The sequence below is a fragment of the Xanthomonas sp. F4 genome, assembly GCF_011761895.1.
On the sequence record NZ_JAASQX010000002.1, the window covers coordinates 513101 to 626317 of the forward strand.

General features: G+C 69.2%; 97 protein-coding genes and 1 other RNA gene. 46 read left to right on the forward strand and 52 right to left on the reverse strand.

From position 1 onward, the window contains the following. Positions 1-33 precede the first annotated feature (33 nt). The 4 genes from FHR66_RS10150 to FHR66_RS10165 all read left to right on the forward strand — a co-directional run bounded on the left by FHR66_RS10150 (position 34) and on the right by FHR66_RS10165 (position 6497). On the forward strand, positions 34-2859 hold the full coding sequence (locus FHR66_RS10150) for a 2-oxoglutarate dehydrogenase E1 component (protein ID WP_160970481.1): 2826 nt from the start codon (positions 34-36) through the stop codon (positions 2857-2859). Between the two features lie 46 nt (positions 2860-2905). Then, positions 2906-4117 (forward strand): dihydrolipoyllysine-residue succinyltransferase, encoded by a 1212-nt coding sequence (gene sucB / locus FHR66_RS10155; RefSeq protein WP_160970479.1) that lies wholly within the window; start codon positions 2906-2908, stop codon positions 4115-4117. Positions 4118-4228: 111 nt separating this feature from the next. After that, entirely contained in the window at positions 4229-5686 is a 1458-nt protein-coding gene (gene lpdA, locus FHR66_RS10160; protein WP_160970477.1) for a dihydrolipoyl dehydrogenase, read from the forward strand. Between the two features lie 217 nt (positions 5687-5903). Then, the gene (locus tag FHR66_RS10165; RefSeq protein ID WP_160970475.1) at positions 5904-6497 is read left to right on the forward strand and encodes an LOG family protein; all 594 of its coding nucleotides are present in this window, start codon (positions 5904-5906) and stop codon (positions 6495-6497) included. Between the two features lie 544 nt (positions 6498-7041). On the opposite strand, the gene FHR66_RS10170 is transcribed toward FHR66_RS10165, so the two are convergent. Then, the gene (locus tag FHR66_RS10170) at positions 7042-9927 is read right to left on the reverse strand and encodes a bifunctional diguanylate cyclase/phosphodiesterase (RefSeq protein WP_160970473.1); all 2886 of its coding nucleotides are present in this window, start codon (positions 9925-9927) and stop codon (positions 7042-7044) included. Between the two features lie 216 nt (positions 9928-10143). Between FHR66_RS10170 and FHR66_RS10175 the strand changes: the two genes are divergently transcribed. From FHR66_RS10175 to FHR66_RS10195, 5 genes are all read left to right on the forward strand, one after another. Continuing rightward, the gene (locus tag FHR66_RS10175; protein ID WP_160970471.1) at positions 10144-10698 is read left to right on the forward strand and encodes an RNA polymerase sigma factor; all 555 of its coding nucleotides are present in this window, start codon (positions 10144-10146) and stop codon (positions 10696-10698) included. Further along, positions 10695-11852, forward strand: coding sequence for a hypothetical protein (locus tag FHR66_RS10180; protein WP_160970469.1), 1158 nt, complete (start codon positions 10695-10697; stop codon positions 11850-11852). Before FHR66_RS10175 ends, FHR66_RS10180 begins: the two co-directional genes overlap by 4 nt. Positions 11853-11913: 61 nt before the next feature. Further along, on the forward strand, positions 11914-12507 hold the full coding sequence (locus FHR66_RS10185) for an IMPACT family protein (protein ID WP_053069767.1): 594 nt from the start codon (positions 11914-11916) through the stop codon (positions 12505-12507). Next, entirely contained in the window at positions 12504-14270 is a 1767-nt protein-coding gene (locus FHR66_RS10190; protein WP_160970467.1) for an ABC transporter transmembrane domain-containing protein, read from the forward strand. The genes FHR66_RS10185 and FHR66_RS10190 overlap by 4 nt, the downstream gene beginning before the upstream one ends. A 118-nt stretch (positions 14271-14388) precedes the next feature. After that, complete coding sequence (locus tag FHR66_RS10195) at positions 14389-14601, forward strand: hypothetical protein (RefSeq protein WP_010344257.1); 213 nt, start codon at positions 14389-14391, stop codon at positions 14599-14601. Positions 14602-14914: 313 nt separating this feature from the next. Here the strand turns inward: FHR66_RS10195 and FHR66_RS10200 are convergent, their stop codons facing one another. The 6 genes from FHR66_RS10200 to hrcA all read right to left on the reverse strand — a co-directional run bounded on the left by FHR66_RS10200 (position 14915) and on the right by hrcA (position 22438). Continuing rightward, positions 14915-16027: a prephenate dehydrogenase gene (locus tag FHR66_RS10200; RefSeq protein ID WP_160970465.1), complete on the reverse strand. Its 1113-nt coding sequence runs from the start codon at positions 16025-16027 to the stop codon at positions 14915-14917. Next, on the reverse strand, positions 16024-16944 hold the full coding sequence (gene pdxY, locus FHR66_RS10205) for a pyridoxal kinase (RefSeq protein WP_160970463.1): 921 nt from the start codon (positions 16942-16944) through the stop codon (positions 16024-16026). The genes FHR66_RS10200 and pdxY overlap by 4 nt, the downstream gene beginning before the upstream one ends. 388 nt (positions 16945-17332) lie before the next feature. Continuing rightward, positions 17333-18466: a molecular chaperone DnaJ gene (dnaJ, locus tag FHR66_RS10210; RefSeq protein WP_160970461.1), complete on the reverse strand. Its 1134-nt coding sequence runs from the start codon at positions 18464-18466 to the stop codon at positions 17333-17335. A 159-nt stretch (positions 18467-18625) separates the two neighbouring features. Further along, positions 18626-20551 carry a molecular chaperone DnaK gene (gene dnaK / locus FHR66_RS10215; protein ID WP_160956964.1) on the reverse strand — a complete coding sequence of 642 codons (1926 nt, stop codon included), beginning with the start codon at positions 20549-20551 and terminating at the stop codon, positions 18626-18628. A 144-nt stretch (positions 20552-20695) separates the two neighbouring features. Beyond that, complete coding sequence (gene grpE, locus FHR66_RS10220; protein WP_160970459.1) at positions 20696-21217, reverse strand: nucleotide exchange factor GrpE; 522 nt, start codon at positions 21215-21217, stop codon at positions 20696-20698. 162 nt (positions 21218-21379) lie between these two features. Then, complete coding sequence (hrcA, locus tag FHR66_RS10225) at positions 21380-22438, reverse strand: heat-inducible transcriptional repressor HrcA (protein WP_160970457.1); 1059 nt, start codon at positions 22436-22438, stop codon at positions 21380-21382. A gap of 111 nt (positions 22439-22549) precedes the next feature. Between hrcA and recN the strand changes: the two genes are divergently transcribed. Then, complete coding sequence (recN, locus tag FHR66_RS10230) at positions 22550-24211, forward strand: DNA repair protein RecN (RefSeq protein ID WP_160970455.1); 1662 nt, start codon at positions 22550-22552, stop codon at positions 24209-24211. A gap of 706 nt (positions 24212-24917) precedes the next feature. Here the strand turns inward: recN and fur are convergent. Beyond that, the gene (gene fur / locus FHR66_RS10235; protein ID WP_160970453.1) at positions 24918-25340 is read right to left on the reverse strand and encodes a ferric iron uptake transcriptional regulator; all 423 of its coding nucleotides are present in this window, start codon (positions 25338-25340) and stop codon (positions 24918-24920) included. 103 nt (positions 25341-25443) lie between these two features. Between fur and FHR66_RS10240 the strand changes: the two genes are divergently transcribed. Continuing rightward, positions 25444-25842 carry an outer membrane protein assembly factor BamE gene (locus FHR66_RS10240; protein WP_160970451.1) on the forward strand — a complete coding sequence of 133 codons (399 nt, stop codon included), beginning with the start codon at positions 25444-25446 and terminating at the stop codon, positions 25840-25842. A gap of 27 nt (positions 25843-25869) precedes the next feature. On the opposite strand, the gene FHR66_RS10245 is transcribed toward FHR66_RS10240, so the two are convergent. Together FHR66_RS10245 and FHR66_RS10250 are read right to left on the reverse strand one after the other, a co-directional pair. Next, positions 25870-26124, reverse strand: coding sequence for an RnfH family protein (locus FHR66_RS10245; protein ID WP_160970449.1), 255 nt, complete (start codon positions 26122-26124; stop codon positions 25870-25872). A 5-nt stretch (positions 26125-26129) separates the two neighbouring features. Further along, positions 26130-26561 (reverse strand): type II toxin-antitoxin system RatA family toxin, encoded by a 432-nt coding sequence (locus FHR66_RS10250; protein ID WP_160970447.1) that lies wholly within the window; start codon positions 26559-26561, stop codon positions 26130-26132. Positions 26562-26620: 59 nt separating this feature from the next. Here FHR66_RS10250 and smpB point away from each other — a divergent pair, with 59 nt between their 5' ends. Beyond that, complete coding sequence (gene smpB / locus FHR66_RS10255) at positions 26621-27124, forward strand: SsrA-binding protein SmpB (RefSeq protein WP_160970445.1); 504 nt, start codon at positions 26621-26623, stop codon at positions 27122-27124. 274 nt (positions 27125-27398) lie between these two features. Here smpB and FHR66_RS10260 read toward each other — a convergent pair whose 3' ends face one another. Continuing rightward, a complete protein-coding gene (locus FHR66_RS10260) occupies positions 27399-29648 on the reverse strand; it encodes a S8 family peptidase (RefSeq protein ID WP_160969471.1) in 2250 nt (749 codons plus the stop codon). A gap of 561 nt (positions 29649-30209) precedes the next feature. Between FHR66_RS10260 and ssrA the strand changes: the two genes are divergently transcribed. Then, positions 30210-30561: a transfer-messenger RNA gene (gene ssrA, locus FHR66_RS10265) on the forward strand. A 229-nt stretch (positions 30562-30790) separates the two neighbouring features. After that, the gene (locus FHR66_RS20920; RefSeq protein WP_202394908.1) at positions 30791-31300 is read left to right on the forward strand and encodes an SHOCT domain-containing protein; all 510 of its coding nucleotides are present in this window, start codon (positions 30791-30793) and stop codon (positions 31298-31300) included. Positions 31301-31513: 213 nt separating this feature from the next. Here FHR66_RS20920 and FHR66_RS10275 read toward each other — a convergent pair whose 3' ends face one another. From FHR66_RS10275 to FHR66_RS10285, 3 genes are read right to left on the reverse strand one after another with little or no spacing between them, the layout of a single operon-like run. Further along, positions 31514-32317, reverse strand: a complete 804-nt coding sequence (locus tag FHR66_RS10275) for an SDR family NAD(P)-dependent oxidoreductase (RefSeq protein WP_160969393.1) — start codon at positions 32315-32317, stop codon at positions 31514-31516. 36 nt (positions 32318-32353) lie between these two features. Continuing rightward, on the reverse strand, positions 32354-33877 hold the full coding sequence (locus tag FHR66_RS10280; protein WP_160969395.1) for a GMC family oxidoreductase: 1524 nt from the start codon (positions 33875-33877) through the stop codon (positions 32354-32356). Continuing rightward, the gene (locus tag FHR66_RS10285; RefSeq protein WP_160969397.1) at positions 33874-35232 is read right to left on the reverse strand and encodes an alpha/beta hydrolase; all 1359 of its coding nucleotides are present in this window, start codon (positions 35230-35232) and stop codon (positions 33874-33876) included. Before FHR66_RS10285 ends, FHR66_RS10280 begins: the two co-directional genes overlap by 4 nt. A gap of 219 nt (positions 35233-35451) precedes the next feature. Here FHR66_RS10285 and FHR66_RS10290 point away from each other — a divergent pair, with 219 nt between their 5' ends. From FHR66_RS10290 to FHR66_RS10305, 4 genes are all read left to right on the forward strand, one after another. Further along, positions 35452-37305: a glycoside hydrolase family 15 protein gene (locus tag FHR66_RS10290; RefSeq protein ID WP_160969399.1), complete on the forward strand. Its 1854-nt coding sequence runs from the start codon at positions 35452-35454 to the stop codon at positions 37303-37305. Next, positions 37302-38195 carry an SDR family oxidoreductase gene (locus FHR66_RS10295; protein WP_160969401.1) on the forward strand — a complete coding sequence of 298 codons (894 nt, stop codon included), beginning with the start codon at positions 37302-37304 and terminating at the stop codon, positions 38193-38195. Before FHR66_RS10290 ends, FHR66_RS10295 begins: the two co-directional genes overlap by 4 nt. Before the next feature lie 452 nt (positions 38196-38647). Continuing rightward, positions 38648-39031, forward strand: coding sequence for a VOC family protein (locus FHR66_RS10300; protein WP_160969475.1), 384 nt, complete (start codon positions 38648-38650; stop codon positions 39029-39031). Positions 39032-39573: 542 nt separating this feature from the next. Beyond that, the gene (locus FHR66_RS10305; RefSeq protein ID WP_167087764.1) at positions 39574-39747 is read left to right on the forward strand and encodes a hypothetical protein; all 174 of its coding nucleotides are present in this window, start codon (positions 39574-39576) and stop codon (positions 39745-39747) included. Positions 39748-40065: 318 nt separating this feature from the next. On the opposite strand, the gene FHR66_RS10310 is transcribed toward FHR66_RS10305, so the two are convergent. Next, entirely contained in the window at positions 40066-40218 is a 153-nt protein-coding gene (locus FHR66_RS10310; protein WP_160969403.1) for a hypothetical protein, read from the reverse strand. Positions 40219-40247: 29 nt separating this feature from the next. Here FHR66_RS10310 and FHR66_RS10315 point away from each other — a divergent pair, with 29 nt between their 5' ends. Continuing rightward, positions 40248-41240, forward strand: a complete 993-nt coding sequence (locus FHR66_RS10315) for a GGDEF domain-containing protein (RefSeq protein WP_160969405.1) — start codon at positions 40248-40250, stop codon at positions 41238-41240. Positions 41241-41519: 279 nt separating this feature from the next. Here the strand turns inward: FHR66_RS10315 and FHR66_RS10320 are convergent, their stop codons facing one another. The 6 genes from FHR66_RS10320 to FHR66_RS10345 all read right to left on the reverse strand — a co-directional run bounded on the left by FHR66_RS10320 (position 41520) and on the right by FHR66_RS10345 (position 49252). Beyond that, positions 41520-42980 (reverse strand): efflux transporter outer membrane subunit, encoded by a 1461-nt coding sequence (locus tag FHR66_RS10320; RefSeq protein WP_167087765.1) that lies wholly within the window; start codon positions 42978-42980, stop codon positions 41520-41522. Beyond that, on the reverse strand, positions 42974-43708 hold the full coding sequence (locus FHR66_RS10325; protein ID WP_160969409.1) for an SDR family oxidoreductase: 735 nt from the start codon (positions 43706-43708) through the stop codon (positions 42974-42976). The genes FHR66_RS10320 and FHR66_RS10325 overlap by 7 nt, the downstream gene beginning before the upstream one ends. Positions 43709-43744: 36 nt before the next feature. Further along, on the reverse strand, positions 43745-46915 hold the full coding sequence (locus FHR66_RS10330) for an efflux RND transporter permease subunit (protein ID WP_160969411.1): 3171 nt from the start codon (positions 46913-46915) through the stop codon (positions 43745-43747). Between the two features lie 140 nt (positions 46916-47055). Continuing rightward, on the reverse strand, positions 47056-48261 hold the full coding sequence (locus tag FHR66_RS10335; RefSeq protein ID WP_160969413.1) for an efflux RND transporter periplasmic adaptor subunit: 1206 nt from the start codon (positions 48259-48261) through the stop codon (positions 47056-47058). Then, positions 48258-49031, reverse strand: a complete 774-nt coding sequence (locus tag FHR66_RS10340; RefSeq protein WP_167087767.1) for an SDR family NAD(P)-dependent oxidoreductase — start codon at positions 49029-49031, stop codon at positions 48258-48260. Before FHR66_RS10340 ends, FHR66_RS10335 begins: the two co-directional genes overlap by 4 nt. Next, positions 49028-49252 (reverse strand): hypothetical protein, encoded by a 225-nt coding sequence (locus FHR66_RS10345; protein WP_160969415.1) that lies wholly within the window; start codon positions 49250-49252, stop codon positions 49028-49030. Before FHR66_RS10345 ends, FHR66_RS10340 begins: the two co-directional genes overlap by 4 nt. A 126-nt stretch (positions 49253-49378) precedes the next feature. Here FHR66_RS10345 and FHR66_RS10350 point away from each other — a divergent pair, with 126 nt between their 5' ends. Then, a complete protein-coding gene (locus tag FHR66_RS10350; RefSeq protein WP_160969417.1) occupies positions 49379-50476 on the forward strand; it encodes a LysR family transcriptional regulator in 1098 nt (365 codons plus the stop codon). A 90-nt stretch (positions 50477-50566) separates the two neighbouring features. Here FHR66_RS10350 and FHR66_RS10355 read toward each other — a convergent pair whose 3' ends face one another. The 3 genes from FHR66_RS10355 to FHR66_RS10365 form a co-directional block, all read right to left on the reverse strand. Further along, positions 50567-51271, reverse strand: a complete 705-nt coding sequence (locus FHR66_RS10355) for an OmpA family protein (RefSeq protein WP_160969419.1) — start codon at positions 51269-51271, stop codon at positions 50567-50569. Between the two features lie 95 nt (positions 51272-51366). Next, the gene (locus FHR66_RS10360) at positions 51367-52821 is read right to left on the reverse strand and encodes a WS/DGAT/MGAT family O-acyltransferase (RefSeq protein ID WP_160969421.1); all 1455 of its coding nucleotides are present in this window, start codon (positions 52819-52821) and stop codon (positions 51367-51369) included. A gap of 99 nt (positions 52822-52920) precedes the next feature. After that, positions 52921-54342 (reverse strand): cryptochrome/photolyase family protein, encoded by a 1422-nt coding sequence (locus FHR66_RS10365; RefSeq protein ID WP_160969423.1) that lies wholly within the window; start codon positions 54340-54342, stop codon positions 52921-52923. 513 nt (positions 54343-54855) lie between these two features. Here FHR66_RS10365 and FHR66_RS10370 point away from each other — a divergent pair. Beyond that, positions 54856-55350: a hypothetical protein gene (locus tag FHR66_RS10370; protein WP_167087769.1), complete on the forward strand. Its 495-nt coding sequence runs from the start codon at positions 54856-54858 to the stop codon at positions 55348-55350. 81 nt (positions 55351-55431) lie between these two features. Here FHR66_RS10370 and FHR66_RS10375 read toward each other — a convergent pair whose 3' ends face one another. From FHR66_RS10375 to FHR66_RS10400, 6 genes are all read right to left on the reverse strand, one after another. Continuing rightward, the gene (locus FHR66_RS10375; RefSeq protein ID WP_048491354.1) at positions 55432-56850 is read right to left on the reverse strand and encodes a replicative DNA helicase; all 1419 of its coding nucleotides are present in this window, start codon (positions 56848-56850) and stop codon (positions 55432-55434) included. A 249-nt stretch (positions 56851-57099) separates the two neighbouring features. Further along, positions 57100-57654 carry an NADPH-dependent FMN reductase gene (locus tag FHR66_RS10380; RefSeq protein WP_160969427.1) on the reverse strand — a complete coding sequence of 185 codons (555 nt, stop codon included), beginning with the start codon at positions 57652-57654 and terminating at the stop codon, positions 57100-57102. Positions 57655-57706: 52 nt separating this feature from the next. Further along, positions 57707-58384: a glutathione S-transferase family protein gene (locus FHR66_RS10385; RefSeq protein ID WP_160969429.1), complete on the reverse strand. Its 678-nt coding sequence runs from the start codon at positions 58382-58384 to the stop codon at positions 57707-57709. A gap of 101 nt (positions 58385-58485) precedes the next feature. Beyond that, positions 58486-59025: a GNAT family N-acetyltransferase gene (locus tag FHR66_RS10390; protein WP_160969431.1), complete on the reverse strand. Its 540-nt coding sequence runs from the start codon at positions 59023-59025 to the stop codon at positions 58486-58488. Positions 59026-59073: 48 nt separating this feature from the next. Next, positions 59074-60237: an acyl-CoA dehydrogenase family protein gene (locus FHR66_RS10395; protein WP_160969433.1), complete on the reverse strand. Its 1164-nt coding sequence runs from the start codon at positions 60235-60237 to the stop codon at positions 59074-59076. Between the two features lie 112 nt (positions 60238-60349). Further along, a complete protein-coding gene (locus FHR66_RS10400) occupies positions 60350-61165 on the reverse strand; it encodes a glycine zipper 2TM domain-containing protein (protein WP_160969435.1) in 816 nt (271 codons plus the stop codon). Positions 61166-61338: 173 nt separating this feature from the next. Between FHR66_RS10400 and FHR66_RS10405 the strand changes: the two genes are divergently transcribed. The 3 genes from FHR66_RS10405 to FHR66_RS10415 all read left to right on the forward strand — a co-directional run bounded on the left by FHR66_RS10405 (position 61339) and on the right by FHR66_RS10415 (position 64253). Then, complete coding sequence (locus tag FHR66_RS10405; protein ID WP_048491350.1) at positions 61339-61575, forward strand: DUF6116 family protein; 237 nt, start codon at positions 61339-61341, stop codon at positions 61573-61575. Positions 61576-61580: 5 nt separating this feature from the next. Beyond that, on the forward strand, positions 61581-62375 hold the full coding sequence (locus tag FHR66_RS10410) for a TatD family hydrolase (RefSeq protein WP_160969437.1): 795 nt from the start codon (positions 61581-61583) through the stop codon (positions 62373-62375). Between the two features lie 471 nt (positions 62376-62846). After that, positions 62847-64253 (forward strand): putative bifunctional diguanylate cyclase/phosphodiesterase, encoded by a 1407-nt coding sequence (locus tag FHR66_RS10415; RefSeq protein WP_160969439.1) that lies wholly within the window; start codon positions 62847-62849, stop codon positions 64251-64253. Positions 64254-64259: 6 nt separating this feature from the next. Here the strand turns inward: FHR66_RS10415 and FHR66_RS10420 are convergent, their stop codons facing one another. Beyond that, positions 64260-65072 carry a tRNA threonylcarbamoyladenosine dehydratase gene (locus tag FHR66_RS10420; RefSeq protein WP_160969441.1) on the reverse strand — a complete coding sequence of 271 codons (813 nt, stop codon included), beginning with the start codon at positions 65070-65072 and terminating at the stop codon, positions 64260-64262. A 119-nt stretch (positions 65073-65191) separates the two neighbouring features. Here FHR66_RS10420 and FHR66_RS10425 point away from each other — a divergent pair, with 119 nt between their 5' ends. Together FHR66_RS10425 and FHR66_RS10430 are read left to right on the forward strand one after the other, a co-directional pair. Continuing rightward, positions 65192-65620 (forward strand): hypothetical protein, encoded by a 429-nt coding sequence (locus FHR66_RS10425; RefSeq protein ID WP_160969443.1) that lies wholly within the window; start codon positions 65192-65194, stop codon positions 65618-65620. Between the two features lie 343 nt (positions 65621-65963). Beyond that, positions 65964-66446, forward strand: a complete 483-nt coding sequence (locus FHR66_RS10430; RefSeq protein WP_160969445.1) for a glycine zipper 2TM domain-containing protein — start codon at positions 65964-65966, stop codon at positions 66444-66446. 75 nt (positions 66447-66521) lie between these two features. Here the strand turns inward: FHR66_RS10430 and FHR66_RS10435 are convergent, their stop codons facing one another. Next, entirely contained in the window at positions 66522-66737 is a 216-nt protein-coding gene (locus FHR66_RS10435; protein WP_048491346.1) for a cold-shock protein, read from the reverse strand. Between the two features lie 235 nt (positions 66738-66972). Here FHR66_RS10435 and FHR66_RS10440 point away from each other — a divergent pair, with 235 nt between their 5' ends. Together FHR66_RS10440 and FHR66_RS10445 are read left to right on the forward strand one after the other, a co-directional pair. Beyond that, positions 66973-67458, forward strand: coding sequence for a DUF456 domain-containing protein (locus FHR66_RS10440; RefSeq protein WP_160969447.1), 486 nt, complete (start codon positions 66973-66975; stop codon positions 67456-67458). Between the two features lie 142 nt (positions 67459-67600). Continuing rightward, on the forward strand, positions 67601-68752 hold the full coding sequence (locus FHR66_RS10445; RefSeq protein WP_160969448.1) for a phospholipase A: 1152 nt from the start codon (positions 67601-67603) through the stop codon (positions 68750-68752). A 251-nt stretch (positions 68753-69003) separates the two neighbouring features. Here FHR66_RS10445 and FHR66_RS10450 read toward each other — a convergent pair whose 3' ends face one another. From FHR66_RS10450 to FHR66_RS10465, 4 genes are all read right to left on the reverse strand, one after another. Further along, the gene (locus FHR66_RS10450) at positions 69004-71058 is read right to left on the reverse strand and encodes a TonB-dependent copper receptor (protein ID WP_167087771.1); all 2055 of its coding nucleotides are present in this window, start codon (positions 71056-71058) and stop codon (positions 69004-69006) included. A gap of 35 nt (positions 71059-71093) precedes the next feature. Next, complete coding sequence (locus tag FHR66_RS10455; RefSeq protein WP_160969450.1) at positions 71094-71498, reverse strand: DUF2946 family protein; 405 nt, start codon at positions 71496-71498, stop codon at positions 71094-71096. A 318-nt stretch (positions 71499-71816) separates the two neighbouring features. After that, the gene (locus FHR66_RS10460) at positions 71817-72452 is read right to left on the reverse strand and encodes a glutathione S-transferase N-terminal domain-containing protein (RefSeq protein ID WP_160969451.1); all 636 of its coding nucleotides are present in this window, start codon (positions 72450-72452) and stop codon (positions 71817-71819) included. A 109-nt stretch (positions 72453-72561) separates the two neighbouring features. Next, entirely contained in the window at positions 72562-74082 is a 1521-nt protein-coding gene (locus tag FHR66_RS10465) for a FumA C-terminus/TtdB family hydratase beta subunit (RefSeq protein WP_160969452.1), read from the reverse strand. A 101-nt stretch (positions 74083-74183) separates the two neighbouring features. Between FHR66_RS10465 and FHR66_RS10470 the strand changes: the two genes are divergently transcribed. From FHR66_RS10470 to FHR66_RS10480, 3 genes are all read left to right on the forward strand, one after another. Continuing rightward, complete coding sequence (locus tag FHR66_RS10470; protein ID WP_160969453.1) at positions 74184-75065, forward strand: RNA polymerase sigma-70 factor; 882 nt, start codon at positions 74184-74186, stop codon at positions 75063-75065. Positions 75066-75149: 84 nt separating this feature from the next. After that, positions 75150-75590 carry a carboxymuconolactone decarboxylase family protein gene (locus tag FHR66_RS10475; protein ID WP_160969454.1) on the forward strand — a complete coding sequence of 147 codons (441 nt, stop codon included), beginning with the start codon at positions 75150-75152 and terminating at the stop codon, positions 75588-75590. A 303-nt stretch (positions 75591-75893) separates the two neighbouring features. Beyond that, positions 75894-76796 carry an arginine deiminase-related protein gene (locus FHR66_RS10480; protein WP_167087773.1) on the forward strand — a complete coding sequence of 301 codons (903 nt, stop codon included), beginning with the start codon at positions 75894-75896 and terminating at the stop codon, positions 76794-76796. A 270-nt stretch (positions 76797-77066) separates the two neighbouring features. On the opposite strand, the gene FHR66_RS10485 is transcribed toward FHR66_RS10480, so the two are convergent. Then, positions 77067-77327 carry a hypothetical protein gene (locus FHR66_RS10485; protein ID WP_160969458.1) on the reverse strand — a complete coding sequence of 87 codons (261 nt, stop codon included), beginning with the start codon at positions 77325-77327 and terminating at the stop codon, positions 77067-77069. A gap of 149 nt (positions 77328-77476) precedes the next feature. Here FHR66_RS10485 and FHR66_RS10490 point away from each other — a divergent pair, with 149 nt between their 5' ends. The 3 genes from FHR66_RS10490 (at position 77477) to FHR66_RS10500 (ending at position 80667) form a co-directional block, all read left to right on the forward strand. Beyond that, positions 77477-79360: an ABC transporter ATP-binding protein gene (locus FHR66_RS10490; RefSeq protein WP_160969460.1), complete on the forward strand. Its 1884-nt coding sequence runs from the start codon at positions 77477-77479 to the stop codon at positions 79358-79360. A 25-nt stretch (positions 79361-79385) separates the two neighbouring features. Further along, entirely contained in the window at positions 79386-79784 is a 399-nt protein-coding gene (locus FHR66_RS10495; RefSeq protein ID WP_160969462.1) for a hypothetical protein, read from the forward strand. A gap of 103 nt (positions 79785-79887) precedes the next feature. Then, complete coding sequence (locus FHR66_RS10500; protein WP_026143480.1) at positions 79888-80667, forward strand: ferredoxin--NADP reductase; 780 nt, start codon at positions 79888-79890, stop codon at positions 80665-80667. Positions 80668-80927: 260 nt separating this feature from the next. Here the strand turns inward: FHR66_RS10500 and FHR66_RS10505 are convergent, their stop codons facing one another. Next, positions 80928-81419, reverse strand: a complete 492-nt coding sequence (locus FHR66_RS10505) for a glutathione peroxidase (protein WP_160969464.1) — start codon at positions 81417-81419, stop codon at positions 80928-80930. A gap of 333 nt (positions 81420-81752) precedes the next feature. On the opposite strand from FHR66_RS10505, the gene FHR66_RS10510 reads away from it, so the two are divergent. After that, positions 81753-83939, forward strand: a complete 2187-nt coding sequence (locus FHR66_RS10510; protein ID WP_160969467.1) for a M3 family metallopeptidase — start codon at positions 81753-81755, stop codon at positions 83937-83939. Between the two features lie 180 nt (positions 83940-84119). Here the strand turns inward: FHR66_RS10510 and FHR66_RS10515 are convergent, their stop codons facing one another. Together FHR66_RS10515 and FHR66_RS10520 are read right to left on the reverse strand one after the other, a co-directional pair. Continuing rightward, positions 84120-84905, reverse strand: coding sequence for a hypothetical protein (locus FHR66_RS10515; RefSeq protein ID WP_167087775.1), 786 nt, complete (start codon positions 84903-84905; stop codon positions 84120-84122). Between the two features lie 104 nt (positions 84906-85009). Next, on the reverse strand, positions 85010-86311 hold the full coding sequence (locus FHR66_RS10520) for a S8 family serine peptidase (RefSeq protein WP_456361747.1): 1302 nt from the start codon (positions 86309-86311) through the stop codon (positions 85010-85012). Between the two features lie 83 nt (positions 86312-86394). Between FHR66_RS10520 and FHR66_RS10525 the strand changes: the two genes are divergently transcribed. Continuing rightward, the gene (locus FHR66_RS10525; RefSeq protein WP_160970710.1) at positions 86395-86928 is read left to right on the forward strand and encodes an RNA polymerase sigma factor; all 534 of its coding nucleotides are present in this window, start codon (positions 86395-86397) and stop codon (positions 86926-86928) included. After that, positions 86925-87707, forward strand: coding sequence for a hypothetical protein (locus FHR66_RS10530; protein ID WP_160970712.1), 783 nt, complete (start codon positions 86925-86927; stop codon positions 87705-87707). The genes FHR66_RS10525 and FHR66_RS10530 overlap by 4 nt, the downstream gene beginning before the upstream one ends. A 27-nt stretch (positions 87708-87734) precedes the next feature. Here the strand turns inward: FHR66_RS10530 and FHR66_RS10535 are convergent, their stop codons facing one another. The 3 genes from FHR66_RS10535 to FHR66_RS10545 all read right to left on the reverse strand — a co-directional run bounded on the left by FHR66_RS10535 (position 87735) and on the right by FHR66_RS10545 (position 89612). Next, the gene (locus FHR66_RS10535; RefSeq protein ID WP_160970714.1) at positions 87735-88253 is read right to left on the reverse strand and encodes a MarR family winged helix-turn-helix transcriptional regulator; all 519 of its coding nucleotides are present in this window, start codon (positions 88251-88253) and stop codon (positions 87735-87737) included. 137 nt (positions 88254-88390) lie between these two features. After that, positions 88391-89224 carry a DUF3298 and DUF4163 domain-containing protein gene (locus FHR66_RS10540; RefSeq protein WP_160970741.1) on the reverse strand — a complete coding sequence of 278 codons (834 nt, stop codon included), beginning with the start codon at positions 89222-89224 and terminating at the stop codon, positions 88391-88393. Positions 89225-89327: 103 nt separating this feature from the next. Beyond that, positions 89328-89612 carry a GNAT family N-acetyltransferase gene (locus tag FHR66_RS10545; protein ID WP_160970716.1) on the reverse strand — a complete coding sequence of 95 codons (285 nt, stop codon included), beginning with the start codon at positions 89610-89612 and terminating at the stop codon, positions 89328-89330. A gap of 215 nt (positions 89613-89827) precedes the next feature. Here FHR66_RS10545 and FHR66_RS10550 point away from each other — a divergent pair, with 215 nt between their 5' ends. Continuing rightward, positions 89828-90034 (forward strand): hypothetical protein, encoded by a 207-nt coding sequence (locus FHR66_RS10550; RefSeq protein ID WP_160970717.1) that lies wholly within the window; start codon positions 89828-89830, stop codon positions 90032-90034. Positions 90035-90188: 154 nt separating this feature from the next. Here the strand turns inward: FHR66_RS10550 and FHR66_RS10555 are convergent, their stop codons facing one another. Together FHR66_RS10555 and FHR66_RS10560 are read right to left on the reverse strand one after the other, a co-directional pair. Further along, on the reverse strand, positions 90189-90824 hold the full coding sequence (locus tag FHR66_RS10555; protein WP_160970718.1) for a rhomboid family intramembrane serine protease: 636 nt from the start codon (positions 90822-90824) through the stop codon (positions 90189-90191). 8 nt (positions 90825-90832) lie between these two features. Continuing rightward, complete coding sequence (locus FHR66_RS10560; protein ID WP_167087777.1) at positions 90833-92389, reverse strand: POT-type proton-dependent oligopeptide transporter; 1557 nt, start codon at positions 92387-92389, stop codon at positions 90833-90835. Between the two features lie 423 nt (positions 92390-92812). Between FHR66_RS10560 and FHR66_RS10565 the strand changes: the two genes are divergently transcribed. From FHR66_RS10565 to FHR66_RS10575, 3 genes are all read left to right on the forward strand, one after another. Further along, positions 92813-94585 (forward strand): M14 family metallopeptidase, encoded by a 1773-nt coding sequence (locus FHR66_RS10565; RefSeq protein ID WP_167087779.1) that lies wholly within the window; start codon positions 92813-92815, stop codon positions 94583-94585. A gap of 76 nt (positions 94586-94661) precedes the next feature. Next, entirely contained in the window at positions 94662-96911 is a 2250-nt protein-coding gene (locus FHR66_RS10570; RefSeq protein ID WP_160970721.1) for a beta-glucosidase family protein, read from the forward strand. 179 nt (positions 96912-97090) lie between these two features. Next, entirely contained in the window at positions 97091-97978 is an 888-nt protein-coding gene (locus FHR66_RS10575) for an endonuclease/exonuclease/phosphatase family protein (protein ID WP_167087781.1), read from the forward strand. A 435-nt stretch (positions 97979-98413) separates the two neighbouring features. Here FHR66_RS10575 and FHR66_RS10580 read toward each other — a convergent pair whose 3' ends face one another. Then, a complete protein-coding gene (locus FHR66_RS10580; protein WP_048492197.1) occupies positions 98414-99025 on the reverse strand; it encodes a superoxide dismutase in 612 nt (203 codons plus the stop codon). 295 nt (positions 99026-99320) lie between these two features. On the opposite strand from FHR66_RS10580, the gene FHR66_RS10585 reads away from it, so the two are divergent. Together FHR66_RS10585 and FHR66_RS10590 are read left to right on the forward strand one after the other, a co-directional pair. Then, complete coding sequence (locus tag FHR66_RS10585; RefSeq protein WP_160970723.1) at positions 99321-99788, forward strand: ribonuclease domain-containing protein; 468 nt, start codon at positions 99321-99323, stop codon at positions 99786-99788. After that, positions 99785-100246 (forward strand): barstar family protein, encoded by a 462-nt coding sequence (locus FHR66_RS10590; RefSeq protein ID WP_160970724.1) that lies wholly within the window; start codon positions 99785-99787, stop codon positions 100244-100246. The genes FHR66_RS10585 and FHR66_RS10590 overlap by 4 nt, the downstream gene beginning before the upstream one ends. A gap of 93 nt (positions 100247-100339) precedes the next feature. On the opposite strand, the gene FHR66_RS10595 is transcribed toward FHR66_RS10590, so the two are convergent. Then, positions 100340-102229, reverse strand: coding sequence for an ATP-binding cassette domain-containing protein (locus FHR66_RS10595; RefSeq protein WP_160970725.1), 1890 nt, complete (start codon positions 102227-102229; stop codon positions 100340-100342). A gap of 207 nt (positions 102230-102436) precedes the next feature. Between FHR66_RS10595 and dbpA the strand changes: the two genes are divergently transcribed. Together dbpA and FHR66_RS10605 are read left to right on the forward strand one after the other, a co-directional pair. Beyond that, the gene (gene dbpA / locus FHR66_RS10600; protein ID WP_160970727.1) at positions 102437-103813 is read left to right on the forward strand and encodes an ATP-dependent RNA helicase DbpA; all 1377 of its coding nucleotides are present in this window, start codon (positions 102437-102439) and stop codon (positions 103811-103813) included. A 14-nt stretch (positions 103814-103827) separates the two neighbouring features. Continuing rightward, positions 103828-104337 (forward strand): DUF6985 domain-containing protein, encoded by a 510-nt coding sequence (locus FHR66_RS10605; protein ID WP_160970729.1) that lies wholly within the window; start codon positions 103828-103830, stop codon positions 104335-104337. 57 nt (positions 104338-104394) lie between these two features. Here the strand turns inward: FHR66_RS10605 and FHR66_RS10610 are convergent, their stop codons facing one another. The 4 genes from FHR66_RS10610 to FHR66_RS10625 all read right to left on the reverse strand — a co-directional run bounded on the left by FHR66_RS10610 (position 104395) and on the right by FHR66_RS10625 (position 111101). Then, positions 104395-104934 carry an adenine phosphoribosyltransferase gene (locus tag FHR66_RS10610; protein WP_160970731.1) on the reverse strand — a complete coding sequence of 180 codons (540 nt, stop codon included), beginning with the start codon at positions 104932-104934 and terminating at the stop codon, positions 104395-104397. Positions 104935-104982: 48 nt separating this feature from the next. Beyond that, positions 104983-108108, reverse strand: coding sequence for an efflux RND transporter permease subunit (locus FHR66_RS10615; protein ID WP_160970733.1), 3126 nt, complete (start codon positions 108106-108108; stop codon positions 104983-104985). Between the two features lie 5 nt (positions 108109-108113). After that, positions 108114-109274 carry an efflux RND transporter periplasmic adaptor subunit gene (locus FHR66_RS10620; protein ID WP_160970735.1) on the reverse strand — a complete coding sequence of 387 codons (1161 nt, stop codon included), beginning with the start codon at positions 109272-109274 and terminating at the stop codon, positions 108114-108116. 255 nt (positions 109275-109529) lie between these two features. Then, positions 109530-111101 (reverse strand): protein adenylyltransferase SelO, encoded by a 1572-nt coding sequence (locus FHR66_RS10625; protein ID WP_160970737.1) that lies wholly within the window; start codon positions 111099-111101, stop codon positions 109530-109532. Between the two features lie 412 nt (positions 111102-111513). Between FHR66_RS10625 and FHR66_RS10630 the strand changes: the two genes are divergently transcribed. Next, entirely contained in the window at positions 111514-112407 is an 894-nt protein-coding gene (locus FHR66_RS10630) for an alpha/beta hydrolase (protein WP_160971079.1), read from the forward strand. Between the two features lie 33 nt (positions 112408-112440). Here FHR66_RS10630 and FHR66_RS10635 read toward each other — a convergent pair whose 3' ends face one another. Beyond that, positions 112441-113133, reverse strand: a complete 693-nt coding sequence (locus tag FHR66_RS10635) for a glutathione S-transferase family protein (RefSeq protein WP_160971081.1) — start codon at positions 113131-113133, stop codon at positions 112441-112443. Positions 113134-113217 lie beyond the last annotated feature (84 nt).

Consider the following 113217-nt stretch of genomic DNA (forward strand, 5'->3'; position numbering starts at 1 on the left):
GCCACTCCAACAAAGCGACCCGACCCCACCATCGTGGACAATCTACTCAAGCAGTTTGCGCAGTCATCGCAACTCGCCGGCGGCAATGCCGCCTATATCGAAGACCTGTACGAACAGTATCTGGTCTCTCCCGACAGCATCGATCCCAAGTGGAAAACCTACTTCGACGGCTTCCAGGGCCGCGATGCTGGTGACGTCCCCCACTCTGCGGTCATCGCCCACATCGCCAGCGCCGCGCGCCAGGCCGCCAACAGCGGCACCGGCCCGAGCGGCGACGAGCGCGAGCGCCATGTCGGCCGCCTGATCACCGCCTACCGTTCGCGCGGCCACCTCGGCGCGCGCCTGGATCCGCTGGGCCTGACCCCGCCGGTGAACCCGCCGGACCTGGGCCTGCCGTTCCACAGCCTGTCGGAAAGCGATCTGGGCAGCGAGTTCAGCACCGGCGGCCTCGGCGGCCAGCCGCGGATGAAACTGCGCGATCTGCTGTCGCGGCTGAAGGCGACCTACACCGGGTCGATCGGCAGCGAGTTCATGCACATCTCCGAGTTCGAACAGCGCCAGTGGATCTACCAGCGCCTGGAGAACGCGGGCGGCAACATCGCCGGCGACGCCGCCAGCCGCCGCCGCACCCTGGAGCGGATCACCGCCGCCGAGGGCCTGGAGCGCTACCTGCACACCAAGTACGTCGGCCAGAAGCGCTTCTCGCTGGAAGGCGGCGACTCGCTGATCCCGATGATGGACGTGCTGGTGCAGCGCGCCGGCAACGACGCGGTCAAGGACATCGTGGTCGGCATGGCCCACCGCGGCCGCCTCAACGTGCTGGTCAACACCCTGGGCAAGAACCCGCGCAAGCTGTTCGACGAGTTCGAAGGCAAGTTCGAGCACGCCCACGACGACCGCGCCCACACCGGCGACGTGAAGTACCACATGGGCTTCTCCGCCGACGTGGCGGTAGCCGACGGCAAGTCGGTGCACCTGGCGCTGGCGTTCAACCCCTCGCACCTTGAAATCGTCGATCCGGTCGTGGTCGGCAGCGTGCGTTCGCGCCAGGAGCGCTACGGCGACGCCGCGCGCAAGTCGGTGCTGCCGGTGATCATCCATGGCGATGCCGCGTTCGCCGGCCAGGGCGTGGTCATGGAGCTGTTCCAGATGTCGCAGGCGCGCGGCTTCGCGGTCGGCGGCACCGTGCACATCGTGGTCAACAACCAGATCGGCTTCACCACCAGCGCCCGCGACGACGCCCGCTCCACGCTGTACTGCACGGACGTGGCGAAGATGATCGGCGCGCCGGTGTTCCATGTGAACGGCGACGATCCGGACGCGGTGGCGTTCGTGGCCAACCTGGCCTACGACTTCCGCCAGCAGTTCAACAAGGACGTGGTCATCGACCTGGTCTGCTACCGCCGCTGGGGCCACAACGAGGCCGACGAGCCGGCGGCCACCCAGCCGGTGATGTACCAGACCATCCGCAAGCACAAGACCACCCGCGAGCTGTACGCCGCCCAGCTGGAAAGCGAGGGCGTGCTGCAAGCCGGCGAGGCCCAGGCGCTGGTCGACAGCTACCGCAACAAGCTCGACTCGGGCGAATACACCACCGAGCTTGCGACCCGCAAGCCGGACGAATTCGCCATCGATTGGTCCAAGTACCTGTCGGGCAAGCTGACGGACAAGGTCGACACCACGGTCAAGCGCAAGACCCTGGACCAGCTGGCCAAGCTCATCACCACCATCCCGGGCGGCGTCGAGCTGCACCCGCGCGTGGCCAAGATCTACGAAGACCGGGTGAAGATGGCCGCCGGCGAACTGCCGGGCGACTGGGGCTTCGCCGAGAACCTGGCCTACGCCACCCTGCTCGGCGAAGGCCACAAGCTGCGCCTGGTCGGCCAGGACGCGGGCCGCGGCACGTTCTTCCACCGCCACGCGATCCTGCACGACCAGAAGACCGACAGCTACTACCTGCCGCTGCGCCAGCTGGTGGAGAACCCGGAAGACGCCACCGTGATCGACTCGCTGCTCAGCGAGGAAGCGGTGATGGGCTTCGAGTACGGCTACTCCACCACCGATCCCAATGCGCTGTGCATCTGGGAAGCGCAGTTCGGCGACTTCGCCAACGGCGCGCAGGTGGTGATCGACCAGTTCATCGCCGCCGGCGAAGCCAAGTGGGGCCGCATCACCGGTCTGGCCCTGTTCCTGCCCCACGGCTACGAAGGCCAGGGCCCGGAGCACAGCTCCGCGCGTCTGGAGCGCTTCCTGCAGCTGTGCGCGCTGGAGAACATGCTGGTCTGCGTGCCGACCACCCCGGCGCAGGCGTTCCACATGATCCGCCGGCAGATGCGCATGTCCACGCGCAAGCCGCTGGTGGTGATGACGCCCAAGTCGCTGCTGCGCCACAAGCTGGCGGTGTCGACCCTGGAAGAACTGGCCGACGGCGAGTTCCAGCACCTGATCCCGGATGCCAAGGCCGACCCGAAGAAGGTCAAGCGCGTGGTCGCCTGCTCGGGCAAGGTCTACTACGACCTGCTCGAGGACCAGACCAAGCGCGGCCAGGACGACGTCGCCATCCTGCGCGTGGAGCAGCTGTACCCGTTCCCGCGCGAGCTGCTGTCGGCCGAACTGAAGCGCTACGGCAATGCCACCGACCTGGTCTGGTGCCAGGAAGAGCCGCAGAACCAGGGCGCCTGGTACCAGATCAAGCACCACCTGCAGGCCTGCCTGGCCGACGGACAGAGCCTGCACTACGCCGGCCGCGCCCGTTCGCCGTCTCCCGCCGCCGGCCATTTCGCCGAGCACGTGGAAGAGCAGCTGAAGCTGGTCGCCGATGCGCTATTGAATCCGTTCAACGACCAAGTCGCTGAATAACCTCCTTTCACATTCCAAAAAAGACACCACTAGGACGCCCCCTGCAATGGCCACCGAAGTCAAAGTTCCGGTACTGCCCGAATCCGTATCCGACGCCACCATCGCCAGCTGGCACAAGAAGGCCGGCGACGCGGTCAAGCGCGACGAGAACCTGGTGGATCTGGAGACCGACAAGGTCGTGCTGGAAGTGCCCTCGCCCGTCGATGGCGTGCTGAAGGAGATCAAGTTCGAAGCCGGCGCCACCGTGACCAGTTCGCAGTTGCTGGCGATCATCGAGGAAGGCGCCACCGCCACTGCGGCTCCGGCCGAAACCAAGGTCGCCGATGCGCCGGCCGAGGCGCCCAAGGCGGCGGCCGCGGAAGCGCCGAAGGCCGCCAAGGCCGACGCGCCGAAGGCCGCTGGCGACGTCTCCAGCCTGCCGCCGGGCGCGCGTTTCAGCGCCATCACCGAGGGCGTGGATCCGTCGCAGGTCGAAGGCACCGGCCGCCGCGGCGCGGTGACCAAGGAAGACATCCTCAACTACGCCAAGAACGGCGGTGCCGGCAAGGCCAGCGGCGCACGTCCGGAAGAGCGCGTGCCGATGACCCGCGTGCGCAAGCGCATCGCCGAACGCCTGATGCAGTCGAAGAACTCGACCGCGATGCTGACCACCTTCAACGAGGTCAACCTGGCCAAGGTCTCGGCCGCGCGCAAGGAACTGCAGGACGAGTTCCAGAAGGCCCACGGCATCAAGCTCGGCTTCATGAGCTTCTTCGTCAAGGCCGCGGCCAACGCGCTGCAGCGCTTCCCGCTGGTCAACGCCTCGATCGACGGCGACGACATCATCTATCACGGCTACAGCGACATCTCCATCGCCGTGTCCACCGACAAGGGCCTGGTCACGCCGGTGCTGCGCAACGTCGAGCGGCAGTCCTTCGCCGACATCGAACAGGGCATCGCCGACTACGCCAAGAAGGCGCGCGACGGCAAGCTGAGCCTGGAAGAACTGCAGGGCGGCACCTTCACCGTGACCAACGGCGGCACCTTCGGCTCGCTGCTGTCGACCCCGATCATCAACCCGCCGCAGAGTGCGATCCTGGGCATGCACGCGATCAAGGAGCGTCCGATCGCCGAGAACGGTCAGGTGGTGATCGCGCCGATGATGTACCTGGCGCTGTCCTACGACCACCGCATCATCGACGGCAAGGACTCGGTGCAGTTCCTGGTCGACATCAAGAACCAACTGGAAAACCCGGGCCGGATGCTGTTCGGTCTGTGATGAAAGCCGGGATTGGGGATTGGGGATTCGGGATTGGCGCAAGCGCTCCCGTTCCCCGGTGCCCGCTCTTGCGAATCCCCAATCCCCAATTCCTAATCTCGTGAGCGAAGAATGAGCGAACAAGAACAATTCGACGTCGTCGTCATCGGTGCCGGTCCTGCCGGCTATCACGCGGCCATCCGCGCCGCGCAGTTGGGCCTGAAGACCGCGTGCATCGACGCGGCGCTGGGCAAGGATGGCAAGCCGGCGCTGGGCGGTACCTGCCTGCGCGTGGGCTGCATCCCGTCCAAGGCGCTGCTGGACTCCTCGCGCCAGTTCTGGAACATGGGCCACCTGTTCGGCGAGCACGGCATCAGCTTCAAGGATGCCAAGATCGACGTCGCGGCGATGGTCGGCCGCAAGGACAAGATCGTCAAGCAGTTCACCGGCGGCATCGCGATGCTGTTCAAGGCGAACAAGATCACCCCGTACTACGGCTTCGGCGAGCTCCAAGCAAACGCGGGGCAGCCGGGCAACGTGGTCAAGGTCAAGCAGCACGACGGCAGCGAAGTCGAGCTGAAGGGCACCAACGTGATCCTGGCCGCCGGTTCGGATTCGATCGAACTGCCGTTCGCCAAGTTCGACGGCGAGACCATCGTCGACAACGTCGGCGCGCTGGACTTCACCGAGGTGCCCAAGCGCCTGGCGGTGATCGGCGCCGGCGTGATCGGCCTGGAACTGGGCAGCGTGTGGAAGCGCCTGGGCGCCGAGGTCACCATCCTCGAAGCGCTGCCGGACTTCCTGGCCCTGGCCGATGCCGAAGTGGCCAAGACCGCGCTGAAGGAATTCAAGAAGCAGGGCCTGGACATCAAGCTCGGCGCCAAGGTCTCCAAGACCGAGATCACCGGAAAGGGCAAGAAGCAGGAAGTGGTCGTCACCTACGCCGATGGCGAAGGCGAGAAGAGCCTGACCGTGGACAAGCTGCTGGTGGCCGTCGGCCGCCGTGCCGCCACCAAGGGGCTGCTGGCCGACGGCACCGGCGTCAAGGTCAACGAGCGCGGCCAGATCGAGGTCGATGCGCACTGCCACACCGGCGTCGACGGCGTGTGGGCGATCGGCGACTGCGTGCGCGGGCCGATGCTGGCGCATAAGGGCTTCGAGGAAGGCATCGCGGTCGCCGAACTGATCGCCGGCCTGCCCGGCCACGTCAACTTCGACACCATTCCGTGGGTCATCTACACCGAGCCGGAAATCGCCTGGGTCGGCAAGACCGAGCAGCAGCTCAAGGCCGAGGGCGTGCCGTACAAGGCCGGCAGCTTCCCGTTCGCGGCGATCGGCCGTGCGGTGGCGATGGGCGAGCCGGCGGGCTTCGTCAAGGTCATCGCCCACGCCGAGACCGACCGCGTCCTGGGCATGCACCTGGTCGGCGTCGGCGTCTCCGAACTGGTCCACGAAGGCGTGCTGACCATGGAGTTCAACGGCTCGGCCGACGACCTGGCGCGCATCTGCCACGCCCACCCCACCCTGTCCGAAGCGATCCACGACGCGGCCATGGCGGTGAGCAAGCGGGCGATCCATAAGGCCAATTGAGGCTGGGATTGGGGATTTGGGAGTGGGGATTCGCAACAGCGCCCCTCTCCTGCCCCGCCCGGCAGCCGCGCAACGCCGGGCACATGCCCGGCGTTGTGCTTTGCGGATCGCCGCACGCGTGAAGCGATCAAGCGATGACCGGCGCCCGTTCCGGCAGCATCAGCGCCCCGACAAACCCACCGCTTTTACGAATCCCCAATCCCGACTCCCCAATCCCATGAAAAGCATCTGCGTCTACTGCGGCTCCAATGCCGGCAACAAGCCCGCCTACGTCGAACGCGCCACCGCGCTGGGCACGCGCATCGCCGAGCAGGGGCTGCGCCTGGTCTATGGCGGCGGCAATGTCGGCCTGATGGGCACCGTGGCCAATGCGGTGCTCGCCGCCGGCGGCGAGGTCACCGGCGTGATTCCCAAGCAACTGGCCGACTGGGAAGTGGCGCACCGCGGCCTCACCGAGCTGGAGATCGTCGGCTCGATGCACGAACGCAAGTCGCGCATGTTCGACCTGTCCGATGCCTTCGTCGCGCTGCCCGGCGGCTTCGGCACCATGGAAGAAATCTTCGAGATGCTGACCTGGCGCCAGCTCGGCATCGGCAACAAGCCCTGTGCCTTCCTCGACGTGGAAGGCTTCTACGCCCCGCTGATCGGCATGATCGATCGCATGGTCGAGGAGCGCTTCCTGCACCCGGACCAGCGCACCGACCTGTGGTACGGCAGCGACATCGAGACGATGCTGGGCTGGATGCGGGAGTACACGCCGGCGCAGGCGTCGAAATGGATTGACGAAAAGCGCCGCAACGCGCTGCGCTAAGAGCGGCCGATCGGCGGTAAGCACTTGGCGCGTGGCGACGCGTTACGAATTTCGGCGTCTCACTACTCCCGTTGCGCGGCGCGGATCGACGAAAAGCGCCGGAACGCGCTGCGTTGAGAGCATCGGATCAGCGGTTAGCGACTGGCGCGTGGCGACGCGTTATAGATTCCGGCGCCTCACTACTCCCGTGGCGCGGCGCGGCTCGACGAAAAGGACCGCAACGCATTGCATTGAAAACCCAAGGCAGCGTGTCGGCGGCGAGCGCAGGGCCCTCGGTGTCGCGCTTAGGGCACCTCACATGACGACAGGAAGCGCCCTGTAGGAGCGGCTTCAGCCGCGACCGGGCTTTACCGGGAACGCCCGTCGCGGCTGAAGCCGCTCCTACGCGACAAGCGGCGATGGCGAAACCGTCGTTCACTCCAGCGTCCGGGATGACGGAGGCGCGAATCGAACAAACGCGCCGTAATACAGCGAGCTGCGGCCAATGCGCGCGTGCCGACAGCGAGCACAACGCGCATGACGACGCGCTCCGCATGCGATCGCCTCAAAGCTGTTGCGGCGCGGCGGCCGGGCGCCCGAGCAGATAGCCCTGCCCATAATCGCAGCCCAGTTCGCGCAGGGTCGCCAGTTGTTGTTCGGTCTCGATGCCCTCGCCCACCGTCTCGATGCCCAGCGTGCTGGCCAGGGCGAGAATGCCGCGCACCAGTGCGTGGCTGCCGGTGCTCCCCTCGTCCTGCAGGCCGGCGACGAAGCTCTGGTCGATCTTCAGCACCGAGATCGGGAAGCGGTGCAGGTACGACAGCGCCGAGAAGCCGGTGCCGAAGTCGTCCAGCTGCGCCAACACGCCGCGCTCGCGCAAGGCCTGCAGGATGGTCAGGGTGCGCGGCGCGTCGTCGAGCAGCGCCACCTCGGTGATCTCCACGCGCAGGCGGCGCGGATCGGCGCCGGCGGTGTCGATCAGCCCGAACAGCCGCTCGGTGAAATCCGGCGAGCGGAAGTGCCGCGGCGAGACGTTGACCGAAACGTAGCCGCCCTCGCTCTGCGCCAGGCGCCGGATCACCTGCGCGTACAGCAGCCAGTCCACCTGCTCGATCAGGCCGCTCTCCTCGCCCAGGTCGATGAACTGGCTCGGCACCAGCAGCCCGCGGCTCTCGTGACGCCAGCGCAACAGGGCTTCGTGGCCGATCACCTCGCCATCGTGCAGGCGCACGATCGGCTGGTAGAACGGCTCGAAGTCGCGGTTGTTGATCGCACGGCGCAGGTCCGCCTCCAGGTCGAGGCTGCGCAGCGCCGCCTCGCGCATGGCCTCGTCGAACACCACGCAGCGATCCTGGCTCTGCGCCTTGGCCCGGTACATGGCCGCGTCCGCATCACGCAGCATCTCCTCGCCGTTGTGGTAGCGCGGATGCCAGGCGGCGATGCCCAGGCTGCCGGACGGAAACAGTTCGCGGCCGGCCACCCACATCGGTTGGCCGAGCACGTGCAGCAGGCGTCGCGCCAGTTCGCGCGCCCCATCCAGGCCGTGCTCACAGGGCGTCAGCACCGCGAACTCGTCGCCGCCCAGGCGCGCCACCACGTCCTGGCCGCGGATCGTGGACACGATGCGCTTGGCCACCTGCACCAGCATCTCGTCGCCGGCAGCGTGGCCGATGCTGTCGTTGACCAGCTTGAACCGGTCCAGGTCCAGGAACAGCACGGCGAAGGTCCTGCCGCCGCCGCGGGCACGCGAGATCGCCTCGCTGAGCCGGTCCAGCAGATGCGAGCGGTTCGGCAAGCCGGTCAGCGCATCGTGCAGCGCCTGATGGGTCAGGCGCTGCTCGGCGCGCCAGCGTTCGGCGATCTGCGCCAGCAACTGCTCGTTGACCTCGGCCAGTTCGCGGGTGCGCTCGTCCACGCGCTGCTCCAGCTCCGCATGCGCCAGCCGCAACCGCTCCTGCGCGCGCTGCCGCGCCAGGCCGCTGCCGACGTTGTGCGCGACAAAGGTCAGCAGGCGCTGGTCGTGCTCGGTGAAGCGCACCTTGGCGACGTAGCTCTGCACCACGATCGCGCCGATCACCTCGCCCTCGTCGAACAGCGGCGCGCCCAGCCAGCTGTAGGGACGCTGGCCGTATTCCTGCACCTCGCCCTGCGCCAGCAAGGCATCGATGTCGGACAGTTCAAGCAGTTGCGGGCGCCGCACCCGCATGACGTATTCGGTCAGGCCGCGGCCGCGGCGCCGTTGCGGCCGGTACGGGGTGAACTCGTCCACCGAATACACGAACTCCAGCATGGTGTCGTCGTCGGAAAGCAGGGCGATGTACAGATTGCGTGCGTCGATCAGCCCACCGATGATGGCATGCACCTCGGTGTAGAACTGCTGCAGGCTCTCCGACCGGATCGCCAGCTCGGCGATGCGGAACAGCGCCAACTGCAACATCTCGGCGCGCTTGCGCTCCTGGATCTCGTCCTGCAGGTCGCAGTTGGCCCGCTGCAGTTCCTGTGTGCGCAGGTCCACCCGCCGCTCCAACTGCACCTGCGCGTGGCGCCGGTCCATTGCGGTCTGCACGTGCTGCGCCACGTAGGCAAGCAGCGCGCGGTCGGCATCGGTGTAGCGCAACGCGTAGTCGTAGTTCTGCACCACAATGGCGCCGCACACCCGGCCTTCGCGCAGCATCGGCACGCCGAGCCAGTCGCGGCTCTCCGGACCGTGGCCGATGTTGTCGCCCAACTGCAGGCGTTCGCGCACCTGTTCCGACGGCCCGCGCACCGCGCGGCCGTGGCGCAGCAGGGCGAAAGTGAGGCTGTACGGCATGTCGCGCAGGAAGTAGGTCTGCTCCGGATCGGCGACGAAGTCGTCGTGGCGGTCGGAGAAGTACAGGAAGCGCATGCTCTGCTGGTCTTCGTCGTACTCGACGATGTAGCAGTTCTCCGCATACATCAGCGATTCCAGCACGGCGTGCACGCGCTGCAGCATCTGGCTCATCTCCAGATCGGCGCCGGCCAGGTCGGCGATCTCGTACAGCGCCTGCTGCAGCTGCTTGGATTTTTCCAGGCCCTCGATGCGCGCGCGCATGCGCTCGGTGTCGAGCAGATTCAGGCCGAAGGCGACCGCGGCATCGCACCAGGCCGCGCGTTGCGCCTCATCCAGGGGGTGCGCCAGTTCCGCGCCGATGGCCACGCAGGCGCCCTCGGCGGTGCGATGCACGTGCAGCACGGCCGGCACCGTCGACGGCAGCGGCGCGGTATCGGCCAGCGCCTCCGCGACCAGCGCCTGCAACCACCCCGGCGCATCCGCGCTGGCCCCGTGCAGGCGGCCGACCACGCCGTCGCCGCAGCCGATCGCCACGGCGCTGCCCGGCGGCAGCAGGCCGCACAAGGCCTGCGCCGTGCGGGCGGGAGCATGGCCGCCAGAGGGGTCTTCACGGACGGTGGTGGACGAATTGAACAGCATCGACGACAACTCCTGCAGGGCCCCCCGGAACTGCTCCACGCTCGCCCTTCACATCAGCATACCCGTTGCATGCGCCGATCGACGCCCGCTCAACCCCGAAGTGGCGAGATGGGCGTTTGTCTACAGATGTTGCCCGAACTTCCGCCATCACCGCCCGCGTCACGACTCCCGCCTCCCGACTATGCGCCGGCCGGGGGAACGCTTAGGCTTGCCGCCGTGGACGCCCCGGTCGAAGCGAGCGACGAAGCCCTGATGCTGGCCTACGCGGCCGGCGACGCGCGTGCGTTCGAGACCTTGTACCTGCGTCACCGCGGCCGCCTGTACCAGTACCTGCTGCGGCAGCTGCGCGACCGTGCGCTGGCCGAAGAACTGTTCCAGGACGTGTGGCAGCGGGTGATCGCCGCACGCCTAGACTGGGAGCCGCAGGCCGCGTTCACCACCTGGCTGCTGCGCATCGCCCACAATCGGCTCGGCGACCATTGGCGCGCGGCCAGGCATCGTCCGCCGGCACCGGCCGACGCCGACCTGCGCACGGCCCGCGTGCAGGACCCCGACACCCCGGAGCGGCAATTGTCGGCCTTCGAACAACGGCGCCAACTGCAACTGGCCCTGGATGCGCTTCCCGAGGAGCAACGCGACGTGCTGCTGCTGCGCCTGGAGCAGGAATTGAGCCTGGACGAAATCGGGCAGATCACCGGTGTCGGCCGCGAGACGGTCAAGTCGCGGCTGCGTTATGCGATGGACAAACTGCGCGCGAGGTTGGGCGGATGAGCGCCGACGAACCGCTGACCCCGGAAGAGCGCGCGCTCGCCGAACACTTGCGCCTGGGCCGGCAGGCGCTGCCGCCGCCGGCGCTGGATGCGGCGATCCTGGCCGCCGCGCGCGCGGCGGTCGCGCCGGGTGCCAACGAGATCGCGGAATATCCCAGCAGCGCTGCGGAAAGGGCTCGGGCGCAGACCGCCGCGGCGACGCCCACGCCGATACCGGCACCAGCGCCGGCAACGACCTCTCCCCCCATAGCGCCGCCCCCCGCGCCGCGCGCCGCAGCGCGCTCGCGCTGGCCGACCTGGCTCGGCCTGGCCGCCTCGCTGCTACTGGTGGCGGGCATCGCCTGGCGCGGGCGCCCGCCGGCGCCCTCCGTGCCGGCCCCCGCACCGGCAGCGGTGCCTGCGCCTACCCCGGCAGCTGCTCCCACCACCGACGCCAGGCCTGCGCCCGTCGCATCGCCGGCACCTTCCTCAGAGCAGCAGGCGCCGGCCACCGACGCGGCGGCGGCCTCCGAGACAGCAGCGCCCGCCCCTGCGGCCTCGGTGCGTATGGCCACGGAGGCACCTGCCGCACCACTACCGGAGCGTGCACCGCAGGCGCAGGCGCGCAAGCCGACGCCCGCGCAGAGCATGACGCCTCCCGCACCAGCGGCCGTGGTGACGCCCGCGGCACCGCCGGCCCCGGCCCCACCGCCGCCGGCCATCGCAGCCGACAGCGGCGAGTCGTCTCCGGAACCGGCTACCGAACAGCAAGCCGTGCCTGCCGCGAAGACCGTGCGCGCACCGGCGCGCGCGACAACGGCGCAGGACAGCTTGGCCCGCAGCGCACCCAGCGACAACGCCCGCCAGGCCAAGCTGGCGAACTCCGCGCGCACGCAGGCCAGTGCGGCCGAATCGTCAGATGCCCTCTCGCTGCGCCCATCGACGTCGCCTGCTGCCCCCGCTGCCGCGTTGCCGCAGCCCCTGCCAGACGCAGCCGCAGTGGAGGTGGCAGTGGAGGCAGACGCGCAGCTGTCGCCACGCCGCTGGCTGCAGCGGATCCGCGAGCGCCGCGACAGCGGCGAACTGGACGCCGCCCGTGCCAGCCTGCTGCGCTTCCAGCGCACACACCCGCACCGCGCGGTGCCCGCCGACCTGCGCAGGCTGTTGCAGGACTGAGCGGCGTGGTGCCGGCGCCTGCGCAGCAGGCCGGCGTCGCGTCTCGTCTACAATGCCGCCGATGCCCGATACGCTCCCGCACCCCGTCAGCCACAGCGTGGAGATCAAGCACAGTCGCTTCCTGGCCCACGCCGCACCGATCGCCGACGCCGGTGCGGCCCTGGCGTTCCTGCAACAGGTGACGGTGGCCGACGCCACCCACAATTGCTGGGCCTACCGCCATGGCGACGAGTACCGCTCCAGCGACGACGGCGAGCCCGCCGGTACCGCCGGCCGCCCGATCCTGGCGGCGATCGACGGCCAGGGCTTCGACCGCGTGGTGGTGGTGGTCACACGCTGGTACGGCGGCATCAAGCTCGGTGCCGGCGGCCTGGTCCGCGCCTACGGCGGCAGCGCCGCAGAATGCCTGCGGCTGGCGCCGCGGCAACCGCTGCTGGCCTTGAGCCTGCTCACCCTGCACTGCGGCTTCGACGACCTGGGCGCGGTGCATGCCGCGCTGAGCGCCTGCGCCGCGGAGAAACTCGATGAACGCTTCGATGCCGGCGGCGCCGAACTGCGCCTGCGCCTGCCCAGCGATCGCGTGGACGCCTTGAAAACCCGCCTGCGCGACGCCACTCGCAATCGTGTCCGCTGTTCGGAACCCGCCCCCGCATGAACACCCCGTCGGCCGACCAGGCCAAGTCGCTGCGCAGACTCGGCAGCCTGCGCACCCTGTGGCCGTTCGTGCGTCGTCGGCGCGGCCTGCTCGTCGCCTGGCTGGTGGCGCTGGCGATCTCCTCCAGCGCCACGCTGAGCCTGCCTGTGGCGGTGCGACAGATGATCGACCACGGCTTCAGCGACAGCAGCCGCATCAATCAATCCTTCGCCCTGCTGTTCGCGGTCGCGCTGGTGCTGGCGGTGGCCACCGCCACGCGCTTCTACTTCGTGTCGCTGCTCGGCGAGAAGGTGGTCGCCGATCTGCGCGAACGCCTGTACACGCATCTGATCGGCCTGCATGCCGGCTTCCACGACCGCAACCGCAGCGGCGAACTGGTCTCGCGCCTGTCCGCCGACAGCGAACTGCTGCGCGGGGTGATCGGCAGCACCATGTCGGTGGCGTTGCGCAGCACGGTCACGGCGATCGGCAGCGTGGTGATGCTGTGCGTCACCAGCCCGCATCTGGCCGCCTATACCCTGCTCGGCATCCCGCTGGCGGTCCTGCCGATCGTGCTCGGCGCGCGGCGGCTGCAGAAGATCTCGCGCGCCAGCCAGGACCGCGTCGCCGACGCCAACACCCTGGCCGCCGAGACCCTGGGCGCGGTGCGCACGGTGCAGGCGTATGCGCGCGAAAGGTACGAACGCGGCCGCTTCGGCGAGGCGCTGGCGCAGACCGTGGCGGTCGCGCGGCGCCGGGTCGGCGCGCAGGCAGTGATCACCGCCGCCGCGATCGTGCTGATCTTCGGCGCCATCGTGCTGGTGCTGTGGTCGGGCGCGCACGAAGTGGCCGCCGGCGAACTCAGCGCCGGCGCGCTCGGCCAGTTCGTGCTGTACGCCATGTTCGGCGGCGGCTCGGTCGCCTCGCTGGCCGAAGTCTGGAACGACCTGCAGCGCGCGGCCGGCGGCATGGGCCGCATCGCCGAACTGTTTCAGGAACGCCCCGAAATCGTCGCGCCGGCGCAGCCGCTTGCGCTGCCGCAGCCGCTGCGCGGCGAGGTGCGCTTCGACAACGTCAGCTTCCGCTATCCGCAGCGCCCAGACCACCCGGCGCTGGACGGCTTCGATCTACACGTGCGGCCCGGCGAGAGCGTGGCGCTGGTCGGCCCCTCCGGCGCCGGCAAGAGCACGGTGCTGGCGCTGTTGATGCGCTTCCACGATCCGCAATCGGGCAGCGTGCAGGTGGACGGCCGCGACCTGCGCACATTGGATCCATCGCAGCTGCGCGAGGCGATCGGGCTGGTGCCGCAGCACCCGACCCTGTTCGCCGCCAGCGCCGCCGACAACATCCGCTACGGCCGGCTCGAGGCCAGCGAGGCCGAGGTCGAGGCTGCGGCGCGTGCGGCCGAAGCCGATGCGTTCCTGCGACAGTTGCCCGACGGCTACGCCAGCGAACTGGGCGAGCGCGGCGCACGCCTGTCCGGCGGCCAGCAGCAGCGCATCGCCATCGCCCGCGCCCTGCTCAAGGACGCGCCGATCCTGCTGCTGGACGAAGCCACCAGCGCCCTGGACGCGCAGAGCGAAAATGCCGTGCAGCATGCGCTGGAGCGGCTGATGGCCGGACGCACCACCCTGGTGATCGCGCACCGCCTGGCCACCGTGCTCAAGGCCGACCGCATCGTAGTGATGGATCACGGCCGCATCGTCGCCCAGGGCACCCACGCCGAGCTGCTGGCGCAGGACGGGCTATACGCGGAACTCGCTCGCCTGCAGTTCATCGACTGAGCACGCCGCGCTAACGGCGGCGGGACTACGGTCGAGCCGCGTCTGCTGCGGTCCGCGCGTGTCGCGGCCACCGCTGCAGCGTCCCGCATTCGATGCAGCGTTCGACAGGAGGCTCCCGATGTCCTTTCGCCAATTGCCTGCCCTCGGTCCCGACGGCGAGGCCTATCTGATCACTGAGTTCCAGGACGATGCGCCGCGCCAGCAGCAGGCGCAGCACGACCCGCACGCCGACAGCGGACTGCGCTACGAATTGGCCGATGGCCGCAAGCTGATCCGCCGCGGCCAGCAGTTCGTCACCACCGGCGGCGAACTGACCTTGACTGCGGTCTAGCGTAACGGTTACGCGTCGCCGCCCAGCCCCGTCACCGCTGCTGGCGTTCGGAGCGCTGGCGACGCGCTGATCATTTTTTCGCCAGGTGACTTGACAGGCCCGCCACGCAAGGCGCGCCAACAGTTATCCACACGTTTGCGCCGTGACAATCCACATGCGCTGTGGATGGATTGGTGGGTGCTCGGTCGTCAGGTCATTCCAAGAACGGTCGCGGCTGAAGCCGCTCCTACGAAAGCGTAGAGACCTTTGTAGGAGCGGCTTCAGCCGCGACCGTGAACCCGAGAAATCGCGCAATCGACAATCACCGCGCAACTCAACCCACCAGCACCCGCCCAATCCCGCTGGCATCGATTTCCGCCGCAGCGGCACGCACCGCCGCAGCGTCGCTGCCCGGATCGAAGCCGAGCCGGAAATGCAATTCCCCCGCCTGCGTGCGCGAAGAATGGATCGAGGCCAGGTTGACGCCATGGCGTTCGAACACGTGCAACAGCGCGCGCAGCGAGCCGGCGCGGTCCTCGGGCAGATACACGCTGAGCGTCATCTGCTCGGTCAGATCGGCCAGCAGGTATCCCACCCGCTCGTAGCTGTAGTTGCCCTGGGCGATCGCCGCCTCACCCAGCGCCTGGCGGTTGGCGTCGAGGAACTCCGCGCGGAACTGCGCACGTGCCGCATCGTCGCCGCGGCCGACCTGGTCGCGCAGCCGCGACAGCTGCGCGATCAGTCCATCGAGCACGCTACCGACATGCGGATTGCCGAACTGAATGTCTTCGTAGATGGCAGGATTTAGGGCCAGGATGCGCGCGATGATCGCGGTGTCCAGTTCGAACGAGGCCGAGCGGTATGGCAGCAAGGCCTGCAACGGCCCCAACGCTGGCGCATGCTCGCGCAGCACGCCGGCCTGGGCCAGGTGCGTGGCATGGACCATCGCCTGCACCAGCGCCATCACCCGGTCGTGGTGCTCGGGCGTGGTGCGCACGCACTCGCCTTCCAGCGCCGTGCACATGCGCTGCAGCCAGGGCTGCCACTGCGCCACCCGCGCCTCGCAGACGACCAGCACGCGGCCCTTGAGCGTGGGCGACTTCGGCGGCGCCGTCATGGGATGCAGCCCGGCCACTTCCGCCTGCGAGGCCAGCATCGCCGCCACCGGCGCGGCCTTGACCGAGGTGACGTCCAGCCACAGCTGGCCGCGTTCGCGGCCGCCGGCGCGCTGCACGTACTCGCCGATCAGCGCCGGCGTGTGCCGGATCGGGGCGGAGAAGATCAGTACCTGCGCCTGTTGCAGCAGCGCCTCCGGCGCCAGCGACTGCGGATCGGCCGGATCGTGGCCGATCACCTCCAACTGCATGCGCTCGCGGAAGAAGCGGCTCAGCCAGCGGCCATAGGCGCCGGCACTGCCGACGATGCCGACGACCGGGCGCAGGCTCACGCCAGGCGCTCGGCGACGAAGCGCAGCGGCGTCGCCAACGCGGCCGGCGCCGCTGCCAGCACGTCCAGTTCTTCCACATCCGCAGCCAGGGTCGCCTCCAGCGCCGCATGCACGCCGGCGATGGCGCGGCCGATCGCCGCCTCGAAACTGTCGCCGCGCAGCAGAAAGGCCACCAGCAGCGCCATCAGCACATCGCCGGTGCCGGCCACGTCCACCGGCAGCAGCGGCGAGCACCAGCGATAAACCGCATCGCGGCTCACCGCCAGCGTCACCAGTTGCCCGGCATCGCCGCCGACGCTGTGGGCGAGCACCCACTGTGGGCCGCGCGCCAGCAACACCCGCGCCGCCGCGATCGCCTCGTCCTGGGCCAGCGCCGGCATGCCGGTCAGGCGGCCGAGTTCGAATGCATTCGGCGTCACCAGCCACGCATGCGGCAACAGGCGCTCGGCGAAGATCGCTTCCAGTCCCGGTTCCACGTAGGGACCGGTATGCGTATCGCCGATCACCGGGTCCAGGCAGTAGCGCAGCGTCGGGCACTGCGGCAGCGTGGCGTCGAGCCAGTCGGCGAAGGCGGCGCCATTGCCGACGCTGCCGAAGTAGCCGGACACCAGCATGCGCGCGCGTTGCGGCAGGCCGCGTTCGCTGGCGCCGAGCAGCAGATCGGCGAACCAGTCCGACGGCAGCACCTTGCCGCGCAAGGTCGCGTAGAACGGCGCATTGCTCAGCAGCGTGGTCGGAATCTCGGCCACGCGCAGGCCCAGCGCGCGCAACGGCGGCACCGCCGCGCTGTTGCCGGCGTGGCCGTAGACGAGTTGCGACTGCACGGAAATGACGTCGACCGGCACCGGCCCGTCGGGTCGCTGGCGGCGACCATGGATGAGATGACTGGCGGCGGAACTGTCGGCGGGAGTGTTCATCGCCGTAGTGTAGCGCCGGCGCAATGACGCCCAGCGGCGCGCGCATCCGTGGCGTTGCGAGGCTTTCAGCAACAACGGCCTCAGCTGCGACGCTCCGACGAGAAAGCGTCGCGGCTGAAGCCGCTTCCACAACGGGGACCAGGATGCGGGAAAAAGCCCACGCATCCGGAATCGAAAGTTTCCATTTCCGCTCTGCTCAGCGAGCAGAACATTCCAGCGTAGGAGCGGCTTCAGCCGCGACGCTTTGACGATACGCGTCGGGGCTGAAGCCCCTCCCACAAAAAAACACTGCGACGCGGAACAACACCGGGAACATCCAAGACCCCGGCTTTCAATAGCCGCAGGCTGGTCATCCCGAATCCCGAATCACCAATCCCGAATCCCAGCCTTACGACGTCATCCGATCCCAGAACCCCTTCACCCCATCGATGAAGGTCGCCGACTTGGGCGAATGCTTGCGCGCGTCCTCGCCGGTGAAGGTGGCCTCGAACTGCTCCAGCAGCTTGCGCTGGTCGGCAGTGAGGTTGACCGGCGTCTCCACCACCACCCGGCAGTACAGGTCGCCTTCGCTGCGGCTGCGCACCGAACGCACGCCCTTGCCGCGCAGGCGGAACAGCTTGCCGGTCTGGGTCTCGGCCGGAATGCGGATCTCCGCCTCGCCGCCGAGGGTGGCCACGCGCACGGTGTCGCCCAGGGCCGCCTGTGAGATGCGGATCGGCACCTCACAGTGCAGATCGTCGCCGTCGCGCTGGAAGATCGGATGCTCACGCACCCGCACTTCCACGTACAGATCGCCTGGCGGAGTGCCGGCCGGGCCGGCTTCACCCTCGCCCGACAGGCGGATGCGGTCGCCATTGTCGACGCCGGCGGGGATCTTCACCGACAGCACCTTGGTCTCTTCCACGCGCCCGGCGCCATGGCACACGCCGCACGGGTTCTGCACGGTCTGGCCGCGGCCGGCACAATGCGGGCAGGTCTGCTGCATGGCGAAGATGCCGCGCTGGATGCGGACCTGGCCGCGCCCGTGGCAGGTCACGCAGGTCTCGACCTTGCCGTCCTCCGAGCCGCTGCCGTGGCAGTGCTCGCATTCGCTCAGGGTCGGAATCTCGATGCGGCGCTCGATGCCGGCCACCGCTTCTTCCAGGTCCAGCTCCAGCACGTAGCCGATGTCGGCGCCACGCCGCGGCGCACGCCCGCCACCACCACCGGCGCCACCGAAGATGTTGCCGAAGATGTCGCCGAAGATGTCGCCCATGTCCGGGCCGCCAGGGCCGCCGCCCATCCCGCCCATGCCGTGCTCGAACGCGGCGTGGCCGTGCGCGTCGTACATGCGTCGGCGGTTGCCGTCGGACAGCACCTCATAGGCTTCCTTGCATTCCTTGAACGCGGCCTCGGCGGCTTGGTCGCCGGGATTGCGGTCCGGGTGGTACTTCATCGCGCAACGGCGATAGGCCTTCTTCAGCTCGTCGTCGCTGGCGGTGCGGGCCACACCCAGCACTTCGTAATAGTCGCGTTTGCTCATGGGGCGGGGATTCGAGATTCGGGAGTCGGGATTCATTCAACGCAAAAGCGGAGAGCCTCGGCTCTTCCGCTTTTACAAACTGGATGGACAGGGATGGGAGTGGGAACCACCAGGCCAAGGCCTTCGCGAATCCCCAATCCCCAATCCCAAATCCCGGCCTTACTTCTTGTCGTCCTTGACCTCGGTGAACTCGGCGTCGACCACGTCGTCGGACTGGGCCGAGGACGCATGCGCGCCGCCGGCGTTGCCGCCCGGCTGCTGCTCGCCCGCCGCCGCGGCCGCGTACAGCGACTGACCGGCCTCTTCCAGCGCCTTGGTCTTGGCCTCGATCTGGCCCTTGTCGTCGCCCTTCATCGCGGTTTCCAGATCCGCCAGCGCCGACTCGACCTTGCCGATCACGTCGCCGCCGACCTTGCTGCCGTGCTCGGTGATCGCGCTGCGGGTGGCGTGGATCAGGCCGTCGGCCTGGTTGCGCGCCTGCACCAGCTCGTGGAACTTCTTGTCTTCCTCGCGGTTGGCTTCCGCGTCGGCAACCATCCGCTGGATCTCGTCGTCCGACAGACCGGAACCGGCCTTGATCTCGACCTTCTGTTCCTTGTTGGTCTTCTTGTCCTTGGCCGACACGTGCAGGATGCCGTTGGCGTCGATGTCGAAGGACACCTCCACCTGCGGCAGGCCGCGCGGCGCCGGCTCGATGCCGGACAGGTCGAACTTGGCCAGCGACTTGTTGTAGCGGGCCTGTTCGCGCTCGCCCTGCAGCACGTGCACGGTCACTGCCGACTGGTTGTCCTCGGCGGTGGAGAACACCTGCGAAGCCTTGGTCGGGATGGTGGTGTTCTTCTCAATGATCTTGGTGAACACGCCGCCCAGGGTCTCGATGCCCAGGCTCAGCGGGGTCACGTCGAGCAGCAGCACGTCCTTGACGTCGCCGGCCAGCACGCCGCCCTGGATCGCGGCGCCCAGCGCCACGGCCTCGTCGGGGTTGACGTCCTTGCGCGGCTCCTTGCCGAAGAACTCGGCCACCGCCTGCTGCACCTTCGGCATGCGGGTCTGGCCACCGACCAGGATCACCTCGGTGATGTCGCTGGCGCGCAGGCCGGCGTCGTTCAGCGCGGTGCGGCACGGGTCGATGGTGCGCTTGACCAGGTCCTCCACCAGCGCCTCGAGCTTGGCCCGGGTCAGCTTGATGTTGAGGTGCTTCGGGCCCGACGCGTCGGCGGTGACGTACGGCAGGTTGACTTCGGTCTGCTGCGAGGACGACAGCTCGATCTTGGCGCGCTCGGCGGCGTCCTTCAGGCGCTGCAGCGCCAGCGGATCCTTGCGCAGGTCGATGCCCTGATCCTTGTTGAACTCTTCCACCAAGTAGTCGATGACGCGCTTGTCGAAGTCTTCGCCGCCCAGGAAGGTGTCGCCGTTGGTGGCCAGCACTTCGAACTGCTTCTCGCCGTCGACGTTGGCGATCTCGATGATCGACACGTCGAAGGTGCCGCCGCCCAGGTCGTACACCGCAATCTTGCGGTCGCCGCCCTGGCCCTTGTCCAGGCCGTAGGCCAGCGCCGCGGCGGTCGGCTCGTTGATGATGCGCTTGACGTCCAGGCCGGCGATGCGGCCGGCGTCCTTGGTCGCCTGGCGCTGGCTGTCGTTGAAGTACGCCGGCACGGTGATGACCGCCTCGGTGACGGTCTCGCCCAGGAACGCCTCGGCGGTCTTCTTCATCTTCTCCAGCACCTGCGCAGAGATTTCCTGCGAGGCCAGCTTGCGGCCGTCGGCAGTGGCCACCCAGGCGTCGCCATTGTCGTGCTGGACGATGCCGTACGGGACCAGGCCGATGTCCTTCTGCACCTCGGCGTCGGTGAACTTGCGGCCGATCAGGCGCTTGACTGCGTAGAAGGTGTTCTTGGGGTTGGTGACGGCCTGGCGCTTGGCCGAGGCGCCCACCAACACTTCGCCGTCCTTGGTGTAGGCGACGATCGAAGGCGTGGTGCGGTCACCCTCGGAATTCTCGATGACGCGGGCCTTGCCGCCGTCCATGATCGCCACGCACGAGTTGGTCGTGCCCAGGTCGATGCCGATGATCTTGCCCATTGCAATGACTCCTGAAAGGTCGTGTAGCCGGCCAGTGCCGGGATCTGGTTCGGATATAGGGATGGCCGCCAGTCATTCAAGCCATCGCCGCAAATTAGCGTTCCACTGCCGCCGCACCGGGTTCAGGCGCGGGCGGCCGCGAACTCAGTCGTGCTTGGCCACCACCACCAGGGCGGGCCGCAGCAGGCGGTCGTTGAGCAGGTAGCCCTTCTGGAACACCTGGATCACGTGGCCCGGGGCGACGCCCTCGGCCTCGGCCTGGCTGATCGCCTGGTGATGCTCCGGGTTGAACGGCTCGCCGGTCGGGTCGAGCAGGGTCAGGCCGTTGTCGGCGGCGACCTTGAGCAGCTGCTTGTAGGTCAGCTCCAGGCCGTCGCGCAGCGGGCTGGGCTCGCTGCCGGCGGCGGTCAGGCCCGCATCCAGACTGTCGAACACCGGCAACAGGTCGCCGAGCAGGCGCTCGTTGGCGAACTTGCGCGCCTGCTCCACGTCGCGGGCGATGCGCTTGCGCTGGTTCTCCAGGTCGGCCCGCTCGCGCAGGACGTCGGCCTTGACCAGGGCCAGCTCACTGCGCAGCGTCTCCACTTCCGCCTGCAGCGGATCGGTCGAGGGCTGCTGCGCCTCGGTCAGGTGTTCGGAATCGAATTCGGGGTGTTCTTGCGTCATGTCCGGGTCCCTGGCGGGGTGCGTCCCGCCTTACCGGACCACCTATGTGGGCGGTGCCGGCGGATTCAAGGGAATCCGGGATTGGGGAGTCGGGATTGGGATTGCGCGAGCCCGGCGGAAACGCCGGCTGGCGGACGGCGCCGCGGTGCCCTGCGCGCTGGCTCAGCGGTCGCCTTGCGGGGACGGGTCCAGGCGGGCGCCGAGGACGTCGGCGGCGGTCTGGACCAGGGGGATGACCCGGTCGTAGTCCATGCGCTTGGGGCCGATCACGCCGAGCACGCCCAGCACCTGGCCGCCGGCCATGTACGGGGCGGTCACCAGCGACACGCTCTCCAGCGGCACCATGCCGGTCTCCTCGCCGATGAAGATGCGCACGCCGGGTGCGCGGATGGTGCGTTCGAGCAGTTGCAGGATCTCGCGCTTGCTGGCGAAGACCTCGAACAGTTCGCGCAGCCGCTCCAGGTCCGACAGGTCCTGCACGCCCATCAGCTTGGTCTGCCCGGCCAGCACCATGTCGTCGCCGGCCGGCGCCAGCGCCTGCTCGGCCAGCTCGACGCTGTGCGCCAGCAACTGCTCCATCTCGTCGCGCGCATGGCGCAGGTCGCGCAGCAGGCTGGCGCGGATGTCGGCCAGCGCGCGCCCGGCGAAATGGCGGTTCAGATAATTGGCCACCTGCTCCAGCTCGGCCGGCTCGTAGGCCTTGCGCGGCTCGATGACCCGGTTCTGCACCTCGTTGTCGGCGAACACCAGGATCGCCAGCACCCGCCGCGCGTCCAGCGGCACGAAGTCGATGTGCCGGAAGGCGAACTGCTCGCGCTTGGGCGCGCTGACCACGCCGACGAAGTGGGTCATCGCCGACAGCAGTTCCGAGGCACTGCCCAGCAGCGCCTGGGTGCCGGCGGCATTGGCCATCTCCGCGCGCAGCCGCGCCACCTCGCCTTCGGCCGGCGGACGCATCTGCACCAGGCTGTCGACGAACACCCGGTAGCCGGTGGCGGTGGGCACGCGCCCGGCCGAGGTGTGCGGCGAGCTGAGCAGGCCGGCGTCCTCCAGGTCGGCGAGGATGTTGCGGATCGTCGCCGGACTCACGTCCAGGCCGGCGTGCCGGGCCAGGGTCTGCGAGCCGACCGGCTCGCCGTCACGGATATAGCGCGAGATCAGCGTCCGCAGCAGCTGCCGGGCACGCGGATCGAGGCTGGAATGGACCGGGGAAGCGCGCATGGAATCAACCCGTGAGACTGGCCCTTAGATAATGGCTGCACGCCGGCTTGGCAAGTCATTGGCCCACCTACCCGCGCATGCTAGCGTTGCGCGGCCCCGGAAGCAGACCCCATGCTCAGACATCTCTCGATCAAGGATTTCGCCGTCGTACGCGGCACCGAACTGGAATTCGGCCCAGGCATGACCGTGGTGTCCGGCGAAACCGGCGCCGGCAAGTCGCTGATGGTGGACGCGCTCGGCTTCCTGTCCGGGCTGCGCGCCGACAGCGGCGTGGTCCGCCACGGCGCCGACCGCGCCGAGTTGTCGGCCGAGTTCGTCGCCCCGGCCCCGGCCCGCGCCTGGCTGCGCGAGAACGAACTCGACGACGAGGAGCACTGCCAACTGCGCCGGGTGATCCGCGCCGATGGCGGCTCCCGCGCCTGGATCAACGGGCGCCCGGTGACCCTGTCGCAACTGGCGGAGCTGGCTGGCCACCTGGTCGAGATCCACGGCCAGCACGAACACCAGGCCCTGCTCTCGCGCGGCAGCCAGCTCGGCCTGCTCGACGCCTACGCCCGCAACGACGCCGAACGCGCCGCGGTGCGCGCCGCCGCCGCCCGCTGGCAGGGCCTGCTCAGCGAGCGCGAGACCTTGCTGGCGCAGGGCGATGTCAGCGACCGCATCGGTTTCCTGCAGCACCAGCTGGCCGAACTGCAGCGCGAGGACCTGGACCCGGCGGCGATCGCCGCCCTGGATGCCAACCACCGTCGCCAGGCCCACGCCGCCGCGCTGATCGGCGCCTGCGAGGGCGCGGCGCAGCGGCTCAACGGCGACGAGGCGCCGGCCGTGCTGGACCTGTTGCAGCAGACCCGCCACGAACTCGGCAAGGTCGGCGAGTACGACCCGCGCCTGGCCGAAGTGCAGGCGCTGATCGACAGCGCCGGCATCCAGTTGGAGGAAGCGCTGGCGCTGATCGACCGGGTCCGCGACGACCTAGACGCCGACCCGGCGCAGTTCGATGAGATGGAACGCAAGCTCGGCCGCCTGCACGACCTGGCGCGCAAGCACCGCATCGGCGTGGACGCGCTGGCCGAACACCGCGACGCCCTGCTCGCCGAAGTGGAGAGCCTGCGCGGCGCCGGCGAGCGGCTGGACGTGCTCGACGCCGAGATCGCCCAGGCCACCCAGGCCTGGCGCGACGCCGCGGCCGCCCTGACCGCCACCCGCGACCGCGGCGCACAGGCGCTGTCGCACGACACCACCGCCCTGATCGGTGAACTGGGCATGGGCGGCGGCCGCTTCCTGATCCAGCTCGAGCCGCACGACACCGAACGGCCGGACCCGGCCGGCGCCGAGCGGGTCGAGTTCCTGGTCGCCGCCAACGCCGGGCAGCCGCCGCGCGCCCTGCGCAAGGTCGCCTCCGGCGGCGAACTGTCGCGCATCTCGCTGGCGATCGAGGTCGCCGCGCTGGGCCTGGACGCCGTCCCAACCATGGTCTTCGACGAAGTGGACTCGGGCATCGGCGGCGCCGTCGCCGACATCGTCGGCAAGAAGCTGCGCGCGCTCGGCGAGCAGCGCCAGGTACTGTGCGTGACCCACCTGCCGCAGGTCGCCGCGCAGGGCCACGCCCACTACCGGGTCAGCAAGGCACCGGTCGAAGGCATGACCCAGAGCTCGGTGGAACTGCTGGCGCCGCGCCAGCGCGAGGAAGAACTGGCGCGGATGCTGGGCGGTGTCGAGGTCAGCAAGGAAGCCCGCGCGGCCGCCAAGCGGCTGCTGCTCAGCGCGGGCTGACTGGCCGGTCGCGGGGTCCAGGGTGCGCCGACCCTTGCGCGTACCGCCCTGCTCGATACAGGCGGCCGACGCCCGATCACAGGTTGGCTAAGCTCCGGCGTTAGGCGCCTGTGCGAATGCGCAAGGGCCGGCGCCCTGGCCCGCACCAGCCGCGACGGAAGTTAAGCACAGGAAACTGAAGCCCCTCTCCCACCGGGAGAGGGGTTGGGGTGAGGGTCGGGCGCGGAGCGACCCGCCGACGTGATCCACGCAACTACACACGGACCCTCATCCGCCCCTTCTGGGCACCTCTCCCGGTGGGAGAAGGGAACAGCCGCTAGCCCCTCTCCCACCGGGAGAAGGGTTGGGGTGAGGGTTCGGCGCGGAGCGACCCGCCGACGTGATCCACGCGGCTACACCCGGACCCTCATCCGTCCCTTCGGGGCAGCGTCTCCCGGTGGGAGAAGGGAACAGCCGCTAGCCCCTCTCCCGCCGGGAGAGCGTTGGGGTGAAGGTCCGGCGCGGAGCGACCCGCCGACGTGATCCACGCGGCTATACCCGGACCCTCATCCGCCCCTTCGGGGCACCTTCTCCCGGTGGGAGAAAGGAACAGCCGCTAGCCCCTCTCCCGCCGGGAGAGGGGTTGGGGTGAGGGTACGTCGGCGAAGCCCCGCGCATCGCCAGCACAGGAAAGGACAACACCGGCCGACTTCACCGGCGCCAACACTTACCCCTTCCTGCCGCTCGGCCGCTTGCTGCGCACGTACAGCACCAGGGAATGCTCTTCCAGCTCGTAGCCGTGATCGGCGGCGATCTTGCGCTGCAATTCCTCGATTTCCGCGCTTTCGAACTCGATGATCTTGCCGGTATCCACGTCCACCATGTGGTCGTGGTGGCCACCACGGTCCAGTTCGTACACTGCCTGGCCGCCCTCGAAATTGTGCTTGAGCACCAGGCCGGCCGCCTCGAACTGGGTCAGCACCCGGTACACCGTGGCCAGGCCAATCTCGTCGCCGTGGTCCAGCAACTGCCGATAGATCTCCTCGGCGGTCATGTGGTGCCGCGCCGATTTCTGCTCCAGCAGCTCGAGGATGCGCATCCGCGGATGCGTGACCTTCAGGCCGACTTTGCGCAGATCGTGGGATTCCATGGCGTCTCCGTTCATAGCTGGTTTATCGCCAGCTGCCTGGGAATGGGTCGCGGCGGTCCCTGGGAGTGTATCATCGACACGATTTCATTCAGCCCTGTCCCCGATGCGCAATCTCCTGCTGGTCGCCGCTGTTGCCCTGTCCACCGCTGGCTGCGGCATCATTTACAAGCAGCCCATCTACCAGGGCAACCTGATCAAGCCGTCGGCCGTGGACCAGCTCAAGGTCGGACAAAGCAAGCAGCAGGTCAGCGCGCTGCTGGGCAGCCCCTCGATCCCGGATCCGTTCCACGCGCAGCGCTGGGACTACACCTCCACCGAGCGTGTCGATCGCGTGGGCCATACCGAGATCAAGAACTTCGTCGTGTTCTTCGACAACGACATGGTCACCCGCTGGGAAGGCGACTACTTCCCGGATCAGGACGAAGAGCTGGCCAAGAACAGCGTGCGCCAGTTCGGCCGCAACCTGGCCAAGGACAAGAAGAAGCAGCGCCGCGGCGAATGACCCGGCGGCCGCGTCGCGCCCCGCCGCTCAGCGCGGCTTGGCGCGGCGCCGCCTGGCGTCCTTGGGGTCGATCAGCAACGGCCTGAGCAGTTCCACCCGGTCGCCGTCCTGCAGCAGCCGCGTCGGTGCGGCGACTTCGCCATAGACCGCGCACGGCATGCCCGGCGTCGCCTCGGGCATCGCGGCAGCGGCCAGCGCATCGGCCACCGTCGCGCCCTCCGGCAGCTCCAGCCGCCGCGACACGAAGCGCTCCGGCCAGGCCAACACGACCTCGACCTGCATGGCGGCTAGGCCTGTTCCCGGTCGGCCACGCGCACGAAGTCGTTGACCATGCGGTCGGCCAGGCTCTGGAAACCCAGCGCCAGCGCGGGCCCCAGCAGGCGCGAGGCGGGTTCGAAGTCGAGCATCAGGCTGACCTTGCTGGCGTGCTCGTTGAAGCCCTGGAAGGTCCACTGCCCCTGCAGGCGCTTGAACGGACCGTCGCGCAGCTGCATATCGATGCGATCCGGGCGCTCAAGGCTGTTCTCGGTGGTGAACCAAGTGCGGAACGAGCCCAGCCCCAGGTCCAGCCGCGCCACCAGGAAGCGGTCGCTCTGCTCGAGAATATGGGCCGCGTCGCACCAGGCGAACCGGCGCGGATAGGCGGCGACGTCGTTGACCAGATCGAACATGCGCGTTGCGGCGTGTTCGACCAGAGCGCTGCGGCGGATGATAGGCATTCGGGACGGGAAGTGGGACCAAGACGTTCGGGAGGCCCCGAATCGGAGACAATAGCAAGATGAGCAAGAAACCCGTCAAGGATAAAGCAAACGGCGCGGCGGCCAACAAGACCATCGCCCTGAACAAGCGCGCGCGCCACGAGTACCACCTGGAGGACCGCTACGAGGCGGGCTTGGCCCTGCAAGGCTGGGAGGTGAAGTCGATCCGCGCAGGCCGCGCCAACATCGGCGAGAGCTATGCGTTCGTGCGCCAGGGCGAGCTGTTCCTGTTCGGCGCGCAGATCACCCCGTTGATCCAGGCCTCCACCCACGTGGTCGCCGACGACCGGCGCACGCGCAAGCTGCTGCTGCACCGGAACGAGATCGACAAGCTGATCGGCCGTGTCGAACGCGACGGCTACACCCTCGTACCCACCGCGATGTACTGGAGCAAGAACAAGATCAAGCTCGAGATCGCGCTGGCCAAGGGCAAGCAGGACCACGACAAGCGCAACGCGGCCAAGGACCGCGACTGGGCTCGCGACAAGCAGCGGATCATGCGCCGGCACAACAAGAATGCCTGAGGGGTGGGGATTGGGGATTGGGGATTCGCAACGGCGGGCGCCCTGCCCGCCAATCCCGAATCACCAACCCCAGCCGCATCGCGCCGCGGCTGAAGCCGCTCCCACACGGCAGGCCGCGCTGCACAGGGAATCGCCGTTGCGAATTCCAAATCCCGAACCTTCTAACTCCAATCTCAGCGTCTGGCGGCTAAAGCCGACACCCACAGACGGGCAAGCAACCGGGGAGCCGTCGTTGCGAATCCCCATTCCCGAATCCCCAATCCCCGCCCCCCACTCACGTCCCGCCAAGCATCCGCATCAAGCTCGGCAGGCCGCTGCCCTGCATGTAGCGATCGCGCTGCAGGTCCAGGCACTGCGCCAGCGTCAGTTGCTTGACCCGGTCCGGGGTGCCGATGAACTCGCGGCGCACCGACAGGAACGCGGCGATCAGCCCCGAGACATGCGCCGCGGCCATGCTGGTGCCGCTCATTTCCACCATCCAGGTGCCTGGATCCTCGACCACATAGCCATGGTGCGCCGACAGGATCTTTTCGCCCGGCGCGACCAGGTCGGGCTTGTAGCGGCCATCGGCCGTGGGGCCGCGCGACGAAAAATACGAAATGCCGTAGCTGTGCGGGCTGCTCTTGTGCACCGAGCCCACCGCCAGCGATTCCTCCAGGTTGGCCGGGTCGCCGATGCTCAGGTCCAGGTTCAGCGGATAGGCCTGGCCATCGCCCTGCATCAGCCAGGCCAGGCCATCGTTGCCGGCCGCGATCACCACCACCACGCCCTGCCGCCAGAGACGGCGCAATTCGTTGCACAGCGGGGTGAAGCCGCAGCCGTAGCTCTCGGCGTCGAAGTAGCCGCCCAGGCTCAGGTTGACCCCGTGCACCACCAGTTCCCCGGCACGCTCGTTGAGCTCGGCCACCTGCTGCACGCCCTTGATGATCCAGGAATCGCGGCCATTGCCGTCGTCGTCCAGCACCTTCAGCCCGTACAGCCGCGCCAGCGGCGCCATGCCGGCGAACTGCAGCGGCGCTGAGGTCGGCACGCCCGGCAACGGCGCGGCGCATTGCCCGGCGATGATGCCGGCCACGTGCGTGCCGTGACCGTTGCCGTCGAGCGTGTCGAAGCCGGCCTCGCCCGGACGCAACGCACGCGGGCGCCCGCGCTGGGTGCAGTCCCACTGGGCAAGCACCGTCGCCGGCTGCCCGGCGGCGTGGAAATGCGGATGCGCCGCGGCGATGCCGCTGTCCAGCACCGCCCAGCCGATGCCGGCGCCGAGCGCGCGATAGGCCACCTGCGCCGCGTCCACCTGGATCGTGCTGCGCGACTGGTAGATCAGCGCGCGCTTGCCGGCATCGCGCCACAGGCGCTTGAGGTTGAGGTCGTGATAGCGCTCGCGCAGGCTTTCGATCTCGAACCGGGTCAGCCGCGCCGACACGTAGCGCTGCATCGTATCTTCCAGCTCGATCTGCGCATCCAGCGCCTCGCCGTGCAGGCCGGTGGACGCCTGGGCGAGCGTACGCAACGCGGCGATCAGGTCATGCTTGCGCTGCGCCGAATCGCCGGCATCGGACAGCTTCTCGAGTTCGATCAGCACCTCGTGACGATAATCCGGCGCGCGCGCCTCCAACTGGTCGGACAGGTCCTTGATCAGTACCGGATGCGCGATCGGCTGATCGAAGCCCACCCCCACCGCGCGCCGCACCTCGGCCCGCACGTCGGGGATGGACAGGTAGCCGGCGGCCGAATGCGGGTTGTGCTGCCAATCCGGGTTGATCTTCGACCCGGCGATGTTCTGGAAGCGCCCGCCGGCGTCGGCGATGTCGTCGCTCAGATCGTCGTCCAGCGCCACCGGGTCGCGCCGCTCGGCGACGTTGACCCAGCGCGCCACGCAGGGCGGAAACGGCAGCTTCGGCGTACCGGTCCACTCCTTGAACATGCTGCGCACCACCGGCAGCCCCAGTGGCGAGCCGAGCGTGAGCAGCAGGGAGACCTCGCAGTCCTGCGGCTGCAACTCGCGCAGCACGTCGTAGGCGATCAGCGAGCCCTGGCTGTGCGCGATCACCACGAACGGGCCGCCGCCGGCGCGGATGCGCTGCAGCAGGCTCTCGCGCATCTGCGTGTGCCGCGCCGGCACGAAGAAGAAGTCGTGCACGTCCTGCAGCAGCGCCGCGGAGATCAGCTTGAGCAGCGCGCGGTTGACCACGTCGATCACGCCCTGCGCATGCACCTCGGCGGCCGCCGCAGCCGGTGCCGGCGCGGCCGTCTCCACCTCGTCCAGCAGTTGCTGCAGCCTTGCGCGCTCGGCGTCGCTGGCGGCCAGCGTGTCGGCGAGCTGGCGCAGATCGGCCAATTGCGGCACCACGCCGAGCGCGCTGAGCACGCGCTGCTCGGCCTGGTTCAACACCGGGCCCCGGTCCTGATCCTGACAATCGCCCGGTTCCGGCGACGGATAGCGCTCGCGATTGACCCAGTAGGCCATGCGCGTGCGCTCGCCCATCGCGCGGCCGAACAGGGCGCGGTCCCACTGGCAGCGCAACACCTCGGCCGGCGGCTTGTTGCCGATGCCATGGATGTAGACGACCGTACGTGCGCGCCCTTGCGCCAGCGAGCCTTCGCCCGTGGCCTTGGGCCGCGGTGCGGTGCCGGCCGGTGCCGTGGCGGCGGATGTCGCGGTAGCGCGTCCGCTCGCGCCGGGAGTCGTGACGTGGGACCTGCGCAGTGCATCGGCACGTGCCGATGCAGTTGCCTTCGTCGATGTGGCTGCCGGTGCCGGCGTCTTCGCCGCCTTGGCAGCACGGGCGCTGCCCGCTGTCGTCTTGCGCGGCGTTGCTGTCGGCTTGGCTGAGGATTTTGCCGATGCCTTGACCGGCGCCTTGCCGGGCGTGGACGCGGAGGACGTGACCGGTGCTTTCCGCGCGCGCCCGCTGCTGCGGCCACGCGGCTGTCTGCTTGCCATAGCGCTGCTCCATGCTGGGGGGACCGCGGCGCCGCAGGGCCAGCACCGCAATGAAGCCAGCTTAAGCGTGGCCTGTCTCAAGACTTGTGACTGGCCTCCCCGATCCCTACACTGTGCAGGTCAGCGTTTGACATTGTCCCCGGGGGTGCACTGGTTTCGACGGGGGTTGCAAAATCGCTTGGCGCATGCCGAGGGGGCAGCTTTCCTCGTAAATCCAGCCGCAAACTTATAGTTGCCAACGACGACAACTACGCACTGGCCGCTTAAGGCCTAGCCCCGAAATCGCTTGTGTCCGTGCTCGCGACGTAGGGTCATTATCACGGAATCGCCGGTGGTGGCTGCCTGTCAGCCATTGGCTAAATCAAGCAGGCTGGTCCCGGGATGCGCTTCGCACATCGTGCTGTTCCGGGGCGAGATCCAACGATGAGCTAAGCATGTAGTGCCGGGGATGGAGTGCCTTCGGACGGCGGTTCGATTCCGCCCACCTCCACCATCCAAACGTCCATGGACGTGCAAACAAAGCTGGAATCCCGATCGCATCGAGGTTTCCGGCTTTTTTTGTGCCTGATGCTGGCCGGCGACACGCGGGATGGACCCTGCGCAAAGCGCCGCGTTCGCCAACCTTCGCTCGGTCGGTCACGCGGTCGCATGCCATGATGAGCGGGGACGCCAACGGCCCAGCAGCGTTACCAGGTGCCGCGGCCACTCGCTGAGGAAGAACCATGAAACGCATTCTTTTCGTGTCCATGCTATGGATGGCACTGGCCGGCACCGCGCAGGCCGGTGAACCAGAGTTTGCGCAGGTGTCACCCGGCGTGTGGATGGTGACGGTCAAGAACCACGCCGGCATCTTCGCGAGCGCTGCGACGACCAAGCGCAAAGCGCTTCTCGCCGCTAACGCGTTCGCCTCCGCCAAGAACATGCAGGCGGTACCGGTGGCAATGGAAGCGGTGGACGCGAGCGGACCTGGCCAGTGGCCGTACGTCGAGTATCAGTTCCGTCTAGTTCCGCAAGTTTCCGATGAGACCGTCGGGTTGCAGCCGCGAGCCGACATGCAAATCGAGATAAATGCGAGCGCGAAATCGCCGGCCGCAACCGGCGACGCTCCGCACGCATTCGGCGCGCAGCTTGATCTATACACCGAACTGCTGAAGCTCGACGACCTACGGAAGAAAGGTCTGCTCACCGATGCCGAGTTCCAGGCGCAGAAAGCCAAGCTGTTGTCGCGCTAGCCGCGTCGAAAGCAGCACTCACGCAGTTGTTCTTCGTAAACGGCCCTGACGACCGTCACGTTGCCAGAGAACCAAACGCGCCGTACCCCATCACGCTTGCTGGCGTGGGAACCGACAGCATTTGGAGCAGCAGCCGAAAACACCTTTAGCGTCGACCATCGGCTCCTGCGCAACGCACAGGAGCATCGCCGCCGTCCCGATGTCAGTTCCGACTCAGCCCGCGATGGTCTGCACAGACCCCGAATCGACCCGGATGCCGGCACCATTGATGAAGCTGGCACGCTCGGAGCAGAGGAACGCGACCGCCGCCGCCACCTCTTCCGGCCGACCGCGCCGCTTGAGGACCATGCCGGGGCGTTCCTCGTCCAGGAACGAGGACACCGCTTCATCGAAGGTCACCCCCTTCTCCTTCGCGCGCTTGTGCATCATCGCGTCGGTCATCGGGGTATGGATGAACGCGGGCGACACCGTATTGACCAGCACGTTGTCGCCGCCGTAGGCCTTGGACAGGCCCTTGGCGAGGCTCAGGATCCCGGCTTTCGAAGCGCAATAGGCCAGCTCGTCCACGTAGGGCTGCACGGCATCCTCGGACGCGAACAGGACGATGCGCCCCCAGCCGTTTCGGCGCATCGCGGGAATCGCTTCGCGACACATCCGCACCGCGCCCATCAGGTTGATGTCCAGCGTTTCGAGCCACCCCGCATCGCTCACGTCCAGGAAGTCGCCGGTCGCGCCGGTGACGCCGGCCGCGTTGATGTAGATATCCGGGTCGCCCAACTGCGTCCGGACCTGCGCCCAGATGTTCGCCACGTCCTGCGCACGCGTCACATCGCCTGCCACGGCGATCACTTCGCCCAGGCTCGACAGTTCGGATAGGGCCTCATCGAGCGTGCCGTCGGCACGGTCGGTGATGGCCACACGGACGCCGGCCTGCAATAGCTGCCGCGCGGTTTCCTTGCCCATGCCCGAGTCGGCGCCGCTGATCAGGGCGATGCGCTGGTTGATTCCAAGGTCCATGTCGATTTCCTCGTTGGATAAAGGGGAAGCAAGCGCCTAGTGCGCGAGAAAGCGCTCCGCCGTGCGCAGGCCGAGCGCCATCTGCGTCAAGCCCGGATTGGCCGCCAGCGCACTGGGGAACACGGAGTTGTCGCAGACGTAGAGATTGCCGATGTCGAACGAACGGCCATCCGGATCGACCACGGCCTGCGCGGGATCGCGGCCCATCCGGCAGGTGCCGAGCGTGTGCGCCGAGCGTGCGGCGGCGAAGATGTCCTCGGCGCCGGCCGCCTCCCAGATCGCCTGCAGCGTGCGCCGAGCGTGGGCATCGATCGCCTGCTCGTTGGGACCGTAGCTGAAGTCGATGCGCGCCTTGCGCAGGCCGAAGGCGTCGCGCTCGTCGGCGAGCGTCAGGCGATTGGCGTCCTGCGGCAGGCATTCGCCATTGATGCCGATGCCGGCCAGGCGGTTGTAGCGCATCATGGTCCGCACCAGCGCGGCGCCCCAGCGTCCGGCGCCGCGCGCCAGCGTGTTGGCGAGCGTCACCGGCTGCACGCCCAGGCTCTGGATCAGATAGCCCCCGGCAAACCCGGCGTGCGCGGGGCGCAGCATGTCCTCGCTCATCAGCGACGACGGGTAGCCGCGGTTCATGCGCATGTCCATGTCGAACGTGCCCCAGACCTGGGTGGCGACATGCGCGATGAAATTGCGCCCGACCTGGCCGCTGGAGTTGGCCAGCCCCAGGTTCAGCAGCAAGCGCGGGGTTTCCACGCCGCCTGCGCACAGGAACAAGGCCGCGCAACGTTGGCGCAGCTCGCGCTCGCCTTGTCGGTAGACCACGCCGGTGACCGCACCACGACCATCGCGCTCGATGCCGATGACGCGGCACTCGGTGCGCAGGTCGGCACCGCGCGCCCGCGCCAGCGGCAACCAGGTCGTGTCCACGCTGACCTTGGCGCCGTTGCTGCAGCCCTGATGACACGCACCGCAATTGTTGCAGGCGACCCGCGTGCCCCAGTGCGGCTGTTCGTGCGTGCGGGTGACCAGCGCCGCCGGTGCATCGGCGGCAGTGATGCCGAGGGCACGGCAGCCACGCTCCATCGCTTCGGCAGGCGCGTTGCGCTGGGCGGGCGGAAAGGCATAGCAACGCGCGCCATCCCATGGATAGACGGCCGGCCCGGACACGCCGATGACGCGTTCGACGCGCTCGATGTAGGACTGCAGTTCTTGGTGCGGGATCGGCCAGTCTTCGCCCTGGCCGGTCTGCGTCCGCAGTTGCAGATCGCGCGGGTCCGGGCGCGGACAGAACGCGCCCCAGTGCAACGTGGATCCACCGAGCCCCGTACCGGAATTGTTCGGGCCGAACGCTGTCGGCGTCCGCCCGCCGCTGAGGCGCTCTTCCATCCAGTAGATATCCGTCGCCAGCTCGTCCGCGCGGTGCGCGTCGGGACCAAATGCGGCGCCGGCCTCCAGCACCGCCACCGAGACGCCGGCCTGGGCCAATCGCGCGGCAAGCGGACCGCCGCCGGCGCCGCTGCCGACCACCACGGCATCCACCGCGGCAGGCGATGCGCCGCTCATGGTTGCGCCTTGGGCCGCAGCTGCCAGGCCTCGCGCCGGTCGGCGGCCGTCTCCTGATAGCCGGGGCTGCCCGCGCCCAATCCGCCCACGGCGAAGCCGTCGTAGCCCAACGCCGCCATGGTGACCGGAAGGCTGGTCCAGATCCGCACCGTCTCGGCGCGCACGTCTTCGAACCAGGAGGCAAGCTGCGCCGCGCTCCATCCGCAATCGGCACAATCGCCCGCGTCGCGCAGGGCGATGGCGTGCAGCCAGCGATCCTGCTCCTGTGCGTGCAGGGAGGCGAACCCGCCCGACAGCGCGTCCAGCGCGTCGAGCCCCAGCGGCCAGGCGAAACGATCGGGCGGCAGATCGGCGAACCGCCATCCGTCTCCCACCGCATTCGCGAGATCGACGTCGATGCGGCGCGCGATGTCCTTGGCGTCGCCCGCACCGTCGAGGACGCGCTCGACCAGCGCGGCCAGCGTGGTCGACTGCCGCTCGCTCAACACTCCTGCTTCCGCGCTGGATGGCCCGGCGTGGCGATGCAGCAGCGTCTTCCTGATCTGTGGCGCGACACGCTCCGCGTTGAGCAACGCCACGAAGTCGTCGGGCAGACGGCGTGCCACGGTGCCGTCGACATGCGCGGCGATCAAGGCCGCAAGCGCCTGCGGTCGCTCGTAGGGAATCAAGTGCGCCGCCTGCGCCACCACCGTGAGGCGGGCGTCGCGATAATGCGGCAGGTTCCAGCGCCGCTGCGCCGCCTCGTCGAGATCGCCATCCTCGCTGCCCGCCACGACCAGGGCGGACACCGCGATGCAGCCGGCTTGCGCGGCGCAATCCTCGCGACTGCCATGCGTGAGCCAGGCGTTCCATGCGCGAGCGCTGCTACGCAGGACGTCGTCGACGGCACCGTCGCGCGGCGGTGTCGGCAATGGCGCCGCGCAATTGTCGTCGATGAACTGCTCGGCCTGTTGCCGTGTGGGGCCAGCGGCGTCGAACCAGGACAACATGGTCTGTCGCCGGGATTCGTCCATCGGCTCGGGCGCGGGCGGCGATGCGGCCACCAGGACGACCCCGGCCAGGCCCGCGAGGCCTGCCATGCCGTCGCGTGCGCGTGCAGCGGCCAGGGTGGCGATCTTCCCGCCCATGCTGTGGCCCACGACATACCAGCAGTGGGGCGCATCCCGCGCAACCTCGCCTGCGAACCAATCGACCAGCGCCTCCACATCGGAGCGTTGCAACGCCGGCGCATTGCCGAAGCCGGGAATGTCCAATGCGATGCAGTCGAAGCGCGTTTGCAGAATCTCGATCACCGAAGACCACTCACGACCGCTCGAGCCGAGGGCGTGCAGGAAGTACAGGACCGGCTTACCCATGGCGCACCTCGATGACGGTCACGCACGATGGACCAGCACTCGTCCACGCCACGTGCAGGCCAGCAAGCGCATGCCGTCTTCACCGCGTGTCGGCACACAGGCCTCTACCGTCGGGCTGCCCTCCCCTTCGCGCCTTCTCCATGTTCCATCGACACGTCAGCCTGGAATCGACGACGCGCCAGCGCTGCCACTGCGCGTGTTGGCGCAGGGACTGAGCGCGTGCCCACCACAGCCCGGCGACGCCGCGCGACCGACAGCGTCGACCGCACCGATGGCGTGTTGCCCATCGAGCAGTACGGCGCGCTTGGAGAAGGACGTTCGGTCGCGCTGACCGGCGCGGACGGCTCCATCGATTGGTGGTGTGCCCCCAACATGGACAGTGCGCCACTGTTCGACCGGCTGGTGGACGCCAAGGAAGGCGGCTACTTCGTCCTCGCCCCGGACCAGCCGTTCAGCACCGAGCGACACTATCGGCAAGACAGCAATGTCCTGGTCACCACGTTCACCACCGCATCCGGACAGGCCACGCTGACCGAGTCGCTCAACAGCGGGCATGCGGGGCGCCTGCCGTGGTGCGAGCTTGCACGGCGGATCGAGTGTCAGCGCGGGAAAATGCGCTTCCGCCTGGAGTTGAAGTTCAGCTTGCGGGCGCAGAACGCCAGCCCCTACTGCGCGGCGATCGGCCCGCACACGGTGTTCCATGTCGACCGCCTGCTCGGCGTCATGATCCATGACGACAGGCTGAGGTGCGCGTGGTCGGACCACGGCGCGCGCGGCGACATCACCGTGGCGAAGGGGCAACGCGCGACGATCGCCCTGGTCGTCGGCGAAGACGAGCCGCTGGTCGCTCCCACCATCGAGGAAATCGACAGCCGCATCGATCTGACCGACAAGGAATGGCGAGCGTGGGCGAAGAACGTGACGTTCCCCCGCGACGGCCGGGACTTTTTCGTGCGCAGCGCGCTTGCGCTCAAGTTGCTGCTGTACTCGCCCTCGGGTGCCATCGCCGCGGCCGCGACGACGTCGCTGCCGGAACGGATCGGCGGCGACAAGAACTTCGACTATCGCTACGCCTGGGTTCGCGATGCCGGCTACACCATCCAGGCGTTTCTGGCCGCGGGCCTGGAAGCGGAATCGAAGGCGGCGTTCACCTGGCTGATCCGGCAACTGCGACAGCACGGCCCGAAAGTCGTGTTCACCCTGGACGGCGGCTTGGTTCCCGACGTCACCGAACTGGAGGCCGCCGGCTACCGCAACACGGTGCCGGTGGTGAAGGGCAATCTCGCCGGCGGGCAACACCAGCACGGCATCTACGGCGACATCTTCGAGACCGCCTATTGCTTCGTGAGTCGCGGCAACATCTTGGACGCGTCCAGCGCCGAACTGCTGTCGCGCCTTGCCGACCAATGCGCCGATCACTGGCGCAAGGCCGACTCGGGGATCTGGGAATTGCCCGAGTTGCAGCACTACACCATGTCCAAGGTGAGTTGCTGGCAGGCGCTGGCCAGAGCCGTGGAATTGGCCGACCAGGGCCAACTGCCGACCACGTGTCGCGATCGCTGGGAACGGGAGCGCGACAGGATCAAGACCTGGATCGAAGTCCACTGCTGGTCGGACGCGCAGCAGGCGTTCGTGATGTATCCGGGCAGCGACAAGCTGGATGCGTCGGTGGCGTTGGCCGCGCGCTTCCGTTTCGACGGCAAGGATCGCTTGTTGGCCACGCTCGACGCGATCGACCGCACGCTGGGGGCCGGCGCGTTCCATTACCGCTACTCCGGCATGCCGCAGGAAGAAGGTTGCTTCGTCGCCTGCTCCTACTGGATCGCCGAAGCCTATGCCCGCCTGGGACAGAAAGCCAAGGCCAGGAAACGGCTGGCCCAACTCAATGCCGCGCTCGATCGCTGCAACGGCCTGTTGAGCGAGATGGTCGATCCGCACAGTGGCGCTTTCCTGGGGAACTTTCCGCAAGGACTGAGCCATCTCGCCCAGATCATGGCGATGTCGACCATCGAGAACACGACAACCAACCCGGTAAAACTCCGTCCACACGCCAAGAAGAGGAAGACAAGATGAACGATCGACTGAAGATGCAGGACCCGCGCGAACAATATCCCAAGCCGCCGTTTCCGCGGCAGCCGCAGCCGGTTCCGGGGAAGGCCTCGGACATGGACCCGGTTCCCGACCACGGCGAGACGAGCTATCGCGGCGCGGGCAAGCTGACCGGCCGCCGCGCCCTGGTCACCGGCGGCGACAGCGGCATCGGCCGCGCCGCGGCCATCGCGTTCGCGCGCGAAGGCGCCGATGTGGCGATCTCATTCCTGGACGAGGAAGCGTCGGACGCACAGGAGGTGATCGCCCTCATCGAGGCCGAAGGACGCAAGGCGATCAGTCTGCCCGGCGACATCACCGATCGGCAATGGTGCGCGGAGCTCGTCGAGAAAGCCGTGGCCGGCCTGGGCGGCCTGGACATCCTGGTGATCAACGCGGGCCGGCAGCAGTATCGGGAAGAGATTGGGGACGTCAGCGACGAGGATTTCGACAAGACGCTGAAGACCAATCTCTACGCGATGCACTGGATCTGCCGCGCCGCGGTCCCCCACCTCCCGCCGGGCGCCGCGGTGATCACCACCGCCTCCATCCAGGCCTACGATCCCTCGGCGATCCTGCTCGACTACGCGACCACCAAGGCCGGCATCGTCGCCTACACCAAGGCGCTGGCGGCGCAGTTGAGCGACAAGGGCGTGAGGGCGAACGTGGTGGCCCCGGGCCCGTTCTGGACCGCGCTGCAGTCCTCCGGCGGTCAACCGATGGACGCGGTCACCCAGTTCGGTTCGAAGACGCACTTCAAGCGTCCGGGCCAGCCGGTGGAAATCGCGCCGCTGTACGTGCTGCTTGCCAGCCAGGAAGGCAGCTACCTGACCGGCGAAGTGTTCGGCGCGACGGGTGGCGCAGGCGTTGCCTGACGCGTAGCGGGATCGATAAACGATCCAGGCAGGTGCGCGCTTGGGCGCGCACCTGCCTGCACGGCCATCGCTTCATGTCTCATTTGTGTCGCTGCGGGCGGGCGACGTCAACGGTGCGTGTGCCTCTGCAATGCTCCACGCAACGACGCTGCATGTCGACGTGTCGACGTGTTGACGGACTTCATGCTGCTGCGCTCCCTGCACTCCGCAGCGAGCGCCCCCTGGGCATGCGACACAATCGGCAATACTGCCGGGCGAAGCTCATAATCGGTGTCCAGACGCTTGGGAAAAATCGTCCATGCATCTGGACAGCTGCCGTCCATTCCAACCGCCGCCTGCCGAACGGCGCCGGGCGGACCGGCCAGCAGCGAGCCCGTTGCTCGCCGGTGCGCTGCGTGCCATCGCGTCCCGCCGGCGTGCCGACAGTCGCCATTCTTCTTGCAGGTAGCCGGATGCTCCATCATGTTTCGTTTGGCGTTCGCGATCTTGCCGTGGCAGGCGCTTTCTACGATGCCGCGCTGCGGCCGTTGGGCTACGTCCGCGTGTTCGAAGACCAGACCGCGATCGGGTATGGCATCACCGAGGGCGCCGACGATCTGTTCTGCCTGAAACTGCACGAAGCCGCCACGGCGCCAGGGCCCGGCTTCCATCTGGCGTTCGCGGCGGCAACGCAGTTGCAGGTGGACGCATTCCACCGCGCCGCACTGCAGGCCGGCGGTCGCGACAATGGCGCGCCCGGCCTGCGCCCCGACTATGGGGACGCCTACTACGCCGCGTTCGTCGTCGACCCGGATGGGCACCGCATCGAGGCCGTCCTCAATCCACTGGCGACCTAGATCCGCAGCGTAGTGAATTCGGGCCGACCACCCCGCGCAGATCGGCTCGCAGACGGTTGGCTCCGAGGTACTGTCGCAAAAGTCAGCGACAACGGGTCAGCGGCAGCGGGCTTGGCCGGTGCCGCCGCGGGCAGCCGATCTGCGATGACAATGTAGCGGCGTGCATGGCGGCAACGTGTCGTGCACTGCCACAGCACTACACGGACAAGCGCACGCACCGGCAAGTGGATACCTGCCGGTGCGCGAGAATGTGGTCCAGCCGCGGATGCCTGCATCCTTGAAGCAGCCCCAGGCATCGCCCCGGCCGCACAGCTGGTATGCGCATCATGCGTGGACGACCGTTACGCCGGCGTCCTCGACGCGTTGCGAAATGATGTCGGCGGCGTCGTGGCCGTGCGATGAGGCGGTGCTTGTCTAGCTTGCCGTTGCCATGATCGCGTGACACGGACGTTGGGCGATCTGGACATCGCGGTGAGGCGCCGACATACCCGTCACCGTCGGTCTGTACGGTGGGGATATCCTCCACGACTCGGACCTCCGCCATGCCATTGACCCAGGAACAACTGCGCATCCTGCAGGACATCCACGCCACCAAGCCGGTCAGCGAAGCAGACGCCACTTGGGCGGTGCGCGAGAACTATGCGGCTCAGGGCGAGGACGGCGATCTGGCGCTGAGCCAGAAGGGGCTGAAGGTCATCGACGGCAGCGAAGCGTAGCCGTACCTCTGGCCGGCGCATCTGCTCCTCCCATCACGCCGGTGACGTTAGCGGTGCAGACATAGCCCGTCAGGTCTGTGCTGCGCGCAGTGCCGTCCCGCGCGGCCACCGTGCGGCTTGGGCTTGTTTGGCTGGCGCTCTGCTTCACCCGTCCCCTCATCCGGCGCTGGACCCCACTTTCTCCCCCCGGAGAAGGATCAGGCGCGAGCGTCCGCGTATCGGCTCTGCCCGACTCGCCGCCAGACAACCTCCGGCGCGTGGCGCAGGGAGGAAGATGCGACTCCGATCCCTGCGCCAATGCGACGGCGTCGTGGCGCCCTACGTGCCGGCAATCCCGGTGCGCTCGGTCAGCTTCGGGATATCGACCACAAAAGAGTTCCAGGCATGGAAATTGCAGATGACACTGGAACGCCTCTTCGCCATCCTGCCGTCGCCATGTTCGTCGCCCGCCCTCGCCAGCCCGCCCGCCATGACCGTGTGCCGTTCCGGAGTTCTTGTCCGTGAGCGCGGGCTTGACCCTGCGCCGGCATTTCCGGCTCGGCATCATCAAGGCGCTCGGCCCGTCCACGGCAGGGGTGCTGCTGCTGTTCGCCATCTACCAGATGGCGATCGGTGCGCCGTGGACCGCACTGGCCGGCGCGGCGCTGGCCGGCCTGGCCACGCTGGCGACCTGGCTGGCGCTGCACCGCGGCGACGGCCGCATGGATCCCTTGCTGTCGCTGAGCTGGCTGCTCGGCAGCGCCCTGGCCTGCCATGCACTGCGCCATGCCGCGGTGCCGTGGCTGTACCTGGTGATGATGAGCAACTTCTTCGTGGTGACGCGCCATGTCGCGTTGGCCTGCAACGCCACCCTGATCGCGGTGCTGCTGGTGGTCACGCCGAGCACGCTGGGCGCCGAGCATTTCTTCTCGCTGCTGGCGGTGTCTTTGCTGATCACCGGGCTGGGCTACATGCTGGCGTTGCGGGTGGAAGGCGATCGCGTGCAACTGGAGCAACTGGCGTCGCACGACTCGCTCACCGGCCTGCCGAACCGGCGCATGCTCGAGCGCAGCCTGTCGCAACGGGTAGCCGATCCGCGCCGGGCGACCCGCCGGCATGGGCTGATCGTGCTCGACATCGATCACTTCAAGGAGGTCAACGACCTCTATGGCCATGCCGAGGGCGATCGGGTGCTGACGGAGCTGGCCGCGCTGCTGCGCGCGCAGGTGCGCGCGCCGGACGAGGTGTTCCGGTTCGGCGGCGAGGAGTTCGTGGTGGTGGCGCGGCTGCAGTCCGCGACCGAGCTGTCCGCCTTCGCAAGGCGTCTGCACGATGCCGCGCGCACGGCGCTGCGCGGTCCCAACGGCACGATCACCGTCTCGCTGGGCGCGGCGATGCTGTGCGACGAGGTGCAGTGGCACGACTGGTTTTCGCGCGCCGACACCGCGCTGTACCAGGCCAAGAACAGCGGACGCGACCGCTACGTGATCGCCGAGGACGTGGCGCAGGACTGAGCGGCCGGCAGCCGCCGGCAGACGCGACGCGATCCGCCGCGTCGCCCGACTGGCCTTCGGTTCGGCAGCCGTCACCAGGGCGGCTCTGAATAAGGCAAGAAGCATCCTGTGGGAGCCGCTCAGCCGCGACGAGTTTCCTCGGCAACGCCCGTCGCGGCTGACGCCGCAGCCCTGCATGCGGCTTGATGGTGGCGAACGCGGGTAACCAAGGCTGCCCCGCCAGGCGACGGGCGCGGCGGTACGGGCGGTCGGCCCGCACCGCGGCTTGCGGCGCCCCGCTCAGCGCGACCGCACCGCAGATGCCGCCACGGCCGTGGTTGCGACATCCTTGCTGCCCGCGTCCGTGCCCGCATCCTGGCCCCAGCCGCCGAGCGCCTTGTACACCCGCACCACGCCGATGTTCACCGCCGCTTCGGCGTCGGCCAGGGTGGCCTCGGCGGTCAATTGCGTGCGCTGCGCATCGAGCAGGGTCAGGAAATCCTCCGAGCCTTCGCGGTAACGGATCTGCGCCAGCGCCGCTGCACGCTGCGCCGCCTGCGTCTGTTCGGCCACGATCGCCAGCCGCGCCTGCTCATGCGCATAGGCGGTCAAGGCGTTCTCGGTGTCTTCCAGCGCACCGAGCACGGCCTTCTCGTAGTCGGCGGCGGCGCCATCGGCCTGCGCCTCGCTCGCGCGCAGGCGTGCCCGCACGCTGCCTAAGTCGAACGCCGCCCACTGGATCGACGGGGTCAACGACCAGGCCTTGCTGCGGCCGTGCAACAAGGCGCCGGCGTCGCCGGACAGGAAGCCGACGAAGCCGGACAGGCTGATCCGCGGGAACAGGTCGGCGGTGGCCACGCCGACCCGCGCGGTCGCCGCCGCCAGGTTGCGTTCGGCGATACGCACATCGGGACGTCGGCGCAGCAACTGCGTGGTGTCGCCCAACGGCAAGGCCCGCGCATAGGCCGGGGTCGACTGCGGCGCCAGCAGTGCGTCGAGCGTGCCCGGCGGCTTGCCCAGCAGCACCGCCAGCCGGTGCCGGGCCTGCGCGGCGTCGACTTCCAGCAGCGGGATATCGGCCTCGATCGCCTTCAGCCGCGCGCGGCTGCTCTGCACGTCCAGTTCGCTGCCCGCGCCCAGCCGCCAACGGGTCTCGGTCAGGCGCTGGGTGTCACGCAGGTTGTCCAGCGTGGTGCGCGCCAGTGCGATGCGCTTCTGCGCACCACGCAGGGCGAAGTAGTTGCGTGCCACCTCCGCGGCCACGGTGACCTGGGCATCGGCCAGGCCGGCCTGTTCGGCCTCCAGATTCGCGCGTGCGGCCTCGCTGGCACGGCGCTGGCGCCCGAACAGGTCCAGCTCCCAGCCGGCATCGAAGCCGAGCCGGTAGCTCTCGGTCAGCACGCGCGCGCCGCCGGCGTCCGCGTCCGGCGCCTTGCCGCGGGTGTAGTCGCCGCCGGCGGTGACGTGCGGCGCCTGGTCCAGGCGCTGCTCGGCGAAGACCGCGCGCGCCTCGTGCACGCGCGCCAGGGCGATGCGCAGGTCCAGGTTGGCGACCAGGCCGCCGTGCACCAGTTGTTCCAGCACCGGATCGTCGAACTGCGCCCACCAGGACGCAACCGGCGAGTCGGTCGCGAACACCGGCGACGCCGCGCCCTGCAGCGTCACCGGCGGCTGCGCCGGTGCGCGGTAATTGGGGCCGACGCTGGCGCAGGCGCTGAGCAGCGCCAGCGCCAGCGCGCCCAAGACGGGACGGATCACCATGGCAGCACCTGGCCGACATGGGTGTAGCTGCCGGTGGGGCCGTCGGCGTCGAGCAGCGCCATCATCACGCTGCTGCGCGCGCCGTCGGCCACTTCCAGTTCGCCCTCGCCCGAGTTCATGTCGGTCTTCACGTAGCCGGGATGGATGGTGTTGACCTTGATCGGGGTCTCGCGCAGTTCGTAGGCCAACTGGATGGTCCAGGCATTCACGGCGCTCTTGGAGACGTTGTAGGCCGGCACCTTGAAGTCGTAGATCGGCGAGCCCGGCTGGCTGTGCAGCGCGAGCGAGCCGAGCACGCTGGAAACGTTGACGATGCGCGCGGCCGGCGCTTCGCGCAGCAGCGGCAGGAACGCCTGGGTGACCGCGATCAGGCCGAACAGGTTGGTGTCGAAGGTCTCGCGCCAGGTCTCCAGGCTCTGCTGCGACACGCTCAGGCGCAGGTCGTCGCGCAGGATGCCGGCGTTGTTGACCAGGATGTCCAGCCGCCCATAGCGGGCGCGCACCGTCTCCACCGCGGCGGCGATGCTGGCGGCGTCGGTGACGTCCAGGGTCAGCGGCTCGACCGGCAGACCCTCGCCCTGCAGTTCCAGGGCCGCGGCGCTGGCGCGGGTGGCGTCGCGCCCGGCCAGCAGGGTGTGCACGCCGGCTTCGGCCAGTTGCCGCACGGTGTGCAGGCCGATGCCGCGGGTGGCGCCGGTGACCAGGGCGATCTTGTGTGCTGCGTTCATTGCGAAACTCCTGAGTAGGGTAAGGAAAGGTAGGAATCAGCCGTGCGCGGGCGCGTCGGCGTGGGCCGGCGCATGCGAGACCAGCGGCCGCCCGGCCAGCTTGCGCAGGGCGACATAGAACACGGGGGTGAGGAACAGACCGAACAGGGTCACGCCCAGCATGCCGGCGAACACGGTGATGCCGGTGGCAGAGCGCACTTCCGCGCCCGCACCATGGGAGAACACCAGCGGCACCGTGCCGGCGATGAAGGCGATGGAGGTCATCACGATCGGACGCAGGCGCAGGCGGCAGGCCTGCAGCGCCGACTCGACGATGCCCTTGCCCTGCAGTTCCAGTTCGCGGGCGAACTCGACGATCAGGATCGCGTTCTTGCACGCCAGGCCCATCAGCACCACCAGACCGACCTGCACGAACACGTTGTTGTCGCCGCCGCTCAACCACACACCGAACAGCGCCGACAGCAGCGTCATCGGCACGATCAGGATCACCGCCAGCGGCAGCGTCCAGCTCTCGTACAGCGCGGCCAGCACCAGGAACGCCAGCAGCACTGCCAGTGGAAACACCACCAGCGCCGCATTGCCCTGGGTGGCCTGCTGGTAGCTCAGGTCGGTCCACTCGATCTCCATGCCGTTGGGCAGCACCTGCTTGGCGATCTGGGTGATCTTGGCCATCGCCTCGGCCGAGGACAGCGATCGCGCATCCGCTTCGCCGGCCAGATCGGCGGCCGGATAGCCGTTGTAGCGCAGCACCGGATCCGGGCCGTAGGTCTGCTTGATCGTCACCATCGAGCCGATCGGCACCATCTCGCCCTGGGCATTGCGGGTGCGCAGCCGGGCGATGTCCTCCACGCTCTCGCGGAACGGCGCATCGGCCTGCGCGATCACCTGCCAGGTGCGGCCGAACTGGTTGAAGTCGTTGACGTAGGTCGAGCCCAGGTAGGTCTGCAAGGTGTCGAACAGATCGGTCAGGGCCACGCCCTGGGCCTTGGCCTTGACCCGGTCGACCTCGGCGTCGAGCTGCGGCACGTTGGCCTGGTAGGTGCCGATCGGGAAGCTCATGCCCGGGGTCTGCGCCACCGCGCCCTGCATGGCGCTGACCGCGTTCTGCAGCGCGCCGTAGCCGAGGTTGGCGCGGTCCTCGATGAACAGCTGGTAGCCGTTGCCGTTGCCCAGACCGAGGATCGGCGGCGGCATGAAGGCGAACGACATGCCCTCGCCCAGCTGCGAGATGCGCTGGTTGATCTCGGCATTGATCTCCAGCGCGCTGCGGTGGCGCTCGGCGAACGGCTTCAGCGGCAGGAACACCACGCCGGTGTTGGGCGTGTTGGTGAACTGCAGCGCGTTGAGGCCGGGGAACGAGATCGCATGGGCCACGCCGTCGGTCTGCATGGCGATGGTGGCGACCTTGCGCAGCATCGCGTCGGTGCGCTCGATCGAGGCGCCTTCCGGCAGCTTCACGCCGGCGATCAGGTACATCTTGTCCTGGGTCGGGATGAAGCCACCCGGCACCGCCTTGAACATCAGCCCGGTGACCAGCAGCAGCGCCACGTACACCGCGAACACCGCGCCGCGGCGGCCGAGGATGCGCGACACCGCGCCCTGGTAGCGGTCGGAGCTGCGGTTGAAGAAACGGTTGAAGGGGCGGAACAGCCAGCCGCCGAACAGCCGCTCCATGCCGCGCGACAGGCGGTCCTTGGGCGCGTCATGGGCTTGCAGCAGGCGCGCGGCCAGCGCCGGCGACAGGGTCAGCGAGTTGATCGCCGAGATCACCGTCGAAATGGCGATGGTCACCGCGAACTGCTTGTAGAACTGCCCGGTCACCCCGGACAGGAACGCCATCGGCACGAACACCGCGCACAGCACCAGCGCGATCGCGATGATCGGCCCGGACACCTCGCGCATCGCCTGGTGCGCCGCCGCCAACGGGGTCAGCCCCTCCTCGATGTTGCGCTCCACGTTCTCCACCACCACGATCGCATCGTCGACGACGATGCCGATCGCCAGCACCAGCCCGAACAGGGTCAGCGTGTTGATCGAGAAGCCCAGCAGGTACAGCGCGGCAAAGGTGCCGACCACCGACACCGGCACCGCGATCAGCGGAATGATCGAGGCGCGCCAGGTCTGCAGGAACAGGATCACCACCAGCACCACCAGCAGCACCGCCTCCAGCAGGGTGTGCACCACCGCGCTGATCGAGTCGCGCACGAAGATGGTGGTGTCGTACACCGCTTCGTACTTCACGTCGTCGGGGAACTGCTTGGTCAGTTCGTCCATCTTGGCGATGACCTGGTCGCGGATCTGCAGCGCATTGGCGCCCGGCGCCTGGAAGATGCCGATGCCGACCGCGTTCTTGCCGTCCAGCTGCGCGCGCAAGGTGTAGTCGCCGGCGCCCAGCTGCAGGCGCGCGACGTCGGACAGGCGCACGGTCTGGCCGTCCGCGCCGACCTTGAGCACGATGTCGCCGAACTCCTGTTCGGTGCGCAGGCGGCCCTGGGCATTGATCAGGGTCAGGAACTTGCTCTCCGGCATCGGCTCGGCGCCGAGCTGGCCGGCGGAAACCTGCACGTTCTGCTCGCGCATCGCCGCGACCACGTCGCTGGCGGTGAGCCCGCGCGCGGCCACCCGCTCCGGGTCCAGCCAGGCGCGCATCGCATAGTCGCCACCGCCGAACACCTGCGCATCGCCCACGCCCTGGATCCGCGCCAGCGCATCCTTGACGTGCAGGCGTGCGTAGTTGCGCAGGTACAGCGTGTCGTACTTGCCCTTGGGCGAGGTCAGGTGCACCACCATCAGGAAGGTGGGCGACTGCTTCTGCGTGGTCACCCCCTGCCGGCGCACGTCCTCGGGCAGGCGCGCCTGCGCCTGCGCCACGCGGTTCTGCACCTTGACCGCGGCATCGTCCGGATCGGTGCCCGGGCGGAAGGTCACGGTCATCTGCAGCACGCCGTCGGAGCCGGCGACCGACTTGATGTACATCATGTTCTCCACGCCGTTGATCGCTTCCTCCAGCGGCGTGGCGACGGTCTCGGCGATGACCTTGGGGTTGGCGCCCGGATACACCGTGCGTACCACCACCGAGGGCGGCACCACGTCCGGGTATTCGCCGATGGGCAGCAGCGGGATGGCGATCAGGCCCGCGGCGAAGATGACGATCGACAGCACGGCGGCGAAGATCGGCCGGTCGATGAAGAATCTGGAAAAGTCCATGGGTGGTGGTCCTGGAAACGGGTGAAACGGGGGACCGGGCGCGGACGCAGGCATGCCGGTGGCGGTGCCGGGCCATCACTGGCCCGGCGGGCGCGGCCGATACGTAACGACCCGGCCGGTGCTGCGTCGGCGCCCGCGACTCAGTCGAGGGCGACGGCCTGGCGCGGTGCGGCCGGCGACGTGGTCTGCGCGATCGGCTTGGCCTGCACCGGCATGCCGGGCATGAACACCTTCTGCACGCCGTCGACGATGACCTTGTCGCCGGCGGCCAGCCCCTTGGTCACGATGCGCAGGCCCTCGGCGCTGCGGCCGAGCTGCACGTCGCGCCGCTGCGCCTTGCCGTCCTTGTCGACCACGTACACGTACTTGCGGTCCTGGTCGGTGAGCACCGCGCGGTCGTCGATCAGCACCGCGTCGAAGCGGCCGCTGCCGAGCAGCCGTACCCGCGCGAACAGGCCGGGCGTGAAGCGGCGATCGGCGTTGTCCAGCAACGCGCGCACGTGGATGGTGCCGGTGCTGCGTACCAGCTGGTTGTCGAGGAAATCGACCTTGCCGGCATGCGGATAGCCGTCCTCGCCGACCAGGCCGACCTGCACCGGCAGGCTGCCGTCGCGTTCGCTCGGACGCTGGCCGTCGCGCGCCATCTGCGCATAGCGCAGGAAGGTGCCTTCGTCGGCGTCGAAGTACACGTGCACCTTGTCCAGCGACACCAGCGTGGTCAGCACGCTGGCGCTGTCGCCGGCGCTGACCAGGTTGCCGGCGGTGACCATGGCGCGGCCGGCGCGGCCGGCGATCGGCGCACGCACCTGGGTCCATTCCAGGTTCAAACGCGCGGTGTCCACCGCCGCCTGCGCGGCCAGCACGTCGGCCTGCGCCTGCTCGGCGGCGGCGCGCTTCTGTTCCCAGCTCTCGGTGGAGATGGCCTGCTGTTCGGACAGGGTCTTGGCACGCGCGGCCTCGCTGGCGCTGAGCTTGGCCTGGGTGCGTGCGCGCGCCAGGTCGGCCTCGGCGCGGGCCAGTTCGGCACGGTAGCTGCGCGCATCGATGGTGAACAGCACATCGCCCTTCTTCACCTCCTGCCCTTCGACGTAGTTGACCTTGTCGATGTAGCCGGACACGCGCGGCCGCAGGTCGACGTGCTCGACCGCCTCGACGCGGCCGCTGAACTCGTCCCACTGACTGATCTGCTTCTGCAGTGCGGGCGCCACGCCCACGCTCGGCGGCGGCGGCGCGCCCTGTTCGTTGGCCTTGCCGCCACAGGCGGCGAGCGTGGCGACCAGCAGCGCCACCGCCAGCGGGCGCAGGGCGCCCGGCAGCAGGCGCGACGGCATCGGAATCGGATTCATGGAGAGACCTCGTGGGTGGAGAAGGAAAACGGCAAGGCGTTGAGCAGGGCGCTGCGCGGGCGGGCGACGTGGCGACGGTCGATCTCGACCAGGGCGCGGTCCGGTCGCTGCGGATCGGCGAGCAGGTGAACCACGGCGCGGCCAACGCCGAGGGTGGTGAACCAGTCCGGGCACTCGCCGATGGCGTCGTCGCTGCGGCACACCGGCTCGGACAGCGACAGCAGGTGCACATGCACGCCCAGCGGCTTGGCTTCTTCGTGCAGCACCTGGGCGAGCATGCGGATCGCCGCCGCCGCCACCGAACTGTCGCCATGCCCGGACCAGGCGCGCAGCGCGCAGGGGCTGCCCAGCAGTACATAGCGGGCGCCGCGCTCGTGCTGCGCCAGCAACGGCAGCAGATGCCGGGCCGCAGCCAGATGCGGCAGCAGGTCGGCATCCAGGCGCCGGCGCAGCGCGCCCAGCGGCCGCTCCAGCAGACGCCCCGGCCGCAGCGGACTGCCCAGGGCGGCGACCACCGCCGCCAGCGGCCGCGGCCGCTGTGCGATCTCGGCCACCAGGGCCGCGGCGGCGGCGTCGGTGCCGACCGAGCCGCACAGCACGTCCAGGCCGGGTTCGTCGCGGTGGCGATCGCGCAGTTCGGCCAGGCGGGCGCGGTCGCGCGCCACTGCCAGCACCGGGCTGCCCGCCTCCAGCAGCGCCTGTACCACACCCTGGCCGATCGTGCCGCTGCCGCCGAGGACCAGGACCTCGGGGGCCAACATCCCGCTCACGGGACTTTTCCTCCCGCGGACGGGACAATCGCGATTCGACCCAGACGGTCGGTGCCGGACGCACCCAGGCGCAGACTGCTGCCGCCCTGCCGCCGCGGTGGCGGGGTGAACTCGCGAAACGCTTTCGGGTAAAGGGATTGCGCCGGCGCCACCGGTGCAGAACGGCGCCGCGGCTGGCGATCGGGGCAGGCGAAAAACTGGAACAGGGTGCGCATCGACATGGGCAAAGACCGTCGGTGATGGCGAATGCGGACAAATTAGGCGCCAAAGCCGCACTTGATTAGTCCGAATTAAGGGGAATAATCGTCCCGCTACCGGTCCAATCGTCTCCACCTCAAGGAACCGTCATGAGCCACGATCTGAACGACACCCTGATCTTCGTCAAGGTGGTCGAGCAAGGCAGCTTCATCGCCGCGGCCAATGCCCTCGGCCTGCCCAAGACCACCGTCAGCCGCAAGGTGCAGGACCTGGAGGCGCGGCTGGGCGCGCGCCTGCTGCACCGGACCACGCGCCGGCTCGGGCTGACCGAGGCCGGCGCGGTCTACCACGAGCATTGCCAGCGCATCGCCCGCGAACTGGAGGAAGCCGAGAGCGCGGTGGGCCAACTGCAGGCCGGCCCGCGCGGCTGGCTGCGTTTCAGCGTGCCCTACTCGGCCGGCATCTCCTGGGTGGCGCCGATCCTGGGCGAGTTCCACCGCCAGCACCCGGAAGTACGGCTGGAAATGATCATGACCAGCGACAAGGTCGACCCGATCGCCGAAGGCGTGGACGTGGCCCTGCACATGGGCACGCTGCCGGATTCGACCATGGTCGCGCGCAAGCTCGCCACCTTCCGCACCCAGGTCTTCGCCAGCCCCTACTACATCGAACGCCACGGCGAACCGCTGCATCCGGACGACCTGCAGCACCACCGCACGCTGGCGCTGAGCACCGGCCGCGGCGGTGGCAACCGACTGTGCTGGCCGCTGCGCAACGGCAAGCAGAGCGGCGAGTTCCTGGTCCAGCCGATCCTGCTGGCCAACGATTCGGCCGCGCTGATCGGCGGGCTGGTCTGCGGCGAAGGCCTGGTGCTGGCCAGCGATGCGACGATCAAGCCGTTGATCGAGGCCGGCAAGGCGCGGCGCGTGCTCGGCGGCTGGGTCGGGCCGGACCTGGACTTCAACGCGGTGTTCCCGGGCGGACGCATGCTCTCGCCGAAGGTGCGCGCCTTCGTCGACTTCCTGGTCGACAAGCTCAACTTCGACGTCAGCTACATGATGGCGCAGTGCCCGGCCAAGCTGGCCACGCAGCAGGCCGAGGACGGCGCCGAGTTCACCCTGTGCAGCGGCGTGGCGATGAACACGCAGTCGCTGCCCAGCCTGCCGCGCGTGGCCGCCGCACCGGTGCCGACGGACGCGGCACTGGAGACGGAAGCCGAGGACGAAGAGGACGCGGCGCTGGTCTGAGCCGCGCCGCGCGCGACGCGTCACAGCAGCAGCGCAGACACGCGAACGGGCCGCAATGCGGCCCGTTCGTTGTTGCCGTCGCCGGATCGGTCAGCCGGCGGAGGAGCGCAGCGGCACCACGCGGATCTCCACGCGGCGGTTCTGCGCGCGGCCGGCCTCGGTGCTGTTGTCGGCGATCGGATACTTCTTGCCGGCGCCCAGCGTCTGGATACGCTCGGGCTGCACGCCCTGCGCGGTCAGATAGGCGGCGACCGAGGACGCGCGCTGTTCGGACAGGCGCTGGTTGACCGCATCGCTGCCGATGCTGTCGGTATGCCCGACCACTTCGATCATGGTCTGGTTGTATTCGCCCAGGGTCTGGGCCACGCCGTTGAGCGCCGAATAGAACTGCGGCTTGAGCGTGGACTGGTTGAAGTCGAAGGTGATGCCGTCGGGCAGGTTGAGGGTGATGTTGTCGCCGTCGCGGCGCACGTCGATGCCGGTGTTGGCGGTGCGCTCGCGCAGCGCGCGCTCCTGCCGATCCTGGTAGTTGCCGATCGCCGCGCCGCTGAGCGCGCCGATGCCGGCGCCGATCATCGCGTGCTGGCGACGCTCGGTGGCGCTGCTGCCGCTGAGCAGGCCGGCGGCGACGCCGACCGCGGTGCCGATCAGCGCGCCGCGGCCGGTGCGGTTCTGCTGCTCGGTGGGATTGCCGTACTGGTCGCGCTGAACGTAGGAGCCGCCGGTGGCGCAGGCGGACAGCACCAGCGCACTGGCCAGGGCCACGGACATGCCGCGAAGGGCGGTCGTTTTCATCGTGTTCTCTCCCGAACCTGGTTTGACGTGGCCGCAGCATAAACAGCGGTACGCGAGGCGCGGATGAACGCAGCCCGGCGCGCGATGCGCCCGGTTCAGGAAGACGGCAGCAAGTCTTCGGCGTCGGCCGCGCGCAGCGGCTGCTCCCAATCGCCCATCAGCGCCAGGTACAGCAGCTTCTCGAATTCGGCGCCGACCCGGCGCATCACGGCATCCGGATCGGGAATCAGCCGCGCATCGCCGATCAGGCCGAAGTGCACGCGGTGGTTGTAGCTCATGATCGACACGCCGACGCCGATCGAACCGGTCTGCGGCACCCAGAACATCATCTCGCGCACGCGGCTGCCGGCCAGGTACAGCGGCTGCTGCGGCCCCGGCACGTTGGTCGCCACGGTGGTGGCCTTGCGGCTGAACAGGTCCAGCGCCGCCGACTGCAGCGCCGCCGGCGCCATGCCCACCGCCGCCAGCAGGCCGAACACCACCATCGCCTGGCGCGACTGCTTGAGCTGCTGCATCGACGCGGCCACGCACTGCAGGCGCCGCACCGGATTGGCCTCGCCCACCGGCAGGTCCAGGAACACCAGGCCGAAGTGGTTGCCGAGTTTGCGCGCGTGCTCCAGCGGCCGCAGGTTGACCGGCACGGTGGCGCGCAGGGTCACCCCGTCCAGGCGTTCGCCGCGTTCGAGCATGTAGTCGCGCAGGGCGCCGGCCATGGTCGCCATCAGCACGTCGTTGACCGTGCAGTCGCAGGCGCGACCGACCGCCTTGACCTCGTCCAGGTCCAGCGGCTCGGCCCAGGCCACGCGCTTGCTGACGCCCAGGCGCCCGCGCAGCAGCGTCGGCGGATCGTCGGCCAGCAGCAAGGCATTGACCAGCTCGCGGCCGATCAGTCCGCCCTCGCGCGCCAGCATCTGCGGCAGGTTCGGGTCCTGCGCCATGGCCCGGCCCTTGTCGAGCATGCGCCCGCCGAGCTTGAGATAGCGGTCGACCGCGCCGACGCGACGCACCACTTCCTTGCCGTCGTCCTTGAGCCAGGCGCGCTCGAGCTGCGCCGACGGCTCCGGGGTGCGCTGGGTATCGGTCAGCGACAGCAGCACCTGCACCAGGGCGATGCCATCGGCATAGCTGTGGTGGATGCGCGCCACCAGCGCCGAGCCGCCTTCGTAGCGTTCGATCAGGTGGAACTGCCACAGCGGCTTGGTCTTGTCCAAGGGCGTGGACGCCATCTGCCCGGCGAAGCGCTCCAGTGCCTTCTTCTGGCCGCGCCCGGGCAAGGCCGACAGGCGCACGTGCCAGTCCAGATCGAAATCGTCGTCGCGCTGCCAGTAGGCGCCGGTGGCGGTTTCCACCGGCTTCTGCAGGAACCGCGGGAAGGCCAGGAAGCGCTTGCGCACCAGTTGCTTGAGCGCAGGCAAGGTCAGCGGCTCGTCGAACATCAGCACGCCGGTGATCATCATCGGATTGGTCGGCCGGTCCATCCGCAACCAGGCGGTGTCCACGCGCGACATCGGTTCGCGCTGCGGCTTGCGGCGAGCTGAGCTGGTGGCCATGCGGGCTCCTGTCCGAGCCCGGAGTGAATCATGCGCCGGCGAAGGGCGTCAATCGCGCGCCTCGCACTGCATGTGCGCGCCGCCAGTGCAACGCAGCACTCAGCCGGCGGCGGTCTCGCGGTAGGCGGCCAATGCCGCATCGCGGCCGGCCGCCAGGTCCACGATCGGCTGCCGCGGATACTGCGGCGCAGCGTGCGCCAGCCGCTGCGGCGCCTGCCAGGGCGCGAAGCGGTCGGCCACCGGCAGCGCCGCCAGTTCAGGCACCCAGCGCGCGATGTACTCGCCCTTCGGATCGAACTTCTGCGCCTGCGCCACCGGATTGAACACCCGGAAATACGGCGCGGCATCGGCGCCGGTGCCGGCCACCCACTGCCAGCCCAGGGTGTTGTTGGCCAGGTCGGCATCGACCAGGGTGTCCCAGAACCAGCGCGCGCCCTCGGACCAATGCACGCGCAGGTGCTTGCACAGGTAGCTGGCGACGATCATGCGCACGCGGTTGTGCATCCAGCCGGTGTGCCACAACTCGCGCAGGCCGGCATCGACGATCGGCACGCCGGTGCGTCCGCGCTGCCAGGCCTGCAATGTCTCCGCATCGGGTTTGGCCCAGCGAAAACGGTCGAAGCGCGGATTGAGATTGCGCTCGGGTGTCTCCGGAAAATGGTGCAGCAGGTGATGGGCGAAGTCGCGCCAGCCGAGCTGGCGGATGTAGCCGTCGATCGCCGCGGCGGTGGCGGCGCGGCGCTGCTGTTCCAGCGTCGCGACGATGCGCCAGGGCGCGATCTCGCCGAAATGCAGATGCGGCGACAACCGCGAGGTACCGACCTGGTCGGGGCGGTCGCGGCCGGCGAGGTAGTCGCGCAGCGCGCCATCGACGAACACGTCCAGCGCCTCGTGCGCGCCCGCCTCGCCCGGCTGCCAGACTTCCCAGAAGCCGCGGTCCCAGTCCAGTGCCGGCACCAGGCCGAGCCGCTCAAGCGGCAGACTCTCCAACTCCGCGGGGAGCGACGGCAACGTCTTCGGCGCAGGCTGCAGTGCCGGCACCTGCCAATGGCTCAAGGCGCTGCGCCAGAACGGGGTGAACACCTTGTACGGGCCGCCCTGCTGCGTCGCCAGTTGCCAGGGTTCGAACAGCAGCGCGCTGTTGTGGCTGTGCACCTCCAGGCCCTGCTCGCGCAGTTCGCGCTTGAGCCGCGCATCGCGCGGCTGCGTGGCCGGCTCGTAGCGTCGGTTCCAGTACACCGCTACGGCGCCGCACTCGGCGATCACCTGGCGCAACGCGGTTTCGGCCGGGCCCTGGCGCAGGATCAGGCGCGAACCGCGTTCGCGCAGTTGCGCATCCAGTGCCGCCAGCGAGCGCTGCAGCCAGCGACGCGAGGCCGCGCCTGCGGCCCAGGCGCCCTCGTCCTCCGGGCTGTGCAGATACACCGGCACCGGCGTGTGCCCGGCATCCAGCGCAGCCTGCAAGGCGGGTTGATCGTGCAGGCGCAGATCGCGCCGGAACCAGACGATGGCGTAGCTCATGCGAGGGGACGCAGCGAAGGACGCGCCATGATACGGATCGCGTGCCGCCGCCAGGTGAGCATGCCGCGACGCGAACCGCACGCGCTCGGACGCTGCCGGTGGCGGTGCCGGTGCTGGCCCGGCGAGTGCGCACTGACAGGATTTCGTAGACATCGCCACACGCCGCGCTCGTGCGCCTCGCCTGCCCTGCTATAACGCCGAGGCGGGCGCCGTCATGTCGAAGCGGCGCCGCGACCGCTACTGTCGGATGACGTTCGGGGAAGGACGTCATCCGTGCTTTCGCTGCACCGCGCACGACATGGCCACGGCCATTTCGCGCGCACGGGGAACATCCGCCATCGCCTCTGCGACTCACGGCCACCACGACCGGCGAGCGCGGTTGCGTGCGCCCCGAACCCGCCCGCGCGCCCGGACCTGCATCGCCAGGGCCGCAGACGCGCTGCGGGCAGCGAACGGCGCAGCACGGCCATGCCCATCGCCGACATCCGCAATGACCTCAGGAGAGCAACACCCATGGACAAGCGCATCGCAAAAGCCGCCCTCACCCTGGCACTGAGCCTCGCCGCCCCGCTGGCGATGGCCTGCAGTACCGAGATCGAGGAAGGCCCGGGCTCCTGCGGCTACCAACCGCCGGGCAGCGGCGGCGGCAGCACGCCGGTCTACACGCTGCAGGGCGTGATCCAGAACCAGGGCTACGAGTCCGACAACCGCCCCGCCGGCGGCAAGCGCCTGAAGATCCGCGCCTACTCGCGCTTCGCCAACGCCAACAACGATCGCGTCGACGCCCGCTACATCAACGTGCGCTGCAACGCCTACGACCCGTTCGGTAACGGCTACACCACCGATTACGACGAGGAAGGCAACGGTGCACTGGTGGACGTGCACTTCACGTCCAACTTCGTCTACGGGATCTACCGCAAGATCACCGTGGTCTGCACCCACCACGCCGAGTACGGCGCCAACACCTATGACGCCACCAGCAACGCCGAGATCGAGATTCCCTACTGATCGTCGCGTCATGCCACCCAGCCGGCGCCCGGAATGTTGCGGGCGCCGCGCTGTCAGGTGGAATGCGTGCGGCGCGCGGGCTTACTCGAACGCACCCACCGAATCGTGGGCGAGATTGTCGAAGCGGGTGTATTCGCCGAAGAACTTGAGCTTGCACGACCCGGTCGGGCCGCCACGGTGTTTGCCGATGATGATTTCGGCCAGGCCCTTGTCCGGCGAATTTTCCTTGTTGTAGTAGTCGTCGCGGTAGATGAACACGATCATGTCCGCGTCCTGCTCGATCGCGCCCGATTCGCGCAGGTCGGCCATCACCGGGCGCTTGTCGGTGCGCGTTTCCAGCGAGCGGTTGAGCTGCGACAGCGCGATCACCGGCACCCCCAGCTCCTTGGCCAGGCCCTTGAGCGAGCGCGAGATCTCCGAGATCTCGGTGGCGCGGTTCTCGCTGTTGCCGGGCACCGACATCAGCTGCAGGTAGTCGATCACGATCAGGCCCAGGTCGTGTTCGCGCTTGAGCCGGCGCGCCTTGGAACGCAGCACTTCCGGCGACACGCCCGGCGTGTCGTCGATGAAGATCTTGGTCTCCTTGAGCATCTTGATCGCGCCGGTGACCCGCGCCCAGTCCTCGTCCTCGAGCTGGCCGGTACGCAGGCGCTGCGCATTGATGCGGCCGTTGGAGGAAATCAGGCGCATCGCCAGCTGCGAAGCCGACATTTCCATCGAGAACACCGCCACCGCCTTCTTCGACTTGATCGCCGCGTACTCGGCGATGTTCAGCGCGAAGGTGGTCTTGCCCATCGCCGGACGCGCGGCGAGGATGATCAGGTCGGTCGGCTGCAGGCCGGCGGTCATCGCGTCGAAGTCGTTGTAGCCGGTCGGCAGGCCGGTGATGTTGCCGCCGTTCTCGAAGCGGTTGCGCAGTTCCTCGAACGCGTCCTTCAACGCGCCGGGCATCGCCACGAAGTCGCTGCGTCCGCGCGCGCCGGCCTCGGCGATCTGGAACACGGCCTTTTCCGCCGACGCCAGCAGTTCCGAACTCTCGCGCCCTTCCGGCTGGAAGCCGTCGTTGACGATGGTGGTGCCGACCTCGATCAACTGCCGCAGCACCGCCTTGTCGCGGACGATTTCCGCATAGGCGACGATGTTGGCCGCCGAGGGCGTGGTGCTGGCCAGTTCGATCAGGTAGGCGCCGTCGCCAACCATCTCCAGCTTGCCTTGCGATTCGAACCACTCGCCCAGGGTCACCGCGTCGAACGGGCGTCCCTTCTCGGCCAGCTCGCGGATCGCGCGATAGATCAGTTGGTGATCGCGCCGATAGAAATCGTTGTCGGTGAGCTGATCGTTGACCCGGTCATAGGCATCCGGCGCCAGCATCAGGCCGCCGAGCACGGCCTGTTCGGCCTCGGTCGAGTGCGGCGGCACGCGCAACTGGTCGAGACGCGGCTCGCTGCGTTCGCTGCGTTCGCTCTTGCGATCGCCGCGGTAGCCGGGACGGGCGGACATAGGCTGGGTCTTCTCTGTGGGGCGCGGGCGCCGGGCGCGGCCTCACCGCGGCCCGGGCGCCGATTTTAGTCGCCGCGCCCGGCTGCGGCTAGGGCATGTCCCCAGGGTGGCGCCGCGAGCGTCGCCGCCGCGCGCCGGGGCTGGGGACAAGTCTGGGGACAAGCGGTTGAGAACCTCGCCGATGCCCCGCCGCACAAGGCTCGCCCTGCCCTACCCGTGCACCACCGACGGCACATGCCGCGGCAGCACTCAGGCCTGCAGTTCGTCGATCCAGGCGATGAACTTGTCGACGAAGCCGGCGAGGAATTTGCGCGTGCGCTCGTCGTCGATGGTGCCGTCCTCGGCGATCAGGCCTTCCTTGAACTGCAGAAAGATCTCCGGCTGGCCCAACACCGGCATGTCCAGATAGGCCAGCACGTTGCGCAGGTGCTGCTGCGCCATCGCCGTGCCGATCGCCCCCGGCGAGGTCCCGCACACCGCCGCCGGCTTGCCGGCGAAGGCGCTCTCGCCATACGGCCGCGAGCCCAGGTCGATGGCGTTCTTGAGCACGCCGGGGATGGAGCGGTTGTATTCGGGGGTCACGAACAGCACCGCGTCGGCGTTGCTGACCTGCGTCTTCAGGCGCCGGCCCTGCGCCGGGTAGTCGTGGTCGTGGTCCTGATTGTACAGCGGCAGGTCGCCGATCTCGACGTACTCGAAACTGGCACGGTCGCCGGCGAGTCGCTCCAGCGCGTGCGCCAGGCGCCGGTTGAACGACTCCTTGCGCAGGCTGCCGACGAAGACGGCGATGCGGTACTGGCTCATGGCATTGCTCCTGACCGAATGGACCTGCAGGCTAGCCGCCAGCGCGCGGCAGTCAGGTGAACGCCGCCTGCGTTCCGCTCAGCGCCAGACGCGCGCGCACATCGTCCGGCAACTCCGGCAGCGCCACGAAACCCGGCGTCGCGCGCACCCGCTGCAGCCAGTCGCACAGCGCCGGATAGTGCGCCAGCACGATGCCGGCATCGCCGGCGCAGTGGGTGTAGGCGAACAGCGTGATGTCGGCGATGCCGTAGGCCGGGCCGGTGAACCAGGCCTGCGTCTGCAGGTGCTGCTCCATCACCGCCAGCGCCCGCGTCGCGCCCTCGCGCAGGCGCGGCAATTCCGCGCGGCGCAGCGAGTCGGGCGGCGTCCAGCCGCAGACGAAGCGCGCCACCGCCACGTAGGGTTCGTGGCTGTACTGCTCGAAGAACAGCCAGCTCAGCGCCTGCGCGCGCTGCCAGGAATCGGCGGGCAGATACCCGGTGCCCTCGGCCAGCCAGCACAGGATGGCATTGGATTCGGCGAGCACGCGCCCGTCCTCGCGCTCCAGCAGCGGCACCTTGCCGTTGGGATTCCTGGCAAGGAACGCCGGGGTGCGGGTCTGGCCGTTGGCGCTGTCGATCTCCACCCAACGGTAGGCGCAGCCGAGCTGCTCCAGCAACAGCCGCACCTTGTAGCAATTGCCGGACAGCGCCATGCCGTACACGGTCAGGGGGAAACGTTCGGATGCCATGTGCCGCTCCTTGCTTGCGGGATCGGGATTGGGGAGTCGGGAATGGGGATTCGCAAGAGCGGGGCCTCGGCCCCCGGACGACGCTCCGCCGCGGCCGCGGGTCAGCGCCGCGCCTGCCATTGCGCGCGCGACTGGCCCCAAACCTCGATCGGCTCCTGCGGCAGCGGCTCCGGCAATTGCCCGGGACGCAGATACTGCGAACCGAGCTTGCCCGCCACCGCCTTGGAGTTGGCGTTGTCCGGTGCGATCACATGGATCACCTCGCTCCAGCCCAACTGCGCGAACGCCCAGTCGATCGACGCCGCGGCCGCCTCCGGCGCATAGCCGTGGCCCCAGTACGCACGCGCGATGCCCCAACCGACCTCCGTGCCCGGCCAGCCGTGCGGCTGCCAGGGACCGACCCGGCCGATCCATTGCCCGCTGCGCTTCTCGATCACCGAGAACATCGCAAAGCCCTGCAACTGCCAGCTGCCGACCATCGTCGCCAGGCCGCGCCAGACGACCGACGGCGCCTGCACGCCGCCGAGGTGATGCATGGTCTGCGCATCGGCGGAAAATGCGCAGAACGCCGCGAAATCCTCGGCGGTCGGCGGACGCAGCAACAGGCGCTCGGTTTCCACGCGCACATCGAAGACACTCATCGTCGCTTCTCCTGCAAAACGGGCCCACGCCGCGCGCGGGCCATGGGTTCAAAACGCATTGATGCCGGTCAGTTCGCGGCCGACCACCAGTTGGTGCACGGTCTCGGTGCCCTCGTAGGTGATCACCGATTCCAGGTTCAGCGCATGCCGGATCGCGCCGTAGTCGGTGGTGATGCCGGCACCGCCCAGCAGGTCGCGGCACTCGCGGGCGATGTCCAGGGCCATGCGCACGTTGTTCCACTTGGCCAGCGACACCTGCGCCGGCTGCAGCGTGCCGGCATCCTTGAGCCGGCCCAGTTGCAGCGCCAGCAACTGCGCGGTGGCGATGCGCCGCGCCATGTCGGCGAGCTTGATCTGCGCGCTCTGGGTCGCCGCCAGCGGCCGCCCGAACAGCATGCGCTCGCCAGCGTAGGCCAGCGCCTCGCGCAGGCAGGCGATGGCCGCGCCGATCGCGCCCCAACTGATGCCGTAGCGGGCCTGGGTCAGGCAGCCCAGCGGTCCTTTCAGCCCGCGCACACCGGGCAGGCGCTGGCTGTCGGGCAGGCGCACCTCATCGAAGAACAGCGCCGAGGTCACCGAGGCGCGCAGGCTCATCTTGTGCGCGATGTCCTGGGTGCCGAAGCCCGGGGTGCCGGCCTCGACCAGGAAGCCCTGGATGCCGTCCTCGGTCTGCGCCCACACGATCGCCACGTCGGCGATGCTGCCGTTGGTGATCCACATCTTGCTGCCGCTCAGGCGCCAGCCGTCGCCGTCGCGCACCGCGCGGGTCTGCATCGCCGCCGGGTCGGAGCCGCCCTGGGATTCGGTCAGGCCGAAGCAGCCGATCGCGGTGCCGGCGGCCATCGCCGGCAGCCAGCGCTGGCGTTGCGCCTCGCTGCCGTAGGCGTGGATCGGATACATGCACAGCGAGGATTGCACGCTGACGAAGCTGCGCAGGCCGCTGTCGCCGCGCTCCAGTTCCTGGCAGATCAGGCCGTAGCAGACCGCGTTGAGGCCGCCGCCGCCCTGCCCGGCCGGCAGGCTGGCGCCGAGCAGTCCCAGTTGCGCCAGTTCCGGCACCAGTTCGCGCGGGAACCGCGCCTGGTCGAAGGCATCGCCGATCACCGGCAGCACCTTGGCATCGACGAAGCGCGCCACCGCCTGCTGGATCGCACGCTCCTCCTCGCTGAGCAGCGCGGCTACGTCGAACAGATCGTCGCAAGGCAGGGGCATGGCGGTGTCCACGGCGAAAACCGCATTGTATCGGCCCCGCCCGCGCCGCCGCCTCCAGATAGACGAAGGCCGACGCAAGCGCCGGCCTTCGGGGGTGCATCCAAACTGCGACTCAGCGCTGGCTGACGGCGGTGTCGCCGGCCGAGGCGGTCTGGGTGACCAGGCGACCGTCCAGCACCGGCAAGCGGTCGCTGTTCGGGCGGTCGTCCATGCGCACGGTCTTTTCCTGGCCGTCGTAGCGGTAGGTCACGTCGTAGCCCTTGACCACGTCCTGCGAACCCATGGCGATGCGGTTGCCCGGCTTGCTGTCCATGCGCATGGTGCCGGTGGTGCCGTCGTCGTTGCGATAGGTCACGTTGTAGCCGGTGATGGTCGAGGACTGCGCGGTGCTGTTCTCGGTGTGGCACTGGCGCTCGGTGCGGTCGACCACGCGGCCGCCGACGTGATTCTGGTCGATGCGGTTGCCGATGAAGCCGCCGGCCACCGCGCCGGCCGCGGTGGCGGCCTTGCGGCCATTGCCGTGGCCGACCTGGTTGCCGAGCAGGCCGCCGACCAGCGCGCCGACCACGGTGCCGCCGACGTTGCCGTCGCGCTCGGGCAAGCGCTCCTGCACCACCACGTCGTTGCACACCTGGCGCGGCGTCGTGGTGGTGGAGGTCTCGCGCAGCGGCTCGGTGCCGATCACTTCGGCGTAGCGCTGCTGCTTCTGGGTGATCGGGTCGACCCGCACCACGTCGGCGTACTCCAGCTTGCCGCCGACGCTGTTGTCCAGCGCGCTGTCGCCGCGCGTATTGTCCAGGGCCGGGCGCACGTCGCTGTTGGCGACGTCCACCGGTTTGTCGCGATTGTTCATGAAGGCCGCGGTGGCGACGCCGCCGACCAGCAAGGCGCCAGCCGCGACCAGAACGGTTGTCGTAGTGCTTTTCATGTGTGCTCTCCTGCGGGCTGACCGCGTTGTCTACGGTGCTGTGATTACCATGCGGAAGCTGAACCAATCCGCTCCCTATTCAGCAACGCGCCGGCGCCGCGGCTGGTAACGCCGCCGGAACGTCGCCATATCGAGGCTGTTAGCGTTTCCACCGCTGCCCCGGAGAACGTGCCATGCCCAATCCGATCGTCTATCCGCTGCTGCGCTGGGCGGGCAAATTGCGCTACCCGACGCTGTTCAAGATCACCGCCGGCCTGTTCGTACTGAGCGTGCTGCTGCCCGATCCGGTGCCCTTCATCGACGAGATCGTGTTCGGCCTGGGCACCCTGCTGCTGGCCAACTGGAAGACCCGCACGCCGGCGCCCGCCACCGAACCGCTGACCTCCACCGCGCAGCGCGTGCGCCGCTGAGCGCCATGCAGCTGATCGACAGCCACTGCCACCTGGATGCGGAGGAGTTCGACCCGGACCGCGCCGCGGTGATCGCACGCGCGCAGGCGGCGGGCGTGCGGGCGCAGGTGGTGCCGGCGGTGACCGCGGCGTCCTGGCCCAAGCTGCGCGCGGTCTGCGCGGCCGCCCCCGGCCTGTATCCCGCGTATGGCATGCATCCGCTGTTTCTGGACCAGCATCGTCCCGAGCACCTGCCGTTGCTCGGCGAGTGGATCGAACGCGAGCGTCCCTGCGCCATCGGCGAGTGCGGCCTGGACTTCTTCGTCGAAGGATTGGACGAAGCCGAGCAGGAACGTTACTTCGTCGGCCAACTGCAGCTGGCGCGCGCGTTCGACCTGCCGGTGATCGTGCACGCCAGGCGCGCGGTGGACGCGGTGATCCTGGCGATCCGCAAGGTCGGGCGCGTGCGTGGCGTGGTGCACAGTTTCGCCGGCAGCGCCGAACAGGCCGCGCAGTTGCAATCGCTGGATTTCCTGATCGGCCTCGGCGGGCCGGTCACCTACGAACGCGCGCAGCGCCTGCGCCGGCTGGCCGCCGCGGTGCCGTTGCAACAGGTGCTACTGGAAACCGATGCGCCGGACCAGCCCGATGCGTCGATCCGCGGCCAGCGCAACGAACCGGCGCGGCTGCGCACGGTGCTGGACACCATCGCCGAGTTGCGCGACGCACCTGCCGCCTCCATCGCCGCACAGACCACGGCCAATGCACGACGCCTGTTCGGCTTGCCCGACACGCTCGCTGGCGCGACCGATCCGGCCTGACGCAGGACTGTCTCGCAGACAGTCGACGGCCCTTGCCACGGTGTCGCCGCCGTCCGCAACCACCACCATCGCGGACCGCGCGGAGCGGCCAACGCCCTCGCATGACGCACCAGCGCACTGAAAATCCGCTTGCCGCGCACCTTTCGCACGAAACTGTGAACTGAGCAGCCGGAACGTCGCCTTTCGATAGCGTTTCGGCACGCTTGCTTCTGCTACTGTGCACCGCGCTGAAACGGCGAGCGGCTCTTTTGTCCGCCAGGCACCGGAGTGTGAACCCGTTCGCTCTCAGCAAAGGCTCGGCGGCCGGCTCGATGGCACGCGTTCTGGCAGATCGGATCCTCCTGGCGTGAAACAACCGGCAAGCCGCATCCCCTACCCGCTTCTCCACAGCGCGCGGCGCACGTGTGCGATCGCGTGCTTCGCCGACGTTCCGGTGCGAGCGACGACGGCGCATAGGCGGGCGCTGAGACGATGAAAAGCGTCGCGAATTCGGAAAAACACGCCTCCAACGGCGAAAGCTGGGTCTCCCTGAAGTTCCGCGACAGCAATCGCAGCCGCAAGATGCGCAGCACCCTGACCCTGGCCGGGGTCTCGTGCACCACACTCGGCACCTTCTGGACCGTGTGCTACCTGTACTACGGGCGGCCAGAACTGGCATTCGCCTTCGTCGGGCTGACTGCGGTCGGGCTGCTCGCGCTCGGCCGTCGCCGCCATTGCGACGAGGCCTCGCTGTCACTGGTGGCGCACGGCATCTTCGTCGTGGTGCTGGTGATCTCGATCATCGACGCGCCGATCGGCACGGTGCCGCGCTCGGTGCACACCTTCTTCCTGCCGTTGGCGGCCGGCGCGCTGTTCGTGTTCGACCGCAGCCGCCGCTACCGCGCACTGGTGTTCCCGATGGCCTGCCTGGGCGCCTTCGTCGCGTTCGGCTCGGGCGAACTGGACTGGCTGGCGCCGGCGTCCTCGCCGCCGCCGGGGATGCGCCGGCTCGGCGCGATCTCCAACCTTGCCTGCGCCGCCGGCCTGCTGGCGGCGATCCTGCACATCTACCGCAACGACGTGAACGCGCGCATTTCGCTGGAGCGGGAACTGTCGCGTGCGGTCGGCAACGGCGAGATCGAGGTGCTGTACCAGCCGCAGGTCAACGCGAACGGCCGCATGCTCGGCGCCGAGGCGCTGGTGCGCTGGCGCCATCCCAGCGGCAGGTTGCTGACCCCGGACAAGTTCATCCCGCTGGCCGAAGAGAGCCAGTTGATCCGCGAAGTGGGGCTGGAAGTGCTGCGTCAGGTCTGCCGCACGCTGCGGCGCTGGTCGCAGGAGCCGGACCTGCATGCGCTGGTGGTGGCGGTGAACGTCAGCCCGGTGCAGTTGCTCGATCCCAACTTCGTGGCCTCGGTGAAGCAGGTGATCAGCAGCGAGGGCGTGGCGCCGGCATCGCTGGAATTCGAACTGACCGAGTCGGCGCTGTACGTGGACACCGCCGGAGTGCGCACCAAGATGCACGAACTCAAGGCATTCGGCATCGGCTGGGCGCTGGATGACTTCGGCACCGGCTTCTCGTCGCTGGCGATGCTCCGGACCTTGCCGGTCACCAAACTCAAGATCGACCGGCAGTTCGTCAACGACGCCAAGGCCGACGAGTCCTCGCGGCGCCTGCTGGCCAAGATCGTGGAGATCTCCGAGGTGATGGGCATGGTCGCGCTCGCCGAAGGCATCGAGGAGGCGCAGCAGTGCGAGATGCTCTCGGCGATGGGCTGCCGGCACTTCCAGGGCTTCCTGTTCGGCCGGCCGCAGCCGGCGCAGGACCTGGAACGGCTGGCCGTCCTGCAGGCGGCCACCGAGCGCAACCTGGCGACCGGCGCGACGGCGCCGACCTAGCAGGCGTCAGGCGGCCGCCGCCTCGCGCGCCGCGGCGCGCTTCAACAGCATCTCCAGCGCCTTGCCGACCGCGGCGAAGGCGAAGGCCCCGGTGATGTGCGTGGCGGCGCCCAGCCCGGCGCCGCAGTCCAGGTTCAAGGCGGCATCCGGACCCAACACTGGGCGCAGTCCGCAGACGCTGCCGTCGGCCTGCGGATAGCGCACGTTCTCCAGCGAGTACACCGCCGGCACGCCGAAGTAGCGCTGCGGGTTCTTGGGGAAGTTGAATTCGCTGCGCAGCTTCTTGCGGATCAGCGCCAGCATCGCGTCGTGCTCGGTGCGCGACACGTCGCGGATCCGCACCAGGGTCGGATCGGTGCGTCCGCCGGCCGAGCCCACCGTCAGCAGCGGCAGCTTGCGCCGCCGGCACCAGGCGATGGTCTCGACCTTGACCCGGAAGCTGTCGCAGGCGTCGATCACCAGGTCGAAGCCGGCATCGAGCAGTTCGGCGATGTTGGTCGGCGTCAGGAACGCTTCGACCGCGAGCGCCTCGATCTGCGGATTGATCGCTACGCAGCGCTCGGCCATCGCCACCGCCTTGTTGCGTCCGTACTGCCCGGCCAGCGCCGGCAGCTGCCGGTTGGTGTTGGACACACAGATGTCGTCGGCGTCGATCAGGGTCAGATGCCCGACCGCCGAGCGCGCCAAGGCCTCGACGACCCACGAGCCGACCCCGCCCATGCCCACCACCGCCACCCGGCAGTGCGCCAGCCGCTCGATCGTGCCTTGCCCGTAGAGCCGGTCGATGCCGGCGAAGCGCTCGCGCCATTGTTCGTTCATGCGCCCATTTTAGGGGATTGCCGGTGGAGCCGGGATTGGGGATTGGGGATTGCGCCGCTGGGCTGCGCAGGCGACGGCAGGCGTACCATCGGGATTCCTTTCCCGCCGCGCATGCCGCCATGGCCAAGCCGCCTCCGCCCGCCTCCGCGTCCCGCTATCTGTTCGTGTTGCTGGCCGGGCTGCTGCTCGGCCTGGTGCTGACGGTGATGGCACTGCGTGCGGTGCAGGCGCGGCAGGATCCGTTCCCGCGCAGCCTGATGCAGGTCATGGGCAAGCAACTGGCGCTGCTCGAACGCGACACCGCGCATCGACAATGCAGCGGCGCGGGGCCGCAGGCGCGGCTGCGCACGTTGCGCCTGCTCGGCGACGAGCTGGGCACGGCATTCCCCGACCTGGCCGACGACAGCCGCTTTCGCGAGCACGCCGATGCGCTACGCACCGGCGTGGACGCGGCGCTGGCACAACCGCCGGCCGACTGCGCCGCGCTGGCGCAGGCACGCCAGCAGATCGACGAACGCTGCGACGCCTGCCATCGCGATTTCCGCTGAGGCTCCGGCGGGATCGGCACCGACCGGTCATGCGGGTTTCGCCAAAGTGGCGTGGCCCGTGTCGATAAAACCCGGTGTGCCTTGCTGGCGACGTGGCATCGTGCTGTTCCCATCATCCGCCGGCAGATGCTCAGGCTGTCCCGCCGTTACCCCTCTCGGTGCCTGCGGGCCGGTTTTTGTGCTGATCCACACCCGTGCGTGTGGATGAATTGGCGCTGACGCCAGCCGCCGCGAGGCTGAACGGCACCCGCCAGGGTTGGCGTTGCATTCACGCAGGGGTGGACAGGATGCGTGCGAACGCGGCGCTGCCGCCGCGCTCCATCACTGTTCGAGGAGAGCACCCATGAAGATCCAATTGATGGCCACCGCTGCCGTGGCGACCCTGGCGCTGGCAGGCTGCGCCACGTCCCCCGGCTATGGCGGCGGGTACGGCGGCGGCTACAGCCAGCCGGCGCGCGGTGGTTACACCCAGACGCGCTGCGCCGACTGCGGCATCGTCACCCGCATCGACACCGTGGCGTCCGGGCGCACGGCGCCATCGGCCACCGGCGCGATCCTGGGCGGCATCGTCGGCGCGGTCGCCGGCCACGAGATTTCCGACCACACCGGCGGCAGCAAGGGCAACCAGAACGTGTCCGCCGTGGCCGGCGCGGCAGCCGGCGCGCTCGCCGGCAACCAGATCCAGAAGAACGTCACCAGCGACACCTACGACGTACACGTGCAGATGGACGATGGCCGGGTGATCGTGGTCAACCAGCGCGACCTGGCCGGGGTGCGCGAGAACACCTACGTGCGCGTGGTCAACGGGCGCGTCGTGCCGCGCTGATCCGGTATCCCCTGAAAACGCAAAAAGGCCCGCAATGCGGGCCTTTTTGCTGCGCGCCACATCGCGCGGCAATCCTCAGATGGGCTGCACCGCGTCGGCCTGCAGGCCCTTCTGGCCCTGCACCACGGTGAAGCTGACCTTCTGGCCTTCCTTCAGGCTCTTGAAGCCCTGGGTCTGGATGGCCCGGAAGTGCACGAACACGTCCTCGCCGTTTTCGCGGCTGATGAAACCGAAACCCTTGGCATCGTTGAACCACTTCACGGTGCCGTTTTCGCGATTGCCGTTCATGATGGACTTACTCCTTGGAACTCGTCTCAGGGGTGGGTACGCCGTGGGGGCGGCGGCTGGTTGCAAGGAGGAAGCGAGGTATAACGATGTAGCGGATCGATGGATCTACCGCATCAGGCCACGATTCACGGTGACCTTTGCAAACGCAGCGGCTGCAACTTACCCCGGTCAAAATGAAAATGCAATCAGCAAAAAGACCCCATCTGTCAACCCCCAAATCTCCCCCGCGGTGAGCCACGTGGACCCTGCGTTCATCTATTACCTGTGTGCCGGGCTGTTGGTGCTGGTCGGGCTGGCGGGGGTGCTGCTGCCGGCCCTGCCCGGCACGCCGCTGATGTTCGCCGGGATGCTGCTGGCGGCCTGGGCCGATGGCTTCCAACGCCTCGGCTGGCCGACGCTGACCGTGCTGGGCGTGCTCACCGCGCTGTCGCTGCTGGTCGACCTGCTGGCCACCGCGTTCGGCGCGCAGCGCGTCGGCGCCAGTCGCAAGGCGCTGTGGGGATCGGTGCTGGGCGGGATCGCCGGCATGTTCTTCATGCCGATCGGGCTGTTCGTCGGCCCCTTCGTCGGCGCCCTGGCCGGGGAGTACTGGCACGGCCGCGAACTGCGCCAGGCGACCCGGGTCGGCGTCGGCACCTGGCTGGGGATCGTGCTGGGCACCGCCGCCAAGCTCGGCCTGGCGCTGGCGATGCTCGCGGTGTTCGCGGTGGCCTGGCTGCTCTGAAGACGCCTGCCTGAAGACGGCGTCGCGGCGACAGCATGAACGCGTGATGACCCTGTTGTCGTCACTTCCTGTATTTTCGCTGCCGGCCATTCACCCCGGCAGCGCACCACCCGCCCGCGCCGCCCGTTGCAGCGAGAACCGCATGTCCCACCGCCAGGTCCGCCCCCTGTTACTGCTGTCGATCGCGGCCGTGCCGCTTGCACATGCGCAGGAAGTCCTGCCCACTCCCGCCTCGCCGGAAGCCTGCGTGGCCATCTCCAGCGACGCCGCCCGCCTGGCCTGCTACGACCAGGCGCTGTCGCGCCGGACCGCCGACCCGCAGGCGGCCGATGCCGCCGCGCAGGTCGCCAGCGAACGCCAGAAGCAGCAACTGGACGCCAGCGTGCCGGAGGATGCCGGCGTCGCCGAGCGCACCCGCCAGCGCGCCGCCGCGATCTTCAAGCAGGACCGCTACGACAGCACCATCGCCAATGCCGGCAAGGGTTCGCTGCTGGATAGCCGCTGGGAACTGGCCAAGGACTCCAAGCTGGGCACCTTCCAGCTGCGCGCCTACAAGCCGGTATACCTGCTGCCGGCGTTCTGGACCAGCAAGAAGAACGAGCTGCCGTCCTCGCCGAACCCGGTCAACACGGTGACCACCGCCGAACCGCTGGACAGCGTGGAGGCGAAGTTCCAGCTGAGCTTCAAGACCAAGATCGTGGAGAACATCTTCGGTGACAACGGCGACCTGTGGGGTGCCTACACCCAGAGCTCGCGCTGGCAGGTCTACAACTCGGAGCAGTCGCGCCCGTTCCGCGAGACCAACTACGAGCCGGAACTGATGCTGGTGTTCCGCAACAACTACAGCCTGTTCGGCTGGAAGGGACGGATGACCGGCATCCAGCTGACCCACCAGTCCAACGGCCGCAGCGATCCGCTGTCGCGCAGTTGGAACCGGGCGATGCTCAACATCGGCCTGGACCGCGACAACTGGGCGCTGGTGCTGCGCCCCTGGTACCGCATCCCGGAGAGCCGCAAGCAGGACAACAACCCGGACATCGAGGACTACATGGGCCGTGGCGACGCGACCCTGATCTACAACCGCAACGGCCACGAAGTGGCGCTGATGGCGCGGCACTCGCTGCGCGGCGGCGACCGTTCGCACGGCGCGGTGCAGTTGGACTGGGGCTTCCCGATCAGCAACCTGCTGCGCGGCCATGTGCAGGTGTTCGACGGCTACGGCGAGAGCATGATCGACTACAACCACCGTGCCACCTACGTCGGCGTCGGCATCTCGCTGCTGGAATGGTTCTGAGCCAACGCCACGGCTGAGCGACACGCGCGGCGCCCGACTGGCGGGCGTCGCGTGTGCTGGTCGCGCATTCCGCGCGCGACCCGCGGACGTCTGGATTGCTGCAGTCACGGCGGACGCAGGCAGCGTTGAAGTTTTTCGTATGCGGCGCCACGTCGATGAGAACTGCATGCGTAGTGCCTGGGGGCACATAAGCGCCCTACCCCGACGGCGGCGCAGTCGCCATGCGACCGCGCCCACCGATCGCCGATCGCTCAGAACCGGTAGTTGCCCTTCAACCACAGGTTGCGGCCCGGTTCGGCGATGCGCACCGGATCGGCCGGGAAGCCGAAGTCGGCGCTGCCGGCGAGGTTGAGATGTTCGCTGTAGCGCCGGTCGAACACGTTGTCGATGCCGGCGCTCAGCCGCAGCGCCGCGCTGACCCGGTAGCCACCGCTCAACCCCAGCGTCGCGAAACCGGCACTGCGGCCGAGGTCGCGGCCGACCACATTGCCCTGGTCCAACGCCACCCGTCCCTGTCGCGCGACCGCGCGCAGCAGCGCCCCAGCCGACCAGCGCTGCCCTTCCCACTCCAGCCGTAGCCGCGATTCCAGCGGCGGCATCTGCGGCAACGGCGTGCCGTCGCTGCGGTTCTCGCCCCAGGCATAGGCCAGCGTGCCGCCGAGGGTCAGACCCTGCCGCGGCTGCCAGTCCACTCCCGCCTCGGCGCCGGCAATGCGCGCGTCGACGTTGTCGACACGGGTGGTAGTGCCCATCATGCCGCCGTCGGCGTAGGTGAACAGGATGAAGTCCTGCACCCGCCCGGCATAGGCGGAGACCCAGCTCTGCACGGTCGCGCCACGGTACTGCAGGCCGAGGTCGAGCTGGGTGGTGCGCTCGGGACGCAGCCCGGCGAACGCATTGGCCGCGCCCATCGGGCCCATGTCGGCCGAGAACAGTTCCCAGTAGTCGGGCATGCGTGCGCTGCGGCCGAAGCCGGCATACCAGACGGTGTCGGCCGAGAGGTTGCGTTCCACGCGCAGGAAGCCGCTGCCCAGGTCTTCGCTGCGCGTCTGCCCGGCGGTGGGATTGGGCATGCCCATCATGCCGACGCTGCGGCGGGTGTCCTCGACCTGCGCGCGGTCTAGGCGCAGGCCGGCGATCCAGCGCTGCGCCGTGCCGGCACCGAAGGTGGCTTCGGTAAAGGCGCCGAGGTTGTCGAACCGCGCGTCGGTGCGCCACGGCAGGCTCCGGTACACGCCCTCGCCGCTGGCGCTGCGGTCGCGGTGGCGGCTTTGCTGGGTATCGACGCCGGCCTGGACCACGATCTGCTCCCAGCGCCACTCCGATTCCACGCGCCCGCCGCTGGTGCGCCGGTCCACGTTGGAGGCCATCGGCATCGGCATCGCCGACTGCGGGTTGGGCCGGCGCAAGGTGTAGTTGTCCATGACGTGGTCGGCGTCGTTGACATAGGCATTGGCGCGCAGCGCTTCCCAGGCACCGGGCAGGCCGGTGCGCTCGAAGCGCGCGGCATAGCTTCGGCGGCGGAACTGGACGCCGTCCATGCTGCGCCCCGCGTAGCGGGCCAGACCGTCACCGGTGCCGGCGGAGAGTTCCAGCACGGTGTCCGGATCCGGGGTCCAGCCGACCGCGGCATCGGCATTCCACTTGCGCCAGCGCGACGGCACCACCGCGTCATCGCCGTCGCGGTAGTCGCCGGACTCGGAGCGGTTGGCGTCCACGCGGGCGTAGCCGCTGCGGTTGCCGCCGCGCAGGTCGAGGGTCTGGTCGTTGCGGTTCCAGGAGCCGACCAGCGCGCTGGCTTCGCCTTCCAGCGTGGGCGCGGCGTAATGCGGGGTGTCGCGCTCGAAGCGCACTGTGCCGGCGGAGGCGCCGGGTCCCCAGCGCACGGTCTGCGGGCCCTTGACGATGGTGAGCCGGTCGAAGGTTTCCGGGGCGATGTAGGACAAGGCGTTGTCCATGCGCGCCGGGCAGGCCCCGACCAGGGTGCCGTCGTTGCTGAGCACGTTGAGCCGCGAGCCGAACATGCCGCGCAGCACCGGATCGCCGTTGGTGCCACCGTTGCGGATCGCGGCGAAGCCGGGCACGGTCTTCAGATAGTCGGCGCCGTCGCTGGCCGGCACAGGCTGCCGCGGCAGTTTCGGATCGACCGTCCAGGTCAGCGGCGCGACCGGCGCGGTGGCGGTCACCTGCATCCGGTCGAGGGTGGTGGCATCGGGCGTCTCGGCGTGGCCGGCGGCGGGAAACAGGCTCGCGAGGATGCAGCACGACAACGCCGCCCGCGCGGGCGACGGCAGGAACTGAGGCATGAGGTGAACTCCAGAAAAGAACGGCGCCGGCGCGCCTAGCGCACCGGAAACAGGAGAGCGTTCTGGAGAACAACTGGCGGCCCGCGTGCGGCGTGCGCGCGCCAGCGCACGGCGGCATGGACACGATGGCGCAGCGGCGTGGTGGCCCTCGGCGCCGGCAGCGACGCGGCCAGCAGCAGGACGATCGCCAGCCACGGCAGCAGCCGCGCGGCGAGCACGCAGTAGTCGCAGGCGGCATGGTCCGGGCCATGGTCGCGCTGCGCGCCCGACGCGTCGTCATGACCGGCGTGGACGGCAGCGTGCTGCGGCAGCACGTCCGCGGCGGCCTGCAACCCGGCCGCCGTGCACATCGGCACCGGCAGGCTTGCTGCCTCCAGCAACCGGCTGGCCACCGGCGCGACCACCAGCAACAGCGCGGCCAGCAAGGCGGGCCAACGCATCAGGCGGCGCAGTCGGGCAGGAGCACGGAGGGCGGACACCGCGTCATTCTAGGCGGCAGCGCCGACAACGAGCCGACCGCGGTGCCGGGTGCGACAACGTGACGCAGGATGGGGACGGCAAACCACGCGAGCGGTCAGCGCAGTGCCTGTTGATCCGCGCGTCGTTGGTTCGACTCCAATATAGAGTGCAAGACGAAACCGCTTGCGCAGCTTCCGCGAGCGCTGTTTCGTTGCCGCAGAAAACTGCCGGAAAAACCCGACAGCCGACGCCAGGCAATGCAGCCGCCGGCGCTTCCGATCAGCGCACCCGCACCCTGCTCACACCCAGTCGGTAATACCTTCCCGCCGATAGGCCTCGTGGAACGCCGGGCGCGCCTTCATCCGCTCGGCCAGGGCCTTCAGCGCCGGCCAGCTGTCGGTGGGCCGTGGCATGTTGCGCGACCAGCGCATCAGCATGACCAGCACGAAGTCGGCGGCGCTGCAGTGCTCGCCCAGCAGGTAGGGGCCGCCCTGCTCCAGGTGCGTGGCCACCTCGTCCCAGGCTTTTTCCAGGAATGCGCGGGCGCTGGCGCGCACGCGCTCGGCGTTGTCGGCGCCGGCTGGCTCATCGGGATAGAACCAGTCGCGATAGGCCGGCATCAGGGTGTAGGCGCCGAACAGCATCCAGCGGTAGTAGGCCGCGCGCTCGGGGGTGCCGGGCGGCGGCGCCAGGCCGGCGTGCGGATAGAGGTCGGCCAGGTGCATGGCGATGGCGACCGATTCGGTCAGCACCTGCCCGTCCAAGACCAGGGTCGGCACCCTCCCCTGCGGGTTGATCGCCAGGTACTCGGGGCGTTTCTGCTCCTGGCGCTCGAAATCGAGCATGCGCAGTTCGAAATCGACCTGCAGTTCGATCAACAACCAATGCACGACGAATGAGGCGGTACTGGGCGAGCCGTAAAGCACGATGGACACGACGCTTTCCCCGGAGGCGGAACCAGCGCCGATTATTGCCGCGACGCCGGCGCGCCGCCAGCGCCACGCGGAACGCCGGCGTCCTCGCCGGCGTTCGCGGTACGGCCGATCAGGCCTCGACCACCACCGGGATCTTGCCGATGCGCGCCTGCCACTCGCGCGGGCCGGTCTTGTGCACCGACTCGCCGCTGGCGTCGACCGCCACGGTCACCGGCATGTCCTTGACCTCGAACTCGTAGATCGCCTCCATGCCCAGGTCTTCGAACGCCAGCACCTTGCTGGCCTTGATCGCCTTGGACACCAGGTAGGCCGAGCCGCCGACCGCCATCAGGTACACCGCCTTGTTGTCGCGGATCGCGGCGATCGCCGCGTCGCCGCGCTCGGACTTGCCGACCATGCCCAGCAGGCCGGTCTGCTCCAGCATCTGCCGGGTGAACTTGTCCATGCGCGTGGCGGTGGTGGGGCCGGCCGGGCCGACCACTTCGTCGCGCACCGGATCGACCGGGCCGACGTAGTAGATGAAGCGGTTGGTGAAGTCCACCGGCAGCGTCTCGCCGCGGTTGAGCATGTCGATCATGCGCTTGTGCGCGGCGTCGCGGCCGGTCAGCAGCTTGCCGTTGAGCAGGATCGTCTCGCCCGGCTTGAAGCTGGCCACTTCCTCGCGGGTGATGGTGTCCAGGTTCACCCGGCGCGCATTGGTCGGGTTGTAGGTCAGCTTGGGCCAGTCTTCCAGCGAGGGCGGATCCAGCATCACCGCGCCGCTGCCGTCCAGGGTGAAATGCGCATGGCGGGTGGCCGCGCAGTTGGGAATCAGCGCCACCGGCAGGTTGGCGGCGTGGGTCGGGTAGTCCTTGACCTTGATGTCCAGCACCGTGGTCAGGCCGCCCAGGCCCTGCGCGCCGATGCCCAGCGCGTTGACCTTCTCGTACAGCTCCAGGCGCAGTTCCTCGGCACGGTTGGACGCGCCGCGGGCCTGCAGGTCGACGATGTCGATCGGCTCCATCAGCGCTTCCTTGGCCAGCAGCATCGCCTTCTCGGCGGTGCCGCCGATGCCGATGCCGAGCATGCCCGGCGGGCACCAGCCAGCGCCCATGGTCGGCACGGTCTTGAGCACCCAGTCGACGATGGAATCGGACGGGTTGAGCATGGCGAACTTGCTCTTGGCCTCCGAGCCGCCGCCCTTGGCCGCGACGATGACGTCCACCGTGTCGCCGGGGACGACCTTCAGGTTGACCACCGCCGGGGTGTTGTCCTTGGTGTTCTGGCGCTTGCCGGCCGGGTCGGCCAGCACCGAGGCGCGCAGCTTGTTCTCCGGATGGTTGTAGGCGCGGCGCACGCCCTCGTTGACCATGTCCTCCACGCCCATGGTGGCGTCGTCCCAGCGCACGTTCATGCCGATCTCGAGGAACACGGTGACGATGCCGGTGTCCTGGCAGATCGGCCGGTGGCCCTCGGCGCACATGCGCGAATTGATCAGGATCTGCGCGATGGCGTCCTTGGCCGCCGGCGACTGCTCGCGCTCGTAGGCCGCGGACAGGTTCTTGATGTAGTCGACCGGGTGGTAGTAGCTAATGTACTGCAGCGCGTCGGCGACGGACTGGATGAGGTCTTCCTGCTTGATCGAGGTCACGGCTGGCTCTGCGGCTGGCGGGGGGAAACCCGCCCATTTTAGGGCAAAGTGGCGGCCCCGCCCGGTGTCACGCCGGCACGCCCTGTTCCGTCCTGGTCGTCATGACCCACGATCCGACCTTCGAATCCCATCGCGCCAGGCTGTTCGGCCTGGCCTACCGCCTGCTCGGTAGCCGCGCCGACGCCGAGGACACCGTGCAGGACGCCTGGCTGCGCTGGCAGGCCAGCGACCGCGGCGCGATCCGCGACGCCGAAGCCTGGCTGGTGACCGCCACCACCCGGCTCGGCCTGGACCGCCTGCGCGCGGCGCGCAGCGCCCGCGTCCACTATGTCGGTCCGTGGCTGCCCGAGCCGCTGGAGATCGCCGACGACGCCGACCCGGCCGAGCGCCATGACCGCGCCGAGCAGGTGTCGGTGGCGTTCCTGGCGTTGCTGGAGCGGCTCGGCCCGCACGAGCGCGCGGCGTTCCTGCTGAAGGAGGCGTTCGACTACGACTACGCGCGGATCGGCCGCGCCCTGGAACGCAGCGAGGCCGGCTGCCGGCAACTGGTGCACCGGGCGCGCGAGCGGCTCGGCCAGGGCCATGCGCGCTTCGCGGTCACCCCCGAGCGCCACCGCCAGTTGCTGGAGCGCTTCCTGCACGCCTCGCAGCGCGGCGACCGCGCCGCCATCGCCGCCTTGCTGCATGCCGACGCCCAGTTGCGCTCCGACGGCGGCGGCAAGGTCACCGCCAGCCTGCGCCCTTTGCACGGCGCCGAGCGCATCGGCCGGCTGTACTGGGCGCTGGCGCGGCGCGACCTGGGCCTGCAGACGCGGATCGGCACGGTCAACGGCGAACCGGCGATCCTGCGCTTCCTGGGGCCGCGGCTGCATTCGGCGACGCTGCTGGTCATCGACGGCGAGCGCATCGCCGAGGTGCTGACCCTGATGAACCCGGACAAGCTGCCGGCCCCGACGGCGCCGCCTGCAGCCGGCCGCGACTGACCTGCGGCGGCGCTGTCACGCCGCGACGCATAGGTGCGTCCTGGAGGGGAAGGCGGCCACGGTGGCCGCCATGAGCGACCCACCATGCACTTCCACCGCATCGACTACACCAGCCACGAACCCGAAGCGTTCCGTGCCCTGCTGACCGCCAGCCAGCACGTGCACGATGGCGTGCTCGGCAGCGCCCTCACCGAACTGGTGTTCCTGCGCGTCTCCCAACTCAACGGCTGCGCCTACTGCATCGACATGCATGCCAGCGCCCTGCGCAAGGCCGGCACCGAGCCACGCAAGCTCGATACCCTCGCCGCCTGGCGCGACAGCCGCTTCTTCGACGCACGCGAGCGCGCCGCGCTGGACTGGGCCGAAGCGCTGACCACGCTGCCCGCCGGCGCGCCGCCACAGGCCGTCTACGACGCGCTGGTGGCGCAGTTCGATCCGGCCGGGATCAGCGCCCTGACCATGGCCGTGGCGGTGATCAACGCCTGGAACCGGCTGGGCGTGGGTCTGCAGCCGGCGCTGCCGTAAAGGCGCTGCGCGCCGGGATTGGGGATTGGGGATTGGGGATTGGGGATTCGGGATTCGGGATTCGGGATTCGGGATTCGGAGGCAGGATCGCGCAACCAGCGGGATGCATAGCGCTTCCGAATCCCGAATGCTGGCAACTGGACGTACTACCCACACGCCAACGCCAGGCAGACCCGCAGCGTGCGCGGTTCTGCTTGCACGAATCCCCAATCCCGAATCCCCAATCCCGCCACCAGTCCGCCGACATGTCCTCGCAACACGGCGCCGCTAGCGTGGCGCGCATCCCCGACGCGGAGCGCGCGCATGATCGAGAACGTCCTTGCTGGCGGCCTGTCCGACGAGACCGACCTGGCCCTCGCCTCCCCCGAGCCGCAGTTCCGCAGCGCCGCCGGCCATGGCCACCGCCTGCTGATGTGCGCGCCGCAGCACTTCGCGGTGGACTACGTGATCAACCCCTGGATGGAAGGCAACGTCCACGCCGCCAGCCGCGAGCGGGCGCAGGCGCAGTGGAACGCGCTGGTGGCCGCCGCCGAGGCGGCAGGAGCGCGCGTCGACTGCATCGCCGCCGCCCCGGGGCTGCCGGACATGGTGTTCAGCGCCAACGCCGGCCTGGTGCTTGGCGACCGCTTCGTACCCAGCCGCTTCCGCCACGCCGAACGCCGTGGCGAGGAAGCCTTGTTTACCGCCTGGTGTCGCCAGGCCGGGCTGCGCATCCGCGAACTGCCGGAGCAGGTGTATTTCGAAGGCGCCGGCGACGCACTGTTGGACCGCGGCGCACGCCGGCTGTGGATGGGCCACGGCCACCGCAGCGACCTGGCCGCCGCGCACGAACTGACCGACCTGCTGGACATCGAAGTCGTGCCGCTGCGCCTGGTCGACGCGCGCTTCTATCACCTGGATACCTGCTTCTGCCCACTGCGCGACGGCTACCTGCTGTACTACCCGGCCGCGTTCGACGCCGACGCGCAGCAGGCGATCGCCCAGCACATCCCGGCCTCGCGGCGCATCGCCGTCGGCGAGGCCGACGCCCTCGCCTTCGCCTGCAACGCGGTGGACCTGGACGACACCCTGCTGCTCAACCGCGCCTCGCCCACGCTATGCGCCGCGCTGGCCGCGATCGGCTACCGCGTGGTGCAGACCCCGCTGGACGAATTCCTCAAGGCCGGCGGCGCCGCCAAGTGCCTGACGCTGCGGCTGGACGAATAAGCCAAAGATGCTCCCGTGAGACGCAGAATCAGCCCCTCTCCCACCGGGAGAGGGGTTGGGGTGAGGGTACGACCGCCATGGAACGCCTGGCGGTAGCAAGCATTTCGAGGCTTTGCCCGTACCCTCATCCGCCCCTTCGGGGCACCTTCTCCCGCAGGGAGAAGGGAAGCGCTAGCCCCTCTCCCACCGGGAGAGGGGTTGGGGTGAGGGTACGGGCCGACGCATGACCCGGCCGTCGCGCCGGACAGACCTGCTTCCACCAACACCGCATCAGCACAGACCGAGTACCGCATCGAGCACATCGCGCCACAACTGTTCGAGGTCGATGCCGCCGCGCCCGCCGAACAAGCGAAACAGGCTGTAGCCGATCGCGAAAGCCACATACGACAGCGTCAACACCAACACGGCGGCGTTGCCCCACAGCAGCAGCGCGGTGGCCACCAAGGCGAAAATCGTGCAACCCAGCAGTTCGCGCCACGACGGCATGTGCGCACGCAGGCGGGCGAATGCAGGCGCGGCAGGATCGGACATGGCAACGGCCTTGGCTGGACATCCACGATGCTAAGCCACTCCTCGTCTTCAGACATCGCGCGCCCGCCACCGGCGTCAGCGCCGGTGCAGCCTCGGCCCCGGCGCAGTCCACACTCCCCGCGCACGCCCGCCCCCGGCACAATGCGCCGATGGCATCTTCCTCCCCTTCCCATGGCGGCGCCCGCACCGCGCCCGGCACCGGCCCAAGCCTGCGCGAGCGCTTCGACGCGATGCGCAACCTGCCGCCGTTCCTGCGCCAGATCTGGCAGACCAGCCGCTGGCTGACCCTCAGCAGCATCGGCCTGCGCGTGATCCGGGCGCTGCTGCCGGTGGCCTCGCTGTACGTGGGCAAGCTGATCATCGACGAGGCCATCCACCTGGTCGGGCAATCGCCCGGGTTCGATTCGCTGGGCCAGGCCCTGGCCAGCGGCCGCCTGAACCGGCTGCTGGAGCTGCTGGGCCTGGAGCTGGCGCTGGCGATCGCCTCGGACCTGCTCGGGCGGTTGGTCAGCTATGCCGACACGCTGTTGTCGGAGCTGTTCAACAACACCACCAGCGTGCAGTTGATGGAGCATGCCGCCCAGCTGGACCTGGAGGATTTCGAGGACCCGGAACAACAGGACCGGCTGGACCGCGCGCGGCGCCAGACCATGGGCCGCATGAACCTGATGAGCCAGTTGTTCGGCCAGGTGCAGGACGCGATCACCGTGGCCAGCTTCGCGGTCGGCCTGCTGGTCTACGCGCCCTGGCTCATCGCCCTGCTGGCGGTGGCGCTGGTGCCGGCCTTCATCGGCGAGGCGCACTTCAACGCGCTGGGGTATTCGCTCAACTTCCAGTGGACGGCCGAACGCCGCCAGCTCGACTACCTGCGCCAGCTCGGCGCCAGCGTCGAGACCGCCAAGGAAGTGAAGATCTTCAACCTGCACAACTTCCTGATCACCCGCTACCGCGCCCTGGCCGACCGCTATTTCCAGGCCAACCGCGCGCTGGCGCGCAAGCGCATGCTGTGGGGCACCGTGCTGGCGGCGCTGGGCACGCTGGGCTACTACGGCGCCTACGGCTACATCGCCTGGCGCACCGTGCGCGGCGATTTCAGCATCGGCGACCTGACCTTCCTGGCCGGCAGCTTCCTGCGCCTGCGGCAGTTGCTCGAAGGCCTGCTGATCGGCTTTTCGCAGGTGGCCGGGCAGGCGCTGTACCTGGACGATCTGTACTCGTTTTTCCGCATCGTCCCGGAGATCCGCAGCCGTCCGGGCGCGGTGCCGGTACCGCGGCCGATCGTGCAGGGCTTCGTGTTCGAGAACGTCGGCTTTCGCTACCCGGACGCCGAGCAGTGGGCGGTGCGGCACCTGGATTTCGCGCTGCGCGCCGGCGAGGTGCTGGCCCTGGTCGGCGAGAACGGCGCCGGCAAGACCACCCTGGTCAAGCTGCTGGCGCGGCTGTACGACCCGGACGAGGGCCGGATTCTGCTCGACGGGCGCGACCTGCGCGACTACGACCTGGACGACCTGCGCGCCAACCTGGGGGTGATCTTCCAGGATTTCGTGCGCTACCACTTCAGCGCCGGCGAGAACATCGGCGTCGGCCAGGTCGACGCGCTGGACGACGCGCCGCGGATCCGCGCCGCCGCGCAACGGGCGATGGCCGCCGAGCTGATCGACGGCCTGCCGCAGGGCTACGCGCAGGTGATCGGGCGCCGCTTCAAGACCGGCGTGGACCTGTCCGGTGGGCAGTGGCAGAAGATCGCCATCGCCCGCGCCTACATGCGCGACGCGCAGGTGATGATCCTCGACGAGCCGACCGCCGCACTGGATGCGCGCAGCGAGTTCGAGGTGTTCCAGCGCTTCAAGGAGCTGTCCGACAACCGCACCGCGGTGCTGATCTCGCACCGCTTCTCCAGCGTGCGCATGGCCGACCGCATCCTGGTCCTGGCCGATGGCCGGATCGAGGCCAGCGGCACCCACGACGAACTGATGGCGCAGGGCGGCCGCTACGCGGAACTGTTCGAACTGCAGGCCGCTGGGTATCGTTAGCCTGTCCGCCCCTTCCGACACCGCCATGCTCCGCACCCTGTCCTGCCTGTTCGCCGTCGCCCTCGCCGTCCCGGCACTCGCCGCTCCCGCCGCGGACACGCCGGCGCCTTCCGACTACGCCGCGGCCAAGGCCCTGGCCGACCGCGACGAGGCCGGCCTGCCGGCAGCCATGCAGGAACGCCTGCAGACCCTGCAGCGCGCCGCGCTGGACGAGGGTGTGGCCAGTTGCGCCACGCCGCATCCGGACACCTCGCCGTTCACCGTAGTGGTGCAGGTGCAGGCCGACGGCAGCGTCGGCGCCAGCTGGCGCAACGGCACCACCCCGCTGGCGCTGTGCCTGGAGCGCTTCCTGCGCCAGCGCCCGCTGCTGGCACCGCCGCAGGCGCCGCTGTACCTGTCCTACGAGGTCTCGTTCGAGAAGTGAGCCGGATCGCGTGATCGGTACCGGGCCACAAATGAGATTTGATCTCATTTGAGCCGGCATGGGGTAGAATGGCCGCCGTTCCTTCCCCATCACGATCAACGGCATGTCTTCCGCTTTTGGCCCCGAAACGGTGCTCGATGTCCGCCACTGGACCGAGGACTACTTCAGCTTCACCACCACCCGCAACGACGGCTTCCGCTTCGACAACGGCCAGTTCGTGATGATCGGCCTGGAGACGGAGACGCGGCCGCTGCTGCGCGCCTACTCCATCGCCAGCGCCAACTGGGAAGAGCAGCTGGAGTTCTTCAGCATCAAGGTGCCGGACGGCCCGCTCACCTCGCGCCTGCAGCACATCAAGCCGGGCGATTCGGTACTGGTCGGCAAGAAGCCCACCGGCACCCTGCTGATCAGCGACCTGCACCCGGGCCGCCATTTGTACCTGCTGGGCACCGGCACCGGCCTGGCGCCGTGGCTGTCGGTGATCAAGGACCCGGAAACCTACGAGCGCTTCGACAAGGTGATCCTCACCCACGGCGTGCGCTTCGAGAAGGACCTGGCCTACCGCGACTACTTCGAGAAGGAACTGCCGCAGCACGAGTTCCTCGGCGAGACCATCCGCGAGAAGCTGCTGTACTACCCGGCAGTGACCCGCGAGGACTTCCGCAACCGCGGCCGCCTCACCGAGTTGCTCGAGAGCGGCGAGATGCAGCGCACCCTCGGCCTGCCGCCGCTGAACCCGGAACACGACCGCGCGATGATCTGCGGCAGCCCGCAGATGCTGGCCGACCTGCGCCACACCCTGGACGCCCGCGGCTTCGTCGCCTCGCCGCGCATCGGCTCGCCGGGCCACTACGTGTTCGAGCGCGCGTTCGTCGAGAAGTAACGGCGCTGCGCGTCTCCCGTCGTAGGAGCGGCTTTAGCCGCGACAGGCTTTACCGGTAAAGCGCATCGCGGCTGAAGCCGCTCCTACCGGCGTAAGCGACATGGCGGCAGGGCAAAGCGCAATAGTGGCGAAATCGTGTGTGGGAAGGACTTCAGTCCCGACGCGTTCGAGTCAAAGGCGTCGGGACTGCAGTCCCTCCCACAAGGGCAAGGCAACCACCCCGGCATTCGGGACCACGCCGGGCGTTTGCGGGCGAATCGTCAGCCCAGCGCCCGCTCGATAGCGTCGGCCAGCGCTTCCGGCTTGTCGGTCGGCGCATAGCGCGCCAGCACCTGGCCGTCGCGGCCGATCAGGAACTTGCTGAAATTCCACTTGATCGCGGCGATGCCGAGCAGCCCGGATTTCTGCTGCTTGAGCCAGCGCCACAGCGGATGCGCGCCGTCGCCGTTGACCTGCACCTTGGCGAACATCGGGAAATCGACGTCGTAGCTGAGCGAACAGAACTGGCGGATCTCCGCGGCATCGCCCGGTTCCTGGTGGCCGAACTGGTCGCAGGGAAAGCCCAGCACCACCAGTCCGCGCTCGCGATAGCGCTGCCACAGCGCCTGCAGCCCGGCGTACTGGGGCGTGAAACCGCACTTGGAGGCGACATTGACGATCAGCAGCACCTTGCCGGTGTACTCGGCGAGCGGCTGCGTCTGCCCGTCCAGCGTGGTCGCGGTGAAGGCGTAGGCGGTGGTCGGCGTGTCCATGATTCCTCGTGCTGCGGCGCGCCGCGGCGGCGCTGGTTCGACGCGATCCTACGCGGTGCCCGCACGCGTCGCCAGCAGGCCGGACTACACGCGCAAGCCAGCATCGCAGGCGCTCGCGCGGACAAGGCAACACACTGCCAGCGCAACACCCATGCAACCGCCTTCACCGGCGCAGCCGCGCATGAGAGCGCACTGCATCAAGGTTCACGCCAAATGCCGCAAAGCCCTGAGAAACAAGCGTCGATGCTGCAGCGCTCCCATGGCTTTCGTCACAGGCCACGCCTGCTTGCCTGGGGTAGCCTGCCCGATCACCATGATTGCGGATACCGCTTGATGACCTCTCGCCTCGCCCTTGCCCTCGCAGCCACGCTCGGACTCGCCATGCCCGCCTACGCCGCTCCAGCCACCACGCCCACCGCCGCCACGGCGGCCACGCAGGCCAACCCGTTCTTCGCCGAAAGCCCGCTGCCGCTGCACTACCCGCAGTTCGACAAGATCAAGGACAGCGACTTCGCCCCCGCGTTCGACGCCGGCATGGCGCAGCAGTTGAAGGAAATCCAGGCCATCGCCGACCAACAGGCCAAGCCGACCTTCGACAACACCATCGTGGCGATGGAGAAGAGCGGGCAAGTCCTGGACCGCGCCACCACCGTGTTCTTCAACCTGGTCGGTGCCGACACCAACGACACCCGCAAGCAGTTGCAGGCCGAGTACGCCGGCAAGCTGGCCGCGCACCGCGACGCGATCGCGCTCAACCCCAAGCTGTTCGCGCGCATCCAGACCCTGTACGACACCCGCAACCAGCTCGGCCTGGACGCGGAGGGCGTGCGCCTGATCGAGAAGTACCACAGCGACTTCGTCCGCGACGGCGCCAAGCTCAACGACGCCGACAAGACCAAGCTCAAGGCGATGAACGCCGAGCTGGCCGAACTGGGCACCAAGTTCAGCCAGAACGTGCTGGCCGAGGTGAACGCCGCCGCGGTCGTGGTGGACGACGTCAAGCAGCTCGACGGCCTGTCCGATGCGCAGATCGCCGCGGCCGCCGAAGCGGCCAAGGCGCGCAAGCTCGACGGCAAGTACGTGATCGCCCTGCTCAACACCACCGGCCAGCCGCCGCTGGCCCAGCTCAAGGACCGCGCGCTGCGGCAGAAGATCTACGAAGCCTCGGTGTCGCGCGGCAGCCACGGCGGCCCGTACGACAACACCGCGCTGGTGTCGCGGATCATGACCCTGCGCGCCGACCGCGCCAAGCTGCTCGGGTACCCGAACCACGCCGCCTACTCGCTGGAAACCCAGACCGCCAAGACCCCCGAAGCGGTCAACGCCATGCTCGGCAAGCTGGCCCCGGCCGCGGTGGCCAACGCCAAGCGCGAGGCCGCCGACCTGCAGGCGATGATCGACCAGGAGCAGAAGGCCGCCGGCAAGCCCAGCTTCAAGCTCGAAGCCTGGGACTGGGCCTACTACACCGAGAAGGTGCGCCAGGCCAAGTACGACTTCGACGAGGCCCAGCTCAAGCCCTACTTCGAACTGAAGAACGTGCTAGAAAATGGCGTGTTCTACGCCGCCAACCAGGAGTACGGGCTGACCTTCAAGCAGCGCACCGACCTGCCCACCTATCGCGACGACGTGCTGGTCTACGACGTGTTCGACGCCGACGGCAGCCAGTTGGCGATCTTCATCGCTGACATGTACGCACGCGAGTCCAAGCGAGGCGGCGCGTGGATGAGCTCCTACGTGTCGCAGTCGGCGCTGACCGGCGACAAGCCGGTGGTCGCCAACCACCTCAACATCCCCAAGCCGCCGGCCGGCCAGCCGACCCTGCTGACCTGGGACGAAGTCACCACCGCGTTCCACGAGTTCGGCCATGCGCTGCACGGCATGTTTTCGAACGTGAAGTATCCGTACTTCTCCGGCACCAGCGTGCCGCGCGACTTCGTCGAGTTCCCCTCGCAGGTCAACGAGATGTGGGCCGACGATCCGGCCATCCTCAAGCACTACGCCAAGCACTACCAGAGCGGCGCGCCGATGCCGCAGGCGCTGCTGGACAAGGTGGTGGCCACTGCCAAGTTCAACCAGGGCTTCGCCACCACCGAGTACCTGGGCGCGGCGATGCTGGACCAGCGCTGGCACCAGCTCAGCGCCGGCCAGGTGCCGCCGGCATCGGGCGTGATGGATTTCGAGGCCAAGGCGCTGGCCGCCGACGGCATCGCCTATGCGCCGGTGCCGCCGCGGTACCGCACGCCGTATTTCAGCCACATCATGGGTGGCTACGCGGCCGGCTACTACGCCTACATCTGGTCCGAGGTGCTGGACGCCAACACCCAGCAGTGGTTCAAGCAGCACGGCGGGCTGAGCCGCGCCAACGGCGACCGCTTCCGCAAGACATTGCTCTCGCGCGGCGGCAGCGTCGATGCGATGCAGTTGTTCCAGGACTTCGCCGGGCACGCACCGCAGATCGAACCCTTGCTGGAGAAGCGCGGCCTCAACGCCACGCCGGCGGCGACGCCGAGCGCGCGCTGAGGCGCATCGCGGCATGGCCCACGCGGCCGTGCCGCCACCTCGCGACGACCTCGCGGCGAAGACACCCGCGATCAACTGCATGACGCAACACGCACGACGCCCGGCTCAGCCGGGCGTCGTGTTTTTCAGCCTGCTATTTCAGCGGCGACACGCAGTGCGCCGCGTGCAGTCCGCAAGCGGCTACTGGCCATTGCCGGAGGCATCGACGCTGACGCCCAACGAGGCCGCGCCGCCGGCCTGTCCCTGCGCCTGACCGTTACCGGCCTGCGCACCGCCCTGGCCGCCCGCACCCGCCTGGCCCGACACCGACCCGCCACGCGTGCCTGCGCCATGAGACGCGCTGCCGCTGGCCGCGCCAGTGGCATTGCCGCTGCCGGACAGCGCCGGCACCGTGGGCAGACCAGCACCGCTGGCGGCACCGTTGCTACCGCCATTGCCGGCCGCATTCGCCGCGCCCGCACCGTGACCGGCCATGCCATCGACTGCACCAGCGGCATTGCCAGCCGTGGACAACGTCGCAGCGGGATTGACCGCGCTGCTCGCCGCGCCGAGCGCAGCATTGGCCTGGCCCATCGCGCTACCGGCCGTATTCCGTGCCGCCGCATTGCCGCTGGCGGCAGCGTTGCCGGCCAGCGTCCGGCCCTCGTTCACCGCGGTGCCCGCGCGCTGCGCGGCGCTGTCCGCCGTGGCCGCGCCACGCGCCGCCGCCCGCTGTGCCGCCATCCGCGTACGCTGCGACTGTTGCTCGATGCCGCTGCGCGCCCGATCTAGCGGAACCCCCGCGTCCAGGCGGCCCGCCCCCATTCCGTTGCCGCCGAGGCTGCCGCCCCCCAGGCCGCCCAGCGTACCGTTGACGGCACCGCCCACGCTGCCCGCACCGCCCAGCACCTGCGCGCCGGCCACGCCCGGGGTCAGCGCCACTGTCGCCACCAGCACCGCGCTCGCCAACAGAGTCTTGCCGTTCATCGCGTTCTCCTCATGACGCCGCAGGCCATCTGCGGCTCTCATCTGGTCCTACGTGTCGAACGGCGCAGAACATCCCGGCCGGGATGGGCGCAGACAGAATGCGTTCAGCCGCCCGGCGCGCGCTGCAGCGGCAGGTCCGCGCCGAGCAGCCCGGCGCCGTATACCGGATCGGCGCCAGGCGCACCGAGATCGCGCGCCTGCGCCTGCAACTGTGTACGCACCTGCGCGGCCGCCTGCGGATCCGGCTGCGGCAACGCCTGCGCCGCCAGCCGCGCTACCAGCGGCGCGGCGAACGACGTGCCGCGCTGCGTCTGCCAACGGCCCTGCGGCGCCGCGGCGATCAATTCGCCGACCGCGGCGAAGGCCACCTGCGGTCCTCGCCCGGCCTCCGGCAACACCCGCGCACGCGCATCCACCGCGGTGACGCCAATCACTCCGGGATAAGCGGCCGGATACAGCGGCGGTGCCGCCGGGCCGTCGTTGCCCACCGCTGCGACCAGCACATGGCCGCGCGCGAGCATGCGCTGCACGGCGAGCTGCAAGGCGCGGTTGGGGCCGCCGATCAGGCTGATATTGATCACCGGCACCTGCTGCTGCGCCATCCACGCCAACGCGCCGACCAACTCCACCACGGTGCCGCCGTCGGCCTGCCCGCAGTAGATATCGGCCGCATACAGCGTGCGCGCGAACGGCCCGTGCGCCACCGCGCGGCCGGCCAGCAGCGAGGCGACCGCCGTGCCGTGCGGCTGCGCGCGCACCTGCCCGCCGCAGCCCCAGGTCTGCACCTGCACGCCGGCCAGCGCCGGATGCGACGCGTCCACGCCGCTATCGATCAGGCCGACCACGAATCCGCCCGCCGCAGCGCTTGCGGCTGCCGGTGCCGCGGGCGCGCTGGCAGGTGCTGGTGCTGGTGGCGTCGCGGCCGATCCGCTGTAGACGTGGTTGTAGTCGTACTGACCCTGCGGATCGCGCTCGCGTAATTGCTGCAACGCGCGGCGCGTGGACAGGCCCGACGGCACCTGCAGCACCACCAAGCGTAGGCCGAATTCGCCGAAGCTGCGCTGCTCCAACACGGCGAAGCCGGCCGCCTGCGCCGCCTGCAACGCGGCTGGGTCCGGCTCCAGCGCCACCACCTGCCCGCGCATCACCACGGCGCCGCCCTCGTCGCGCTCCAACCCACGCGGATCGCTGCGCAGCAGCGCCTGCAGGCGTTTCAGGCGCAGCCGTTCGAGATCGCCACGCGCGTCCTGCATCGACTGTCCCAACCGATCCATGCCGCTGTGCACGCCCTGGGTGACGTCCTGCACCAGCCCGCCCGCCGATGGCAGCGCCAGCTGCGCCAATGCCGGTGTCGCCACCGCCAGCAAGGCCGCCGCCATCCAGCGCATTCGCCTACCCGTCGCCATGCCCCCCGCTCCGTCGCCCGCCCCTGTTGGCGTGCCACACTAATCCAGCCATTCCGACATGCCGTGAACGCCGCGCCGCGCCCATGGAAGAAAACGCCTCCGCCGAACGTATCCCCCACATGCACGCCGATCCCACGGCCGCCGTCGGCGACGGCATCTGTACCCTGCTGCCGCAACTGCGGCGCTTCGCGCGTGCCGTCGCCGGCCATCGCGAGGATGCCGACGACCTGCTGCAGATCGCGATCGAACGCGCACTGCGCCGCGCCGAACAATGGCGGCCGGAGACGCCGCTGCAGTACTGGCTGTACGGCATCATTCGCCACGCCTGGATCGACGAGGTACGGGCGCAGCGGCGACGGCGACAGGTGTTCGTCGATGCCGCCGAGGGCGAACACGTCGGCGACACGCCGCTGGAGCGGCAGCAGGACTGGATGGCGGTGCAGGCGGCGATGGCCGGCCTGCCCGAGGAACAACGCCTGGCGATCGCGCTGGTGCTGATCGAAGGCCTGTCCTACAAGGACGCCGCGGCGGTGCTGGAGATTCCGCTCGGCACACTCACCAGCCGGCTCGCGCGCGGTCGCGAAGCCCTGCAAGCGTCACTGGAGGCGACCGCATGAACAGCACGATCGATGCACTCACCCTGCAGGCCTACGCCGACGGCGAACTGGATGCGGCGCAGGCCGCCCAGGTGGAAGCGGCGCTACGCACCGACCCGCAACTGGCGCAGGCCCTGCAGCGGCTGCGCAGCCTGCAGGCGCGGTTGCTTGCCGGCTTCGCGCCGGTGCTGGACGAGGAGGTGCCAGAGCGCCTGCTCGCCGCCGCGCGCGCGCGGCCGGCCGAGGCGCCCGACCAGGACGCCGCTGTCGCTGCGTCATCTCCCCCGCCCGTCCAGGCGACGGCGCATGCGAGCCGGCCGACACCGCTGCGGCCGCGTGCACGCCGCCGCTGGGCGCTGCCGGCGGCGTTGGCGGCGGCGCTGCTGCTGGGGCTGTGGATCGCGCAGCGGCAATTGCCGCAGGGCGCTGCGCCGCGCCCGACGGTCGCCGCAACCCAGGGCGGCGTCGCCGAGGGCGTGTTGGCGCAGGCACTGGCGCAGCAGCTGTCCGGCCAACCCCAGGGCGGCGTTCGCATCGGCCTGAGCTTCCGCGATCGCGACGGCCATTACTGCCGCACCTTCGCCCTGCCGAGCGCCAGCGCCGGCCTGGCCTGCCAGCGCGATGGCGCATGGCGGGTGGAGTTGCTGGTGCCCGCCAGCGAAAGTCACGATGGCAGCGGCATGCGCATGGCGGCCAGCCCGATGCCGGCCGCGGTGCTGCAAGCGGTGGATGCGCGCATCGTCGGCGAGACGCTGGACGCCGACGCCGAACAGCGCGCGCGGGCGCGCGGCTGGCGCTAGGCGGCCCTGCCCCGCAGGCAGCGCGGCCTAGGTCATCGGCTCGGCGGCGGCGTCGAGGCCATCGATGCCGGCCAGCATCTTCTTCAGCAGCATCTCCAACTGCTGCTGCTCGCCGGCATCCAGCGCCGCCGTCTCCGTATCCAGGAACGCGCAGACGTCCGGCAGCAGCCGCTCGATCAGGGCGATGCCGTCCGGCTGCAGGGTCAATGCAACCTTGCGCCTATCGTCGGGACTGGCGGTGCGCGACAGCAGTCCCTTGCTGCACAGGCTGTCGGTGAGACGGGTGATGTTGGCCGGCTTCTCGCTGGCGGCCTCGGCCACCTCGGTGGGCGTGATGCGCTGCTCGGGCGTGCCGTACAGCATCATCAGGATCTCGTATTCCGGCGGACTGATGCCGTATTCCTTGAGCATGCCGCTGGCATTGGCATGCACGCGCTTGTACAGATGCTTGACCAGCCGGACCAGGACGGCAGGCTCGCGCGGAAAGGCCGGATAGCGCGCGCAGGTGTGCGCCACGCGCCGCTCGGTCTGATCAAAACTGCCCATGAGAAATCGATTGCAAGTGGGGGAAGCGGTCAATGCTACCCATTGCGCCCCGCCACGACGAGGGCATGCGTTGCGTTCTGGCGCGCTGTGCACGCCATGCGACATGCGCCGTCGTGCGCCGGCGCGGTGGCGACCTCTCAGGCGGCGAACAGCGGCGCGTACTCCGGCGCCACCAGCTCGCGCAGCACGCTGGCCGGCACGTCCACGGTCTGCGTGCCATCGGCATACGGCCCCACCTGGTACGGCGGGAACACGAAGCGCAAGGCGGTGATCTTGCCCGCTGCGTCGACCAGCGGCTGGAACTGGCTGAAATTGCCGGGCTGCGGCTCGGTGCCCTCGGCGATCATCTTGCTGGCGCTACGCACCTGCTCGTCCTGATCCTCCGGCGGCACCTGCTCGGCATTGACCCGTGTCTGCACCGCCTGGCGCAGCTGCGCGGCGACATAGTCGGCCACCTGCTTCCAGTGCGTCGCATCCGGGATCAGCGTCTCGGCGGTGAGCATGCGCTGCTGCTGCGGCAGCCACACCCAGCGCGCCACCAACGGTTCGCCGTGGGCGCCGCCGGTATAGCGGCTGCCGTCGGCACTCAGTGCGACCAGGTCCGGGCGCTCCAGCAGCATCTCGAACTGCAGCGACAGTTCATAGGGCGCGCGCGGGCGATCGTTGCCGAGGCCGTCGACCGCTTCCATCAGCTCGCTGCGCGCGCTCTGCGCATAGCGGTTGGCCGCGTCGGCCAATCCCGGATAACGGTTGATCGACGGCGGGAAGGTGATCCCGACCACATAGCTTGGGCTGTGTTCGACAATGTCCTTCAGTTCCGGTGGCGTGGCCTGCGCCGGCTCCGGCGCCGCGGGCGCGGCAGCCTCGCTTTGTGCCGGTGCCGCGGCGGGCGCCGGTGCGGCGGTCGGTTCCTCGCGTTTGCAGCCGGCCAGTGCCAGCGCCGCCGCGACCGCCAGTGCCGTCCATGCCATCCGCCCGTTGCCCATCGTCTCTGCACTGCTCACGTCGACTGCCCCTGTTCCTGCGATATCTGTGAATTGGCGCGCATTATCGCGCCGTTGCGATGCTGCGCGCTCAGGCGAGCAGCGCGGCGTACTGCGGATGCCGCTGGATGAACACCGCCGCGTACGAACACGCCGGCACCACCTTCCAGCCTTGCGCCTGCGCGTGGTCCAGCGCGGCGGTGACCAGCTGCGCCGCCACGCCCCGCCCGCCGATGGGCGTCGGCACCCCGGTGTGGGTGATGACCATGCGCCCCTGCTCCAGCACGTAGTCGAGTTCGGCGCGGTGGCCGTCGACCTCCAGGGTGAAGCGCCGCTGCTGCGGATCGTGCGCGATCGGGACGGTGGGTTCGGACATGAGGGCTGGCTGTGTCGCGGAGCGCGCAGTGTCCGCTGCGGCTCGCCGTGGCCATGTGAAACACGTGCCTCACCGCGTCACGCCGCCGACGCGGCGCGTCACCCGGACGCCGCTCAAGTCGTGCCGCGCGCGGCCGATACCGCCAGGACAGGACGAAAACCTGGCATGGGAGTTGCACCTCCCATCACGCAGCGATCCAACAGGGAGCCACGCGCATGAGCGAGAACGAGAACAAATACAACCAGGGCGACCACAACGCCTCCCTGCTGGAAGGGCTGTTCCAACTGTCGGTCAGCGGCGACCATCATGGCGGCGAGTTCCAGCAGCTCGACGACGAGGTCTATCAGCGCCTCAAGGTCACCTACGAGAACGCGGCCATCGGCAGCGCCAAGGTGCAGCTGCGCGGCCAGCAGACCCGCTGAGCGCCGACGGCGGCCGCACGCGCCGCCGCCGCCAGCCTATCGGCGACACGGTCGTCCACGACCGCGCTGACGCCGCTGCGTCCACTCCACCTGATGCAACGCATCCGAAAGGTGCCGCTCGCGCACCGCCGTGCAGGCACCGCCGCGCCGCGTATCACCCCCGCCCGAAGCGCGGGTTCGCCAGCTCACCGAGGAAGTGCTGCAGCACCGACGGCTCCATGATCAGCAGGAACATGACGCCGAACGCCGCGCCGGCCAGGTGCGCACTGTGGTTGACGTTGTCGCCGCCGCGGCGGTCCATCCAGATGCTGTAGCCGACATAGAACACGGCATACAGGATGGCGGGGATCGGAATCGGGATGAAGAAGAAGAAGATCCCGGTCCACGGCGCCATCAAAATGAAGGCGAACAGCACCGCCGACACTGCGCCCGACGCGCCGAGGCTCATGTAGTTGGGATTCTTCTGGTTCTTCAGGTAGCTGGGCAGGATCGAGACCACCAGCGCCGACAGGTAGAACAGCGGATACACCAGCATGTTGCCGGTCAGCCGCTCCATCAGCACCTCGATCGGGCCGCCGAAGAAGTACAGCGTGACCATGTTGAACAGCAGGTGCGGGAAATCGGCGTGGATGAAGCCGTAGGTCACCAGCCGGTCGTACTGCTTGTGGCGATCGACCGCCGGCGGCCACAGGATCAGCCGGTCGAGCAGCCGGCGGTTGTTGAACGCCGCCCACGACACCAGCACGGTAAGGACGATCAGGATCAGGTTGACGGGGGTGACGGAGGGCATGCGGGGTCTCAGGCGGGGCGGTAGTGGTCGACCATGCGGTAGCGGCGCGCGTACAGCCCGAACAGCAGTGCGGCGACGAAAGCGAAGGCGGCGAAGAAGAACATCAGGAACGCGGTCTCGCTGAGCCCGGTGCTGCCGATGTGCGCGGTGACGCGATCATTGCGCACCGCCGCGTTGGACAGCAGCACCCACAGATTGCCGACGGTGGTGGTGAGGTTCCAGAAACTCATCACCACGCCCTTCATCGACTGCGGCGCCTGGCTGTAGGCGAACTCCAGGCCGGTCGCCGAGACCAGCACTTCGCCAAAGGTCAGCAGCGCATACGGCAGGATCTGCCAGGCGATGGACAAGGCGTCGCCGCCATCCATCATCACCTGCAGGCTGCCGACCACGATCCAGGCCAGGCCGCTGAAGGCGATGCCGGCGGTCATCCGCCGCAGCGCGGTCGGCTCGTAACCGCGCCGGCGCAGCAGCGGGTACAGCACCAGGTTGTTGAACGGGATCAGCAGCATCACCAGCGCCGGATTCAGCGCCTGCATCTGCGAGGCGCTGAACCACGCCGGCATCTGCATCTGCTGGCCCTGCAGCACCCAGGTCGAGGCTTTCTGATCGAACAACGAAAAGAACGGGGTGACCAGCGCGAACACCACCAGCACCCGCAACACTGCGCGCACGCCGTCCACCGCGGCGTCCGGATGCACCGCGCGGGCGCGCTCCAGTTGCCACCAGGTGCCGCCGCCGATGCCGGCCAGCAGCAGCACCAGCGCCAGGCACAGGCAGATCACCAGGCCCAGCGTCGGCACCAGCGCGAAGGTGCCCAGCGCCAACAGCACCGCCACGCCGGCCAGGGCCAGCCCGGGACGCCCCTGCCCCGGCGCCTGCCGCAGCAGCGCGGTACGCACCACCTGGGCGAAGCCGTGCGGATCCTTGGGCGGCAGCGGCACGCGCACGTAGCGGTGGCGCCCGGCCCAGAACACCAGGGTCGCCACCAGCATCAGGATGCCCGGGATGCCGAACGCCCACGCCGGGCCCAGGTTCTTCAGCGCCAGCGGGATCAGCAGCGAGGCGAACAGCGAGCCGAAGTTGATGATCCAGTAGAAGGCGTCGAACACCACCTTGGCCAGGTGCTTGTTGCCCTGGTCGAACTGGTCGCCCATGAACGAGGCCACCAGCGGCTTGATCCCACCCGCGCCCAGCGCGATCAGGCCCAGGCCGAGGAAGAAGCCGTTGCGGTGGCCTTCGAACAGCGCCAGGCACAGGTGCCCCACGCAGTAGATCAGGCTGAACCAGAGGATGGTGCTGTACTTGCCGAAGAAGCGATCGGCCAGCCAGCCGCCGAGCAGCGGGAAGAAATACACGCCGATCATGAAGCTGTGCATGATGTGCTTGGCCTCGGCCTCGCGGCCGGGCGCGGTCACTTCCTGCAGCAGCAGCGAGGTGATCAGGAACTGCACCAGGATGTTGCGCATCCCGTAGAAGCTGAAGCGCTCGCAGGCCTCGTTGCCGATGATGTACGGAATCTGCCGCGGCATGCGCGCGGTGGCGCGCTCTTGCGCCGCGCTCATGCGGCGTGTCTCGTGGTGGCTTGGCTGCTCACGGGCCCTCGTCCAGGCAAAATTTTCAGAAGGTTACCCCAACGTTCCGGCGAATCGAACCGCCAGGGCGTGTCACCCATTCCCGAGTATGCCGCGTTGGGTCTGGCAGGCGCGCGGCCGGCGTTGCGTGGCGCAGCGCCTGACTGGCCGTCAGGTCAAGCCGCGCGGCGCCGGCCGCGCGCCTGCCAGGCCCAACCCGAAGGGCCGCGGTTGCGCGCGCCGTGGCCGCGTCATCGCTCGGGCGTGGACGCACGTCCACTTCCTCGCGCTTCCTTGCCACAGGCACGCGCAAGCGCGGCGCGGCATGCTCGGGAATGGGTGACACGCCCCAGGGTGCTTTCGCAATCGGCGCGCTGCCCGCATCATGGGGGTCTGTTCCGAGACGGTGCCGAGATGATCCGAGCCTGGCTGGCCACCCTGCTGTTGCCGATGCTGCTGTGCAGCATGCCATCGCTGGCCAGCGAGGCGGGCCTGTCCACCGAGGCCGAGCGCAGCGGGTTCGTGCGCACCGGCCGCTACGCCGAAACCATCGCGCTGTGCGATGCGTTCGCGCAGCGCTATCCGCACGCGGTGCGCTGCTTCGACTTCGGCACCACGCCGGAAGGCCGGCCGATGAAGGCGTTGGCGGTGTCCACCTCCGGCGCATTGGATCCCGCCGCCGCACAGGCGCGCAAGCTGCCGGTGGTGCTGATCCAGGGCGGCATCCATGCCGGCGAGATCGACGGCAAGGACGCCGGCTTCCTCGCGCTGCGCCAGCTGCTCGACGGCCAGGCCACGCGCGGCGCGCTGGACAAGCAGGTGTGGCTGTTCGTGCCGGTGTTCAACGTCGACGGACACGAGCGCTTCGGCGCCTGGAACCGGCCCAACCAGCGCGGCCCGGAGCAGATGGGCTGGCGCACCACCGCGCAGAACCTCAACCTCAACCGCGACTACGTCAAGGCCGATGCGCCGGAGATGCAGGCGATGCTGCGCCTGGTCGAGCAATGGGATCCGCTGCTGTACGTGGACCTGCACGTCACCGACGGCGCGCAGTTCGAGCACGACGTGTCGATCCAGGTGGAACCGCTGCACGCCGGCGACACCGCGCTGCGCGGCGACGGCCTGCGCCTGCGCGACGGCGTGCTCGCCGACCTGAAGCGGCAGGGCTCGCTGCCGCTGCCCTACTACCCCTCGTTCGTGGTCAACGACGACCCGACCTCCGGCTTCGAGGACGGCGTGCCGACACCGCGCTTTTCGCACGGCTATTTCCAGCTGCGCAACCGCTTCGGCATGCTGGTGGAGACGCATTCGTGGAAGCGCTACCCCGAGCGCGTGCGCATCACCCGCAACACCATCGTCTCGGTACTGCAGCAGGTGGCGCGGCACGGTGCGCAGTGGCGCGCCGACGCACTGGCCGCCGACGTGCGCGCGCAAGCCCTGGGTGGGAAGACCGTGGCGCTGGACTACCGCACCACCGACGCCTCGCACCTGGTGGACTTCCGCGGCTACGCCTATACGCGCACGCCCTCGCCGGTCTCCGGCGCGCTGATGACCCGCTACGACGAGCGCACCCCGCAGATATGGCGCGTGCCGCTGCGCGACCAGATCGTGCCCAGCGTCGAAGTCGCCGCGCCGCGCGCCGGCTACCTGGTGCCGGCGGCGCAGGCCGCCCTGGTCGGTGCCAAGTTGCGCCAGCACGGCATTGCCTTCCGCACGCTGGACCACGACGCCACCCTGCCGGTGCAGACCTTCCGCGCCGACGACGCCAGCTTCGCCGCGCGCTCGTCCGAAGGCCATCAGCGGCTCAGCGTCACCGGCGCCTGGAAACCCGAGACCCGCGCCGTCGGCGCCGGCGCGCTGTTCGTGCCGATCGCCCAGCCCAAGGCGCGGCTGCTGATGGCACTGCTGGAACCGCAGGCGCCGGACTCGCTGCTGCAATGGGGCGAGTTCAACAGCGCGTTCGAGCGCGCCGAATACATGGAGGATTACGTCGCCGAGGACGTGGCGCGGCAGATGCTGGCCAGCGACCCGGCGCTCAAGGCCGAGTTCGAGGACAAGCTCGAACACGACGCGGCCTTCGCCAAGGACCCGCAAGCGCGGCTGGAGTTCTTCTACCGCCGCCACAGCTCCTGGGACGAGCGCTACCGCCTGTACCCGGTCATGCGCAGCGACGAAGCACCGTCCTGACGCGCGGTTCCGCCCTCCCCCCGACTCCCCCCGATGCGCCTTCCCTTTATCTGCTAGTGAGGCTGTTCGCCCCGATATGAAAACGTTTACAGGATCCCTTTGCCTGACTCTCGCGCTGGCCGCGCCCGCCTCCGCCGCGCCGCCCGCAACGGCCGCGGGCACGACGTCCACGCCGAACGCTGCCGCCGCGCAGCGCCCGTGGAACGACCGCAGCCTGTCGCCGGACCGGCGCGCCGCGCTGCTGGTGCAGGCAATGACCCCGGACGAGAAGTTCCAGATGCTGCACAGCTACTTCGGGCTGGGCAAGGACGGCGGTCCGCGCCCGCCTGGCGCGGTCGGCTCGGCCGGTTACGTGCCGGCGGTCGAGCGCCTGGGCATCCCCGCGCAGCAGTTGGCCGATGCCGGCGTCGGCGTGACCAATCCGGGCAACATCCGCCCCGGCGACCACGCCACCGCGATGCCCTCCGGCCCCGCCACCGCCGCCACCTGGAACCGCGCGCTGGCCTTCGCCGGCGGCGCCACCATGGGCCGCGAAGCCTGGCAGCAGGGCTTCAACGTGCTGCTGGCCGGCAGCGTCAACCTGCAGCGCGACCCGCGCAACGGCCGCAACTTCGAGTACGCCGGCGAAGATCCGCTGCTGGCCGGCGTGCTGGTCGGCGAATCGATCCGCGGCGTGCAGAGCCAGCACGTGGTCTCGACCATGAAGCACTTCGCGATGAACGACCTGGAGACCGGGCGCAACACCCACAGCGCCGACATCGGCGAACAGGCCATGCACGAATCGGACCTGCTGGCCTTCGAGCTGGCGCTGAAGATCGGCCAGCCCGGCTCGGTGATGTGTTCGTACAACCGCATCAACGGCGTGTACGGCTGCGAGCACGACTACCTGCTCAACCAGGTGCTGAAGCAGGAGTGGAAGTTCCCCGGCTACGTGATGTCCGACTGGGGCGGCGTGCACAGCGGCTCCAAGGCGGCGCTGGCCGGCCTGGACCAGCAGTCGGCCGGCGAAGTGTTCGACAAGGCGGTGTACTTCGACCAGCCGCTGCGCATGGCGGTGGCCGCCGGCACCGTGCCGCAGGCGCGCCTGGACGACATGGTCGAGCGCATCCTGCGCGCCTTCATCGCCACCGGCAGTTTCGACAACCCGCCGCAGCACCAGCCCATCGACGATGCCGCCGGCGGCCTGGCCGCGCAGCGCGTGGTCGAGGAAGGCACGGTGCTGTTGCGCAACGAGGGCAAGCTGCTGCCGCTGTCGCGCAACCTGCGCCGCATCGCGGTGATCGGCGGGCATGCCGACAAGGGTGTGATCGGCGGCGGCGGTTCCTCGATGGTCGGGGTCACCGTCAACGGCGGCAACGCGGTGCCGGGAATCGCACCGACCACCTGGCCGGGCCCGGTGATGTTCCATCCGTCCTCGCCGCTGCAGGCGCTGCGCAAGGCGCTGCCGGACGCGCAGATCGACTACGCCAGCGGCGACGATCCCGCGGCCGCCGCCAAGCTGGCACGCGAGGCCGAGGTGGCGATCGTGTTCGCCACGCAATGGTCGGCCGAATCGGTGGACCTACCGGACATCGCCCTGCCCGACAAGCAGGACGCACTGATCGCGGCGGTGGTCAAGGCCAACCCGAAGACGGCGGTGGTGCTGGAGACCAACGGCCCGGTGGCGATGCCGTGGCTGCAGCAGGTGCCGGCGGTGCTGGAGGCCTGGTACCCGGGCATCCGCGGCGGCGAAGGCCTGGCGCGGCTGCTGCTGGGCGAGGTCAATCCGTCCGGCCGCCTGCCGGTGACCTGGCTGCGCGACGTGTCGCAACTGCCGCGGCCGTCGATTCCCGGCCTGGGCTTCAAGCCGGCGCAACCGCCGGGAAGCAACGTCGACTACGACATCGAAGGCGCCAACGTCGGCTACCGCTGGTTCGCCGCGCGCGGCCTGCAGCCGGTGTATCCGTTCGGCTATGGCCTGTCCTACACCACGTTCGCTTACTCGAACTTCAAGGTGCAGGCCGAGGGCAGCCGCGTCGTCGCCAGCTTCGACGTGCGCAACACGGGCGATCGCGAAGGCGCCGACGTGCCGCAGCTGTATCTGCGCCTGCCGCAGGGCCACCACACCCCGATCCGCCTGGTCGGCTGGGACAAGGTGATGCTCAAGCCGGGCGAGAGCCGCCACGTCAGCATCGTCGCCGAGCCCAAGACCCTGGCCGACTTCGATCCGAAGAAGCGCCACTGGCACATCGCCGCCGGCGACTACGAGCTGCTGCTGGGCCGTTCGGCGACGCAGGTGGAAGCGCGCGCGCCGCTGCACCTGAAGGACGGCGTGCTGCAGCACTGAGCGAGGGCCGCGGCGCCCGCGCGCCGCGGCTCGGTTCCCGCCCCGCCTCCGCGCCTGTGCGCGCCGGCGGCGGGGCGATGTTCGCGATCGCGACGTGCGCAGCAACGATTGTGTGGCGGCTGCCGCAGCGCCGCCGGCTGTATACGCAACTCTGAGACCCTGCGCCGTAGCATCGCCACATGAATCCCCGCGTCTTCCAATGGCATCGCACCGGCTGGCTGTTGCTGGCCGTGGCGGCATTGGCACAGGCGCAGGCGATGACCGACGCGGTGCCGACGGTCCAGGCAGCGCCGGACAGCCCCCTTACCGTGGTCACCCTCACGCTCGCCGTCGATCCACGCCAGGCGCAGGAGGGCGACGACTGGCCCGCGCGCCGCGAGCGCATCGTGGTGGCCCTGCAGCGGCTGCACCCCGACGCCATCGCCCTGCAGGAAGTGCTGCAGACACCGGAGATGCCGAACCAGGCGCAATGGCTGGCGGCTCGCCTGGGCTACCACTGCCACTTCATCAGCCCCGATCCGCCGAGCCGACCGCAACGCCGCGGCAATGCGCTGCTGACCCGCCTGCCGGTGCTGGAGGAAGCCGAGACCTTGCTGCATCCGCTGGAGGACTACAGCGTGGCCGGCCTGGTGCGGGTGGACCTGCACGGGCAGCCGGTGAACCTGTACTTCACCCGATTGCACGCCGCGCGCGACGGCAGCGCCAGCCGCCGCGAACAGGCCGAGGATCTGATGGCATGGATCGATGCCACCGCCGAGGGCGTGCCTTCGCTGCTGGCGGGCGGCTTTTTTGCCGCAGCGCGCGCGCCCGAACTGGCGCCGCTGGCGGTGCGCTTCGAGGACGGCAGCGTGCGCGGCGAGTCGCCACGCAACCGGATCGACGTGCGGGCACCCGCCACGACGGCGGCGGCCGACCACGTGTTCTTCGAACGCGGCCACTTCCGCCCGCTACGCGGCGCACGCCTGTTCGCGCCGGCGCCGGGCCTGCCTGCAGCCGGCACGCGTGGCCTGCTGATGACACTGCAGCCGCTGGACCCGATGCCGACATCGCTGCAACCGGCGCCGTAGCGGACGGCAGGCTGGGCGTGGTCGCACGCCGTGCGATACGGCGCGTGGGGATGGACCGGCGGTGTGCCATTGCACGCAACGATCGTGCACCGCTAATGCCCTGCCTTCGTCACGCATCACCGCATCTGTTGTAGGAGCGGCTTCAGCCGCGATGGGCGTTACCGGGAATGCCCGTCGCGGCTGAAGCCGCTCCTACAGGTGCGTCCCTAGGTTGTTCGAGGTGCCCTGGCGACGCAGCGGCGCAAGCGGTGGCCGATGCGGCGCAGACCGCCATCGCTGCCGAAGCACGCTGCTCACGCGCGCGAAGGCACGTGCCAACCTGCCTCTCCGCACCTCGCTGCCACGCCCCGCCCGCACTACCAGCGCTTCTGTCTGACACACACAAAAAAGGCCGGGCGAACCCGGCCTTCTTCATGGTGCGGCGCTGACGCGCGATCAGCCGATCGCGGCGTGGTAGCGGCGCTCCACTTCCTTCCAGTCGACCACGTTGAAGAACGCGCCGATGTAGTCCGGACGGCGGTTCTGGTACTTCAGGTAGTAGGCGTGTTCCCACACGTCCAGGCCCAGGATCGGGGTGTTGCCCTCGAACAGCGGGCTGTCCTGGTTGGCGGTGCTCTCGACCACCAGCTTCTTGTCGGGGGTGACGCTCAGCCAGGCCCAGCCGCTACCGAAGCGGGTCAGTGCGGCCTTGGTGAAAGCTTCCTTGAACTTGTCGAAGCCGCCCAGCTCGCTGTCGATCGCCTTGCCGACGTCGCCGCTCGGGGTGCCGCCGGCATTGGGCGCCATCACCGTCCAGAACAGCGAGTGGTTGGCATGGCCGCCGCCGTTGTTGCGCACCGGACCCTGCAGGTTCTCCGGCAGCGACTTCAGCTTGGACACCAGCGCCTCGATCGGCAGATCGGCGTACTCGGTGCCTTCCAGCGCGGCGTTGACGTTGTTGATGTAGGTCTGGTGATGCTTGGTGTGATGGATCTCCATCGTCTGCGCATCGATGTGCGGTTCCAGCGCGTCGTAGGCGTAGGGCAACTTGGGGAGGGTGTAGGCCATGCGGTTCTCCTGGACTTTCGCCGTCGAAAGGACGAGCGTTGCGTGAGCAATGGTAGGGACGGTCGGCGACCTTACCAAGGGCGCGGCTGGGGAAACATCGTCCCATCCCGCGGCGGCGGTGCCGGCCGGCCTTACGAATCGGCGCCTACCATGCCCCACGCCCCGGTTAGTCGGATGTGAATCGCACGCGTCACAGGCGTGACCGGCGGCGTTTAGAGCGGGAACAGGCAGGCCGGCCCATACTGTGCGCGATGGCGCCATGCCGCGCGCCGCTGCCGTTCCTGCAGGAGAGTCCATGCGCAAGCCCGTGCTGTTGATCGCCGCCATCGTGTTGCTGGTCGGCGGGCTGTGGGGCATCCGCGGGCTGCAGCATCCGCCGCACCCGCAATTCGCGCCCTCGCTCGACGCCGCCGCAAAGACCCCATACACCGCACCCGGCAACTCCACGCCCGCCGACGCGGCATCGCCGGAACTGCCGGCGTTCCTGCCGCCCGAAGCGCGCGCCACGGTGGCGCTGATCCTGCGTGGCGGCCCGTTCCCGCATCGCCAGGATGGCAGCGTGTTCGGCAACCGCGAGAACCGGTTGCCGGCGCAACCGCGCGGCTATTACCGCGAGTACACCGTCGATACGCCCGGCCTGTCGCATCGCGGCGCGCGCCGCATCGTCACCGGCGGCACGCCGCCGCAGGTCTGGTATTACAGCGACGACCACTACGACAGTTTCCGCAGCTTCCAGGTCGGCGGTGCGGGGCCGACGCCATGAGCGGCTTCCCGTTCGCGCTGAACCTGGCCGAGCCGGCTGCCTCCGGCGTGTATCGCGTCGCCAACCGCGACCTGGACAGCGTCGCCGCCCTGGCCCGCGACGCCGGCCTGCGGCTGTGCCGGATCGACCTGGACGGTTGCACCGGCAAGGCCATGCTGCTGATGCGGTTGGCCGCGCAATTGGACTTCCCACCCGGCTTCGGCCGCAACTGGGACGCGCTCACCGATGGCCTGCGCGACCTGTCCTGGCTGCCCTCCCCCCGCGGTTATGCGCTGCTGCTGGAGGATGCCGGGCAGTTGCAGGCGGTGGCGCAGCCGGCCTTCGACGTGCTGCTGGAGATCCTCGACGACGTCGCCCGCGAGTGGGCCCAGGACGGCGTCAGCTTCGTCGCGTTCGTGGGCGGAAGCCGGGACCCGGGACCCGGGACCGGGGACCCGGAAGAGCGCGATCCGGCGTAGCAATGTTCCCTGCGTGTGCGACGGGAATAATTGCGCTCCTTGATCTGCCCTGTTTTTCCGGGCCCCGGGTCCCCGGTCCCGGGACCCGGCTTTTCAGGCGTCCAACTCGCTCCAGCGCGCATACGCCGCATCCAGGTCCGCCTGCGCCTGGCTCAAGGCCTGCGTGTGCGCATTCACCGCCGCCGCGTCGCGCTGATAGAACGCCGCGTCCGTCATCGCCTCGGTCAGTGCCGCGACCTGCTGTTCCAGCGCTTCGATCCGCGCCGGCAACTGCTCCAGTTCCCGCGCGTCCTTGTAGCTGAGCTTGCGCTTGGCCGGCGCGGGCGCCGCGGCGGCCGCCACCGGCGTGGTCGCCGCCGCGGTGGCCGAGGCCTTGGCGACTGCCATGGCACTTGCCGGGGCCGCCGGGCGCTGGCGCACCCAGTCGCTGTAGCCGCCGACGTATTCGCCGATACGGCCATCGCCTTCCATGACCATGGTCGAGGTGACCACGTTGTCGATGAAATCGCGGTCGTGGCTGACCAGCAACAAGGTGCCGCTGTAGTCGCCGAGCAGTTCTTCCAGCAGCTCCAGGGTTTCCACGTCCAGGTCGTTGGTCGGTTCGTCCATCACCAGCAGGTTGGACGGCTGCGCGAACAGCCGCGCCAGCAGCAGGCGGTTGCGCTCGCCGCCGGACAGGCGGGTGATCGGCGCACGCGCGCGCTCGGGGGTGAACAGGAAATCCTGCAGGTAGGCATGCACGTGCTTGCGCTTGCCGTTGACCTCGATGAAGTCGCGGCCCTCGGCCACGTTCTCGATCGCGCTCCAGTCCTCGCGCAGCGTGGCCCGGTACTGGTCGAAATACGCCACCTGCAGATTGGTGCCGGCGCGCACTTCGCCCTGGTCCGGGGTCAGTTCGCCCAGCAACAGCTTCAGCAGCGTGGTCTTGCCGCTGCCGTTGGGGCCGATCAGGCCGATGCGGTCGCCGCGCAGGATGGTGGTGGAAAAATCGCGCACCATGCTGCGCGCGCCGAAGGCGAAGCTCAGGTCCTTGGCCTCGATCACCTTCTTGCCGGAGGACTCGCCCTGCGCCGCTTCCATGCGCACGTTGCCGCCGAGTTCGCGGCGCTGGGTGCGCTCGCGACGCATGGCCTCAAGCCGCCTTACCCGGCCCTCGTCGCGGGTACGTCGCGCCTTGATGCCCTGGCGGATCCACACTTCTTCCTGCGCCAGCAGCTTGTCGAAGCGCGCGTTTTCCTGCGCCTGCGCGTTGAGCCGCTCCTCGCGGCGGCGCTCGTAGTTGGCCCAGTCGCCCGGCCAGCTGCTGACCTGGCCGCGGTCGATCTCGACGATGCGGGTGGCCAGGGCACGCAGGAAACGCCGATCGTGGGTCACGAACACCACGCTGCCGTTCCAGCCCTTGAGGAAGCCTTCCAGCCAGTCGATGGCCTCGATGTCGAGGTGGTTGGTCGGTTCGTCCAGCAACAGCAGGTCCGGCGCCGACACCAACGCCCGCGCCAGCAGCACCCGGCGCTTCATGCCGCCGGACAGCCGCGCGAACTCGGCATCGCCGTCCAGCTCCAGGCGGGTCAGAGTCTCGTTGACCCGTTGGTCCAGCGCCCAGCCATTGGCGCCATCGATCTTGGACTGCACCGCGCCCAGCGCATCGCCGTCGAACTCGGCGGCATGGCTGAGCCGATGGAACTCGGCCAGCCAATGGCCAAGCTCGCCCAGGCCGTCGGCGACCACGTCGAACACGCTGCCGGCGGCGCCATGCGGCACCTCCTGCTCGAGCCGGGCGATGCGCACGCCCTGCTGCACGCGAACTTCGCCGTCGTCGGGCTTGAGCTCGCCGGCGATCAGTTTCATCAAGGTGGATTTGCCGGCGCCGTTGCGGCCGATCAGGGCGATCCGCTCGCCCGGCTCGATCGACAGGTCGGTCTTCTCCAGCAACAAGGGGCCGCCGACGCTGTAGTCGAGGTTCTGCAGAGTGATAAGAGGCATTGCGCCATTGTACGGGAGCGCACTGGTCCGGTTCGGGATTGGGGATTGGGGATTGGGGATTGGCAGTTTCCTGCGAGCTTCTATGCTCGCGCATGCCCCCCCTTGATCCCCACGGTTCGGCAGCGACGTCCCTCGGCCCACCGCCTGCCTTTGCGAATCCCCAATCCCCACTCCCGAATCCCCGCCGTCAACCGGCTAAAATGCCGCATGAACGATTTCGCCTCCCTCTCCCTTTCCCCGGCGCTCGCGCCCGGCATCGATGCGCTCGGCTACACCAGCATGACCCCGGTGCAGGCGCAGAGCCTGCCGCCGATCCTGGCCGGCCAGGACGTCATCGTGCAGGCGCCCACCGGCAGCGGCAAGACCGCGGCGTTCGGCCTGGGCCTGCTGCACAAGCTGGATCCGGCGCTGAGCCGCGCGCAGGCGCTGGTGCTGTGCCCGACCCGCGAACTGGCCGACCAGGTCGGCAAGCAGCTGCGCAAGCTGGCCACCGGCATCCCCAACATGAAGCTGGTGGTGCTGACCGGCGGCATGCCGCTGGGCCCGCAGTTGGCCTCGCTGGAGGCGCACGACCCGCAGGTGGTGGTCGGCACGCCCGGCCGCATCCAGGAGCTGGCGCGCAAGCGGGCGCTGCACCTGGGCGGTGTGCGCACGCTGGTGCTGGACGAGGCCGACCGCATGCTCGACATGGGCTTCGAGGAGCCGATCCGCGAGATCGCCAGCCGGTGCGACAAGCACCGGCAGAGCCTGCTGTTCTCGGCCACCTTCCCGGAGGAAATCCGCGCATTGGCGCGCGACCTGCTGAAGGAACCGGCGGAAATCACCATCGAAGGCGCCGACAGCGCGCCGGAAATCGACCAGCAGTTCTTCGAGGTCGACCCCACCTACCGGCAGAAGGCGGTGGCCGGCCTGCTGCTGCGCTTCACCCCCGAGTCCAGCGTGGTGTTCTGCAACACCCGCAAGGAGGTGGACGAAGTCGCCGGGTCGCTGCAGCAGTTCGGCTTCTCCGCACTCGCGCTGCATGGCGACATGGAGCAGCGCGACCGCGACGAGGTGCTGGTGCGCTTCGTCAACCGCAGCTGCAACGTGCTGGTGGCCAGCGACGTGGCCGCGCGCGGGCTGGACGTGGAAGACCTGGCGGCGGTGATCAACTACGAACTGCCGACCGACAGCGAGACCTACCGCCACCGCATCGGCCGCACCGCGCGCGCCGGCAAGCATGGCCTGGCCCTGAGCCTGGTGGCGCCGCGCGAGACCGCGCGCGCACAAGCGCTGGAAACCGAACAGGGCCAGCCGCTGCGCTGGTCGCGCGCACCGCTGGCCACCGCGCGGCCGGCGCAGTTGCCGCAGGCGGCGATGGTCACCCTGCGCATCGACGGCGGCAAGACCGACAAGCTGCGTCCCGGCGACATCCTCGGCGCGCTGACCGGCGATGCCGGGCTGTCCGGCGCGGCGATCGGCAAGATCGCGATCTACGCCACCCGCTCCTACGTCGCCATCGCCCGTGCCCATGCCGGCAAGGCGCTGGCGCAGCTGCAGGCCGGCAAGATCAAGGGCCGCCGGTTCCGGGTCGTCAAGCTGTGAACGCATCGACGGAATTGCAGACCGTCCTCGCGTCGCTGGAGCAGGACGAAGACGGCGCCGCCTGGAGCGCAGCGGTATCGGTGCCGTGGATGCAGGACGCGTGCAGCTTCGTGTTCGAGGACTACGCGGAGGATCCGGCGCCGGCCGACTTCGCCGCCGCGGTCGCCGCATTCCTGCGCATCGACCAGGCCGTGCTCGACGCGGCGACGCCGCATGTGTTCGCCTATTACCGGCGCATGCATGCCCTGCACCAGCAATACGACACACCCTGCCCGCGCATCGACGACCCGTCGCAAGTATGGCGACACGTGCAGTTCGGCGGCGAGGCCTACGTCAGCCGCTATCGCGACGGCCGCCTGCGCATCAGCCTGGAATGCAACTGCGACTGGGAAGCCGAACACGGGCTGCAACTGGTATTCACCGACGCCGGCCGGATCTGCAAGATCGGTCCGTTCGATGGCCACCTGAGCCACGCCGACGCGTATGCCGACCCGGCGCTGGAGGACGTGATCTACCCCCATTGAGCCGGTTGCCGCCGCAGACGCGCACGATCCAGGCCGCGCCCCTGCGCGGCATCGGCCTCAGTAGCGCAACGGCGCGGTGAGCGGAATGTCCGCGGGCCAGCGCGCCCGCGCACCGAGTTCGCCGAGTTCCACCAGCACCGTCGCCGCCACCACCTCGGCACCCATCCGCTGCGCCAGGGCCAGGGCCGCCAGCAGCGTACCGCCGGTGGCCAGCACGTCGTCGACCAGCAGCACGCGCATGCCCGGCCGTAGCGCATCGGCATGGATCTCGATGCGGTCGCGGCCGTACTCCAGGCCGTAGTCCTGGGCCAGGGTCTGTGCCGGCAGCTTGCCGGGCTTGCGCACCGGCACGAAACCGGTGCGCAGTTCGTGCGCCAGCGGCGCGCCGAGGATGAAGCCGCGGGCCTCGATGCCCAGCACCGCGTCCAGCGGAGTGCCGCGCCAGGGCTGGGCCAACGCATCCAGGGCGGAGGCGAAATCAGGCCCGTCGGCCAGCAGCGGGGTGATGTCCTTGAACAGGATGCCGGGCTTGGGAAAGTCCGGCACATCGCGAATCAAAGTGGCCCAGGTCGGGGAATCGGCAACGGCGTCGGTCATGGTCACGCGTCCCGGCAGGCCGGGACGATCGATGGGGGGCGCGACATCCTACCCGCTGTGCGCTGCCGTTGCCGCATCCGCCGGGCTGCGCCGCAGCGCGCGCCGCACCAGCACGAAGAACAACGGCACCAGCAACACCGCCAGCACGGTGCCGGTGACCATGCCGCCGATCACGCACACGCCGATCTCGCGGCGGCTGGAGGCGCCGGCGCCGGTGGACAGCGCCAGCGGCAGCACGCCGGCCACGAACGCCAGCGAGGTCATCACGATCGGCCGCAGGCGCAGCCGCGCGCCTTCCAGCGTCGCCTCCAGCAACGGCCGCCCGGCACGCTGTCGCGCCTCGGCGAATTCGACGATCAGGATCGCGTTCTTCGCCGACAGGCCGATCGTGGTCAGCAGGCCGACCTGGAAATAGATGTCGTTGACGAAGCCGGCCAGCGTGGTCGCCAGCACCGTGCCGACCACGCCCAGCGGAATCACCAGCAACACCGCCACCGGGATCGACCAGCTCTCGTACAGCGCCGCCAGGCACAGGAAAATGAACAGGATCGAGGCGGTGTACAGCCACAGCGTCTGGTTGCTGGACAACTGCTCCTGATAGGACAGCCCGCTCCACTGCAGATCGAAGCCCTCCTGCTTGGCCACCAGCGCCTGCATGCGCTGCATCGCCTCGCCGGAACTGCTGCCGGCCGCCGCGCCGCCCTGGATCTGCGACGCCGGCAGGCCATTGAAGCGCTGCTGCAGCTGCGGGCCGCGGGTCCAGTGGGTGCTGGCGAAACTGGCGAACGGCGCCATCTGCCCGCCGCTGCCGCGCACGTACCACTGCGCGATGTCCTCCGGCAGCGCGCGGTACGGCGCGTCGCCCTGCACGTACACGCGCTTGACCCGGCCGCGGTCGATGAAGTCGTTGACGTAGCTGCCGCCCCACGCAGTGGCCAGGGTCGTATTGATGTCGCTCTGCGCCAGGCCCAGCGCGCTGGCCTGGGCATGGTCGATGTCCACCTGCAGCTGCGCCTTGTCGCCCAGGCCGTTGAGCCGCACCGCGGTCAGCTGCGGATCGTCGCCGGCGGCCTTGAGCACCTGCTGCTGCGCCTTCAGCAGCGCTGCGCGGCCGGCGCCGTCGCTGTCGCGGATCCACAGCTCGAAGCCGCTGGATTGGCCCAGGCCACGCACCGCCGGCGGCGACAGCACACTGATCTTGGCGTCGCCGACGCCGCGGAAATGCGCGTTGGCGCGGTCGATGATGGCCTGCGCGGTGTTGTCGCGGTTGCGCTCGCCCCAGGGTCTGAGCGCCACGAAGGCCTGGCCGGCGTTCTGCCCGGTGCCGGCGTTGTTGCGTCCCACCACCATGAAGATCGCGGTGAGATTGGCCTTCTCGTGGGTCATGAAGTAGTCGCTGATGCGCTTGCCCAGGGCCTGGGTCTTGGCCAGCGGCGTGCCTTCCGGGGTGGTGAACTGGATCTGCACCTGGCCCTGGTCCTCCACCGGCAGGAAGCCGGTGGGCATGCGCATGTACAGCACGACCATCGCCAGCACCACCAGCGCATACAGCGCCATCCAGCGCCGCGGCCGCTGCAGCACGCTGCCGAGGCGGCGCTGGTAGGCCTGCTGGCCGCGCTCGACGCTGCGGTTGAACCATTGGAAGAAGCGGCCGAGCTTGCGCTCCTGCTCCACCGGCTTGAGCAGGGTCGCGCACAGCGCCGGGGTCAGGGTCAGCGCGACCAGCGCCGACAGTGCCATCGCCGAGGCGATGGTGATCGAGAACTGCCGGTAGATGATGCCGGTGGAGCCGCCGAAGAACGCCATCGGCAGGAACACCGCGCCCAGCACCACGGTGATGCCGATCAGCGCGCCGGTGATCTCGCCCATTGAGCGCTCGGTGGCCTCGCGCGGCGGCAGGTGTTCCTCGTGCATGATCCGCTCGACGTTCTCCACCACCACGATGGCGTCGTCCACCAGCAGGCCGATCGCCAGCACCATCGCGAACAGGGTCAGCGTGTTGATGGTGAAGCCGGCCGCGGCGAGGATGCCGAAGGTGCCCAGCAGCACCACCGGCACGGTGATCGCCGGGATCAGCGTGGCGCGGGCGTTCTGCAGGAACAGGAACATCACCACCACCACCAGCACGATGGCCTCGGCCAGGGTGTGCACCACGTTCTCGATGGAGATGCGCACGAACGGCGTGCTGTCGCGCGGATAGGCCACGTCCAGGCCCGGCGGGAAGGTCGGCTTGAGCCGTTCGATGGTGGCGTGGATCGCGTCGGAGGTGGCGATCGCATTGGCGCCGGCGGACAGCGTCACCGAGAAGCCGGACGCCGGGTGGCCATTGAGCGTGGCGTTGTTCTGGTAGTTCTCCGCGCCGATCTCCACCCGCGCCACATCGCCCAGGCGCACGCTGGAGCCGTCCGCGCGCGTGGCCAGGATGATCTGCCGGAACTGCTCGGGCGTTTGCAGCCGCGACTGCGCGGTGACCGTGGCGTTGAGTTCCTGCTCGGCGCCGGTGGGCAGCGCGCCGAGCTCGCCGGCGGTCACCTGGGTGTTCTGCGCCAGGATCGCGCTGCGCACGTCGCCGGGCATGAGTTGGTAGGCGTTGAGCTTGTGCGGGTCCAGCCACACCCGCATCGCGTACTGCGCGCCGAACACGTTGATCTCGCCGACGCCGTTGATGCGGCTGATCGGGTCCTGCAGGGTGCTGACCAGGTAGTCGGAGATGTCGACGTTGTCCATGCGGTCGGTGCGGTCGTAGATCGCCACCGCCATCAGGCTGTCGCCCTGCGACTTGGCCACGGTCACGCCCTGCTGCTGCACTTCCTGCGGCAGACGGTTGAGCGCCTGGTTGACCGCGTTCTGCACCTGCACCTGGGCGATGTCGGGATTGGCCGCCTGGTCGAAGGTGATGCTGATCCGCGCCTGTCCGGACGAAGAACTGGTCGAGGAGAAGTACAGCAGGTGGTCGATGCCCTTGATCTGCTGTTCGATCACCTGGGTGACGCTGTCCTCCACGGTCTGCGCCGAGGCACCGTTGTAGGTGGCGGTGACATTGACCGAGGGCGGCGCGATGTCCGGGTACTGCTCGATCGGCAGGGTGAACACGGCGATGGCGCCGGCGGCCATGATGCAGATGGCCAGGACCCAGGCGAAGATCGGGCGGTGGATGAAGAAACGCGGCAGCATGCGGCTCAGCCCTGGCTGGCGGCAGGCGCGGCCGCGGCGGCGGCCTTCACCGTCACCTTGGCACCATCGCTGAGGCCTTGCCGGCCCGCCACCACCACCCGTTCGCCGGGCTTCAGGCCATCGCCGACCAGCCAGCGATCGCCCACCGCGCGCAGCGTGGTGAACTCACGCTGGCGCACCACGTTGTCGGCACCCACCACCCAGGCGACGGCTTCGCCACGCGGGGTGCGGTCCACCGCCGCCTGCGGCACCAGCAGCGCCTGCTGGCGCACGCCCTGCCCCACCAGCGCGCGCACGTACATGCCCGGCAGCAGTTGCGCATCCGGATTGGGGAAACGCGCGCGCAGGGTCACCGCGCCGGTGGTTTCCTCCACGTCGAGGTCGGCGAACTCCAGCGTGCCCGGCAACGGGTACGCGGTGCCGTCGGACAGGGTCAGCCGCACCTGCGTGCTGGCCGGCTGCACGCCGCCGGCGGCGATCGCCCGGCGCAGCGCCAGGAACTGGTTGCCGGACTGGGTGATGTCCACGTTCATCGGATCCAGCTGCTGGATCTTGGCGATGGCATCGGTCTGGTTGGCGGTGACCAGCGCGCCCGGGGTCACCCGCGCGCGGCCGATGCGCCCGCCGATCGGCGCCACGACCGTGGCGAAGCGCAGTTGCGTGCGTGCGGTGTCCAGCGCCGCGCGTTGCGCGTCGCGGCTGGCCAGCGCCTGCTTGTAGGCGGCCTGCGCATCGTCCACGTCCTGCTGCGCGGCCAGCCGGGTCTTGCCCAGCGTGCGGTAGCGCTCGGCACGCAGCGTGGCGGCGGCGAGCGTGGCCTCGGCGGTGGCCAGATTGGCCTGTGCCTGGTTGGCCGCGGCCTGGTACAGGGTCGGCTCGATCTGGAACAGCGGCTGCCCGGCCCGCACCGTGGCGCCCTCTTCGAACAGGCGCTGGCGCAGGATGCCGCTGACCTGCGGCCGCACCTCCGATTCTTCCGAGGCCACCGTGCGCCCGGCCAGTTCAACGCTCAGCGGCACGCTCTGCGGCTGCAGGGTCAGCACCTCCACCGTTTTCGGCGCCGGTGTCTGGGCGCTGCCCCCGCCCTTGCAGCCGGCGAACGCGAGCACGACGACGGTCAGCAGCAACGGCAGCGCGCGGCGGCGCTGGACGAGAGGCGCGGGCATGCGCTTGATCCTGGGGACGACGAAGGGGAGCGTCTAATTTATCAAAGACAAGAAGGCCCTGATGAAGGTGCCCTCACCCCTTCGCCGTCACGGCGCAAGGCGGGCATCAGGCGCGGGCCGGGCGTACGCCGGCGGGCGACGGGGGCGCGGTTACGAGCCCCGCACGCTGGAAAACCTCACGCCTCGCCCGAATCGCGCGCCGGACCGCGCCATCAGCGCCCGGACCGACAGCCTGAGCGCACGCGCCGGCCCTGCTCAGGAACTGCAGGACAGCATCGAACAGCCGGCCCGGCTCCGCGCCCAATCCGGCCGCTTCGCCGCGAAGGCCTCGCGCCCGGGCTGTTCGTCGTAGGGATGGCGCATCACCTCCAGCAGTTCGTCGATGCCGCCGGTGTCGCCCTGCTCGGCGCGGTCGATCGCCTGCTGCGCCAGGTAGTTGCGCAGCACGTAGCGCGGATTGGCCGCACGCATCCGTGCGACGCGGGCGGCGGCGGGCAACGGATCCTGCTGCAGGCGCTGCGCGTAGCGCGCCAGCCAGGCCTCGAACGCCGGCGCCTGCGTCGCCAGCCGGGCCGGGTCGTAGAAGGCCTCGGCCTGCGCCGCCAGGGCCTGCGCCGGCGTCCACGGCTGCAGCGGCAACGCACTCAGCCCGCGGAACCACAGGGTCATGTCGACCTCGCCCTGCTGCAGCAGGTCCAGCCCATCGCGCATCAGCGCCACATCGTCGTCGGCGCAGGTCGCCAGGCCGAGCTTGGCGGCGATGTTGTCGCGCTCGGCCTGCGCATATTCGGCGCGGAACCGCTCCAGGCCGTCGTGCAGCGGCGCGACGTCGTCGAACAGCGGTGCCAGCGCCTGCGCCAGCCGCCCCAGATTCCAGTACGCGACCTGCGGCTGGGTGCCGAAGCGGTAGCGACGGCCCTGCGCATCGGTGGTGTTGGGTGTCCAGTCCGGGTCGTAGTCGTCGACCCAGCCATAGGGGCCATAGTCGATGGTCAGCCCCAGGATCGACATGTTGTCGGTGTTCATCACCCCGTGCACGAAGCCGACGCGCATCCAGTGCGCGACCATGCGCGCGGTGCGCGCGCAGATCTCGGCGAACCAGGCCGCGTCGCGCGCGCCAGCGGCACCCTGCAGGTGCGGGAAGTCGCGCGCGATCACCAGGTCGGCCAGGCGCCGCAGCAAGGCGGTGTCGCCGCGTGCGGCCGGCAATTCGAAACTGCCGAAGCGCACGAACGACGGCGCCACCCGGCACACCACCGCGCCCGGTTCGGCGCGCGGATGGCCGTCGTAGAACATGTCGCGCACCACCGTCTCGCCGGTGCCGACCAGGCTCAGCGCGCGGGTGGTCGGCACGCCCAGGTGATGCATGGCCTCGCTGCACAGGAACTCGCGGATCGAGGAGCGCAGCACCGCGCGGCCATCGGCGCCACGCGAATACGGCGTGGGCCCGGCACCCTTGAGCTGCAGTTCCCAGCGCCGCCCGTCCGCGCCCAGGGCCTCGCCCAGGGAGATCGCGCGGCCGTCGCCGAGTTGCCCGGCCCAATGCCCGAACTGGTGGCCGCCGTAGTTCGCCGCATAGGGCTGCATGCCCGGATAGCGCGCGTTGCCGGCGAATACCGCGGCGAACTCCGGCGACCGCACCTCCTGCTCGGACAGCCCGAGCAAGGTCGCCACCTCCGGCGAATACGCCAGCAGCTGAGGCGCCACCACCGGGGTCGGCTCGACCGGCGACCACAGCGCCCCCAGCACCTCGCGGCGGCGCGGCCCGGTTTCCGGATCGCCGGGCAATTCGGCGACGAAGCGATTGTCGAAACGCAAGGCAGTCATGAGCACAGCGTAGAAGGCACAACCTTGATTGGAAAGGCCGCGAGGTGAGCATACGGTGCAGGCCTGTCGCCGCGCGGGCCTGCAAAGCCCCTCTCCCCCGGGAGAGGGGTTGGGGTGAGGGTCGGGGCGCGAAGCGCATGCGGTGTTTCAAGTGCACCGGGCTTCGCCGTACCCTCATCCGCCCCTCCGGGGCACCTTCTCCCGCAGGGAGAAGGGAGTACAAGCCCCTCTCCCCCCGGGCGAGGGGTTGGGTGAGGGTCCGACCGCCGCGAAAGCTCCACGGCGCCGACGCAGGCACCGCAAGCCCACGCTCTTGCCAATCCCCACTCCCGAATCCCCAATCCCCGCCCCACCTCCACTCGCCACCGACATGGGCATCCGGCATGCTCCGCGCTCCTCTCCGGGATCGCCCATGTCCGACCGTCCGTCTCCGCCCCGCTGGCCCCGCAACGCCCTGATCGCCCTGTCCTCGCTGCTGGTCTCTGCCTGCAGCAGCCTGTTCTTCGGCGGCCTCAACGCCGGTTCCTCGCGCCATGGCCTCAGCGAGCAGCGCGGGATCGTCTACGACGCGGCGCACGGCCTGGCGCTGGACGTGTACCGCCCGGCCGGGGTGCAGCACGCGCCGGTGGTGGTGTTCTTCCACGGCGGCACCTGGAAGACCGGCAACCGCCAGAACTACCGCTGGGCCGGCGAAGCGCTGGCGCGGCACGGCGTGGTCGCGATCGTGCCGGACTACCGCAAGTATCCGCAGGTGACCCTGGATGGGTTCATGCGCGACGCCGCCAGCGCGGTGGCCTGGAGCCAGCGCCATGCCGCCGAGTATGGCGGCGACCCGCAACGGCTGGTGCTGATGGGCCACTCCGCCGGCGCGCACATCGCCGCGCTGCTGGCCACCGACGGCCACTGGCTGCAGGCGCAGGGCCTGTCGCCGCGGCAGTTGTGCGGCCTGGTCGGGCTGGCCGGCCCCTACGACTTCCTGCCGCTGACCGACCCGGACCTGATCGGCATGTTCGGCCAGGACCCGGCACAGCAGCGGCGCTCGCAGCCGGTGAACTTCGTCGACGGCGACGAGCCGCCGGCGCTGCTGCTGCACGGCGACGCCGACACGGTGGTGGAACCGCACAACAGCCAGTCGCTGCAGGCCGCGCTGCAGCGCGTCGGGGTGCCGGCCGAATTGAAGACCTACCCCGGCGTCGGCCACATGCGTCTGGTGCTGGCGCTGCGCAAGGACGACCCGGCGCTGCCGGTCATGGCCGACAGCATCGCCTTCGTGCGCGCCTGCCCGGCGCGTCCAGCCGGCCCCTGATCCGGGCGGCACCGCGAGCGGCGCGAAACGGGTTCAGCCGTCCGCGCTACCGAGCAGCTCGAACGGGCCGCCCTGCTGCAGCGCGCGCTGGTAAGCCGGGCGCTGCTCGATCCGCTGCACGAACCCGGCCAGGTTCGGATGCGTCTGCAGGCCGATGCGCGCGGCCGCGGCCTGCACCGGGAAGCTCATCTGTACGTCCGCCGCGGTGAAGCGGTCGCCGGCGAACCAGCCAGTCTCGGCCAGCTCGCGCTCCATCCAGTCCAGGTGCAGGCGCACCTGCGGCCCGACGAAGCCCTGCATCGCCTTGTCGACGATAGCCTTGGCGATCGGCCGCGCAAAGAACGGCATCTTCGCCGAGCGGATCCGCCCGAACACCAGGCTCATCAGCAGCGGCGGCATCGCCGAGCCCTCGGCGTAGTGCATCCAGTAGCGGTAGCGCAGGCGCTCGGGCGAATCCAGCGGCTGCGGCGCCGGCGACAGCGTGCTGCCGGTGTCGTAGCGGTCCACCAGATAGTCGAGGATCGCCCCGGACTCGGCCAGGACGTGACCGTCGTCCACCAGCACCGGCGACTTGCCCAGCGGATGGATCGCGCGCAGTTCCGGCGGCGCCAGCATGGTCTTGGGATCGCGCTGGTACTTGATCACCTGGTACGGCAGCGCCAGTTCCTCCAGCAACCACAACACGCGCTGCGACCTGGACTGGTTGAGGTGATGCACGGTGATCATGGCGACGGCTCCGGAGCTCGGGGGCCGCCATGGTAGCCGGATGCGGGTGTGAAGCCGCGCATGCAGGGCCCGTCGCTGCGCCTG

Excerpts from the sequence above, each read along its gene's own strand:
- sucB (WP_160970479.1), top strand. The coding sequence starts at position 2,906 with ATGGCCACCGAAGTCAAAGTTCCGGTACTGCCCGAATCCGTATCCGAC.
- lpdA (WP_160970477.1), top strand. The coding sequence starts at position 4,229 with ATGAGCGAACAAGAACAATTCGACGTCGTCGTCATCGGTGCCGGTCCT.
- FHR66_RS10165 (WP_160970475.1), top strand. The coding sequence starts at position 5,904 with ATGAAAAGCATCTGCGTCTACTGCGGCTCCAATGCCGGCAACAAGCCC.
- FHR66_RS10170 (WP_160970473.1), bottom strand. The coding sequence starts at position 9,927 with ATGCTGTTCAATTCGTCCACCACCGTCCGTGAAGACCCCTCTGGCGGC.
- FHR66_RS10180 (WP_160970469.1), top strand. The coding sequence starts at position 10,695 with ATGAGCGCCGACGAACCGCTGACCCCGGAAGAGCGCGCGCTCGCCGAA.
- FHR66_RS10185 (WP_053069767.1), top strand. The coding sequence starts at position 11,914 with ATGCCCGATACGCTCCCGCACCCCGTCAGCCACAGCGTGGAGATCAAG.
- FHR66_RS10190 (WP_160970467.1), top strand. The coding sequence starts at position 12,504 with ATGAACACCCCGTCGGCCGACCAGGCCAAGTCGCTGCGCAGACTCGGC.
- FHR66_RS10195 (WP_010344257.1), top strand. The coding sequence starts at position 14,389 with ATGTCCTTTCGCCAATTGCCTGCCCTCGGTCCCGACGGCGAGGCCTAT.
- pdxY (WP_160970463.1), bottom strand. The coding sequence starts at position 16,944 with ATGAACACTCCCGCCGACAGTTCCGCCGCCAGTCATCTCATCCATGGT.
- dnaJ (WP_160970461.1), bottom strand. The coding sequence starts at position 18,466 with ATGAGCAAACGCGACTATTACGAAGTGCTGGGTGTGGCCCGCACCGCC.
- dnaK (WP_160956964.1), bottom strand. The coding sequence starts at position 20,551 with ATGGGCAAGATCATCGGCATCGACCTGGGCACGACCAACTCGTGCGTG.
- grpE (WP_160970459.1), bottom strand. The coding sequence starts at position 21,217 with ATGACGCAAGAACACCCCGAATTCGATTCCGAACACCTGACCGAGGCG.
- hrcA (WP_160970457.1), bottom strand. The coding sequence starts at position 22,438 with ATGCGCGCTTCCCCGGTCCATTCCAGCCTCGATCCGCGTGCCCGGCAG.
- recN (WP_160970455.1), top strand. The coding sequence starts at position 22,550 with ATGCTCAGACATCTCTCGATCAAGGATTTCGCCGTCGTACGCGGCACC.
- fur (WP_160970453.1), bottom strand. The coding sequence starts at position 25,340 with ATGGAATCCCACGATCTGCGCAAAGTCGGCCTGAAGGTCACGCATCCG.
- FHR66_RS10240 (WP_160970451.1), top strand. The coding sequence starts at position 25,444 with ATGCGCAATCTCCTGCTGGTCGCCGCTGTTGCCCTGTCCACCGCTGGC.
- FHR66_RS10245 (WP_160970449.1), bottom strand. The coding sequence starts at position 26,124 with ATGCAGGTCGAGGTCGTGTTGGCCTGGCCGGAGCGCTTCGTGTCGCGG.
- FHR66_RS10250 (WP_160970447.1), bottom strand. The coding sequence starts at position 26,561 with ATGCCTATCATCCGCCGCAGCGCTCTGGTCGAACACGCCGCAACGCGC.
- smpB (WP_160970445.1), top strand. The coding sequence starts at position 26,621 with ATGAGCAAGAAACCCGTCAAGGATAAAGCAAACGGCGCGGCGGCCAAC.
- FHR66_RS20920 (WP_202394908.1), top strand. The coding sequence starts at position 30,791 with ATGAAACGCATTCTTTTCGTGTCCATGCTATGGATGGCACTGGCCGGC.
- FHR66_RS10275 (WP_160969393.1), bottom strand. The coding sequence starts at position 32,317 with ATGGACCTTGGAATCAACCAGCGCATCGCCCTGATCAGCGGCGCCGAC.
- FHR66_RS10280 (WP_160969395.1), bottom strand. The coding sequence starts at position 33,877 with ATGAGCGGCGCATCGCCTGCCGCGGTGGATGCCGTGGTGGTCGGCAGC.
- FHR66_RS10285 (WP_160969397.1), bottom strand. The coding sequence starts at position 35,232 with ATGGGTAAGCCGGTCCTGTACTTCCTGCACGCCCTCGGCTCGAGCGGT.
- FHR66_RS10295 (WP_160969401.1), top strand. The coding sequence starts at position 37,302 with ATGAACGATCGACTGAAGATGCAGGACCCGCGCGAACAATATCCCAAG.
- FHR66_RS10300 (WP_160969475.1), top strand. The coding sequence starts at position 38,648 with ATGCTCCATCATGTTTCGTTTGGCGTTCGCGATCTTGCCGTGGCAGGC.
- FHR66_RS10305 (WP_167087764.1), top strand. The coding sequence starts at position 39,574 with ATGCCATTGACCCAGGAACAACTGCGCATCCTGCAGGACATCCACGCC.
- FHR66_RS10310 (WP_160969403.1), bottom strand. The coding sequence starts at position 40,218 with ATGGCGGGCGGGCTGGCGAGGGCGGGCGACGAACATGGCGACGGCAGG.
- FHR66_RS10320 (WP_167087765.1), bottom strand. The coding sequence starts at position 42,980 with ATGGTGATCCGTCCCGTCTTGGGCGCGCTGGCGCTGGCGCTGCTCAGC.
- FHR66_RS10325 (WP_160969409.1), bottom strand. The coding sequence starts at position 43,708 with ATGAACGCAGCACACAAGATCGCCCTGGTCACCGGCGCCACCCGCGGC.
- FHR66_RS10330 (WP_160969411.1), bottom strand. The coding sequence starts at position 46,915 with ATGGACTTTTCCAGATTCTTCATCGACCGGCCGATCTTCGCCGCCGTG.
- FHR66_RS10335 (WP_160969413.1), bottom strand. The coding sequence starts at position 48,261 with ATGAATCCGATTCCGATGCCGTCGCGCCTGCTGCCGGGCGCCCTGCGC.
- FHR66_RS10345 (WP_160969415.1), bottom strand. The coding sequence starts at position 49,252 with ATGTCGATGCGCACCCTGTTCCAGTTTTTCGCCTGCCCCGATCGCCAG.
- FHR66_RS10350 (WP_160969417.1), top strand. The coding sequence starts at position 49,379 with ATGAGCCACGATCTGAACGACACCCTGATCTTCGTCAAGGTGGTCGAG.
- FHR66_RS10355 (WP_160969419.1), bottom strand. The coding sequence starts at position 51,271 with ATGAAAACGACCGCCCTTCGCGGCATGTCCGTGGCCCTGGCCAGTGCG.
- FHR66_RS10360 (WP_160969421.1), bottom strand. The coding sequence starts at position 52,821 with ATGGCCACCAGCTCAGCTCGCCGCAAGCCGCAGCGCGAACCGATGTCG.
- FHR66_RS10365 (WP_160969423.1), bottom strand. The coding sequence starts at position 54,342 with ATGAGCTACGCCATCGTCTGGTTCCGGCGCGATCTGCGCCTGCACGAT.
- FHR66_RS10370 (WP_167087769.1), top strand. The coding sequence starts at position 54,856 with ATGGACAAGCGCATCGCAAAAGCCGCCCTCACCCTGGCACTGAGCCTC.
- FHR66_RS10375 (WP_048491354.1), bottom strand. The coding sequence starts at position 56,850 with ATGTCCGCCCGTCCCGGCTACCGCGGCGATCGCAAGAGCGAACGCAGC.
- FHR66_RS10380 (WP_160969427.1), bottom strand. The coding sequence starts at position 57,654 with ATGAGCCAGTACCGCATCGCCGTCTTCGTCGGCAGCCTGCGCAAGGAG.
- FHR66_RS10385 (WP_160969429.1), bottom strand. The coding sequence starts at position 58,384 with ATGGCATCCGAACGTTTCCCCCTGACCGTGTACGGCATGGCGCTGTCC.
- FHR66_RS10390 (WP_160969431.1), bottom strand. The coding sequence starts at position 59,025 with ATGAGTGTCTTCGATGTGCGCGTGGAAACCGAGCGCCTGTTGCTGCGT.
- FHR66_RS10395 (WP_160969433.1), bottom strand. The coding sequence starts at position 60,237 with ATGCCCCTGCCTTGCGACGATCTGTTCGACGTAGCCGCGCTGCTCAGC.
- FHR66_RS10400 (WP_160969435.1), bottom strand. The coding sequence starts at position 61,165 with ATGAAAAGCACTACGACAACCGTTCTGGTCGCGGCTGGCGCCTTGCTG.
- FHR66_RS10405 (WP_048491350.1), top strand. The coding sequence starts at position 61,339 with ATGCCCAATCCGATCGTCTATCCGCTGCTGCGCTGGGCGGGCAAATTG.
- FHR66_RS10410 (WP_160969437.1), top strand. The coding sequence starts at position 61,581 with ATGCAGCTGATCGACAGCCACTGCCACCTGGATGCGGAGGAGTTCGAC.
- FHR66_RS10415 (WP_160969439.1), top strand. The coding sequence starts at position 62,847 with ATGAAAAGCGTCGCGAATTCGGAAAAACACGCCTCCAACGGCGAAAGC.
- FHR66_RS10420 (WP_160969441.1), bottom strand. The coding sequence starts at position 65,072 with ATGAACGAACAATGGCGCGAGCGCTTCGCCGGCATCGACCGGCTCTAC.
- FHR66_RS10425 (WP_160969443.1), top strand. The coding sequence starts at position 65,192 with ATGGCCAAGCCGCCTCCGCCCGCCTCCGCGTCCCGCTATCTGTTCGTG.
- FHR66_RS10430 (WP_160969445.1), top strand. The coding sequence starts at position 65,964 with ATGAAGATCCAATTGATGGCCACCGCTGCCGTGGCGACCCTGGCGCTG.
- FHR66_RS10445 (WP_160969448.1), top strand. The coding sequence starts at position 67,601 with ATGTCCCACCGCCAGGTCCGCCCCCTGTTACTGCTGTCGATCGCGGCC.
- FHR66_RS10450 (WP_167087771.1), bottom strand. The coding sequence starts at position 71,058 with ATGCCTCAGTTCCTGCCGTCGCCCGCGCGGGCGGCGTTGTCGTGCTGC.
- FHR66_RS10455 (WP_160969450.1), bottom strand. The coding sequence starts at position 71,498 with ATGCGTTGGCCCGCCTTGCTGGCCGCGCTGTTGCTGGTGGTCGCGCCG.
- FHR66_RS10470 (WP_160969453.1), top strand. The coding sequence starts at position 74,184 with ATGACCCACGATCCGACCTTCGAATCCCATCGCGCCAGGCTGTTCGGC.
- FHR66_RS10475 (WP_160969454.1), top strand. The coding sequence starts at position 75,150 with ATGCACTTCCACCGCATCGACTACACCAGCCACGAACCCGAAGCGTTC.
- FHR66_RS10480 (WP_167087773.1), top strand. The coding sequence starts at position 75,894 with ATGATCGAGAACGTCCTTGCTGGCGGCCTGTCCGACGAGACCGACCTG.
- FHR66_RS10485 (WP_160969458.1), bottom strand. The coding sequence starts at position 77,327 with ATGTCCGATCCTGCCGCGCCTGCATTCGCCCGCCTGCGTGCGCACATG.
- FHR66_RS10490 (WP_160969460.1), top strand. The coding sequence starts at position 77,477 with ATGGCATCTTCCTCCCCTTCCCATGGCGGCGCCCGCACCGCGCCCGGC.
- FHR66_RS10495 (WP_160969462.1), top strand. The coding sequence starts at position 79,386 with ATGCTCCGCACCCTGTCCTGCCTGTTCGCCGTCGCCCTCGCCGTCCCG.
- FHR66_RS10500 (WP_026143480.1), top strand. The coding sequence starts at position 79,888 with ATGTCTTCCGCTTTTGGCCCCGAAACGGTGCTCGATGTCCGCCACTGG.
- FHR66_RS10505 (WP_160969464.1), bottom strand. The coding sequence starts at position 81,419 with ATGGACACGCCGACCACCGCCTACGCCTTCACCGCGACCACGCTGGAC.
- FHR66_RS10510 (WP_160969467.1), top strand. The coding sequence starts at position 81,753 with ATGACCTCTCGCCTCGCCCTTGCCCTCGCAGCCACGCTCGGACTCGCC.
- FHR66_RS10515 (WP_167087775.1), bottom strand. The coding sequence starts at position 84,905 with ATGAACGGCAAGACTCTGTTGGCGAGCGCGGTGCTGGTGGCGACAGTG.
- FHR66_RS10520 (WP_456361747.1), bottom strand. The coding sequence starts at position 86,311 with ATGGCGACGGGTAGGCGAATGCGCTGGATGGCGGCGGCCTTGCTGGCG.
- FHR66_RS10525 (WP_160970710.1), top strand. The coding sequence starts at position 86,395 with ATGGAAGAAAACGCCTCCGCCGAACGTATCCCCCACATGCACGCCGAT.
- FHR66_RS10530 (WP_160970712.1), top strand. The coding sequence starts at position 86,925 with ATGAACAGCACGATCGATGCACTCACCCTGCAGGCCTACGCCGACGGC.
- FHR66_RS10535 (WP_160970714.1), bottom strand. The coding sequence starts at position 88,253 with ATGGGCAGTTTTGATCAGACCGAGCGGCGCGTGGCGCACACCTGCGCG.
- FHR66_RS10540 (WP_160970741.1), bottom strand. The coding sequence starts at position 89,224 with ATGGCATGGACGGCACTGGCGGTCGCGGCGGCGCTGGCACTGGCCGGC.
- FHR66_RS10545 (WP_160970716.1), bottom strand. The coding sequence starts at position 89,612 with ATGTCCGAACCCACCGTCCCGATCGCGCACGATCCGCAGCAGCGGCGC.
- FHR66_RS10550 (WP_160970717.1), top strand. The coding sequence starts at position 89,828 with ATGAGCGAGAACGAGAACAAATACAACCAGGGCGACCACAACGCCTCC.
- FHR66_RS10555 (WP_160970718.1), bottom strand. The coding sequence starts at position 90,824 with ATGCCCTCCGTCACCCCCGTCAACCTGATCCTGATCGTCCTTACCGTG.
- FHR66_RS10560 (WP_167087777.1), bottom strand. The coding sequence starts at position 92,389 with ATGAGCGCGGCGCAAGAGCGCGCCACCGCGCGCATGCCGCGGCAGATT.
- FHR66_RS10565 (WP_167087779.1), top strand. The coding sequence starts at position 92,813 with ATGATCCGAGCCTGGCTGGCCACCCTGCTGTTGCCGATGCTGCTGTGC.
- FHR66_RS10570 (WP_160970721.1), top strand. The coding sequence starts at position 94,662 with ATGAAAACGTTTACAGGATCCCTTTGCCTGACTCTCGCGCTGGCCGCG.
- FHR66_RS10575 (WP_167087781.1), top strand. The coding sequence starts at position 97,091 with ATGAATCCCCGCGTCTTCCAATGGCATCGCACCGGCTGGCTGTTGCTG.
- FHR66_RS10580 (WP_048492197.1), bottom strand. The coding sequence starts at position 99,025 with ATGGCCTACACCCTCCCCAAGTTGCCCTACGCCTACGACGCGCTGGAA.
- FHR66_RS10585 (WP_160970723.1), top strand. The coding sequence starts at position 99,321 with ATGCGCAAGCCCGTGCTGTTGATCGCCGCCATCGTGTTGCTGGTCGGC.
- FHR66_RS10590 (WP_160970724.1), top strand. The coding sequence starts at position 99,785 with ATGAGCGGCTTCCCGTTCGCGCTGAACCTGGCCGAGCCGGCTGCCTCC.
- FHR66_RS10595 (WP_160970725.1), bottom strand. The coding sequence starts at position 102,229 with ATGCCTCTTATCACTCTGCAGAACCTCGACTACAGCGTCGGCGGCCCC.
- dbpA (WP_160970727.1), top strand. The coding sequence starts at position 102,437 with ATGAACGATTTCGCCTCCCTCTCCCTTTCCCCGGCGCTCGCGCCCGGC.
- FHR66_RS10610 (WP_160970731.1), bottom strand. The coding sequence starts at position 104,934 with ATGACCGACGCCGTTGCCGATTCCCCGACCTGGGCCACTTTGATTCGC.
- FHR66_RS10615 (WP_160970733.1), bottom strand. The coding sequence starts at position 108,108 with ATGCTGCCGCGTTTCTTCATCCACCGCCCGATCTTCGCCTGGGTCCTG.
- FHR66_RS10620 (WP_160970735.1), bottom strand. The coding sequence starts at position 109,274 with ATGCCCGCGCCTCTCGTCCAGCGCCGCCGCGCGCTGCCGTTGCTGCTG.
- FHR66_RS10625 (WP_160970737.1), bottom strand. The coding sequence starts at position 111,101 with ATGACTGCCTTGCGTTTCGACAATCGCTTCGTCGCCGAATTGCCCGGC.
- FHR66_RS10630 (WP_160971079.1), top strand. The coding sequence starts at position 111,514 with ATGTCCGACCGTCCGTCTCCGCCCCGCTGGCCCCGCAACGCCCTGATC.
- FHR66_RS10635 (WP_160971081.1), bottom strand. The coding sequence starts at position 113,133 with ATGATCACCGTGCATCACCTCAACCAGTCCAGGTCGCAGCGCGTGTTG.